The following is a 115,343-nucleotide window of genomic DNA, read 5'->3' as shown; positions in this document are numbered from 1 at the left end:
CTGATCGTCACGCTCGGCACAGGCTCCATCGTGCGCGGACTGGTGCTGGGCCTTGTCGGCACCAGCATCGTCAACATCAACAAGATGCCGAAGGAACTGATCGCATTCGGCAAGACCGATGTGATCTCGCTGACATCGGCCTCCGGCACGGCTTTCGGCCTGACCGCGATGTTCCTCGTCTATCTGGCGCTGGCGCTGCTGATCCACCTGATCCTCAACTATACGATGATCGGGCGCAGCGTCTATGCCTATGGCGGATCGCCGGAAGCGGCAAAGCGCGTCGGCTTCAATACCCGCCGCACCATCTTCTTCGTCTATTGCGTGGCCGGGGCGCTCGCAGGCTTCGCGGGCCTTCTGCATTCCTCGATGATCTGGCTTGCCAATCCGCGTGATTTCGTCGGGCTTGAGCTGGACGTGATCGCAGCCGTGGTTCTGGGCGGCGCGTCGATCTTCGGCGGACGCGGCACCGTTCTCGGCACGCTGATGGGTGTCTTCATGCTCGTCATGGTCAAGAACTCGCTCATCATCATGAAGGTCGACACCACATGGCAGCGCGTCGTGGTGGGTCTCATCATCATCGTTGCCACCGCCATCACCGCATGGCGTGACCGCAAAAGCATCGCCTGAGGAGACAAGCGACATGAAACAGTCTTCCGACATGCGCCGCATCCTTGGCGGAGACAGCAATATCATCCAGCTCATCGTCATCACCGTGCTGGTCTTTGCGTTGATGACCTGGATGAATCCGGACAAGTTCCTGCGCTATTACAACTTTGAATCCATCAGCTACATCATGCCGGAGCTGGGCATCCTCTCCGTCGCCATGATGATTGCCATGCTGACGGGCGGCATCGATCTTTCGGTGGTCGGCATCGCCAATCTGGCGGGCATCGTGGCCGGGGTTTATTTTCACTCCTCCATGGTGCAGGCGGCACAGGCCTCCGGCTCGGGGATGCTGTTCTACACCATCATCGGCATATTGCTCGCACTGCTGGTCGGGCTTGTGTCGGGGCTGGTCAACGGCCTCCTCATAGCCAGGCTGCGCATCACGCCGATCCTCGCCACGCTCGGCACCGGACAGGTGCTGATGGGGCTTGCCCTGGTTCTGACCGGCGGGCCTGCCATCGTCGGCTTCCCCGATGCGTGGAACTGGGTCGGTAACGGCAATCTGTTCGGCATCGCCACGCCTTTCCTTCTGTTCATCGCGGTGTGCATCGTCGTGGCAATTCTCCTGACGCGCACGACGCTCGGCATCAATCTCATGCTGATCGGCACCAATCCCCGGGCTGCCGTCTTTGCCGGCATCCGCAAGGAGCGCATGATCCTTTACTCCTACATGCTCACCGGCGTTCTGGCTTCCATAGCCGGGATCATCCTCTCGGGCCGCACCAACGCCGCCAAGTCGGACTATGGCGCGTCCTACCTGCTGCAAGCCGTGCTGATCGCCGTTCTCGGGGGCACCAATCCGGCAGGCGGCAAGGGGCGGGTGCTGGGCATCGCCATCGCGCTCGTGGCGCTGATGCTGCTTTCCTCCGGCTTCCAGATGATGCGGTTCTCCAACCATCTCATCGATTTCATCTGGGGCGCTTTCCTCATTCTCGTCATCGCGATCAACGCATCGCGCAATCAGGGCAGGTGATCCCTATGCAAAATATCGGGCCGGACATCGAATTTCATCTTCGCCGCCAGGATTTTGTCGAGCAGCCGCATGTGATCGCCAACACCTATGGCCTCAGCGTCACCGCCTTTCGCTATCCAAGCGGCATAGAGGCCCTGCTGGTCGAGAACGAGCGCGGCAACATCATCGTGCTGCCCTTCATGGGCCAGATGATCTGGGGGGCTGAATTCGACGGCGTGGACCTCACCATGGGCAACAGCTTCTCCATGCCGCGCCCGGCAACCACCATCGTGGAAACCTATGGCTGCTTTGCGTTCCACAGCGGCATCCTGCGCAATGGCTGTCCTTCGCCTCAGGACAATCATCTTCTGCATGGCGAAATGGCCTGCGCAAAGATGGACAAGGCGGGCCTTCTCTTTGGTCATGACGCGCGCGGCGTCTTTGTCGAGATCACCGGCGAATACGAATATGTAATGGGCTTCGGCGCGCATTATCTGGCACGGCCAAGCGTGCGGCTTCATGCCGATGAAACGCTGTTCGACATCACCATGGACGTGGAGAACCTTTCATCCGCTCCTATGGAGCTGATGTATATGTGCCACGTCAATTTCGCCTATGCGGAAGGCGCGCGGATCGTGCAGCCGGTGCCCTATACGCCGGATCACGTGCAGGTGCGCACCGCCGTTCCCGGCCACGTTACGCCCAACGACGATTACCTGTCGCTGATCGACGAACTGGCCTCCGACCCGGCCGCGATGGAAGTGCTGGATGAACCGGAGCGCTACGATCCCGAGCAGGTCTTCTATATTCGCGGCTTGCCGAAAGATGCCGATGGCAACACACATCTGATGATGCAGCTTCCCGAGGGCGACGGATTTGGCATTTCCTACCCGACCGAAATCTTCCCAAAAACCGTGCGCTGGATTCTCGTGAACGGAGACGCGCAGGTTGCAGCCTTTGCCCTGCCCTCGACCTGCGAGCCGGAAGGCTATCTGGCCGAAAAAGCCAAGAACAATGTGCAGGTGCTGGCACCGGGTAAGCGCGCCGTCTTTCCCGTGCGCGTCGGCTATCTCGATACGACAGCCGCCGAACAGTTTGAAGCCACGATCAAGGCACTCTGAAATTTCAAAGGAACGTCTCATGACCAGAAAGATCGGAGTGGTCGGCTCCAACATGGTGGACCTCATCACCTATGTGAACCGTATGCCCGGCCCCGGCGAAACGCTGGAAGCCCCGACATTTGAAATCGGCTGCGGCGGCAAGGGCGCCAATCAGGCCGTCGCCGCCGCGCGCCTTGGCGCGGATGTGATGATGGTCACGCGGGTGGGCGACGATATTTTCGCCGACAGCACCATCCGCAACCTGAATGAGTTCGGCGTCGATACGCGCCATGTGCGCAAGGTCCCCGGCAAATCGAGCGGCGTAGCCCCAATCTTCGTCGAACCCTCGGGTGAAAACTCGATCCTCATCGTCAAGGGCGCCAATGCCGATCTTCTGCCCGCCGAAGTCGACAAGGCTGCCAACGATCTGAAAGCTTGCGGCCTTATTCTCATGCAGATGGAAGTTCCGGTCGAGACCGTCTATCACACCATCGCCTTTGCTGCAGAAAATGGCATTGAAACCATCCTGAACCCGGCCCCTGCCGCCGCCGATCTCGATCCCGAATTGATCCGGCAGGTGACCTTTCTCGTGCCGAACGAGAGCGAGTTGGCAATCCTCTCCGGCCTGCCGACCGGGACGGACGATGAAATCGTCAGCGCAGCGCGTTCGCTCATCGCGCGTGGCATCCGCACCGTCATCGTTACGCTCGGCGGACGCGGAGCGCGGATGATTACGGCAAGCGAAATCGTCAATATTCCGCCAGTCAAGGTCACGCCGAAGGACACGACTGGCGCAGGCGATGCCTTTATCGGCTCCTTCGCCCGGTTTTACGCCGGGACCGGCGATGTGGAGGCCTCGCTTCGCAAGGCCGCCCTGTATGCGGCCCATTCCATCACCCGGTCCGGCACGCAGAAAGCCTATGCCAGCCAGGAAGAATTCGAAACGTTCTGCCGCGATCACGCCCCCTCGACCGAACGCGCCTGATCGTAACTGAACCCATGAACGGACAATGAAATGACCGAAGCCCTCCCCCGCAATAACGGGACACCGCTCAAGCCGGACTGGTTTGAGGACGTGTCCGTCAATCGCAGCGCCTCCGAGCGCCGCGCCGCCACCATCAGCGCCCGCCGTTCGGTGAAGAAGGAATATCAGGCGGCGTGGCTCATCCGCGCCATCCAGTGCATCGACCTGACGACGCTCGCCGGCGACGATACGGCGGGCCGCGTGCGCAGGCTCTGCGCCAAGGCGCGCCGTCCGGTACGCGAGGATATTCTGGAAGCGCTGGGCCTCGCGGATGCAGGCATCACCACCGGTGCGGTCTGCGTTTATCCGACCATGGTTCCGCACGCCGTGAAAGCGCTTGAAGGTTCCGGCATTCCGGTCGCCTCGGTGGCGACGGGCTTTCCTGCCGGTCTGACCCCCTTGCCGCTGCGCCTTGCCGAAATCACCTATGCGGTGGAACAGGGCGCGCATGAAATCGACATCGTGATTACCCGCGAGCACGTGCTGACGCAGAACTGGTCAGCCCTTTACGACGAGATTGCCGCCATGCGGGAAGCCTGCGGCGATGCGCATATGAAGGCGATCCTCGCCACCGGCGATCTCAACACGCTCACAAATGTCTATCGCGCCTCGATGGTGGCGATGCAGGCGGGTTCGGATTTCATCAAGACCTCGACCGGCAAGGAAGATGTCAACGCCACCTTGCCGGTGAGCCTGACCATGGTGCGGGCGCTGCGCGATTATGGCGCGCTTTCCGGCCAGAGCGTCGGCTTCAAGCCTGCGGGCGGCCTCAAGAGCGCCAAGGATGCGCTCGCCTGGCTCACCCTGATGAAGGAAGAACTCGGCAATCGCTGGCTGGAACCCGATCTGTTCCGCATCGGCGCATCATCGATGCTTGGAGATATCGAACGGCAATTGGAGCACTTCGTGACCGGGCGCTACTCCGCCGCCAACCGTCACGCTGCTGCATAAAGTTTATCGCATTTCTGCGACGCCAAAAGCTCCATTTGGCTGCAAATGCTTAGAGGATTTTCAGAATGCGACCCATCAAGGACATTCTCAAGACCATGGAATACGGACCTTCACCCGAAGCAAACGGCGATGTGAACCTGTGGCTGGAACAGCATGGCCGTTCTTTCGGCCACTATATCAACGGAGCCTTTGTCAAGCCGGAAGGCCGCAAGGCGATCGCCGTCGCCAATCCGGCCAATGGCGACAAGCTCGCAGAAATCACCTGCGGCAATGCGGATGATGTCGATCAGGCGGTAAAGGCCGCCCGCGCCGCTTTCGGCAAATGGTCCAAGCTGTCGGGCTACGAGCGTGCGAAATATCTCTATGCCATCGCGCGCCATATCCAGAAGCGCGAGCGCTTTCTGGCCGTGCTGGAAACCATGGACAATGGCAAGCCGATCCGCGAAACCCGCGATATCGACATTCCGCTCGCCGCCCGCCATTTCTACCATCATGCGGGCTGGGCCGAGATGGTGGAAGATGAGTTCAAGGGCTTTTCGCCGGTCGGCGTCTGCGGTCAGGTCATTCCGTGGAATTTCCCGCTTCTCATGCTTGCCTGGAAGATCGCACCCGCTTTGGCCGCCGGTAACACGGTGGTTCTGAAACCTGCCGATCTGACGCCGCTTTCGGCCATTGCCTTTGCTGAAATCTGCCACGAAGTCGGCTTGCCCGCAGGTGTCGTTAACATCGTGCAGGGCGATGGCACCACCGGCGCGGAAATCTGCGGCCACGACGGGGTGGACAAGGTTGCCTTCACCGGCTCGACGCGGGTTGGCCGCGTCATTCGCGAGCAGATCGCAGGTTCGGGCAAAAAACTGTCGCTGGAACTGGGCGGCAAGTCGCCCTTCATCGTCTTTGAAGATGCCGATCTCGATGCCGCGGTCGAGGGTGTGGTCGATGCCATCTGGTTCAATCAGGGCGAAGTGTGCTGCGCCGGATCACGGCTGCTGGTGCAGGAAGGCATTGCCGGGCGTTTTTATGCCAAGCTGAAAAAGCGCCTCGAAAGCTTGTGGGTCGGCGATCCGCTCGACAAATCGACCGATGTCGGGGCCATCGTCTCGCCCGGTCAGGTGAAGCGCATTTTCGATCTTATCCAGAAGGGCATCGAGGAAGGCGGCGAATTGTGGCAGACGCCGAACCCGCTGCCAGCCAAGGGCAATTACATCGCCCCCGGTTTCTTCACCGAAGTGGATCAGGCCTCGACCGTGTGTCAGGTGGAAATCTTCGGGCCGATTGCGGCGGCGACGACCTTCCGCACCCCGGACGAAGCCGTCTCGCTTGCCAACAATACGCGCTACGGGCTGGCTGCGTCGATCTGGTCTGAAAACATCAATGTCGCGCTCGATCTTGCGGCGCGGGTGAAGGCCGGTGTCGTCTGGATCAACTGCACCAACATGCTGGATGCCGGAGCCGGTTTCGGCGGCTACCGCGAAAGCGGGTTCGGCCGCGAAGGCGCACGCGAGGGCATGTACGAATATCTTGTCTCCGATTGGGAAAAGGCCCTCTCCCCGGCCGAGGTTGCGGAAGTCTTCGTGCCATCGGCCTCGCCTGCCAGTGACGACAAGGTCGCTATCGACGGTATTGATCGCACGATGAAGAACTATATCGGCGGCAAGCAGGCGCGCCCCGATGGCGGCTACAGCTATTCGGTCATCGGCAAGGGTGGCGCGGTCATCGGTCAGGCCGGGATCGGCAATCGCAAGGACATTCGCAACGCGGTGGAAGCGGCGACAAAGGCCGGAAGCTGGGGCGCAGCAACAGCCCATAACCGGGCGCAGGTGCTCTATTATCTCGGCGAAAACCTTGATGCGCGCCGGGCGGATTTCGTGGCGCGACTGATGGAAAGCACCGGCGTCAACGAGAAAAAGGCGGAAGAGGAATTTGAAACCGCGCTGCGCCGCATCTTCTATTATGCCGCGCAGGCCGACAAGTTCGACGGGGCGGTGCACTCAACCAAGTCGCGCCATGTAACGCTGGCGATGAACGAACCGTGGGGCGTGATGGGCATCGTCTGCCCGGACGAAGCGCCGCTTCTGTCGCTCGTCTCGCTCGTGCTTCCCGCAATCGCCATGGGCAACCGAACGGTGGTCGTGCCTTCCAGCCGCCAGCCGCTGGTCGCAGGCGACTTCTATCAGGTGCTCGACACGTCCGATGTGCCGGGCGGCGTGGTCAATATCGTCACCGGAGAACGCGACCTTCTGACGAAGACGCTGGCCGAACACGACGATGTTGCGGCTGTCTGGTACTTCGGTTCCCGCGAGGGCAGCGCCATGGTCGAAAAGGCTTCAGCCGGAAACCTCAAGGCCACTTGGGCCAACAACGGTCGCCTGCCCAACTGGCTTAACAGGGCCGAAGGACAGGGCCGTGATTATCTGCGGCGGGCTGTGCAGGTGAAAAATATCTGGGTGCCTTACGGGGCATAGGCCAAGAATAAAAGGCCCGCTTCGGCGGGCCTTTTGCTGTGCATTTACTGCGGCACCCACAAAATGGCGTCGGAATTGATCCCGAGAAGCAACGCCTGCGCGACAGCACGCGCCTTCAACTCTTCGCTTGGCTCCGGCTCGCGCGACAGCACCCAGAAGTAACTGCGCGTAGAGCCGACAATGATCGACCATTGATAGCCGCCTTCATCGATATCCATGATGTTGTAGCCGCCGTAGAATGGCCCGAAGAAGGAAACTTTCAACGCGCCTTCGTCGGGAGACCGAACAAAGCGCGCGGTTCCGGTGGCCTGCGTCCAGCGACCTTTCCACGGATCGAAGCCGCGATTGACCACTTTCACCGTTTGATCGGGATTCAGCGAATATTCCGCGGTCGTGCGCGTCAGACCACGCTCGAAACGGTTTTCAAGCCGTCCCACTTCGTACCACTTGCCGAGATAGCGCGTGAGATCGAAGGGTTTAACCGGGACTATTCCCTGTGGAATTTGCGGCGAGCTTGCCCGGGTCAGCGCGTATCCCGCGGCCAATCCCGTCAGACCCAGGGCGAGTTTTCCAAATCTCATCGTCTTCCCTTCCTTTTTCGCATGAAGAGAAAAACCGATGCCGGGGCGATTGGTTCCCCACAGGCGGCAGGACGCCCTTTCGCAACGTCATCCAACTGTCACGCAATCCGAATAGAAGCTCCCAAGTCATTTGGATTGCGGGAAAATGTTACAGTCCTCTAATATAAAAGCGGATATTGCCGTTCGGGCTGAGGGGCTGAATCTTGCCTACGGTCCGACCACGATATTGAAAAATATCGATCTTTCACTGCCGCGAGGACAGACCCTCGCCCTGCTAGGGCCGTCCGGTTGTGGCAAGACCACGCTGCTTCGCCTCGTGGCCGGACTGCTCGCCCCGACGAAAGGATCGATCACGATCAACGGCATCACCGTCGCGGATGCCCGGAAGGGCACTTTCGTCCCGCCTGAAAAGCGGCATCTCGGCATGGTGTTTCAGGATTATGCGCTCTGGCCGCATATGACCGTTTTCGGCAATGTGTCCTTTCCGCTCGAAATGCGCGGGCTGGGCCGCGCGGAGCGGGAAAAGCGCGTTGCCTCCGCACTCGACCGCGTTGGTCTGGCCGGATTTGGAGAGCGTGCGATCAGCGATATATCGGGCGGCCAGCAGCAGCGCGTCGCCATTGCCCGCGCCATCGTTGCCGAACCGGGACTGGTATTGTTCGACGAGCCGCTTTCCAATCTCGACCGGGAACTGCGCGAAAACATGGTCACCGAGATCGGGCAGCTTGTCGCCAATCTGGGCCTGACCGCGATCTATGTCACCCACGACCAGAGCGAAGCCTTTTCCCTGGCCGATCAGGTGGCTGTCATGCGCGCCGGTGTGATCGAGCAGCTGGCTTCGCCTGAAGCGCTTGTCGCCGAGCCGACCACACCTGCGGTCGCCGATTTCCTGCGGCTCGGCTGTGTCGTACCGGTCGAACAGCGCGACAATGCCTACAAGATCGCGCGCACTGAAATCCACATCGCCCAAGGTTCCGCCGCCGGACAGGCAACCCATGTGCTGTTGCCGTCGCGCTCCGTGCGCAGCGTTCCCGTCCATGAAGCCGCAATTCCCGCAACCGTGCTGCGCTCGCAGTTTCGCGGCGACGGCCACCTGACCACGGTGCGCATCGGTTCGCAGCAGGACGGTCACGAACTGACTTATCTCGACCATATCCGCCTTTCTCCCGGCGTTCCGGTCGGCATTTCGGTCGATGCCAGCCAGCTGCGCTGGTTTTCGAAATAGGACCATTCCATCAGGCAACATCTCAGGAGAGACAGATGAAAAAATCCATTCTCGGCGCAGGGCTGGCGCTTGTCACCGCCTTGCTGTCCAGCACGGCAGCCCATGCAGACATCACCGTCTATTCGGCTGGTCCCGGCAGCCTGATCGAAAAGCTTGCGGCAGGCTTCACCGCCAAGACCGGCGCGAAGGTCAACGTCTTTCAGGCAACCACCGGCAAGGTCATGGCGCGCATCGAAGCGGAAGCCGCCAATCCGGTTGTCGACGTTCTGATTTCGGCGTCCTGGGACACGGCAACCGACTTCGCCAAGCGCGACTGGCTGGTGGCCTATACCAGCCCGAATGCGGAGAAAGTACCGGATTTCCTCAAGAACGAAACCGCGGTCGCGCAGGGCGTCTCCGCCCTCGGTATCGCGTGGAACCCAGCGAGCAAGACGCCGAAGCCTGCCGAATGGGCCGATCTCGCCAAGCCCGAATACAAGGATCAGGTCAACCTGCCGGACCCGGCGCAGTCGGGCGCGACCTTCGAGCTCGTTGCCGCCCTTCAGGCCCAGCAAGGCTGGGACCTTTTCAAGAACCTGCATGAAAACGGCGCGGCTGTGGCCGGTGCCAATGCAGAGGCTCTGAACCCCGTCCTTCAGGGTGCCAAGGCCGCCGTGTTCGGTGCCGTCGACTATATCTCGCTTGCCGGCAAGGCCAAGGGCGAATCCATCGACGTCATTTTCCCGGCATCCGGCACAGTGATCGCGCCCCGCCCCGCCATGATCCTCAAATGGTCGAAGAACCAGGATGAGGCCAAGCAGTTCGTCGACTACATGCTGTCCGACGAAGGCCAGAAAATGGTTGCCGACACCTATCTGATGCCTTCTCGCACCGATGTTCCAGCCAATCGCCCGCTGATCGGCGATCTTAAAATCCTGCCGATCGACGCCAAGGAAGTCTACGGCAAGCGCGACGAGACGCTGAAGGAATTCGGCGCCGCCTTCGCAGCCAGCAACTGATATTTGAGGGGAAGACAGACATGAAGACAGGCGGTGCGGCGGCTCGCAATCCGCTCGGGTTCGTTGCGGTTGCCGGGCTCGCTTTCATCGTCGCGGTACCGTTTGTCTTCATCGTTCTTCAGGCTGTCTTTCCGCAACTGGGGAGAGGCTCGCTGGCCGAGCCTTTCCTGCATCTCCCGGCCCTGTTTGAAGACCCGAAGCTTTTGCGCATGAGCGGCAACACAGTGCTGCTGGGGCTTTCGGTGGTCGTGCTTTCCGCCTTCATCGCCGTTCCGCTCGCCGTTTTCCGCGCGCTCTACAAGGTGCCTTTTGCCGTCCTGTGGGACGTGCTGATGCTCGTGCCTTTCATGATCCCGCCCTATATCGCCACGCTTGGCTGGATCATGACGCTGCAACCGCGCGGCTATCTCGAGCAACTCATCGGTTTCAATCTGGCGCCCTTTCTGTTTTCGGTCGCCGGCATGAGCTTCGTCATGGCGCTGAACACGTTTCCGCTCGTCTATTTTGCGGTATCGCGCACGATTGAAGCGGTCGGCGCACGTTATTCCGATGTCGGTCGCGTGTTCGGCGCCTCGCCGTGGCGCTCCTTCTTCCGCATCACCCTGCCACTGGCGACACCGGGCCTTGCGGCAAGCCTTTTGCTCGTTTTCGCCGCAGCCATCGAGGAATATGGCACCCCGGCAGCCCTTGGACGCCGTTCCGGCTTTGAAGTGCTGGTGACGGAGATCGATCTTCGCATTTCCGACTGGCCCATCGACCTTGCGGGTGCTGCCGTCTTTTCGCTGGCGCTCGTCTGCCTGTCGCTGGCGGCTTTTCTGGTCCAACGCTGGATATTGACGCGCCGGTCCTATGTGACGACCGGCGGCAAGCCACAGGCAAAGGACAAGCGTCCGCTCGGAGCGCTCACCATTCCCGTGGTCGCTCTCTTCGCCCTCGTTGCCTTCGCTGCAACGGGCGTTCCCCTGCTGGCCATTCTGGCGACCGCTCTTTCCAAGACCGTATCCGGCGGGCTGGTGCCGTCGAACCTCGGCTTCGACAATTTTGCCGCCATTGCCGAAAACAGCGCAGGCGGCATGCGCGCGCTCGTCAACAGCCTCTCGCTCGGCGTCGCAAGCGCTCTCCTGACCGGGCTTCTCGGCGCGGTCGCCGCCTATGCCGTCGTGAAGATGCGTTTTCGCGGGCGCTTCTGGCTCGACATACTGACTGTCCTGCCCAATGCCTTGCCCGGCGTCGTCGTCGCGGTCGGACTCATTCTGGCCTGGAACCAGCCCGCCCTGCCCGTCTCGCCCTACAACACACCGCTGATCCTGCTGCTTGCCTATTGCTGCATTCTTCTGCCGCAGCCGATCCGCTATGCATCCGCTGCCTTCCACCAGATCGGCGACAATCTGGAAGCCGCGGCGCGTGTGTGCGGCGCAAACAGCTTCACAGCTTTCCGGCGCATCATGCTGCCGCTGATCGCGCCAAGCCTCATAACGGCCATGCTGCTCGTCTTTGCCATTGCCACGCGTGAGCTGGTCGCATCCATACTGGTCGCTCCGGTCGGCATGCAGACAATCTCGATCTTCATCTGGCGTCAGTTCGAGCAGGGCTCTGTCGGGCTCGGCATGGCCATGGCATTCATCGCCATCCTTATCACCACACTTCTGCCGCTGATCCTGATGGGCTTGTTGAAGCGCTCCGGCCTCGTTAGAATCTGACCTTCCTTCCCTACGGGGACATGCTGCAACAGCAGGGTCGAAATTCAAGCGCATCGAAAAGCCGGGAGAACCATTTTGACGAAACAAGCCGTTGTCTTGAAAAGAGAAGACTGGGCGAGGCGCGACGATGCGTGGTCCGGCCGCGTCGAAGGCAAGAGATTTGGTACCGATGCGTCGATCATATTCTTCTCGACCGATGTTGTCGGGCATGGTCCCAAACTGCACCAGCACCCTTATGACGAGATTTTCATCGTTCGTCAGGGAAATGCGCTGTTCATGGTCGGCGACGAAAAGATGGAGGTATCAGAAGGCCAGGTTGTATTCGGTCCGGCAAACATACCGCACAAATTCGTCAATCTCGGCCCCGGACGTCTGGAAACAACGGATATTCACGTGAGCCAGCATTTCGAGCAGGAAGACCTGGAGTGAAATGAGGGGCAACGCCTCACAGCATTTTCGGTAGAATTGGCTTGCCATAGCCGCAAAAGATGATAATTTTAGTCATATTAATGCATTGATATGTTGGCGCATATCCACGAAACACTTCCGGCAGACGAGCCGGAATTTCAACGAAACGCTGCGCACACGGATCGGAACGTTTTGGGCTTCTGGCATTCGATGATCTGGCAGGCCGAAGGCATCCGGGTGGTTGCGCCGGTTCAATGGCGTGTGCTGGATGGGCTGGTGAGCGTCTATTGGGAGGCTGAAAGCCAGACGGGAGCCAACGGCTATTTCCTGTCGCACGATCCCCGCATCATGATTTTCTTCCAGGATGTTTCGTCCAACATTCGCATATCGAACGATAGCGGTGTCTTTACCCAGCATCACCGCTCCCAGCACCATCGCCCGATGACGCGGGCGATCTACATCCCCGCTGGCGTCCCGATGTGGACGAATACCGTTTCGCTCCACCGTTTTTCACATCTGAACCTGCATTTCCACAAGGACCGGCTGCTCAAATATCTGAGCCCCACGCTTGGTGCATCCATGGGCGATGGCCGCCATGCGCAGCCCGGTGGAAATTCAGGACCTCGGCGCCATAGAAACGCTTGCCCGCCTGATCGTCGACGAGACAGCCAATCCAACGAAACACGGGCTTTATGCTGAAAACCTCATTGGCAGCATTCTGACCGGCCTTCTCGATATACCCGGGGAAGACAACAGGCAGGGTTATGGACGCCTAACCATGGCGCAGATGAACAGGCTCAATGCGCGTTTCGACAGCTGCAGCGACCGCCGGTTGAGTGTTGCCGAAATGGCCGCAGCCGTCGGTCTGTCGGAAAGCTGGTTCGCCAATGTCTTCAAGCAGACGACCGGCAAGACACCATTGCAATGGCAGATGGCGAAGCGCATCGATCGGGCGCAGCAATTGCTGGCGGAAAGCGACATGACTGTCGCCGGCATCGCGGCCCAGCTCGGTTTTACCGATCAGGCCCATCTAACCAAGGCTTTCCGGCAGGTCGTTGGTGAAACGCCTGCCGCGTGGCGGCGTTTCCAGTCCAAACGCTAGCTGTTCCCGGTTGAGGCTCCGCTGCCTTTACTGACGGAACCGCTCACTCACCACGTTCGGCGCAGCGTCGCGGTGATCTCCCGGCCCGGATTGTAGAAATCCGCTCCAAAGCCGCCATAGGCGACATATTTCTTGTCGAACAGGTTGCTGACATTGACCTGCAACGCCGAGTTATCGAGAAACTCATAGGTAAACGCGGCGTCGAACACCACATTACCGCTCGTGCCCGACGTATTGTCCGGCGTAAAGTAATAGGCGCCGATATAGCGGCCACCAACGCCGAACGTCATGTCGCCACGACGACCGCTGCCCTCGATCTTGTAGTTCGCCCAAAGCGACGCAAGGTGTTTGGAAACAAACTGCGGACGGTTGCCCTCATTGCCGCCAGTGCCGTTCTCGACGATCTCCGGGTCCATATAGGAATAGGCCGCGATCAGGTTGAGATTGTTCGTCAGCTCGGCCTTGGCTTCCAGATCGATACCGCGAACGCGAACTTCGCCAATCGTGGATGGCTGAAGCGTAATGGGATCGTTGACCGAAATATTGTTCTTGGTCAGGTCGTAAACAGAAGCGGTGAACAGGGCCGGAAATGCGGTCGGCTGGTATTTCACCCCGACTTCGATCTGTTCACCCCGCTCAGGATCGACGCCGATGGCCGGGGGCGCGACCGATTCAGCATAGCTCGTATAAACCGCCCATTCATCGGTCACCCGATAGGTGAGGCCGAAGCGGCTGGTGAACTCGCTCAGATCACCATCTGTCGTCTTGTTGCTGAGATTGTTCGTCTGCGACAGGTCGAGCCAATCATTGCGCAGGCCAACACTGGCGATCAGCTTTTCTGCGAATGTCAAATCTTCCTGGAAATAGATTGCCCTGGTCTTCTGCCGGGTCGACGTATTGCCGATGAGCGGCAGACCAACCGGGGCACCGGTAAAGACCGGGTTGGTCCAGTCTATGCCTGGTGCTGGACCCCAGAGTGTCTTGTTGGTCGCCGAATAATTGTTGTACTCGATGCCCGCCATCGTCCGGCTTTCAAACCGGTCGAAGCTGGTTTCATATTTGAGATTCACATCGCCCACGAAATTCTCGGCCGAGGATTCGTTCCCGAAGAAATCGCGCCGGGCAATCGTTGAGCCATCGGTCGGCGTCGCAGAAATATAGGCATAGCCGAAATCGGTATCCTGATTGCTGTAACGTCCGTTTGCGCTCAACGTCAGGCCATTGCCGAAGTCATGATCGAACATGGCGCTGACGGTATTCCGGTCGGTACCGCGATAATTGAAGTCAGGCTCTCCAAAAAAGCGGCTTCTGCTGAAATTGGTGCCGACCGGATGGCCCCCGCTTCCGGGCACGCCATTACGGTGAAGATGATCAAAGATCACCGTCAGATTGGTCGCATCGCTCGGACGCCAGGTCAGGCCGCCCATGATGAACTTTTCATCATCGCGCGAATAATCATATTCGGCATCGGCATCCTTGAACTTGCCGGTAAGGCGATAGGAAAGCGTTTCATCGCCGGTCAAATTATCGCCGAAATCGAAGCCGACTTCCTTATGATTGAAGGACCCGCCCGTAACATAAGCTTCGCCGAAGCGCTCCGTTTTCGGTCGCTTGGTCACATAGTTGACCATGCCGCCGGGATCGGAAACACCGAAGGCCGTGGAACTGGCGCCTTTCAGCACTTCGATACGTTCGAATGCATAGGGCTCCTCCCGCACACCCCCAAAGGGGCGGCCAAGCGTAAGCCCGTCGCGATAGGTGTTGGCGTCGAAGCCGCGTATCTGGAAGAAGTCGAACCGATCATCCGATCCGTAGAAATTGGTGGACACGCCTGCCGTATATTGCAGAACCTGCTCGACAGTCTGGGCGTTACGTTCCTGCATTTCCTTGGCAGTGATCACCGATACGGAAGCTGCCGTGTCCATGATATCCGCCGCCATCTTGCCGCCGCCGGTTGTGCGCGTTGCGACGATTGATTTGGAATCGTCGTCGCTTCCGCCGGAGCCATTGACCGTGATGGTCTTGAGCACCGTGGTCGTTTCCCCCGTTGCCGCTTGCTGCGCCGAAGCCAGATCGGGCATGGATACGACCAGCGCCGTACACCCCAGAAGAATTGCCCTGCGGTAGCGGACCCGCGTGATCTTCTTCGTCTCAGCAGTCTTTTCAGTGTCCATGGTCAGGTCCGATATGCAGTTTGCGGCGGCCGCCTTCGGCGACGGTTTTCAAATCGTGGGGATGTTGGCCAGCCTTGCGATTCCAGCCTTTCAAAGACCGGACGCGTCCGGTCATCGACTGTCGGTAAACTGAAATTGTCCCCGGATCGCCATTAACTTGATAAGCGTTGTCCAGTATTGTAGAAAACTGCTTTTTTGTAGGAAGTCACGGTTAATTCGCAACAGCTTTATCGAGGCGCGTGCTTCGGCCTTGACGTGAGGGTCTTAACTTGACAGTGAAAGGCCACTTTACATGCAAGGAGAATGCGCCGGATGACGTGGTCCATTCGCTCTCTATTTTTCGCTGCCCTGGCCTCATTTGCGATCACTGCGCCGCAAAGCGCACAGGCCGGCGCAAAAGCGACTTATCCGATTGTTATCAAACATGCCTTTGGCACGACGACAATCGAGAAAAAGCCGGAGCGGATCGTCACTGTCGCGTGGGCAAATCATGAGGTTCCTCTTGCGCTCGGCGTGGTGCCGGTCGGTTTTGCGCGCGCCAATTTCGGTGATGACGACAACGACGGACTGTTGCCCTGGGTGGCAGCAAAGCTGAAGGAACTTAGCACGGATACACCGGTTCTCTTCGACGAAGGCGACGGGATCGATTTCGAGGCCGTGGCGGAAACGCGGCCCGATGTCATCCTTGCATCCTATTCCGGCCTCAGCCAGTCGGATTACGATACGCTCAGCCAGATCGCTCCGGTTGTCGCCTATCCGGAAGCGCCATGGTCCACCGACTGGCGCGACATGATCCGCCTCAACAGCGCTGGCATGGGCATGGCGGAAGAAGGCGAAGCGCTGATTGCAAAGATCGAAGGCGAGATTGCCGAGACGGTCAACCAGTATCCGCATCTCAAAGACAAGTCGGCTATGTTCGTCACGCATCTCGATACGACGGACCTGAGCACGGTCAATTTCTACACCACTAACGACACGCGGGTGAGATTCTTCACGGACCTTGGCCTGAACTCACCCAAAAGTGTGGTCAACGCCTCCAAACCGGGCCAGTTCTCCGGCTCCATCAGCGCCGAGCGTGTCGACATGTTCGATGACGTGGACATCGTCGTAACCTATGGCAGTCAGGAATTGCTAGACGCCATGAAGCGCAATCCACTTCTCGCCAGCATGCCAGTGGTCGAAAATAATGCAGTGGTCATGCTGGGCAAAAACCCTCTCGGGACAGCGGCCAATCCCACACCGCTTTCCATTTCCTGGGTGTTGAAGGACTATGTCGCCCTTCTTGCCGGCGCGGCCGATAAAGCAAAATGACCGTCGCCCGCATCCGGCGTTCAAGCCAGCCAATCACCATATATCGGTCCAACAGAGCGAGGACCGGCTGGCTCGGCGCGGTCGTCTTTCTCCTCGTGACCCTTTGTGTTCTGTCCGTGTCGCTCGGCACGCGTGAAGTGCCATGGCCTGACATTGTTGCGGCCCTGCGTGGTCATATGGACACCATCGGACAGGCCGCCGTCGCCATGCGCATTCCGCGCACCTTGCTCGCTCTTCTCGCCGGAGCAGCGCTCGGTCTGGCAGGCGCCATTATGCAGGGCATTACCCGCAATCCGCTGGCAGATCCCGGCATTCTGGGCGTCAATATGGGCGCATCGCTTGCCGTCGTCATCGGCGTTGCGTGGTTCAACATCGTTTCCGCACCAGCTTATATCTGGGCAGCCATATTCGGTGCCGGTTGCGCCGCCGTCTTCGTCTATATGGTCGGATCGCTTGGCCGTGGTGGCGCAACACCGCTCAAGCTCGCGCTGGCCGGTGCAGCCACGTCGGTAGCATTTTCCTCACTGGTTATCGCCATCGTGCTGCCCCGCAACGATATTGCCGGCGGCATTCGCGCCTGGCAGATCGGCGGCGTTGGAGGTGCGACTTTCGACCGGCTCGCTTATGTGCTGCCATTTCTCGCTGTCGGTTTCGTTGTCAGCTTTCTATCGGCGCGCAAACTGAACTCCCTGGCACTCGGCGATGAACTTGCCGCCGGGCTCGGAGAAAAGGTCGCCATTGCTCGCGCTGTTGCGGCGCTCGGCGCAATTCTGCTGTGTGGTGCAACCACCGCCATCTGCGGTCCCATAGGATTCGTGGGCTTAGTTGTGCCGCATATATGCCGCCTCCTGGTCGGGGTCGATCACCGCTGGCTATTGCCATTCTCGGCCCTCAGCGGAGCCTGCCTCCTGCTTGCTGCAGATATTGCCGGACGCCTCGTTGCCCGCCCTGCCGAACTCGATGTCGGGATCGTCACCGCCCTGATCGGTGCGCCGTTCTTCATCTGGATTGTCAGGCGCCAACGGGTTCGCGAGTTGTGATCATGCTGCATTCCACCGCCGATCTTATCGCCCGGAACCGTCGCAGCCGCACCCGCAAGCGCAATCTTGTCATCGGTCTTCTTCTGGTCATTCTCGTCGCCCTCTTCCTCCTCACTTTGATGCTGGGCCAATCGTTCACGCCGCCAAAAGATGTCGTCCGGGTACTCCTGGGCGAAAACGTTCAGGGAGCAAGCTTCACGGTCGGGAAGTTGCGCCTGCCGCGCGCCGTCCTGTCCGTGCTAGCAGGGCTGAGCTTCGGCCTTGGCGGTGTCGCATTCCAGCTTATGCTGCGCAATTCACTTGCAAGCCCTGACATTATCGGAATCAGTTCCGGGGCAAGCGCTGCGGCTGTTTTTGCAATCGTTGTGCTGTCGCTAAACGGCCCCATTGTTTCAATCTTTGCCGTTGTGGCTGGCCTCGCCGTAGCGCTTGCCGTCTATGGTCTTTCCTTCAGGAACGGGGTCGCCGGAACCCGTCTTATCCTCGTTGGGATCGGTGTTTCGGCGATGCTCGAAAGTGTCATTGCCTATATTCTTTCAAACGCGCCCGCCTGGAGCCTGCAGGAAGCCATGCGCTGGCTCACCGGCAGCGTCAACGGCGCAAGGCTGGACCAGATGTTTCCTCTTCTGGTCGCGCTGGTCGTTTTCGGCGGTTTGCTTTTGAGCCGGTCGCGCGATCTCGAAGCATTGCGGCTGGGCGACGACAGCGCCGCAGCATTGGGAACCAATGTGGGGCGAACCCGGATTGTTATAATCATTGCCGCCGTCGGCATGATAGCTTTTGCCACGGCCGTTTCCGGCCCCATTGCTTTCGTCGCCTTTCTGTCCGGCCCCATTGCAGCACGTGTCATCGGTAATAACGGTTCCCTGCTCGTCCCGTCTGCCCTGATTGGAGCCATACTAGTCCTCGCCGGCGATTATTGCGGACAGTTCCTGCTGCCCGGCCGCTATCCGGTTGGCGTCGTCACCGGAGTTCTGGGCGCTCCTTATCTCATCTACCTCATCATACGCGTCAACCGCAGCGGGGCATCCCTATGACCGATCACACCCTCATCGCGCGTGAGCTGACCACTGGCTATGGTGACAGGCTTGTGCTGGATAGTCTCGATCTTCAGGTGCCTTCCGGCAAGGTAACAGCAATCGTTGGAGCAAATGCCTGCGGGAAATCTACCTTGCTGCGCACTATGTCGCGACTTCTTGCACCACGACACGGGGAAGTACTGCTTGACGGCAAGTCGATCCACACGCTTCCCTCCCGGCAACTGGCACAAACGCTCGGCCTGCTGCCCCAATCGCCGATAGCGCCGGAGGGCATACTGGTTGCCGATCTGGTCAGTCGAGGTCGAAACCCCTATCACGGCGTATTCTCGCAATGGACGCGGGCAGATGACGAAGCGATCGCAACGGCACTTGAAGTAACCAAGACGACCGAACTGGCCGACAGGCCAGTGGATGAACTTTTCAGGCGGCCAGCGCCAGCGCGTATGGATTGCGATGGCACTGGCGCAGCAGACCGATATTCTCCTGCTGGATGAACCGACAACCTTTCTCGACATCAGTCACCAGATTGAAGTTCTGGATCTGCTCACAGATCTCAACCAGAAGCGGGGAACCACAGTCGTCATGGTTTTGCACGATCTCAATCTTGCCGCCCGCTATGCGGATTTTCTGGTCGCAATGGCTAACGGGCGACTATACGCAACCGGAACGCCCGACGACGTGCTGACAGAACAAAATGTTCGTGAGGTATTTCATCTCGAAAGCCGTATCATGACCGATCCAACTTCCGGTCGACCGATCATGTTGCCTTTGGGGCGTCATCGCCTTCGTGATGAGCATCTTGAAGCGCAGCTCGCGCATTCAGACGGATAACCGGCCGCGCCGCAACAGGCTTTTGCAGACTTCTCCAACCCGCTGATTTCATAGCGCCGCGATCCAATGATCGCGGCGTTTTGCGTTCTGGCACAGTCACAACGCAGTGCATCATTATACACATTCCATAATTATCTATAATATTTTAGCTTGAGTCACCGGTTCACATAAAGATAATCTATATTACATAGATTCTTTCTATTTTTATAGATAAAATGGAGAAAGCATGCTCAATACGGTGCAATCGAACCCGGAAGGCGCTGAGAAAACGGCGTCCAAATCGGAGCAGGATGCATGGACGCGCGCAAGCGCGCGTCTGCTCTATGAACTTCCGTTCAACGATCTTCTTTTGGAGGCACAGAGCGTTCATCGTGCCAATTTCGATCCGAACCGCGTTCAGCTCAGCAAACTGCTCAACATCAAGACGGGCGGCTGCCCGGAAGATTGTGGCTATTGCAGCCAGTCGGCACATCACGCTTCGGGTCTCAAAGCTTCCAGATTGATGAGTCTGGATACAGTCCTCGAGGAAGCGCAGAAGGCAAAGGATAGCGGCGCAACCCGCTATTGCATGGGTGCGGCCTGGCGCAGCCCGAAGACGCGGGATGAGCCCGCGATTGTCGAGATGGTCAAACAGGTGAAAGCGCTTGGTCTGGAAACCTGCATGACGCTGGGCATGTTGAGCCCGGATCAGGCGCAGACCTTTGCAGAGGCTGGGCTCGATTATTACAACCACAATATCGATACGTCGGAGCGGTTTTATCCGCAGGTCATCACGACGCGCAGTTTCGACGATCGACTGGAAACGCTCACCCATGTCCGGGAAGCAGGGATCAAGGTTTGCAGCGGCGGCATTCTCGGCCTTGGAGAAACCGAAGACGACCGCGTCGATATGCTGGTGACGCTGGCAAATTTGCCCATCCCACCGGAAAGCGTGCCAATCAATATGCTGATCCCGATGCCCGGTTCGCGGCTGGAGAAAGCATCGCCCGTCGATCCTATCGCCTTTGTCCGCATCATCGCCCTTGCCCGCCTGATGATGCCGCAATCGCATGTCCGGCTGACAGCGGGACGCAGTTCAATGAGCGATGAAATGCAGGCACTATGCTTTTTCGCAGGCGCAAATTCGATCTTTATTGGCGACATGCTGCTGACCGCCGCCAATCCGGGTGAAGATCGCGACACAAGCCTCATGCGACGGCTTGGCCTGACCGCCGATGCACTGGATGCCCATGCATGAGCACCAACCCGTTGGCCCGTTACGCTGCGAAGTTGAAAAACTTACAGCGGCGGCAGCATCTGCGCGCACTTGCCGATAACAGAGGTGCGGATTTCAGCTCGAATGACTATCTGGGTCTTGCCGCATCGCCGTCGATCCGTAATGCATTGATTGCCGAGCTGGAGAACGGCCTTACCACCGGGTCTGGCGGCTCCCGGCTGTTGCGCGGCAATCACCCGGAACACGAACTTCTGGAGGCTGAAGCTGCTTCCTGTTTTCGTGCACCTTCAATGCTGTATTTCAATAACGGGTATACGGCAAATCTAGCAGTTCTCTCGACTTTGCCGTTACGCGGCGATCTGATTGTCTATGACGAACTGATCCATGCCAGCGCACGTGAAGGCATGCGGGCCGGAAAGGCCGAAACCGTTTCCATCCCGCATAACAATACAGATGCATTCGATAGAGCAATCTGCACATGGCGCAAAAAGGGCGGACGCGGCACCCCGTGGATTGTGGTAGAAAGCCTCTATTCTATGGATGGTGACATCGCGCCGCTTTCCGATCTCATCGAGATAGCAGACCACTACGACGCTTTTCTTTTCATCGACGAAGCCCATGCGACGGGCGTGCACGGGCCGGACGGACGCGGTTTTGCTACCGGACTGGGAAACCGACAGAACATCATCACGTTACATACTTGCGGCAAGGCAATGGCCAGTTCCGGCGGGCTGGTTGGAGGAGATCCGGTCCTTCGCGATTTTCTCGTCAATCGTGCACGGCCATTCATCTATTCGACCGCACCTTCGCCCTTGCAAGTATCCGCAACGCGGCTTGCGCTGAAAACCATGATCGCCGAACAACATCGTCGGCCCGAATTGCACCGGCTTATCGCATTCGCCAATGCGCAATTCGCCGATCGACTCGGCAAAGCCGGCAGCGGGACGCAGATACTGCCGCTCGTCATTGGCGATGCCGACCGCACCTTGCGCATTGCACATCGCATGCAGACCGACGGCTTCGACATACGCGCCATACGCCCGCCCACTGTGCCCGCCGGCACGGCGCGCCTGCGCATCACCATCACGCTCAATGTCGATGAACCCACGATAACGCGCATGTTCGAACACCTTGCCACGATCATGGCAGAGGAAATGATATGAACTGCGCTTTTATCGTTACCGGAACCGATACAGGTATCGGCAAGACCGTGTTTTCTGCAGCACTCGCGGGCGCGCTCAGTGCTTATTACTGGAAGCCGGTTCAGTCGGGGCTGGAAGAAGCAACCGACAGCGAAACCGTTGTTCAGCTTGCCGGACTTTCACGCCAGAACATCATCCCGGAATGCTGGCGCCTTAATACGCCTGCTTCGCCGCATCTTTCCGCGCAAATCGACGGTGTGGAGATTGATGCGGAGTCACTCGAGGTACCATCGGTCGATGCACCTCTGGTGATCGAAGGCGCAGGCGGATTGCATGTACCGTTGACACGCTACACGACATTCATTGATGTTTTTGCGCGCTGGCAAAAGCCGATCATCCTCTGTGCGAGAACCAGCCTCGGCACCATCAATCATACACTGCTTTCGCTTGAAGCGTTGAACCGGCGCAGTATCCCCGTGCTCGGTATTGCCTTCATCGGCGATCCTCAACCAGATACCGAGCAGATAATCCCGGAACTGAGCGGCGTTCGCAGACTGGGACGACTGCCCCGCCTTGCGAATCTTGATCCGGACACGCTCCGCCATGCGTTTCGCGAGCATTTCAATATGAACGTTTTTTACGAGGCTTCCTAATGACCGGACGTTCGTCTCCTGTCTGGCATCCCTTCACCCAGCACGCCACAGATCCGGTTTTCCGCAGGATCGTCAAAACTGACGGTGCCTATTTAAAGGATGAAACCGGCCGTTCGGTGCTGGATGCCATATCGTCATGGTGGGTGATTACACATGGGCACCGTCACCCAAAGATCATGGCGGCGATCCGGGACGCATTGGACCAGTTCGATCAGATCATCTTTGCCGAATTCACTCACGAACCGGCAGAAAAGCTGGCGCAAGAACTGGTCAAACTCACCCCGCAAGGCCTCGCCCATGTGTTCTATTCCGACAGCGGTTCCACAGCAGTCGAAGTCGCTATCAAGATGGCACTCGGCTTCTATCACAATAGAAACAAACCGCGTTCACGCATCGCAGTGTTGGAGCATAGCTATCACGGCGATACGATTGGCACCATGTCCACCGGTGCGCGCGGTGTGTTCAACTCCGCCTATGCCCCCCTGCTGTTTCAGGTCGACACCATTCCGTTTCCATCGGTGGGGCGGGAGCAGGAAGCACTCGACGCGCTGGAGCACTTCTGCCGGAGTGGCAAAGTTGCCGCTCTGCTCTTGGAGCCGCTTGTTCTGGGTGCAGGTGGAATGAAAATCTATCCTCCTCACCTGCTCACCGAGTTCCGGCGGATCACGAAACAATACGGAACACTACTAATCGCCGATGAAGTGATGACAGGATGGGGACGCACGGGCACCATGTTCGCGTGCGAGCAGGCATCCACCTCGCCAGATATTCTGTGCCTTTCCAAAGGCATTACCGGCGGCGCTCTTCCGCTAGCCGCAACGCTCAGCACGGCTGAAATCTTCGATGCGCATTTTTCGAAAGACCGCAGCCGCACATTCTTTCATTCCAGTTCCTACACGGCCAATCCGATTGCCTGCGCGGCAGCACTTGCAAATATAGAAGTCTGGCAAACGGAACCCGTCGCGGATCGCATCAGGACATTGGGGCAATTGCACTCGGAAAGGCTATCGCGTTTTCAGGATGATCCTCGTTTCACCAATTTTCGCCAGCAAGGAACCATTGCCGCCCTTGATCTCGCGGTCAAAAAAACCGGCTACCTTTCCGATGCTGGGCCGCAATTGAAATCCTTCTTCCGCAAACAGGGTGTGCTTCTGCGTCCGCTCGGCAACGTGATCTATCTGATGCCCCCCTATTGCGTAACGCCACTTGATCTGGACCTTGCCTATGACGCGATTCATGCGGCGGCCGATATGATTGAGACGGCAGCGCGATGAGTATCTCGAGCCGTATGGCGGGTTTCGGCCATTACGTGCCAGACCGCCGAGTTGCTAATGAGGAACTGGAGCAGCATCTCGGACTGGATACTGGCTGGATCGAAAGGCGCACCGGCATTCGCGAGCGGCGTTGGGCGGCACCGGATGAAACTCTAACGGACATGGCTATGAAGGCGGGAGAAATGGCTCTCCAGGATGCCGGTGTCCCGCACAATTCGGTGGCGCTTGTCATTCTCGCGACATCAACGCCCGATCATCTCCTGCCACCTTCCGCGCCGCTTCTCGCTCACAAGCTGGGGCTGGAAAACTGCGGCGGGATCGATCTTGCAGGCGCTTGCTCCGGGTTCCTTTATGCGCTTGTTCTGGCAGACGGCTTTGTCAAAAACTTCCGCAAGCCAGTTCTGGTCGTGGCAGCCAATATATTGAGCCGCCGGGTCAGTATGGAGGAGCGCAACACAGCAATTCTCTTTGCCGATGCCGCCGGTTCAGTCCTGCTTGCACCATCGAACGATCCACATGCTGGACTGCGTGGGTCGGCGCTCATGTCCGATGGAGGAAATTACGGGCTGATTTCCATTCCCGCTGGCGAGACAAGAATGACCATGCGAGACGGCAAGGCCGTCTTTACGCAGGCCGTTCGTATGATGTTGCGTTGCGCAACCGACGCGCTTGAACAGGCAAAGCTTACTGCCTCCGATGTGAACAGGTTCTTTCCCCATCAGGCCAATGCGCGGATCATCGACACGGTTTGCGACCAGTTGCACCTGCCTGCCTCGATTGCCGCCAGATCGATTGGCGTGTTCGGCAACTCGTCGGCGGCGACGATCCCGCTCTCGCTATCACTGGCATCGAAATCGCAGCCTTTTCAGTCAGGCGAACGGCTACTTCTTTCAGCCGCCGGTGCCGGCATGCTTGCCGGCGCTGCAGTCTGGGAAATTGGCGATGGTTGAAATCCGGCCATGGCTCGAACTGAAATCGGCATTTCCGTCCTGCCTTAGATGGCTACCAGCGCAGTATCCTCGTCAAACATCTCGGGGAGGCTTCGCAGCAAGTCATCCTTGAAACGCTTTCGTATCTCAAGAAGATTGTTCAGTCCCTTGGCAATGCGCCTGGCATAGCAAAGATCATTGAGAAGCGACCTGAGTTGACAAGCAGCCCCGCAAGACGGACAGCCTGCTGTCGAAGCCCTGGACGTGAAGAAGCGTCCATTTCTGCGTGTACAGTCTTCAATGTTCGCTGTCGTCCGAACTGTCAGACCCGACCGCAGAGCATGCAACCGGAACTGCCTGCGTGCCGGGAACAATCTACCTCAGTTGAACCACGCGGATTTTGCGAGCGGCTGCCTGCAAAAGTGTGAAAGCCTCGAAACGCTGGTCGTGCCATCTGGCCAGCCCGGCATCCGGCCTGTTAACTTCTCCTAGTTCCGACATGGCGTCCATGGCCGATGCAAGATCAGGGTAAGCTCCCGACGCGACGGCACCCAGCATGGCAGAGCCGAGCAGAACAGGTTCGGGCGAAGTGGAGGCGGCGATGACAAGACCGGTCGTGTCGGCAAGCACCTGTCGCACCAGATGCGAACGTGCAGCCCCACCCGAGACGACGATAGTATCGGTCGCGATACCCTTTGCTTTCTGGGCCTCCACGATCTGCCGCGCACCATAGCCGAGGCCGCACAGCCCGGCCAAATAAAGTGCCGTAAGGCTGTCGATCCCGGCATCGAGATCGAGCCCGGCAATGATTGCGCGCGCATCAGGGTCCGCGAACGGTGCACGATTACCGAGGAACTCCGGCACGACGTGAATGTCGCCAATGATGGCAGCTGCCTCTTCTGAGCCTCCCCTCGCGTCGACTTCTGCGGCAAGAATGTCGACCAGCCCCTTGCCTTGGGCGTTTGCCTGCTCTTCCGCTTCCTTCGCGAAAGGATGCATGTGGATCAGATGATCGATAGCTGCACCCGCTGCCGATTGTCCTCCCTCGTTAAGCCACAGGCCCGGAACCATCGCCGAATAATACGGACCCCATACACCATCCACGAAAACCGGCTGTTCGGTTGTCGTCATGGTGCAGGCCGACGTGCCAAACACATAGGCCATGCGCGACAATATCCGGCCCTCCGGACCGCGTGCCCCGACCGTGCCGATCCCGCCCGCATGAGCGTCGATCAGGCCAGCGGCAATAGCTGTGCCCGGCATAAGACCGAGTTCTGCTGCGGCCTGTTCGCTCAAGCCGCCAAGACTCTCGCCACCGGGTCGAACGTCCGTACCGATGCGGACAAAATTTTCGTCCGCCAGTTCGCCAAGGCCCACTTCACGGAAAAAGGTCTCATCCCAGCGCTTTTCATGACTGAGATAGGTCCATTTGCAGGTGACCGTGCAGGCCGAACGGGCAAGACTGCCGCAAGATTTCCATGTGAGAAAATCGGTAAGATCGAAAAACTGCCATGCAGCAGCGAAGGTTTCCGGCTTGTTTTCCTTGAGCCACAACAGCTTCGGCGTTTCCATCTCGGGGGAAATAGCGCTGCCAACGTAGTCGAGAACCTTGGCTTTGGTCGCATTAATGCGTTCTGCCTGGCCAACAGCGCGATGATCCATCCATACAATGATGTCGCGCGCTGGATCGTTGGACGGACCGACTGCAAGCGACTTGCCGCCCTCACCCAGCACAACCAGCGAACATGTCGCGTCATAGCCGATACCGGCAATGTCAGTCGGATCAACATTGGCAGTCTTGACGGCTTCGCGCACGCTTTCGCAAACAGCCTGCCAGATATTGGCGCTCGACTGCTCGACAATGCTGCCCGCCTCACGCCAGATGGTGATATCGCGCTTGGCCGAAGCAAGCATGGTACCGCTGGCGTCGAAAAGACCGGCGCGAGCGCTGCCGGTGCCGACATCGACGCCCAGATAATAGCTGGTCATGGTCGCTCCCATTTACAGATCGAGGCTTTGTGGAAGAATGACCAGATCGCGAATGGTAATGTTGCGCGGGCGGGTCAGCATGAACATCACCGATTCCGCAACTTCCTTCGGTTCCATCAGACTGCCATTAGCCAGCGCTTCATCCAGCTTTGCCTTCGGCCAGTCGCTAATAAGTGCGGTAACCACCGGACCCGGCAGAACGCCACCAACGCGGATACCGTGCGGGGCAACCTGACGGCGAACCGTATGAACGAAAGCCTGAACGGCATGTTTGGATGCGGTATAGATAGGCTCCCAGATGACCGGTACGACACCTGCGACAGAGCTTGTCATGATGATATCGCCGGTCTTTCGTTCCATCATATGTGGCAGAACCGCATGAATGGTGCGGAAAGCCGCGTTGATGTTGAGGTTCAGCATGCGGTCCCATGCATCCGGGTCGCCTTCCCAAAGAGGTCCGCCAATATAGGCACCCGCATTGGCGTGAAATACGTCGAGTTTGCCCGCTTGGTCGAGTATTTGCGGCATCATGGTGGCGACTGATGCCGGATTGAGCAGATCAATGACCAGCGGCCTGGCTTTATCGCCGAGCTCGGCGCATTTTTCATTAAGCGCCTTCTCGTCACGGTCGACGAGAAACACCGTCATTCCCGCTTCTAACATGTGCTTTGCACATTCGAAGCCGATGCCAGAGGCAGCACCGGTAACGGCGCCGACTTTTCCATTGAGATCCTGAGCCATTTTTCAGTCCTTAAAGTTTTAGGCGCGACCGTGCGACTGGCGCGAGCGGCGGGCAAGGGAGTCGACAATCACGGCGATGGCGAGCACAGCGCCAGTAATCATGTAGCGAAGCGACGATGACAGATCGAGCAGCGTCAAACCGCTGGCAATCGACTGGATGACGATAATGCCAAGTAGAGCCGACCAGGCGCTGCCACGTCCGCCAAAGAGGCTAGTGCCGCCGATGACCGCTGCTGCAATCGCGTTCAGGTTGACGTCGCCAGTGCCTGCCTGCTGGCTGGAAGAAGCAAGGCGAGCTGCGGCCAGAATGCCGCCTGCGGCAGCCAGAACCGAACAGGTCATGAAAGCCGACATATAGATAAATTTCACATTGATGCCAGCGCGACGCGCAGCTTCACGATTGCCGCCAACGGCCTGCATGGCGCGGCCCCATTTGGTGCGGGTGAGTGCGTAGTTCATCGCGATCACCAGAGCCACGAACAGGCCGAACATCCATGGCACGCCGCGCGACTGGTTGAGATAGAATACTGCACCACCGACAATGACCGTGATGACAATGGCCTTGAGCGCAATCCCGGCCGACGACGGTGCCGACAGACCGGCTTCGCGGCGGCGCTGCGCGGAACGGAACCCGGTGAAGAAGATTGCAAGTCCGGCAATTAGCACCAGCGCATAAGAAAGCGGGCGCGGCATCACCAGAAGCTGGCCGAAGCTCACGAGCCAGGAGCCGTAAGGCAGATTGATCGAGCCGGTATTGCCCAGGAGATAAAGCTGCAGGCCAAGCGCTGCCAGCAGGCCAGCCAGCGTGGAAACGAAGCTTGGCATGCTGAAGCGATTATAGAGGAATGCGTAAAGCAGGCCGATCAGCGCGCCGGTGCAGAGCGCTGCCAGCATTGCGATCCCGACCGGCCAGCCATGATTGACCCACAGCACGCCGACAATTGCCGAAGCAAGACCGCTGACCGAGCCGACTGAAAGGTCGATTTCGCCCAGCATCAGGATGCAGACGATACCGAGCGAAATGACGCCGATGGTCGAGCAGTCGAACAGCAGGTTGACGAGATTGTTGCTCGACAGGAAAACCGGGTTCAATGTCTGGAAGACGGTCCAGATGATGACGAGGCCGACGATGACCGGCAGTGATCCAAGATCGCCCGAGCGAACACGGTCGAAGAAATTGCGCAGCGCGCCTGAAACGCCTTCGTCATGGCGCACGCGGGTATCCTGCCGGTCGAGAGGGGTATTTCCGGTTGCCTGGTTCATTATGCTTCTCCCCGATCATGGACCTGACCGGTTTCATGCTGCGCCTGACGCCGTTCGGCACGGCGGGAAACGGAATTGCTGCTTGCGCCGGTGATAGCTGCGACCAGCTCCTCGTTTGAGGAATCCGGGTAGAAAACACCATTGTTTCGGCCAAGCCGCAGCACGACGATACGGTCCGCGACAGCACGAACGTCTTCCATATTGTGGCTGATCATCAAGACACCGAGCCCACGGTCACGAACGCGCTCGATAAGATCGAGAACCTCAGCGGTCTGCGCAACGCCAAGTGCTGCAGTTGGTTCGTCGAGCATAATGAGCTTGGGATCAAGCAACAGCGAGCGCGAGATCGCGACCGTCTGGCGCTGGCCACCAGAAAGGGAGGCGACCGGCTCGCGTACACTCGGAATACGGGCGGAAAGCTCGTTCAGAAGCTTCCACGCCTTGATCTCCATGGATACTTCGTCAAGCCGATAGGGGCTCATTTCGCGGCCAAGGAAAATATTGGCGACCACGTCGAGATTCTCGCACAGCGCCAGATCCTGAAAGACCGTCGCAATGCCGAGATCGAGCGCAACGCCCGGCGAGGAAAGCACAACCTTCTCGCCATTGAATTCGATTGTGCCGGACGTGGGCTGATGCACACCCGCCAGCGTCTTGATAAGCGTGGACTTCCCCGCGCCGTTGTCGCCGACAAGAGCGACAACTTCGCCCGGAAAGACTTCCAGATCGATATCTGTCAGCGCTGAAACGGCACCGAAATTCTTGGATATGCCGCTTAGACGCAGCACTGGCTGCCGCGACGACGCAGCGGCTTCGTGATCTTGGGACATGATCTCACTTTCCCTGGCATATTGCAGGATACGCCATTGCACATCAAACTGCCCGACCGGATAACCGGCCGGGCGTATCGTTGCCTACTTCGTGATGCCGAGCTTCTTGCAGCCTTCGGCATAGCGGTCGACGCACAGGGTTTCAGCCGAAACGATGTTCTTGTCGATGATCTCAGCCTTGAGATTGTCAGCCGTCACGACCACTGGAACGAAAAGCTTCGACGGCGTGTTGTAGAGCGTGGCTTCTGCCTTCGGGGTTTCGTCATTCAGAAGCTGGCCCGCGACGCGTGCGGCTTCCGCAGCAACGATTTCCGACGGCTTTTTGATCGTATTGTACTGATCGCCCGAAATGATGAGCTGGAGCGCTGCAATCGTCGCATCATTGCCGGTGACCGGAGGAAGCGGATCGATACCAGCCGCCTTCATGGCTGCAATCGCGCCGCCAGCGGTGCCATCATTGGCAGCCACCACGCCGACGATCTGGTCGTTGAAGCGAGTGATCTGGCCGCTGGCCCACTGCTGTGCCTTGCTCGGTGCCCACTCGGGCGTATCGTATTCGGCAAGCGTCTTGTAGCCGCTGTCCTTCAGTCCGGCATGGATACCGTTCTTGATGAGACCGGCTGCGGCATCGGTTGGCGAACCATTGATCTGCAGGACGCCGCCCTTGTCGCCCGGTACACCCTTGTCCTTCAGGTGCTTGACCAGCGAATCGGCAATCGACTTGCCGATGGCTTCATTGTCGAACGACACGTAAAAATCGGAGGTCGCATCCGGGATCGGACGGTCATAGGCGATGACCTTGATACCCTGGGATTGGGCCAGCTTGACCAGCGAGGCTGCCGCCGCCGTGTCAACCGCATCGAGCACGATCACCTTCGCGCCCTGCGAAATGACCGAGTTGAACTGCTGCTGCTGCTTGCTCGCATCGCCATCGGCATTGAGATAAAGCACCTTGCAGCTTTCGCAGATCTTCTTCATCTCGGCGGCAAAGCCCGGATAATCACGCTCTTCATAACGGGTGGATGCCTGATCCGGCATCAAGAAGCCGACCACTGCGTCCTTCACTTCTGCCTGAGCACCGCTCGCAAAAGAGGACAGCATCACCGCAGCAAAAGCTGCCTTACCAAACAGATTCTTCATGTCTCACTCCCGTTGGGTTTTAATTTTGTTGTTTCGCAACCTTACAGACGAACTTCGCCTCGCTATTCCACCCTGAATGTTCTCCCGATAGCGACCTTCTACTCCACAAAGTTCCGATCATTCTGACGGCACACCGCATCGCGGTACGCCAATCAAATCGAGCGCTGCTGACGAGGATTGTTGTGCATGAATCGAAGGCTCTTCCCCGCCCTCGGCATGTGCGCACCGCTCCTCTCGGCTTGTCGTCACACTGCACCATCGATAGTGCAACACGATCATTGCTCGACATGCGGTATCCGGTCAAGAGGAAAATGCCAGAGGAACACACCGGATTCGCACCTGCTCCCACTTGCAGCGGGTGGTGACAGACCGCTAAGATCGAACTTCTACCCACATGAAAAGCAGGCTTAATGAGCACTCCCCGGAAAGTAACCATTTACGACATATCGGAAAGAGCTGGAGTATCTCCGTCGACCGTTGCTTCTGTCATGAATGGTTCGTGGGAAAACCGCAGGATAAATAAAGCAACGGCGGACCGAGTAAGAGTAATAGCCCGTGAACTCGGCTATACGACCAACCTTCAAGCGCGCGGATTACGCATATCCAACTCCGGCTTGATCGGCATGATCTTGCCGATGCTGGACAATCGATATTTCAGCTCGATGGCGGCGTCCTTCGAAGCGGTAGCCCGCTCCCGGAATCTTGTTCCGGTCGTTGCCAGCACATTGCGCGATCCGCAGCAGGAACGCAGCACTGTGGAAACATTGATTGCTCACAACATCGATGCCCTGCTGATAGCAGGCGCAACCGATCCGGACAGTGTCGCGGAACTGTGCGAAAAGGCTCACCTGAAGCATATCAATGTTGACCTTCCGGGAAAACACGGCGCGTCCGTGATCAGCGACAATTATGACGGCGCCCGACAGTTGACCCGCCAGATTGCCAGCCGCAGGTCTCATCGAACGGAAAACAGCTTCTACTTCATCGGTGGCGTGGATAGTGACCACAACACGCGCGCACGTGTGCGCGGGTATAAGGATGAACTGGCTGCGCTGAACCTTCCGGTTCGCGGCGGAACAATCACGACGAATGGCTACGATCCCGAAAATGCCGCAAGTGCAATCCGCGCAGTTTACGGTGAACTTAACGGCCTGCCGGAGGCGCTTTTCGTTAACTCGACGAGCCCCTTTGAGGGTATCGTCAGTTTTCTCAAGACACTGCCGGTTGACGAGGTCCGGGAGTGCTCCATCGGGTGTTTCGACTGGGACCCCTTCATTGAGGTTCTCCACTTCCCGGTCGTGATGGCCCGGCAAAATGTTCAGGCAATGATCGAACGCGCCTTCGAGCTTCTGGATGAGCCTGCACAAACGACCGACCAGCCCGAAATGATACCGACGGAGCTCATTATTCCACGGGGTCTTTGAACCTCATTGCTTGGATAGGAGAAATATGCCGTCCGCGCGATCACCGGTTGTTTTGTTTTTTCAGATAGATAAGCTGAGCTGTCAGTCCTATGATGAGGATGATCAAAAGACTGCCCTGCGCGCCCAGCAACAACGGGGATTTGGGATCGGTCACAAATGGATGACCATTTGGTACGCGCCGCAATACCTCGCTTACCGCCGGCACTATTAGCAGGAAGGCAGTCAAGCTTAAAAAGACTGTTTCCAGATAGCGGGTCGCACGACCAAAGATTGAACTGTAACCGATTGAATAACCGGCAATGAGCAGAACTATCGTCGCAGCACCGATAACATAGCTGACCTGCTGGCGTGCAACGAGAAATGTTGTGCCAGCACCTATGAGCATCGAGACAAAATAAAGACCTCCGGATTTTGACCCGGGCAAAATTCGCCCGTAGCGGACGAACATGTAGATGGCCAGGGGAATGGCAGGCAAACTGCCGATCGTGTGCATCCAGCCTAGCGGGGAAATTCCAAACATAACCAAAGCTCCTGTAAATATAACAACCTACTAATAGATAGGTTTTAGAATAAAACCTAGTTCATTGATCAGGACGGTCGATTAACCATTCAAAACATACTGATAGCATCCATCCACATTCACCACAGTCATCCTTCCCAAAATTCCCTCGCCATTTCGACAACTGGCCGACGAGAAGCACCGTCGTGACAGCGACATTCCAGAAACAGGCACACAACATTTCGATATTCATTCCAGGCATTGCCTGCGCCCGGCATGTTTCGAAATATCAATGCGATGATGGCTGCAGGCTGGATAACGGGGTCGCCGCATTCGCCTCCCTGCCAATTGATAGCCTGACTACAGAGCATGATCAGGCTTTGATCGAAATCACTGTGCCGCAGCCAGTCTGCGAAGCATTGGTTCAACTATAAGCGAAAACATCTTCGGATCGCTGTGGGCTCTCGCTGACAACATCCCTCCGTGAACGGTAGCAGCAAAAGCTTCTGCCTCGATGTCAGGGGAGTCGATCAAGCGAATGCGGCCCTGTCTTGCGCCGCGTGTGAGGACTGATGTCAACCATCTCGATAACGATCTGAAATAGTTTTGAATCTCAGAAGCGAGTTCCTGTGGCAATATAGGAATTTCGCTTGCCAGAAGCGCCCCTACACAGAATGGCGCACTCCCGTCCGTGATACACGCACTCCAGTATTGAGTATAAGCCTGCAGTTGCTCCAGCGGATCATCGACTTTGCTCTCGAGATTGGCAAAACCTGCTTCTGTATCTTCACGATGTCGCACGATTAGTGCCTTTACCAGATCGACCTTGCTCGGAAAATGATGATGGATACTGGCCTTGCGAATGCCTACGACGCTGGCGATATCCGCGTAGCTGAATCCATTATACCCACCCGACATGATCAAGGTTTTGGCGCATGCGAGAATATCATCGGAAGTGGTGGACAAATTGCTCATACTCAGTACCTACCTTCCAGTAGGTTGAATGTCAAGATAGATCAAAGTGAAGAGATTTGTCACACGGTCGAATTTTACCTCATGCAGAACCCGATCCCGTCGACACAGTTCATATGTTGCAACAGTCCGGGGCAAACGGCACGAAATGGATCGACTCTGGACTTCGCAAACAGGTTAGTGCCGGAAGTCTTGACCGCGGTCGAGTTTCTGGCTCTGACGTATCGCTGCTATTTCCTGGGCCCTGGCGGTCGAAACTGTTTGCTGAAGAACCTTCAACGTGTCCTGAAGCCCCTCGAAAACGGAATGTTGTGCGGGAGGCACGCGTTTGATGTTGTCGCGGTCGCCGCGCAGGATTGCATTGCGCCCGAATCTGAGATCAAGGGCGCGGCTGACGCTTGTGAACTCCCGACGAATATGCGGTTCGAGCGAACCGGCGAGGACATCAAGCCGCGCGTTCTTCTTTTGCATCGCAGTTGTGATGCGACGGAGTTCTTCGCTAGCCTCTTCTGACAATCCTGGAATGGCGGTCTCCATCTGCTGACGCTCTGCGGCGATTGCTGTTGTTGCAGCGTTCAGGGCTGAGGCCCAGCCCGATCCCAGCGAGCGGACACTTGCCTGCACATCCGGCACGGCTTCCAGTGCTGTCTTTCGCTCGCGGCCAACGGCCAGAAGCCTGTCCCTCAGCCGACCAGAGCCGCGCAGGGCACCATAGGCCGCAGGATCATTGGCAATGGCTGCCGCAATCCGATCACCGGCAATGCCTTTCCGGATCAGTGTCTCGATCGTTTCAACAGCATTGGCAGGTTCACGCCAGATCCGCATTGCTGTTTCAGCAAGCAGCGAGCGGTTGTGAACATGGAGAGCGGCTTTTGAAGCTCTTTCGCGCGCCTCAACCTCGACCGGGGTCGTAAACTCTGTCACGGCGGCAAGCAGCGGCGGTATGTTGCAGGCTTTCGAGCCCTGCCCGATATTGTCAGTCGGCCGGGTCCGGGACGAACCCGGAGAATTTCGATCCAGGGACATCGGGGCTGTCGGATTCTGCATGGGGAATCTTCCGGATTGCCTCTCATGATAAGAAACCCTGCGTTCCCGATCGATTGCCAAACCGAGCGCCGCACCTGCTCGCTCCCACAGCATTGCCACCTGCTGGCGCTTTTGCGACAGCCACGCCAGCTGGCGTCGTGCTCCTGCCCCTGTGCCAGCGACAATCCCGGCAAGTGTGTCGATACCACGCCTGCGGGCAAAGTCCCGCACATGTGCCTGGTAGCCAGCCTCGCCAGCAAAATCCAGCGTCGTGGTTTTGGCGCCCGAGCGCCCGAGGCGTTTGGCCAGTTGCCGGAACAATTCCGGTGTGTGGCTTTCCCCTTCAATGCTTTTGCGGCGGACACCTGTGGCTTCATGCAGCCTGGCCGTCCAGACATTGCGTTCAACCGTGCGCTCCTCAAAGCGCCTTTCACCGCCTTGCGCATCAGGGACTGCAATTTTTACCGACACGGTCTCGACGCCATCCTTGCGAAGCGTGACCGTATCCCCTTTTGAAGCTCCCGCCGCAGACAGGGCTGCCGGCAGACCGACACCCCGGAGGCGATGGACCTTCCCGCCCTCAACCTTCAGATCAGCATAGGGCGTATCATTCGTGTCCTCATCCCAGGACCGGAATTTTGTCACCCCGGTTTCGACCAGTTCGCCGGTGATCCCCTTCGCGTAATCAATACGGGATCTGTCCTCCCGTTCGGGCCTGAAGTCCTCGCGTGCAGCATAAAGATCAGCCCTGTGACGATGACGGGTCATGGACACACAGGTCAGGTGCCTGTCCATCATGCCGCTGGCAAGCACAAGGGTCCGGTCGACAGTCGCGCCCTGCGACTTGTGGATTGTCACCGCATAGCCGTGATCGATGTTGCGGTAACTGTCCTCGCTGAGAACAATCTCGTTGCCGCTGTCGAGCCGGACAGAAAGAAGCGGCGCGCGGAATGCGTTGCCGGTGGAGACCACCGTGCCGAACATGCCGTTCCTGACGTATTGCGGACGGTTTCCCCTTGCACGCGGTTCGAGGAAACGGGCGTTCTCGAGAAAGATAATCCGGTCGCCTGCAGCAAACTCCCGCATGCCCCGCTCCGTCCGGAAGCGGCGCGCGCCATCGAGCGCTCCCTCTTCCCGCATCACCTTGCGCAAGGCTTCATTCAGCCTGTGGACATCCCTGTTGGTGTGCGCCAGCACCAGCAATGCATCACCCGGCAACTGGCCACCACCGTTTGGTGCTGCGATCCCCGTCCCGGGTTGCACGCCTCGTCCCGTCTGTGATGGCGTGATCAATTTCCGCCGCGCATCCGTCCAGTCCCTGACCAGACGCCCGATCAGTGCATCCCGGGTTTCCGCCTCGACCAGATGCCCGCGTCTGGCGTAGATCTCCAGTCCCGCCGCGGTGTCACCGCGAGCAAAGAGTTTTGAGGCATCGCGTGCCCATTCATCCTGTTGCCGGCGCACACCGGCAAGTTCGGCGGAACTGATCCGCTCCGATATTGCCCGGAAAGCCGCACCGGCCCCGATCGGCTGAAGCTGCATGGCATCGCCGACCAGAACAACCTTTGCGCCAGCCTTTTCTACGGCATCCAGCACACGTGCCATTTGCAACGACGAGACCATGCCTGCCTCGTCGATGACGAGGATGTCACCGCGCATCAACTGATCGCGCCCGTTATTCCAGGCATGCTCCCACGCGGCAAGCGTTCGCGATCTGATGGCGGAACTCTCCTCCAGCCCCTCGGCAGCCTTGCCGGAAAGTGCCGCGCCCAGGACGCGATGATGTCCGCTTTCCCAGGCAAGGCGCGCAGCTGCAAGCAATGTCGACTTGCCCGTACCGGCAAGACCGACGACAGCAGCGATACCGCTGTCCCCCGTTACATGCTGAATGGCTTCAATCTGCTCAAGATCCAGCCTAAACGGCTTCAGTGGATTGTCCTCTTCGACGAAACGCAATGCCGCTGCGCGTCCAGCGTCCGAAATCCCGAAACCCTTCCTCCCAGACAGGATATCGGCTGAACGCATCATGTTATGTTCGGTGCGCAGGATCTTTCGGGTGGTGAAGATGGCCGGTTCCGTTGCCTCGCCCTTCACCCGGCCATTCACACGACCCTTGATCGGGTCGGTCAGCGCGCCAGACTGCTGTGGTTTAAGGAGCACCAGATCAGGAGAAGCCATCAGTCGTGCACGGATATTGGCAAAGTCTGCCGGATCATCGACATAGCGGTGGATGACCCTTGCGATATCCTTCTCGTCAAAGGTGGAGCGCTCATTGCCAAGCTGTCTGAGGAGAGGCTCCGGATCGGCAAGCAGTCGGGCGGTCATTTTGCGCCGGCGCGCCAGATCGGCAGGTGCAAAATACATCTCGACACCCTTGCGCATCATCGCCGACTTTCCGGGTCCCAGATGCCTCTGGGCAATGCCGTCAAGTCCCTGTTCGGCATGGGAACGACCGTCAAGGCGGATATCACGGCCAGCAAGCGCCAGATACCGGCTGGCTGTTTGCGCCCAGGCGATCTTCCACGCCTTCATTGTCTCCCTGTTGCCGGCCCAGACTGTGTAGACGATCCTGCCCTTCGGCTGGTCCCCTGCTGCCACACGCAGTGGCTTTCCGTCATCGCCGGGGACAGGCATGACCTTGAGACCGAAGCCTTGCGCTGTCAGGGGTCTGAGCGTTGTCAGAACATGTACATGCGGATTACCGTCCCTGTCGTGATAGACCCAGTCAGCAATCATGCCCCTTGAGGTCAGGTTGTCTCTCACGAACTCACGGACCAGGGAGATGTTTTCCCTAAGCGTCAGTTCCTCCGGCAGTGCTATAATCAGTTCGCGGGCAAACTGCGCGTTCACACGCGTCTCGAATGCGTCAACCGCATTCCACAGTGTCTCGCTTGCGTCAGCGGCAGTCTTCCCCTCGATAGCAGTCTGCAGCCACGCTGGAACCGCCTCCGGTAGAGCCAGTTCCTCGTGCCTCAGTTCGTCGTCGCCATCCTTGAAGCTGAAAGACACCCCCCTTTGTTCGTCCACCATCCGGGTGCGGTGCCGATAGGCGGCAGCAGAAATAATGTTGCGACCCGCGCCCCTGCTGATCATCTGCGCTCGCACGAACATTATCGCCACGTCTTTTCTCCTGACCGGCAGTCAATACGTGTGAAAGCCCAGGATTACCCGGGCAGCTGACTCGCCACTTTTCCGTCCCCTTCGCGAGCTGCACCGTTGCACTTGGGGGATTGAAATTGAAAACATGTTTAACTATCTTTTTTCAGTCAGTCAAACTCACAATGCCTACGGTTCGAACAGAAAGGTTCACAAGATGCACATTGATTTTCCGCACAGAATATTAGACGCGACATTGAAGAATGCCGCAGGAACATAAAAAACTATAAACACTAAAATTAGCTCACCGTATGAAACGGCTGCACGACTGCTGGCCGGGCGAACCCCTTGTCCAGACGGAAAGGATGTTTGAACGAACGACGCGTCTTCTCGCAAGACCCACAAGAGCAACGCCTTACAGCAAGGCTTTTTATCCTCTGAAGAGCCAGAATGGCGACACTGGAGCAACGGCGTATGTCCAGCAAGACAATTGATCGAAAGACAGAAGCGCGGAGCAAACGCCTGCTGGGGGCGATTGTCGTGCGGGCCGGATTGTCGAGGGTCGATCGGGCATTCCTGTTAGGAGGTCTGCTGGAACTGGCCAAACTTTCGCCCGGAACACCCGAATACCGCCGGTTGCGCAAAATTGGCGAAATTGCCTTCAGGTCTGAAGTGCCAGAAGAAAATCCAGGTTCAAACCAGGGAGATCGCATTTGATGATTAGAGCAATACCGCTCCCGGGTCTGCTTTTCGCTCTTGTGCCAGTCGTTCTTTCTGGCTTTACTTTTTATGTCGCGCATTGGTTTTGGACCGAACTGGCCGCAGGCTTGTCAGGAAAGCTCCAGTACTGGTTTATGCGTGCTGCGCCTGTACCAGTGCTTCTATCGGGGCCGCTTGGGGCACTGCTGACGGTTTGCTTGCTACCGCTGCACCGGCGCCGACCGGTCGCCATGGTCAGCCTGTTTTGCTTTCTGCTTATTGTGGGTTTTTACACGCTGCGCGAGATCACCCGCATCTCCCCTTTCGTAGAAAGCGGAGTCCTGCAATGGGATCAGGCTCTATCATTCCTCGATATGGTGACCCTGGTTAGCGTCGCAATTGGATTTGTTGTTTTAGTGGTATCCGTGCGCATCTCTAGCGTTGTGCCCCAAACGGTGAAGCGTGCTCGTCGCGGAATCTTTGGAGATGCAGACTGGTTACCGATGTCGGCGGCGGCACAGCTCTTTCCTGCGGACGGCGAAATCGTTGTTGGCGAGCGCTATCGTGTCGACAAGGAACTCATCCATGAACTGCCTTTCGATCCGGTCAATCCGTCTACCTGGGGGCGCGGTGGAAAAGCTCCACTCCTGACTTATAATCAGAATTTCGATTCAACCCATATGCTGTTTTTTGCGGGATCAGGTGGGTTTAAAACGACCAGTAATGTCGTGCCCACAGCCCTTGTCTATAGTGGTCCGATCGTTTGCCTGGACCCGTCATCCGAGGTTGCATCGATGGTAATCGAGCATCGCCGCAAAAGGCTCGGGCGAGACGTCGTGGTGCTCGACCCCGCCAACCCGGTTAACGGTTTTAATGTACTTGACGGGATCGAAACGTCGATCAAAAAAGAAGAAGACATCGTCAGCATCGCACATATGCTGCTGTCGGAAAGCGCTTGCCCTGAAAGTTCAACGGGGTCTTTTTTCCAGAGCCAAGCACACAATTTGCTAACAGGACTGTTGGCGCATGTAATGCTATCGCCAGAATTTTCCGGGCGGCGAAATCTGCACAGCCTGCGTCAAATTCTTTCCGAACCGGAAACGTCGGTTCTTGCCATGCTGCGTGAGGTTCAGGAAAATTCCGTCTCGACATTTATTCGCGAGACGCTTGGCGTTTTCGTCAACATGACAGAGCAAACATTTTCAGGCGTTTACTCTACGGCATCGAAGGACACCCAGTGGCTATCCCTGGCAAATTACGCATCCCTTGTCTGCGGAGACAGCTTTAAACCAGCGCAAATAGCCCAGGGCGAAAAAGACGTATTTCTCAATATCCCTGCATCAATCCTTCGCTCCTACCCGGCAATCGGGCGAGTAATCATCGGCTCGTTAATCAATGCAATGATGGAGGCGGATGGCGCATTCCGGCGACGGGTTTTGTTCATGCTCGATGAGGTCGATCTGCTTGGCTATATGCGCATACTAGAAGAGGCACGTGATCGCGGGCGCAAATACGGAATCAGCTTGATGCTGATGTACCAGTCCGTTGGCCAACTGGAACGCCATTTTGGCAAAGATGGTGCAGTTTCATGGATCGATGGATGCGCATTCGCAAGCTACGCTGCGATCAAGGCGCTCGATACCGCGCGTAATGTGTCGGCGCAATGCGGGGAGATGACGGTAGAAGTGAAGAACAGTTCACGCAACAAAGGATGGGATAAGAGCCATCTTTCCCGAAAATCTGAAAGCATCAATTTCCAGCGTCGACCGCTTATAATGCCGCATGAGGTTACCCAGTCTATGCGCAAGGATGAACAGATCATTATAGTACAGGGGCACCGCCCCATCCGCTGCGGTCGCGCCATTTATTTTCGACGCAAGGAAATGGACACAGCCGCCGCAGTCAACCGGTTCGTTAAGTCCGGAAAATGATAAATCAAAAAAGTATTCGCGAAGCTGCCGTTAGCCCCCGCTTTTTACCGTCTAGGTAAAAGGCGCTTTCGCTGCAAAGCAGTGCGTCAAAGCCTTTCCGATAGAACAAGGGGACGTCGGGTTTGTGAATTCAAGACCGGTTGATTTGAAGGGATGGGGCCCCGTCTCCGGCAGAAAAGAGGAAGGGGCACGAACCCGGGTGGAATTCGCGTCTAACATTGCGGAGGTTTCACGCTTCAACACAAGGATGTATCTGACTTCAGCCAGACCTGAAACCGCCACCGCACACTTTCGAGCATCAAACCCGGCGAGCCTGATGATCAAGGTGGTTCGGTCCACCCACTCGCCGCTGCTGTCGACTTTATCGAGCGAACTGCAGAACCGATTTTCAATCGGCGAAGGTGAAGCCCTTCCCGCGAATTGCATGCAAAGGGAGCACGATCCCGGCTTTTCTGGCCCGCCGTCTCAGGCGACTCACAATGGTATCCAGGTGAGCATAGTTGAACTCATAAATATCTTCTCCGAGCGCAACGACCAGATCATGCCGCTCAACTATTGCGCCGCGCTCAACCAACAAACGGCTCAAAATCCGTTGTTCGGATGTCGTGAGCCGCAGACGATGCCCCCGGCCATCGGTAATGACCCAGCCGCTTTCCACCAGTGCCCATTCAGGAGACGGACACGGCGAAACAGTTATGGGCTTCTCCAGACGATTAAAGACCGCCGTCACAGTAGCAGCGAGTTCCCGAACATCCACTGGTTTGACGAGATAGGCATCGGCGCCAGATTCGAGACCATTAATACGATCATCAATAGAACCGCGAGCTGTCACCATAATAATGCCGACTGATTGCGATGTTCTCAAATGCGCGGCCGCGGATAGCCCGTTTTCCCCCTTCAGTCCGACGTCGAGAATAACAATGTCTGACGGCTTGGCTGCATATGCTCGGTACAGAGCTGCAGCGGATTCGAACCCATGAGTGTTCAAGCCCAGACTGGCTAAACCAAAGACCATTTCCTCGCGGAAGTCGTCGTCATCATCGACCACATATACGAGAGGGATACTGGCGGCATCATCTTTTCCACGTCTCTCGTCGAAATTGGGGCGATTTCGTAAGATATCTGACATTGTCAATCTCAAGTATTCACGACGTTACCGGTATCGGCAACTTTTTGGCATACAGGTCCGCGGGGGCAAGCAGAAGAGCGGCTAAATCTTGCTCACTGAACGCGAACTCTTGCCAATCCGCTCCTCGTATAGCAATGACGTCTTTGGTGCATTATCCAGATGTCTCACTTTTATTGCCCAGCGGTCTCATCCGGCATGCTCTTTCAACGCCACTCCCGAATCTCAACAAGTGTGCGCGAAGTTCCGGAACAAGCGGCTCAGACAACCGCTCGCGCCGCGCTTCACCGGGCATCAAGCCGAAACGTTCACGGAAACTACGCGAGAAATGGCTAGCGCTCGAAAATCCGTGTTCAAATGCGATTTTGGCAATCGATCGCGGAATCATGTCTGTTTGCGTGATCTCAAGAAAAGCTGCGTCGAGTCGGCGGTCTCTGATCACGCCCGCAATGCCACCGTCTTCCGCAAACGCACGATAGAGATGCGCGCGCGAGACATTAAAACGACGAATAATCAAGTCCAGGCTAAGTTCCGGATTATTGAGATTCCGATCGACATAATCCAGAACCCGCTGACGTAAGGCAATGCTTAAGGGGCGAAGTTCTTCAATCCCTGTTGCGCGCAAACCTTGCAAGGCGGCGGCCAGAATCGTAACCAACGATTCCTGCACTGCGACAATTTCGTCATTCGATAGATGTTCGCTCAGGCCATTCAACCCCTCGAGGTAAGCAGTGATCAACTGCGTCATCGGAAGATGTGCTTGCAGTACTACACCATGCAGATTTGCATGCCCCGTCGCCTTCGCCAGAATTCCGCGCGGTATAAGAGTAGACAGAGTGCCGCCCGCGGTCACGTCGCTCTGAAGAACTTGTGTTAGATCAAGGATACAGATATCTCCCGATCGTGCCGTCAGGCTGTTGTTCGCGGCGTCGCCCAGGATTTCCCCTCCCTTTACAACCGCAACGAGGAATTGATCCAGACCACTCCATGCTATTATACGTCGGTCGCGATTATATCGCTGAGAGTTAAATGTAACGGAAGCCAGAGTAAACCCGGCTATCTCGCGAGATCTTATGGCACCCTCCAGTCGACCACTTTTGCTTCCAGGAATCGGTGTCGTTTCATAAAAGGGTCGGGAAGCCTCCCGCCAGAAATCATTCCTCAGGCGTTCCTCGACGAAATCAGTTGAAATAATAACGTCCTGACCGGATTTAGCCTCACAGCCATTTTTCTTCACCGACATTTGCCGCCCTGTCCTTCGATCCAACTGCGAGTCGAGGTATTTACCTGCGAGAAGTTATAACACGCGTTTTGTTCTGCATAATGCCTCGTCCCCAAACTCAATCCTGGATCGCCTCACGCACAGGCTCATGCCGATTGAGCGAGTAGATAATTTTTTGTGCTATCTCCGCGGTTCAAAAGGCCCGAGCAAGAACCAATTCACCATCCTGTTCGTTTAATGGCGCTGGAGACGGTCAACGTCAGTTATATCAGTAATAGCTAACAGTGCTTGCATTAATATTAATTTTCATCATTTTACAAAACAGTCTATTGATAGGATATCAGTATATCAATTAGTGTGTTCTTCTAATGGAATGAAAAGCCGGGAGCCTGTTGCTCAGAAATTTCCCCGTATCCGGAGGTTGATGATGTCTAGATGGACAATAGCTGCAATGGTTTTGGCTGGTGGGACGTTCATACCGCCCGTCGTCTTCGAAGCTGGGGCACAAACGACAGTAGAGTGCCGATCCAGAGACTATAAATATGATGAATGCTATGCTGGCCCCCTGTCCAGGCCACAGCTCATTCATCAGACATCGAGTGCCTCTTGCATATTAAACCGCACATGGGGATACAACCCGAAAAGCCGCTATATATGGGTGGCTCAAGGGTGTTCGGGTGTGTTTGCGGATGTGGGTGGCTATCATCACGGTCGTGGCGACGGGTTTGATCCAGGAGCACGCCAGTACGATCACCGAGGCCATGATGTTGGCGGGGTAGTAGCGGGCGCGGTACTGGGAGCGATTGTTGAAGGAATGTTGACGGATCATCCGAAGAAGCACCATCACACGACGAGCAACCACCGTGATACGGACGACTATAATGGCTGTCACGGCATTGGATGTAATGTTGACCGACCGAATGACTCCGGTGAGATCGATACGACGCCCCAGTTCGACAGAAACGGGGAACCAAACTACGATACCCACGGCAACTACATCGGCTGCCATGGAGTTGGCTGCCTGGTCGATAGTCAAGATTAGTAAAAACCGTGCAGCCCGCCCTCCTTCAAATATTACAAGACCCACGACGAATGTTCATATTCGTGGATAGACTTCATGTCACTATCACTTCTTAATATTTCCAGAACCTGACACTCCGGCATGAAAAACATTCGAATGCGTTGAATCAATTTATACCTTTATCACGTTCCAATGGGAGAATTGAATGACAGGCCTGAAACCCAGACATTTACTGCTTGCGTTTTTACCCTTGGCGGTTGCCGGATGCGTTACCGCAGATGATGTATACCGGGACAACTGTACCTCCTTCGGTTTCAGGCCCGGCACTGATGCATTCGCAAACTGTATGATGGAACAGAGCGCACGCCACGATGAGGATGAACAACGCGCACAAGATCGCATTTATGCTCAAGAACAGCGCGACCGTGAGCGCAAAAGGGAGCGTCGCCGCCGCGAGGAACAACAGATCGATACCAGGCCTCAGTTCGATAAGGACGGCAATCCAAACTTTGATACACAAGGGAATTACGTTGGTTGCCATGGAGCCGGATGTGGGGTCGACAATCCCGATAATCCGGCTGATAGTAACAACTAAAAATCTGAACGGTATCAAAAATCTGAACGGTATCGCCGCTTATGTCTAAAAGCTGTTTGACCCGGGCAAAGGTCAAGATCGGGCCGCCGCTGCGTCAAATTCTATCGCCTTTGACATTGGGCGTATCCGTAGCATGGCTGGCTATAGTGGCGTGCCTTGGCTGGTGGATTTCCCACCTTGCAGTATCAGCTGAGACCAGGAGATTGGCTGCAAGCGCCGAGTATGAGGCACAGACAACGGCGCGCGTTGTTGATCGGCTGTTCACGGAGATGAACAGCGTCGCCAACATGGTTGCTAAGCAGAACCGGGTAATCGAACTTGCGTCTCGCTATCGGGTTGATCCCCCGGGCTTCTCGGAACTAACGCGTGAAGAGCGGGCAGCTATACTTACAAGTGACCCCCTCGTTCGTCTGGTCGGCGATTTCATGACCCGGCTATCGGACGACCTTCACTATGCCCGTATTTATATGAACAATTTGTCACACGATACCGTAACATCCAGTCAGTGGGCTGATCGCTTTAACATAGTGGGACAGATTTATACCGGCCGGGCATATCTAATTGATGCATTGCGCGATGGTAGCGGGCAACTGTTTGGTATCGCTCGCTTGAACCAGATGCCATCGTATTTTGTTACCAGTCGGATTGAGGGCACTGGCGACGAGGCGCTGGGGTCGGTTACGGTGCGGTTTGACGCACCGGTAATGGCACGCTATCTGACAGGTCAACACGTCGCATTGATCGTGAATCGCCAGGGACGAGTAACGACGGCATCTTCTGCGACATTCATGCTACGCAACGTTGCGGCGGTTTTGCCGCCCGAAACCCTGCAGCCTTCAAACAGCGACGAGAGTCCAGGAGAGGCGATGGCCGTGCAGCAAATTGCGGACGTGGAAGGGGGCGACCAGTGGTTGATCGACGGCCACTCCTATCTGATACGGCATCAGCCGCTGGGTAACGCGCAGTACCAGTTACTTACCTTGGCGCCGCTCGATTATTTGGGCGCTCTACAACGGCAATATCTTGTCGCCGCCGGGGGCGTTGCAGCCTTGGGCCTTGCGCTGATTGTACTTGCTGGTCGTTTGGTTGACCAACGTACCGAACGCCGTCAGCGAGCAGAGCAGGATCGCATTCTGGCCATCTCGCAGGCAGCCGAGCGCGAGTTGACCATCAAAGTACAGGAGAGAACGGCAGAACTAGCGGAGAGTAATGCGTCACTTGAAGCCGAGGTGGAGCGCCGCCGGCTGCTTGAGATAAAGCTCCAGCAGTCTCTCGACTCGGTTAACGATGCTCTTGCACAGCAACGGGACTTTGTAGCCGTGGTGTCCCACGAGTTCCGGGGCCCGCTGGCAGTGATTGCAGCTGCTGCTGACAACCTGCTCATTTCATTGGCTGATGGCACAGACAGCATAAAGTTACGCGTCAGCAAAATAAGCCGCACTGTTAAACGTATGGCATTGCTAATCGAAAACGTGCTGGCTGGCGACCGGATAGATGCGGGACAATCACAATCCGGGCAAGCGGATGTATTTGATCTCAACGAGATTATACACACGGCACGGATGGGATTTGATGAGGCTGCCGCTGATCGCATTACTTTCGTGAATGGTGGCAGAACGCCGGTTAAATGTGACCGCGCCCTTATAGAGATTGTTCTACACAACCTGATACAAAATGCGCTGAAGTACTCTTCTGAGAATTCTCCAGTAAATATCCAATTGTCGACTGATCACAATATGGCTCTTATTACGGTGACTGACCAAGGCAAAGGCATCACTCCAGATGAGCGTGAACTGATATTTATGAAATACTTTAGATCGCCTGGCCATACTACAACAGGGTTTGGCCTGGGACTTTACATATCACGCGAGATTGCCCGACAGAATGGGGGCGATATCACACTGATGGCCAGCGATACCACGGGATCAACTTTTTGCTTCTCGCTTCCCATTGAGGCAGAATTTGGGGCAAGTACCGTATCCAAAGCGGAATAACGACCGTTGTTGGACCGATCATCCGAACCTCATTTATCGGAATTGCCACGCCGCCGTTCCTGATGCACGTTCAAGACCCGGAATTGCCCGGCTCTGGAACCGGCCATGACGCAGATGCTCATATCAGAACAAGAAATGGCGCCGCAATGACAGGAAGTGACAGTTTGTGCCAGTTTCTGCAATTGCCTTATGAGTGCATGCTGTTAGACATACCGATTACAAGTATCACATGAACGATGGTGATTTTGCGTTGAGCGATACAAGTATTCTCTATCTTGTTCCAGATACGGGCGCGGCATTTTCGAAAATTTTGAGAACAGTATCCGGGTTTGGAAATGATTATTCAGATTTCCAGAAATCGACGGCCATCAACGCCGGATATTATTATATCGACGCAAATTGGCTGCGTCAGGGATGCAAGTTAGATGTGGAAGGGGACATCAATGAAACCAGGGCGAAAAAAAAGCAGAAATAATGATCAGCCTGAAGTGACTTGGCTTCGTGGAGGTCGTGTCGGCAAGTATAAGGGAGTTGCTGGTGGCATAGCGCCTTGTGAAGCGAGCTTTACGCTGTCCCTTACAGGTTTGTCAGCCGTTTCAGCTGCGGTGTTTGCATCGCTCTTTGTTTGGTCTTCACCATCGCGGGCAGGTAGCTGTGTGGAAACCACGCCAGCTTCGGGAACCTGGACTTGTTCCGGTCCTGCTTCCGGCAGCGATACATCGGTCGCTATCTCATCCTCTCCGCATGTTACAGTTGTCACTCAGCAGGGCTTTGGTCTTTCGGCCGGCGCTGGCCCGGCTTTTGTTGTAAGTTCAAGTGGCGGCATAAGCATAACGGACCAAAATGCTTCTTCCATCACGTCTTCTGGTGACCGAGGTATTGATGTTTACAATGATGCTACTGGCGACGTATCTGTCACGTCGAATGGTAGCATAACCGGCACAGATGCTATTTATATCGCCAATGATGGCACGGGATCTACAATGGTCACAACGTCGGGGACAGTGACCGGAACAACCAACCATGCCATCTACGTTGGTAATAACGTTGACACAACAGATATAATCGTCAGCCAAACAGCCGGCACCATTTCTGGTGCGCGGGATGGCATTCATACATCTCAATATGGAACTGGTGCTACCGTAATCAGTGTCTCCGGGGACGTGAACGGTGTAGGTGATAATGGCATATGGGCGGCAAATCAGGCTACCGCGACAGACATCACCATTACCCAGGAAGCAGGTAGTACGATCACAGGCTATACGCACGGTATTCGCGCAGATAACCGCGGTACTGGAGCTACATCGATCACAACTGCTGGGATCATAAACCAGACCCAGACAACTGGCGCTTTAGTTTATGACACCTATGGTGTCTATGCCTACAATTATGCATCTTCGACGGATATTACCCTTACCCAGACCGCCGGAGCGATTTCCGGCAATTATTTTGGAATGTATGCCAATAATCAGGGTACGGGTTCAACGACGATCGTCAGTGCGGGAAATGTGACGGCAGCGGTATCTGGCGGTCTCTATGCTTTTAACGCCAGCACAGCGAAGGACATCGTTGTCAACCAGACATCCGGAACGGTCAACGGTGGTACTTATGGTGTTTTCGCAGACAACACGGGAACCGGATCAACGACAATTACATTGTCTGGTGACGTGATCGCTTCTGGTAACTACGGCGTCTATTCGCGAAATCGCAGCAGCGCAACCGATCTGACTGTAAAACAGACCGCAGGCTCTATTGCTGGCAACACCGCTATTCTCGCTCGGAATCAAGGTACGGGCGCGACGTTGGTCAGCGTTGTGGGTACAGTAACCGGCGGTGCGGGCGCGGGCATCCAAACGATAGCAGCAAACGGCTCGACCATCGATATTGCAGCTTCGGCAACAGTCAGGGCAACATCCGAGATCGCCATTCGGGATGGCGGTGCTGCTGGTAATTCGACCGCGTCGGATACGGTCGGGGGCAATGTCATTGTTAACAGCGCTGGCACTGTAACCGGCGATGCGATCCTTGGCCTCGGCAACGATACCTTCAATCTGGCTGGTGGAAGCTATAGCGGTAATATTTACGGCGATGACAGGGACGATCCCCAGAGCAATGACGGTATCGCCAACCATGAAGGCGATGATACGTTCAACTGGACGGGCGGCAAACTGACTGGTGGTTTCTACGGTAAGGATGGTTCCGATACCGCAACGGTGAGTGCATCGAGCTATGATGGTTCGCAGGTGCTTGACGGTGGCGATGACACTTCCGTCGCCGATGGCATGATCGATACGCTCACGCTCAAGGGTGTGACTGCGACCACGAATGGCGGCAAGATCACCAATTGGGAAGTCGTCAAGCTGGACGGTGCCAATCTGTCCATTGATGGCGGTGCATGGCATGTCGGTGAGCCAGATGAAGGAACGACCGGTGTGTTCCTGAACAACGGTTCTACCCTTGACGGCATGGCGTCGCTCGACTTCGACGGCAATATGACGATTGATTCAAGCTCGACTTTTGTTGGTACAGGCGACGGAGCCGGGGTTTACGCGTTCAGCGGCGATGTGACCAACGCCGGAACTATCACCACGGTCGATGATGCCGTGGGCGATGTTGTGATCATCGGTGGAAACTACAACGGCAATGGCGGACAGATGCTGTTCGATGTTGCGCTCGGTGATGACAACTCCAAGACGGATATGATCATCGTCAATGGCGATACATCGGGCACGACGAATGTTGGCGTCAACAATGTCGGTGGAACCGGCGCGCAGACTAATGAAGGTATCCGTATCATCGAAGTGAACGGAGCTTCCAATGGCTCGTTCTCGCTCATCGGCGATTACACGGTTGGCGGCAAGCAGGCGGTTGTTGCAGGCGCATACGCCTATCATCTTTACCAGGGCGGCACTTCAACACCCTCTGACGGAGACTGGTATCTGCGTTCACAGCTCAAGCCTACTGAACCTGAAACGCCGCTGTATCAAGCCGGTGTACCGAGCTATGAGGCGTATCCTCAGGCCTTGCTTGGTCTTAATGGCGTACCGACCCTACAGCAGCGTGTTGGCAACCGCTTTTGGGCCGGTAGTGGCAACAAAGTTGTTGCGCAGGGCGCTGATCCGGTCGGAACGCCTTATGCCGCTCCCGAAGAAGCTGGCGTTGCGATTGGAGGCAACGGAGTCTGGGGTCGTATCGAAGGCGCCCATAACAGCATCGAACCTCGTTTCTCGGCCTCGGCTACCGATTACGACCAGAATGTTTTCAAACTCCAGGCCGGTATTGATGGACTGCTGACTGAAACCGAAAACGGCAAGCTGATTGGTGGAGTGACGATCCATTACGCCCATGGCAAAACAGACATAAACTCCGTTTACGGCGATGGTGAAATCCGTACGGACGGTTACGGTTTTGGCGGCACACTGACGTGGTATGGCGAAAACGGCTTCTATCTCGACGGCCAGGGACAGGTGACGTGGTACACGAGCGATCTGAATTCCCTTCTTGCCAACACAAATCTGGCCGATGGCAATGACGGCTTCGGCTATACCTTCTCGCTGGAAGGTGGCAAGCGGATTGCCATTGACCCGGCATGGTCCCTCACCCCACAAGCACAGCTCGTCTATTCGAACGTGGATTTTGACGCATTTACCGATGTTTTCGGTTCTCGTGTCAGCATTGATCACGGCGAGAGCCTGCAGGGCCGTCTCGGGCTTACACTTGATCATGAAAACTCATGGCAGAATGACAAGGGCTTGCTTGACCGGACCCACGTCTACGCCATCGCCAATCTCTACTATGAGTTCCTTGAAGGAACGAAGGTCAGTGTTCAGGGAGTGAGCTTTGCAAGCCGCAATGATCGCGTTTGGGGCGGTCTGGGTATCGGCGGGACCTATAACTGGGATGATGACAAGTATTCGATCTATGGCGAGGGCCTTGTCAACACCAGCCTCAACAACTTCGGCGACAGCTATTCTGTCAAGGGAACAGTGGGCTTTCGCATGAAATGGTAAAATAGTCACCGAGGGCTGATGTTGACGCCCGAACGTATTCAACATCAGCAATCGTGACAGACCGCTGTCAGTCCGCCCTCATTTAACTGACAGCGGTCTCCCGATTTATTCAAGACGTAGCCGGAAAGAGCCTCCGGGTTACCTGTAGATAAAAAGTTGAAGGAGTCGCGTTAATGGTTGATCATTCCATCAAAGGTAAAACCGTTCTTATTGCTGGCGGCGCGAAGAATCTTGGCGGACTCATTGCGCGGGATCTCGCCGTACACGGCGCAGGGGCGATTGCGATTCACTACAACAGCGCGACGAGTAAGGCCGATGCCGACGATACGGTAGCCGCAGTGAAGGCATTGGGTGCCCAGGCAGTCGCCTTTCAGGCAAACCTTGTCACAGCCGGTGCAACCGAGAAGTTGTTTGCCGACACCATTGCAGCAGTTGGCAAGCCGGATATTGCTATTAATACCGTCGGCAAGGTATTGAAGAAGCCAATGGCCGAGATTTCGGAAGCCGAATACGACGAGATGTCTGCGGTGAACGCCAAAGCCGCTTTTTTCTTCATCAAGGAAGCCGGCAAACAAATAAAGGACAATGGCAAGATCTGCACGCTCGTCACCTCCCTGCTCGGCGCCTATACGCCATTCTACTCCAGCTATGCCGGCACAAAAGCTCCGGTGGAACACTTCACGCGCGCAGCTTCAAAGGAATTTGGAGAACGAGGTATTTCAGTAACCGCTATCGGACCTGGCCCGATGGATACGCCGTTTTTTTACCCAGCTGAAGGCGCCGACGCGGTTGCCTATCACAAAACAGCTGCAGCGTTGTCGAATTTCTCGAAAACAGGACTGACAGATATTGGGGACATAGTTCCCTGGGTACGACTTCTGGTCTCTGAAGGCTGGTGGATGACCGGTCAGACCATTCTGGTAAATGGCGGCTACACGACCAAGTAGTTTATTGCAACGGGAACTGGTACCGTCTGGACTGAAGGATGCACGACAACAAGAGGTTGGGACAGGACATGAAACGTTTAGCGACTGCGGGTTTCCTTATCCTCGCAATAATGCAGTCGTCGGTCGCATACGCCGACCTGAAAGCGGCAGACCGCAGACTGAATAATCTCTATAGCCAAGTAGTCAACTCTCTGCCTGCCTCAAATCAAATGCAGCTCAAGGAGAGCCAACGCAACTGGATCAAGTATCGCGATAGTGAGTGCCGATATCAGCAAGTAAACTATGCGATCATGGTTTCAGAAGCAGATTGCAAGGAATTTCTAACACGCCAAAGAGCTGATCACCTTAACCAACAATTAGGCTGGCTGAAAAAAATGGCCGACGAGGCTGACACCGAATCCTCGACAGAATGCAGACAGGAGATCGGTGCGAAGGCAGCAAACGTTCTTGTTAATCAATGCAAGGAGATCTCACCTGCAACGCACCCGCCGTGTAATGCAAGCAATTCGTGCGACATGATCAGGGATGAAATCAAGCGTGGTTGCGGCATGGTCGGTGACAAGAAGCCACCTTACTGCCAGTAGAAATGGCCTTTCAATCCGTCTGCGAGAGCTCTTCCGCTCGCCGGTGTTTTGGGAAAGCGGAGCCGGCAGATGAACTGATGAAGCGTAACAATGCATGGTTCTTGACCATACGTTCCTTTTTCGCTGCCAATACGACCTGACTGCATTCTAAGAAGGCCACATTAAATGATCAATTCCTCGTTGGAATGGTCCGTTCCGTTATTGATCCTTTTTTGCGGTACTGGTTTGATCGTTGCAGGCCGGTTTGGAGTTCAGACCACCCGTTGGGGTGTCGGACTTTGCCTGCTTGGAACCGGCTATGGCTTCATGCTTATCCGTACCGAAACATTCTCGGCGATTAAACCGCTGTGGGAAGACGCGCTGATCCTGACTGGCGTCCTCATTTGCTGTCGAGCACTTACAGAACGCTTCAAACCTGGTAACGTTCAAGCTCTGGATTGGCTCGTTGCAGGCTTATTCCTCTGCACAGCCGCCCTATCACTGATACTTTACCAAAGCGTACGGCTAGAGACTTTATCGATACTTGTAGGCACAGCATCGCTGATATTAATTTCTCTTTGGCGTGTAAAGTCGCTGAAGAAGACGGCTTCTGACAAGATATTTATAGCAGCATTCATTATCATTGCTTCTTCAATTATATTCCAATGTATATTCTACTTATCATCCAACGATATTGAGGGCCCGATTGGCTCGTGGAGCAACTCATTTCCAGGGGTCATGGTTCAGTATACAGGTCTTTTTGGCGGCGTCTTGACGACCTTTGCGATTGTCATCGCAGCTGGCGTGGATGCAATTCATCATTATCGTGAGTTGGCTCACACCGACCCTCTAACCCAGGTGCGTAACCGAAGAGGTATGCAGGCATTTATAAGTTCGGTTCACCTTGACCAAGGAGCGCGCGAACCAGTGACAATTGTCCTGGCAGACATTGATCACTTCAAGATGGTGAACGATCGATTTGGCCATCACGCCGGCGATATGATTATAGTTGATTTCGCCCAGCTGTTACAAAAATGGGCAGGGCGTGGAAGCTGCGTGGCCCGTTTGGGTGGTGAAGAATTTGCAATTTTGTTACCTGGAACCTCCATGCACATTGGAGTCACGCTAATTGAGGCATTGCGGCTGGAGTTCGCTTCACGAAAATGGCCTCATATATCTGCGCATCTCCATCTGACCGCAAGTTTTGGCTTAACAACGCTGGAACAAGGTGAACCGTTCAACTCTGCAATCGCGCGTGCAGATACGAATCTTTATAAAGCCAAGCAGCGGGGAAGAGACCGTCTTGTAGAGGATAAAGCAGCATAATTATTGGTGTCGGTCGCGTACTTCTGCTTCACCCGTTTTGTGACGGAAAAAACAATATGCTTCCGACGATAGCGGCGTGGCGCGACCTGATAGAAACTGTAATCAGCTCCTCCAGAGCTGATTACTATCGTCGTACCACCCTGAAATCCCGCGTATATGCCCAACGGCTCCCTGACGGTTGCCAGGGAGCTCTGGTTCAGACAATTTACTGGCATTACAGATGAACGCCCGGCGACTCGCTATTGGATAAACAACCCCACGCCCGGTGCGATCGGCAGACCGAGTTCCATCCAGAGGATAAGGAACAACAACCACGAGACAAGAAAACCGAGTGCGACGGGGATTGTCATCGACGCAAGCGTTCCGATACCCGCATCCTTTTGATACCTCTGCAAGAATGCGAGGCAGACCGCGAAATAGGGGCTCATCGGCGTCACGATATTGGTAGAGGAGTCAGCGATGCGGAAAGCTGCCTGAATGAGTGCCGGTTCGAAACCAACCAGCATCATCATCGGCACGAAAATAGGTGCCATCAAGGACCATTGCGCAGACCCCGACGTGATAAACAGGTTCATGACGGTAGCCAGTACGACAAACGATACCAGAAGCGGGATGCCGCCAAATCCGCTGGCATCGAGCATGTGAGAGCCGCCTACGGCGATCCACTCCCCCAGGTTTGTCCACTTGAACCAGGCAAGGAACTGCGAAATGGCAAAGAACAGAACCAATGTCGGTGCAAGCTCCTTCACTGCTTCTGCCATGAAGTTTATGCCATCTTGTGACGTTTTGATTTTACCGACAGTCCGGCCATAGATCCAGCCGAGGAAGAGGAAGAATATGGCAAAAATAGCCACTGCGCTTTCCAGGAATGGTGAAGGTACCAGTCCACCATTTTCATTGCGAAGCGGAGATCCGGCTGGCACTACGGCTGCGACTATAATGGCTATGAGTGCCAGGGTTGCCCAACCAACGCGCTTCAACCCTTTCAGCTCCAGTTCACTGACAGGATGAACATCGAGCACCACACTACCACGATAGGTACCAGCCACAGGTTCGACAATTCGCTCGATAATGAATGCGCCAACAATTGAAAGTATGATCGCTGAGGACGCAATGAAATAGTAGTTGTCGATAGGCGATACGTATGCGTTTGCATCGACAGTGTGTGCAGCACTTGTTGTAATACCTGAGAGTATAACGTCTGCTGGCGTGATCAGCAGGCTCGCATCATAGCCAGCTCCGACAGCTACATATCCTGTCACTGCACCCACCAGAGGATTCCGGCCCATTGCCTGGAAAATCATCGCTGAAAGCGGGATAAGGATAATATAGGCCGCATCAGACGCAACGTGGCTGCACATGCCAACCAGAAAAATAACGAATGTAGTCAGATAGCGGGGGGCTTTCATCACGCTGACCTGCATCAGTGCAGCAATAAGACCTGTCTTGTCCGCAACTCCGATGGCAAGCATAATAACGAGCACCACACCGAGTGGTGGAAACATCACAAAATTCTTGGCCACGGTGGTCAGAGCAAATACCAGTCCTTCGCCAGACACGAGGCTTTTGACGGTGACACTTGCGCCGGTTTTCGGATTTACTCCTGATACGCCGTAGATTGCCAGAACCCATGATAAAAGTGCGACGACAACACAAAGAGATGCGAAAAGGATGACGGGATGCGGCAGTTTATTGCCCGCCCGTTCGATCGCATTGAAAAAACGTTGCATATTAATTCTTCCCTTCCAGGCCCTGTACTGTCCGATCCGCACCTTGTAATGCGGTTCCTCCCGACGACTCAGGGTCGGCATCATGATGAATGGCTTCAAGCAGAGGGGTTAAACCGCGACCTGAAGCCGGCTTTTCAAGGATTTTTTTTGAGGCGCTGTTCGGCTATTGCGACGAACATGCCCGCTGCCACCGGCAATATTTCGTCGCGATAGTTATAATGCGGATGGTGGAGGTAGGCGCTATCTTCACCGTTACCGACAAAGAAGAAGCAACCGGGAATCTTTTCCAGATAGAATGCAAAATCTTCCGCACCCATCGTGGGCAATTGATGCATGAAACCGGCTTTTTCAGCGCCGAAGCTCTCGACAGCAACCTTTATTGTAAAGTCCGTTTCATCGTTGTCATTGACAACAGGCGGAATCCGCATTGTCTGTTCCAGTCTGACGCTTGCACCATAGGCCTCGCAAGTCTGCGCAACGACCCGGCGAAGTTCCCTGTCGATTGTCGCTGCAGCCTCAGGCGAGCCATCGCGCGTGTTGATCATCATTGTTGCCTGGCCTGGAATGACGTTGTGACTATTGCCGCCATGGAATTGGGTAACCGTAACGACACCTGAGTCCAGCGGTGACACGCGTCGAGCAATGACACTTTGCAACGATTGAATAACTCCTGCTCCGATAAATACCGGATCGATGGCCAGGTCGGGGCGGGAAGCATGACCACCCTTACCCGTTATGGTGACCTCATAAAGCGAACTTCCACCCATCGCAGGTCCGGCCTTGGCAAAGACCCGCCCTAATGGGTAACCGGGCCGGTTGTGATAACCATAAATGGTCTCGACCCGGTCCAGCGCGCCTTCTTCGATCATGCGTGCGGCCCCAAGGCCGCCTTCTTCTGCTGGCTGGAACAACAGCGTAATCCGACCAGAAAGATGCTCATGATGCCGCGCAAGTCTGTCCGCCGCCAACAACAGCGAAGCGGTATGTCCGTCGTGGCCGCACGCATGCATTTTGCCGGGTGTCTTCGAAGCGTAAGTCAAACCGGTTTCTTCCTGGATAGGCAATGCATCCATATCGGCACGAAAGCCGATTGAGGAACCGGGACGCCCTGTATCAAGGATGGCAAGAACGCCCGTTTCGGCGAGACCGGTTTTGACTTCATAGCCGCGCTGTTTCAGGAATTCAGCGACCAGATCGCTCGTTGCGTGTTCCTCATACTTGAGCTCGGGATTGCTGTGCAATTGTTGGCGAATTGCCGTTGCATCAGCAATGGCATCACTGGTGAAAACAGACATTAAAACCTCCCTGAAAGCAAAATCGGGGCGCTAAGTGCCGCCGATCCTCAGTTCAGGCTTGATATCAAGCCGACAGGCATGCCACAATTTCATAAATTAGTTCATATCGTTGCTTTTTCGGCAAAGCAGAAAGTCCGTTATGCAGCACATCGCCTTGCGCTATTTTCTGGAAGTAGCCCGAACAGGCTCGATTACCGAGGCCTCCGCACAGATGAACGTCTCGGGTTCAGCGATCAGCCGCCAGATATCGCGACTGGAAACCGAGCTCGCTGTGGAACTATTCGAACGCCGACCGCGCGGGATGGTTTTGAGCCCGGCAGGCGAACTGCTGGTCAAACATGTCAGGCGTATCGCATTGGACACCGAACGCGCTTTGGCTGACGTGCGGGAAATGCGCGGTCCGCAGCGCGGGCTAGTGCGTGTCGCAACTTACGAGGGCTTCGCGGTCGATCGCCTGGCGCGTATCATTGCTGATTTTCGTGCGCAGTTTCCGGGAGTTCTTTTTCATGTGTGGGTGGGAAACTCGTCAGAAATTTGCGAACGCGTCAATGAAGGCAACGCTGATATCGGCATCACCTACAGTTATTCCGCACCTGCCGGGGTGAAAATCGAGCGTATCGCCAGAAGGCCAATGTACGCCCTGATTCCACGCTCCCATCCGCTGGCCCGGCGGAAACAGGTTACACTTGCAGATCTGTCAACAGAACCAATGGCCATGCCTGACAAGGGCCGAACCCAGCGTCAGCTCATCGACACCGCTCTGGCTACCAAGGGACTGGCAATGGATCCCGTTTTCTCCACCAACTCGATGGCAACACTGAAGGTATTTGCCTTCGCCGCGGAAACGATTATGTTTTCCAGCTCAGCCGGCAGTAAGGACAATACCCTTCCGGAAAACATCGTTGCCATTCCTGTAGTTGACGAGACCATGAAAGCCAGTGTGCTGCAAATCGTAACCATGCAGGGACGAAACCTTCCGCGAAGCATTGCCGCATTTCTGGACTTCCTTGGTCAATCGGTGATTGAGCGCTGATCGTGGCTGGAGCAAGAAGGACGACACCCTTAGTTTCAGGCTTAGCTTTCCAACTCGTCGCGAAAGTAAATCTCCGTAGCCCTGAAAGAACCGTCAATTCGCCTGCATTGAACCACGATATCAATTGCAATCTTAAGTGACGAAAGCACTTCGACGCGCTCAAGAGCACGTCCCGCCTCCGATTCTTTGACGAGGGTGGCGAGTTGCTCGAATGCGAGTTGTGTCGATCCGGCATGAACGGTGGTGATCGAGCCGGGATGTCCCGAGTTCACGTTTCGAATATAATGAAATGCTGTGCCATCCCTCAGTTCCTGCAGAAGAATACGGTCCGGTCGCATGCGAAGACAGGATTCCAGAAGCTCGCGGGGACCGACTCCGGATAACCCCTGTCCGCCCTTCGAATAGAACAGACGCACATGGTTGGGCTGAGGAATAACCAGCTCTGGTGTGTCCTCGATCGAAATCACTCGTTCATGGTTTGGAATGTGTTTGATCAGGGCCTTTGCAAGGGTTGTTTTGGCAGAACCCGTAGCGCCGGAAATTACGACATTCTTACGGGCAATGACGGCGTGCTGCAGAAACAACTTATATTCGCCGTTGCGGTATAACTCCGCCAGTTTGGTTTCCGATCTTGGACAGGCTGCGCCTGTGTTTCTCGCTTCGGAAAAGAAGCCGTTGTCCTCCAGGTCCTCAAGTGCGAAATCAACAGATGAAGGTTTGCGGATCGTGATGCTGACCGTGGCATTCGTGGTTGCAGGCGGTATGACGATTTGAATGCGTTCATCGTCTGGAAGCGTTGCCGAAAGAATTGGCCGCTTTTCATCGATAGACTGGTTCGAGAATGTAGCAACTGCCCTCGCAAGACGCATAAGCCTTTCGAAGGTCAGACCCGGCGCATCATGGGAGCACCATCCATCGGGTCCTTCTGTCAGTACCTGCCCAGGCTTATTGATGATCACTTCATAAAGCGACCTGTCCTCGAGAAAGATCGCGATTGGTGACAACAGTTCGCGAACGACTGCCGCATTCGTGCTGTCCATACTTTACAACCTTTACTTCGTCACCACTTTCGATTCCGGTTTGAAATCACCCAAAACAGCCCGATCGAAGATACGGTTCTTCGGTTCGGTAATGCGAAGGCGATAAACATCCGAAAAATCGAGATCACGAGCCACGAAGATGGAGACGATCTCGCCTTGGTGCTTGTTTAGCGTTGGGGGAATATCGATCGACTTCTCGACTGCGATTGCCGCTGCTTGCTGACCGGCGCTCATAGTGTCTTGCGCTTCGACACCGCTATTCTGCAAACGACTGCTGGCGTAGCTGGTTGCGTCGCCCACAATCGACAAAAGCAGCGCACTTCCGAAGCGTTCCCACCAATGCCTATCGACGTGGCCATCGAAACCAGAGCGTCCAAGCGCGTCGGTCGCGGGAGATGCCAGCGTGATGATCACACCTTCGGGCGTCTTCGCTCTATTCCACAAAACGAGCAATCGTTTCTGGCCGCGCTGAAGCCCTGCGCGGTACTCTCCAACGACCTGCGTCCCCTTCTTCATCAATACCACCCTGCCATTGTCGGAGAGGACGTCTCTGTCAATGACGCAACTCGTGAAACCTGGTTGATCGGATGCGAGTGCGGTTTCGAGCACGCAAGGAATGGAGTTTCCCATCGCGACGATGAAATTCCGATTGCCAAGCGTTCCTGCGCGTGCGCCTTCAAGACGTGTCGGTCGCAATAGACTATCGAACCGTTGCTCATCGTTGCTCACCTGTCCCTGGCTCATCGCGTTGCTATCGAGCGGCAAGAAGTTACCATCTATCGATTGTGCCGGATTGTCACCGGATTGCCGTACTGGTGACTTATCCTGTTCCCGGCTATAGGCCAGAACGGGTGCCCGACGTGCGGAATCGAGCAGCTTGTCTTCTATTTCCGGAACAGGCTCCAACGTGGGTATTGGAAGCACCGTCTTTGGCGCAGGCACAGGCGCAACTGGCTCCACCTTCTCCTTTGCTGGCTCAAAAGCGTTGGTTTGGCGAATGATCACACGCTCAGGGTAGGTGCGTTGATCCTTGTTGTCCTTTCCGGAAGTAGACCATATGGCAAAGGCGATAAACGCCACTACTGCGAGTGCGATTGCGCCGCGTTTGACAGCCGGATTGCTGTCGATGCGCTGATCGGTGATCGTCTCGGTGCGCTCTCCGGGGATACGGGCTTCTTCTTCGTCTGCCATGTTTCCCCCTTTATTGTTCCGCGGGATCGGATCTCACTACACGTTCTACGGAGGGCGACGTGGTGTTGGTATCCGGATTGATGCCGACGCGGCTGTAGGCTTCGTTGAAGACACACAAAACGTCCTTGCCGCGGCGCAGGATGAACTTACTGCTGATCGCGTGAACCATGACTAGATTGCCGTCGACGGATTTCGACACCAGGCTTTCTGAGCCATCCGGGTTTTCGATATAGATTGCCGGCATTTCCTGGTTGCCCACGAAAGCGAAAGTCGTGATCTTGCCGTTATCGTAGACGCTTTGCGGTTCGAGCGACTGGGACCCCTGCGCCGAATAACGCCAGTTACGAGGCCCATAGGCTTCATGGAGGGCCAGCACATCGTCAGCTTCCTCCGCCTGTGCAGCGCGTGCACGTGCTGCAGCTTGCTGTCGTCGCGCGTTTGCTTCATCTGCGGGATACCGGAATTTCAAATAGAAATAGGTGTTCTGACCAACCTCGACGGTCCCGTCACGCGCGGTCAATTCCATCTGGTAGCTGCGAGTGGAACCGTCGCGTCTGGTCGTTACAACGGAAATGTTGGTGACCGGCTGTTTTTCGCGCGGCTTTAGAAACAGAATATTGCCGGCTGGTGCAACTTCCCAGGCGACACTGTTGCCAAGCGCGACATGGGCGATCTCTTCGTCTGCAGCAAACTCAACCTGAACAGAGGATCGTAACGAACCAACGATCCTGGTGATGTTGAAGGGCTGATAATTGACGAAGCGGACGCGGCTATCCTGCGAGGCACTGTGCGGAATCTCGAGTGCATGCCCCGGAAAGGCGGCTCCTGAAAACAGTGCAGATAAAAGGACTGTCTGTCTTATCAATTGATCGCCTCCGGATCCGAACGATATTCGCTAACCGCAAAGCCAAGCGGGTTCACAAGACGATCCGTGGAGGACATGGGTGCATTGGCGTAGGCATAGGTCAGGCTTGCGATCCAGTGTGTCGTCCGGACTTCGTCACCTCGAGTGACGGTGCGCATATAACGCACGGACGCTACGTTCTGATTTATAAGCGAGATTGAAGCGATCCTGATTTTGGTCGTCGCCGCACGCCCATAGATGACTTGCGGCGAATCCGGATTGCTACCGCGATAGTGGCTCGCAAAGCGATCCTGTTCCGCTTGCGTAGAGAGGAGCGCGACAGTCCTGAAATTTGTCTGTGCCTCACTCCAGACATAACCTTCTCGGGCACGAACATATCTCGCGGCAAAATATTTTGTCACCGCTTCATCGTAAGTCCCGGCGGTCGAAGTCAGCGCCGAAACCACATCGACGATACCGGTCGAATTGTCGACACGAACAACGAAAGGCTCCACCGTTTTCAATGGTGTCAACGCAGCGACTGCAAGGATCGAGACGACCGCAACCAGACTTGCTGCCAACGCGATAGACCAGGCCAATCGGTTCGATCGCTCTATCTGGATCATCCGCTCCTGGTCAAAACGGCGCGCTTTTTCGAAGTAGGATTTGAGGCTTTCAGTCGTAACCATCTCCTCACCCCGCGCAAGAACGATGCGATGCAGCGATATCGAGATGGGCAAACGCCGCAGGTTCTTTGCCCTGCTCAACGTAAGGCAATGCTGACATTGATGATCTTGTATCCTGGCGATGGGGTTTCAGGTTTCGGTTTTCATCCCATTCCCACATAGCGCGATTGAGCGGACGGCGGGTCTGGCCATCGCACTTCGGCAAGGGATAGTTCAACGATGCGCAGCCGCCAAGCAATGCGGCCAGCGCAATGGACCAGAAAAATCTGTTCATCGGAAAAGACCTCTTCTTTCGATAAAGTCATGTGTTCGTACCTCTGGGGCCAACCGTTCGGCCCACTAGACGAACAGTGCGTTTAAGGGCGCGCCCGGTACTTCTGGTGCTGCGCGCAAGCATACCCTCATGAGCATCACGCGCCGCGCCGTAACCGTAAGCAAGTGATGCGCCACCCGAAGCGAGGGCGGATGCAATGCCGGGGAGTTGATAGAAGACGTAGAGCGCGGCGATCCCGATTGCGCAAAGGGCAATCGGACGCATGAGGACGTCGGAATAGGCGTTGATGGCAGTAAAGGTGGAATCGATACACGAGATCAGTAACGAACCCACCGCAACGACGAGGACTTGCAGAATGACGAAATTGACGAGTTGGCCGATCCAGGCCTCAGTGAAACGCCGGGTCGACTGAAACAGTGCCAATGCAACGAAGATTGGCCCGATCGCCAGTATGATTGCCAATGCCAGACGCGCATAAAGTGAGACGACATAGCCAATGCCCGCAACCAGAAAGCTCACCGCGATGACCAATATTCCTGCAACGCCTGTAACGATATCGATGGGCCAGGAAGCGCGCGACCAGATGTCGGTGGCGGACGCCTGTCCCTTGTCCAGAAGACTGTCAAAAGTGCTGGAGTCTGGAGCCGTGCCGGAGTTGAGCGCCCCGGCAATTTCATGCGGGAGTACATTAAAGAAAACATTCGTGACGTAGGTCTGGTAATCGCCGGCGTTCTTGACCAGCGTTACGATAATCGCGAGCTTGATCGCCCGAAACACAAATTCGAGGATCGGCTCGCTAACCGAACCCCGCAGTACCAGATAACCATAAAGCACGATGTATAGGGTGACGGCAACGGTCAACGGGCCTGTTATCCATTGTGCGATGTTCGACGTTCCATCCGAAACGAACGTTTCCAGTGGTTGTTTGAACTGCCCGTCGATAAAGTCGAACACCTGATACATCGCATCAATTCCCCAACGTTTCGCGCATCTTGCGCAGCCTTCGTTTTCCGTCGGCCGCTTCGGCGTTCACACAACCTGGCGTGCCGCGCAGATGGCCCGGATCATTGCGGCATTCGGCCAGGATGCGATTGAGCAGCGTCTCGTCCGCCATCAACGTCTCAACGGGAAAGGTTGGATCCTTCTCTTCTGAGCACCCGGTCAGGCAGACAAGGACAGCGATCGAAACAAGCCGTTTCATTGCAATGCAGCCTTCATCGAATCCATACGTTTGCGCCAGTCTTCCGCTTTGCGCTGTTCATCAACCTGTGTCTGCGCGCGTTGCACCATTTGCAGCCCCTCCATTCGGAGCACATCCGTCTGGAGAAAAGCCTGTTCCGCCTGAAGCCGCGCCTGGAGATCAGCGATTTCCTTGGCATCGCCGGCCGAAGATATTCTCTCTCGCAACTCATCGATCCCGTCGATGCGTTTGGTAGCTACGTCGTAGATCTGCTGACCGATACTCATCTGCCCGGCATTACTGTTCTGAATGCGCGATAGCTCCTTTGCGTAGTAATCGTCGGCGTCGGTGCGAAAGTTCGAATTGCCCTCCAGAAACCTTGAGGCAGACTGTCCGATCACGCCTGATCCATCGCCCTTGAACAAGCTTTCAATGGCTGCGAAATCTGGAGGCAGCGCCTTGCGAATGACCGGATCGTTAAGAACGCTGGCAACATCGGCCATGTCGGTCAGTTTGTTGAGCGAACCATAAAGTTGCTGCGCCTGCTCGATCTGCTGATGGAGCGCATCGAGTTGCGATTTCAGTTGCGCGATACTCTCCATGTGCTTGAGGATTGATGTTCTGTCGATGACAGGAATTCCTTCACCACTCGCAGTCCCGGCTGAGAAGATCAGCGCCGCAACAATGGCCACACACCGAATTTTATCCGCAATCATCAGCTTGCACTCCTTCGTTTCTGGAAAAGGGGCATCCAGTTTTCAAGCCCGTCGCCGACTTCACTTCGAATTGCATCTGCAAGTTCGACATTGGCAGTCCGACCGGAAAGAATGGCGAGTTCATCGTCAAAGCCGTTGAGGTTCAATTCGGCGACGACGCTGTTATGACCTTGTTTGAGAACGAAGCGGCGGCTTTCGATGCTGAGTTCGCGTGCGATCAGCTCGTATTCACGTTCTGTCAGTTTGAAACCGTCGACATAGTCGGAATGGCTTCCGCGTGCGTTCGGAAGAAAAATTTGCGTTGGGCACTGCTCTATGATGGTGTGAGCGATCGATGAGTTGATTGCGTCTCGAGGACTTTGCGTCGCAAACAGCATGAGGCCATTTTGCTTGCGGATCGTCTTGAGCTTGTTTTGTGCAAGGTCGAGGAAGGCGACATCCTGTAAAGCCTTCCAGAACTCGTCAATGACGATGACAATGCGCCTACCGTCGATGAGTTGCTCCACGCGGTAGAAAAGATAAGCCATCAAGGGCGAGCGGATTTCCTCATTATCGAGGAAGTCGGTCATGTCATATCCGAGCAGTTTTCCACCAGCCCCAAATTCTGCCAAACCGGTTTCCTCATTGGCATTGTCGAAGACCCATCCAAGAGGCCCTTCCTTTTCCCATCGGCGCAGCCGGGCAGCAATGCCCTCGGGGTTCGTATTGTCGAGGAAAGTCCGGAGTGCACCGATCGTACGTTGTGCCACCGGAAGATCCGCTAACCCATCGATGGCGGTGGCAATGTCGCGCAGTTCGGTGACAGACAACTGCCCCACCAGCTTTCCAATCCAGTCTGCGAGGAAGATCTTGTTTTCTGGCGTCAGGTCGAGTGCCTTAAGTGGCGCACAACCGGTGGGCTTCCCGTTTTTAAGCGGATGATAGGTGCCACCAGCAGCTCGGATGTAGAGATCGGCGCCGCGGTCCTTGTCAAAAAAGATCACGTGCGGATCGTGCTTTTCAAGCTGGGACAGCATGAAATTGAGCAACACGGTCTTGCCCGCGCCCGATGGCCCGCAAATGAAAGCGTTGCCAAGATCACCGTAATGGAAATTGAAATAGTATGGCGAACCGGATGCAGTTTTGAGGAGCGCGACGGCAGCGCCCCATTCGTTGTCGTCCTTCTGGCCTCCTGGATAGGAATGGAACGGCGACAATGCTGCGAAATTCCGCGAGCTGATTGCACCGGAGCGCGCGCGATATCTGAAATTGCCGGGGAGTTGAGACCACCACGCAGCTTCAAGACCAAGGTCTTCGCGCGCAACAACAGCACCGCCATTGGTGAGGCTTGCGCGCGCTTTTGCGAGGTGGTCGCTCAGTTCTTTTACTGACGAGGCAAACGCTGCCAGTGTCAGATGATGCTCGCCGAGAACAAAACGGTTGGATTCCAGATCGTCCATGGCGTCGTCGAGCTCTTCGATCTGCGAAGCAGCCTTGTCACTGCTGCTGAGCATCTGGTTTTGCTTGCGCCCCATAATTGTACGGGCGTCGGCCTTGGAGACGAAGGAAAAGGATTGCGACAAAATCAGTTCGAAGGGGCTAATCAGGACAGCATCCAACATGCCCGGCTTCGTGGTAGCGGGGTATTCCTTGAAGCTCAGCATCCCGGTAAAGCGGCTTTCAGCCTCGTGCCGGATTTCGATTGTCTCCCGACCGAAAATAACACGATCAGAATAGATCGCCGAGGCAATGCGTCCCTCTGTGAGCGGGACCGGCTCCCTTCGTCCGCCGACGAGTTGATGCAAGACCTCGCACGGTTCGGAAAAAAGCAGGCCATCGGCATCGTATAGCGATAACACTCGCGGCTCGAAGCGTTTCAATCCTGCTGTTATGTCGACCACCTTGTCGCGGAGTTGTTTCAGTGCCTCGTGGTCGAATTCGATATCGCCGTTGCGCGCACGGATGAGACGCGAAAGCAGGTTTGCTGCTTTTTCGGCAGGATCGCGCAGGGGTGACCAGACGACCGTCAGATATAGATCGTTTCGAAAAAGATCTTCGCTCACCATTCGCTGGCGATAATTTTCGTTGAGTTGAGCGGAGAATTTCGCATTAAACCGTCCGTCGGGATAGGTCTTGTCACGCCGACGGATCAGATGGGTCCATAGTGCGAGCCGCTCATCGGAAATGTTCTTGTAGAGCGTGTTTATATCGCGGTGCAGAGCGTTGATATCCAGAACATCTGCGGTTTCGAACGAAACGCCTTCAAGTGCAATCATCACCATGAGCGAACGCGAGTTCAAGGCGATTGTCGTTTCATCGACGTGACGCACGTAAGGAATGAAGGTTTCGGGACCGAGCTCCCGGGACTTGAAGATTGCGGTATCAGGCAAGACCGAGATCCCTTTCGTCGAAGCGGCGGGAGAGTCTGAGCGGCGTGATCGAGCCACCACCCCACAGGGAGGTGTTTCGCGACCGGCCACGCGTCTCGACCCAGGCTACGGCGATACGAAACATGTTGTGATCGTGCCTGACGAGCGCACGGAAGATGCAATGAAAAACCACACCTACGAGCGCATAGACGACAGAACCGGCTGCGAGATAGAAAATCGTCGTTGCGATGACGTTCATGCCCATGGCTTCCATGGTGACACCTGCGAACATGGCAGGTCGGGTACAGGCGATGAACAGTGTATCTTCCTCAAGCACAGGCTTTGAGATCGACATTGCCTCAACTCCCGACAATCGTGCTGACAAGCTCGGAAGAACCGGCAATCACGCCGATTCCGATGATCCAGTAGCCAGCCCGACGGAGGTCCATGTAACCGAACATCCAGGCGACTGCGATCAGTATGACCGCGATGGTCGCGATCAACTTGAAGATATTGCCTGTGAGGAGATCGACGATGTTCTGAAGGATGGACTCGATGCCTGCGGCCTGGGCGAAGGCCGGTTCGACCAGGGTTGCGAAAATTATGGTCGTCATAATGGCGGACGTTGCAATCGAGCGCATACGGTAACCATAGGTCATTTTATTCTTCTCCACGCTGGTTCTGGAAAACGAGGACCGACGACTGACGCCTGGACTTGAAGACATCCCAGGAAGGCGCGGTGGCGTCGGAGGTGGCCTTCCGGCCGAGATTCTCTGCGACAGCGTTTGATGTCGCAGCGGCCCATTCTTCGCGCTGTCCATCTTGACTGCTGCCGACACTCAACGTCGCGCTCGTTGATTTTAGCCGTTCGATCTCACGTTGAACCTGGCTGTCATATTCGGCGGATGAACCGGCAGAGATATCTCCGCCACCGTAAAATGACTGAAGCATGATCTTCCCGGCCTCGGTTTCATCGGCACCCGCCTGGACGGCCCGACGATAGGTGCTGTCAAGCAGTGTCGCGGTCGCTTTCAGATTGAGGCACGGATCGAAAGCTTCGGCGATCGTGAGGTTGAGCCTACTGAGGTCATCAAGACCTAATCCCGCGAGACCAAGCTGAATGTCCTGATGCCCGGCGACCAGGGCAGCGGCGACTTCTATCGCCTCGGCTTTTGAGGCCGGCTGCTGCTTTAAAGGGGGGCCGCTATTGATGCGGATGTTAAATGGTTCGAAACGGCTTTCGAGGCTGACAATACCGGCAAGCGTTTCGGTAGCAACGGACGGCGCGCAATTGTGGGCAAGATCGACAAACCATACGGGCATGACTAGAACCACACCCTCTGCTTGCCGACACCGTCGATCGTAACATCAATGTAGTTAGGTTTTTCGCGAACAAGAGGTCGAGCAGTTTTATGGCCCATACACTGACGGTAGCCTTTTTCGTACTGCCATTTGGCATCAACGAACAGGCTATCGTCATTGCGAAGCTGTTCGCTGCGATGTTTGCACAGGCTGCTGTTTACAGCCTGTGCCGAAGTGGAGACGCAAGACACTACGCGTCTGCGATCAGCGTAAGAAACGGTAAGGCGATAACCGTCATTACAATAATACGGTTCGTAGCGAGGACGTGAGCTCTCAAACCCTGCGCTGCTGCAGGTTGGAAACGACTTGCCTCTGGCAAGCCACCACCATAGCTTTTGCACCGGTGGACGGCATTGTGCATATTGCGTGGCCCCACCGGGATTGGATAAGCACAAGATAACTTTACAACCCCAGTCATCGGCACGAGCGTTTTGACTGGAACCGAGATATAATGCACCGAGTCCGAAAACTGCGATGGCACCACGAAAGAGAAAGTTGCTCATGCCTCCTATCCTCCTATTGTTGTTGGGCAAGTTGTCAGAACACGTTTCGCCTCAACTCCATTACTATGCAAATAATCGATAGTTAAAAAAATGGCAAGCAATTTAAGCGAACGATGGCAAAACCAGGCGCTGGCTCTTTTTGGCCTTCGGGAAATTCTGGAAAAACCGATTGAAGATGAATCGCCGCAATCGCGTATCAAACAAATCGGGATGCTGAATGTACTGTACATGATGCATCAGGCTCATGAGCCACTAACCCTTTCATCTATAATGAAAATTACCGGATTGACGCGCGGCGGCGTTATCGAAACGGTCGAACAACTGGTGCAACGTGGCATCCTCACCGAGACGCTTGGGCGCAATTCGATGGGTCGGGGAACGGCGAGACAGTTTGAATTCGCACGCAACGTATTCGAGCATATCCGCTCCACCGGCGCAGAGTAATTTAACTTATAATCATATTATAAGTTAAATGAATTTTGGTCCCGACTATCCATTTGAAGGGCCTATCTTTGATTACTCCTGTCGAAGCAAGAGGGAACGGATTTCTCGATGAAGCTCTCAACGCAGGGCAATAGGGGATCGCCAATCGGAACGCTGACAAATCGGAAGGGCTTCCTTTATGTGACCGATGAGCGACAGCCGCTCACAGTGCGTCGATCATCTCACTTGAACGCGCTTCCTTCTCAAAAATCCAGTCAAACCCCACCTGTGGTCCCCTTTTGCTGAGAGTGAGGCCGATAGTGAGGAGAGATCGTATTCCAACGAAAGTAACAAAGTCCGCCGCCTCCACCCGAAGGTGAAGGCCATTTGTGAAGGGTCGCAGAAACGCGTAACCGTCGCCAAAACCGATGACGCTCTCACGACCAATAATGTCGATCGACACAAATTGTGCACTGAATTCGGTGTGTAGAAATTTGCCTGCCTCATCGGGGTTCGAAACGAGGACGAACGCTTCAGCACGGTGTTTATACGTAAGATTTTTCATCATAGGGCCTGAGTTTTTCACGTTCCGACGCACAGAGCACCTTTCTCCATTACGGTCGCTGAACTGCTTGCACCTCTGCAGTCGCCCTCACTAAACCAACATATCGATCAGTTACTGCTGATCGTCATGCAAGTGAGACGTCGCGGAGCGAACGAGACTTGATAACGCGATGGCTATCGAAACCCTTCTGTGCGGAACCGAGGCAGTTGGGGCTAGCCGTTGTCGACCAGGAGCTCTTTGACTGCGCTACAAAAACTCTCGATCTCATCCGCCTGATGGCTGGCGGTGAGAGAGACACGCAATCCTGCTTCTCCCCTGGCTACCGTTGGGAAGAAAATTGCTGAAGCGTAGAATTTATGTTTCAGAAGTTCCTGAGCACACCCAATTGATGTCATTTCATCGCCGATACGGATAATGCGGATCGGCAGCGTGGATCCCGATTGGGCTGTGGGCATCAGTCTGTCAAAAAGTGCGATATTGTCCTGCAACGCGGCTTGTCGTTGCCCAAGCTCTGGAGATCGATGGATTTCAGCTGAAGCCAACGCTGCACCAATAGCTGCTGTATTGAGTGATGCCGAGAATGCGTGTGCAATTGCATAACGGCGAAACAAACTTTCCTGATGGGCGGTTCCCAGCATCAGCAACCCGCCAGATGCTCCAAATCCTTTGCCCAACGATGTGACGATTATGGTTCGGTCTCCCAGGTTATCGAATTGGGATCTCGCATAACCCTGCCCTTCCTTACCGACAATGGATACTCCATGTGCATCGTCAATGTACAAGAACAAGTCGTATTTTTCTTGCAGCTGTTTCAATTCATCGATGCGCGCGCCGCCTCCCATAGAGTACACGCCATCGCAAATGTATGCGACGTTTCGGTTCTTTTTGCAGATGTCCTCGAGTGCTTCATAGTCGTTGTGCGGTATCGTTTGAACGGCGGTTTCATCGGCCATTGTTTTCTTGTGGTAGGCAAGGGTCGCGTGAGCAAACCGATCGAAAACCATCGTTGGCTTTATACCGCCAGTCAGATGACCAGAAGCAACCAATGGAAGTGCGCTCATGTTAGCGGCCAGAACGGTCGTATAGGTAATTGAACGGGCTTCGAAGAGCTGCGAAAGCGCCTCTTCGAGTTCGCCAAGCTGTGCGAAGTTCAGCCTTGTCCGCGCGCAGGACCAATGTAGGCTACCGTTTTGTCGAACTGCTTCAATGGCTCCCCCGACGATACGTGGGTGATTGTCCAGCCCGAGATAGGAACACCGGACGAAATCAATGACATTGTCGTTGCGACCGAGTAACTGGACCTGGCGCCTTTCTCTCGGGACCGCGTAAAGCGCCATAACACCTTGAAGGTGAGCCGCTTCGAAATGAGAGCCTGCAATATCGATCAACTTCGCAGTATTGCGAGTACCCGTTCCAGATAGACGTTGAGATGAATCAAACGGAATTCTTGGCATCACATCCTCCATTGTGGTGCCAGTATGAAAGCTGGAAGAAATATTATTCGCAACAAAGCAGTTAAGAAGAATTATAGTTTATATTAATTACAATATTTACATTATTATCATTCATAAGTTTATTGTGAAAATTCGAACGCATATCCTGTCGTATGTACTGTTCGGATAAGGTTCTTTCCGGTCAATTTCCATAGCTGACGCCTTAGATTGCCGACATGTACGTCCACCGTTCGCAGTTGGACATAGTGATGCGCGGGCCAACCGATCTTGATGATTTGCTCCCGCTTCATTACCTGTCCTGGTGCGGCAATGAACCCTCGCAGAATTCGAAACTCGGTGGGCGTTAACCTTATTTCCAGACTCCCAAGTCTCAGGATTCTTTCGTCTGGCAGGATATTTAGATCGCCGATATGGACACGTTCACGACGATCAGACGTCAGTGTCTTGCGTTCCAGTGGCATGGATTCCCGTTCGTGTAAAAAGGACAGAACCCGCTCGGGCACGAATGGATGAGGGAAAATTTCGTCAAATCCAGCCTGTAAAAAATCAAGAAAATTCGTCGAATTACAGGGTTTAGTCAGCGCTACGAGAATTATATCTCTGGTGGCGGGGTTTTGTTTGATGGTAGCACAGACATCAAAAATGGGCTCCGTGTTCTCGCTTGTATCAAACAATATCGCATATGGAATTGCTTCCGTTGCGAAGTTCGATGAAGCTTGCAGGTCCATGAGGCTTGGCACGTAACCGCCGACACTGAGAATGTGACTTAGTATGAGGTAGCTCTGTGGGTTCTCTGTGCAGATCGGTACGTTGAGATTCACGATCAATTTTCTCCGATGAGATAAATGTTGCGACAAAGTTTTTACAAGTGCGATAAATTTTAATAAAAATTGCACATTGGTCAACCAAAATAAGTTTGAAAGTCTATTATCGAGAGTTATTATCATATTTTTGTTACATCAAAATTCGGATCGAGTATATTGCACGGCATGCGTCCTTGGCTACGAGTCCGCCGACTACCGGGTCATCTAACCTTTAAGGTTACGCTCCACAGGTGCTTGTAACTCGGGAGATGTTTCCAGCACCGCTGGAGCTTCACGTTTGCGGTCAGTTCAGCACGTTTCGACGAAATTACGACGCCGGAACTACACGGTCCGGCGTCTGTTTGCATACTTTCGCGATGTTCAACCTCGAACCCACATGTTCCATCTTTGCAGTAACACCCTGGCATTCTCGTTGATCCATTTGGCATCTGGAACCACGACGGTGTCTCGAACTTGTATTGCTGTCGGCATGAAACTCCTGGTTTCATCGGACATCATTGCAATCGCTTCCGTACTCGGAGGTGTACAGGCCAAGACATCGCAAGCCTTTGCCTGGGCGATCGGATTCTCGAGCCAGAAAGCTATGAGTTTGAGTGCATTTTCCCGATTTGGCGCTCCCTTCACTAGCGCAATGCGATCGCCAACCAAGAACGATGCTTCATAGGACCAACCGATTGGGCGCCCCTCAGCTTGCAGAGCACGTGCACGGGTAAGCCAGATTTGGCCGAGCGCATATTCGTTGTTGCGAAACCCCTGGACACTTTGATCTCCGCTCTTCCACCATAACGAGACGGCTGGACGGATTTCGTCCAGTTTCTTGAATGCTCGATCAACATCGAGTGGGAAAAGTTCATCGCGTTTCACACCGTCAGCAAGTAGTGCGGCGGCCAGCACGCGCCAGGGATCGTCAAAATTCGGGAATGCCCTGCCTCCTGGAAACTCGGATACATTCCACATATCAGCCCAAGTCCGCGGCTCCCGTCGACCTTCCTTTTCTTTCCGGTAGACGAGCAACGTTGCGGTCGACTGGAGCAAAGCACCGCCCGGCGCACACGCATTCTCGGGCAAATCAGGCCGGTCAGCGAATGCTTTACAAAACTCGCTCAGGTCTTCGGTTACAAGTCGATGAGCCTCGGATTCCGACTGGATTTCTCCATCAAGATAAAGATCCCAGGAAACGTTTCCGGCCTTGACCATTGCTGAGGCTTTCGCCCGCATTTCCGAATTGGTTGCTGATACCATTCTTACGCGAATGCCCGTCTGCTCAGTAAAAGGATCGAACCAGGCTTCTTTTAGGGCGCGATCGTAAGCACCTCCGGTCGATGCGATAACGACCTCATTGGCCGATGTCGCACCGGCGTGCGCACTTATCGCAAGGGTTATCGCCGTGACAGTCATGGATCTGCAGACGAATTCGGTCACTTTATGAATTATCATGATTGTTTCCCCGTTTTTCAGTTTTGTTTGCAGCGTGTAAGCGCGAACGACAATGCGATGAGGCACATCGACACCAGGACGACCACAGTGGAGGCGGCTGCAATGGTCGGTGTCAGATTAAAGTCAATGTCTTCAAACATCTTTCTACCGATCGTCTTGCCGTTGATATCCGAAATGAAGAACGCCACGGTGGCCTCATCGAAAGAGGCCAGAAAGGCGAAGACAAATCCGGCGCCGATACTTGGGGCGATCATCGGCAACGTGATGTGGAAGAACGCTCTGCCACGTCCTGCTCCGCAATTCAGGGCCGCAAGCTCCAATGCTGGGTCGAAGCGCTGTAGAGCCGCTACTACGGTAATCATCACGAATGGAACCGACAGGACTGTGTGACTGACCAGAAATCCCGAAAAGGTTCCGGTCAATTGATGCGGTGCAAAAACCAGATAGAGGGCGACACCCAGAACAATATGCGGAACAATCATCGGGCCGATCGTCAGTACCTGGAAAACCCCTTTGAAGGGTAGCTCGCCTCTAACAAAAGCGAGAGACGCCATGGTTCCCACAACGGTGGAAGTCAGGGCTGTCGCCAAGGCGATTTTCAGACTGAACCATGTTGAAGCCATCCAGTCAGGGTCGCCGAAATATGCAGCGTACCATCTTAACGACAGACCTTGCGGCGGGAATTGCAGGTAATCCGTCTGGCTGAACGACATTGGGACGATTATCAGTGTGGGTAGGATGAGAAACAACAAGATGATACTCACGAAGAAGGCCGCGAACAGTTTCCAGGCGAGATTACCCATGCGCCATCCTTTCAGTGACATTCTTGAAGTCCCGGTCTCCGGTCTCGAACCGATTGTAGGGAACTGATTAATGGACACTTCCGAACCCCTTATTGAGCGCTAGTACTCGTCGGAAGCACGCGACAAAGATAATTGTCATGCCAAGCAACACAGTTGAAAGAGCAGCAGCGAATGGCCAATCCAGAGTCACAGTAGTTTCCTGACCGATCAGCGTTGCCATCAACATGGAATCCGGCCCTCCAACCAGAGCGGGCGTTATGTAAAAGCCGAGCGCCAAAACAAAGCATAGGGTAGCTCCGGCAAAGATCCCGGGAAGACACAAAGGAAATGTGACGACGAAGAAAGCCTTCCAGGGATTTGCGCCTAGGTTCAGAGCAGCTCGATCAAGGTCCTTGGGTATAGCTTTGAGCGCAGCATAGATGGGCAGTACAACGAAAGGCATGAGAACATGTGCCATCGCCAATGTCACCGCTCCTTGCGTGTAAAGAAGCTTGAAGGGTTGTTCAGTTAAACCGACGGCGCTGAGAAACCCGTTCACGATCCCATTCCGCTGCAATAGGACAATCCAGGCATAGGAGCGAACAAGAACCGAAGTCCAGAGCGGAATGAAGACGCAAATCGCCGCTATAATCCCTGCAAGTTTTCCTGCTCTTGCCATGGTCAGAGCGACAGGAAAGCCCAGCACGCATCCAATGGCAGTCACAGCGACCGCAACGCCAACCGTGGAAGCCAGGACATCAAGATAAAGACTTCCCTCAACGATGCGTCCATAGCTTATCGCATCGTCCGAAAAACTAAGAAAGATGAGTCGGCCGATCGGATACATAAAGCCGACGACCAGTAGAATTAATAATGGTAGTACCAGAAACCACGATATTACCGGCGGGTATTGGCGTGCGGATCTTCCTCTAAGGAATGTGTCGAAACCGGAAAACGACGAACTCATGCGGCCAACCTCGTTTCAAGGTCGAAAGTCAGGAGTGAGAGGGTGTCCAAGTTTACACCGACGCGGCTATTCTTTCGCATCACCGGTGACGATGTTGTTGCAGGCAATTGGACACGCAGGTCGATATCTGGAAAAGCGTCTAGCCTTACCAGGACAACTGTGCTCGAACCGATGAAGACGGAAGCCTCAACAGTTCCGGACAGTTGCCCTTTTTTCGGGTCGGAAAAGATGCCGACATGTTCCGGTCTCACGGCTAGCCTGATTTCGGAACCGATAGATTTGTGAGCCAGTTTGGGATGAAGCAGCGCATCAAGTTCCACAGCAACACGTTCGGAGATATCCAGAATGCACTTGCCGTTTTTGTTGCCGCGATAAGTCGCCGGAATAAAATTGATAGAGCCGATGAAGTCGGCAACGAAGGTTCTATTGGGTTCGTTATAGAGTTCGGAGGGAGTACCAACCTGCTGGACGCAGCCATCGTGCATTACCACAATGCGGTCGGACATGGTCAACGCCTCTTCCTGGTCGTGAGTGACGTAGATTACTGTTGCTCCGAGATTCTCCTGAATGCGTTTGATCTCAAACTGCATTGCCTCTCGCAATTTCTTGTCGAGGGCACCGAGCGGTTCGTCCATCAAGATGACGGGCGGAGAAAAAACCAGCGCGCGGGCGACGGCCACACGCTGCTGTTGTCCACCTGACAACTGGTTTGGATAGCGGTCTGCGAAGTCATTGAGTCTGATCAGCTCAAGCATCTCATCGACGCGAGACCGGATATCTTTCTTCGAACCCAGTCGTCGCATTTTCAACGGGAACGCAATATTCTGCCGAACCGTCAGATGGGGGAACAGCGCATATTTCTGGAACACCATGCCGACGTTACGCCGGTTGGGCGGCAGGGTAGTTATATCTACGTCTCCCACAATAATCCTTCCGTTCGTCGGTTGTTCGAAGCCGGCGACCATGGTGAGCAAAGTCGTTTTGCCTGATCCGGACGGTCCGATTATTGAAACGAATTCGCCTGCCCGGATGTCGAGCGTGGTTTCATGGACAGCCCAGGTTTCGCCAAATCTTTTCTGAACGCCAGCAAGCATTAATTTCTGACCGATCAATCTTTCCTCCTCCGGAAACCACTTTGGTATCTGTGCCTTTGCGTTCGGTCCTCGATGCGAAATGCATCATTGACGTTCCAGACGCATAGACGTGCTCATCCAGCTACCGCGTGACTCTATGAGTACGCGCTGCTAAAACCTAAAATGACGCGACAAAAACTTTGCAAAAACTTTATATGGTCATTTTGTTGCATCATAATTCTGATGTGTCAACAGGGATTGAGGCTTAGATGAGCGCGATAAAATTGTCGGACCAGGCCAATGAAGGGCAGGCACCGGGTCTTGGCGACGTCGCATACCGCGAAATGAAGGAGCGCCTGATACGAGGCGAATATAAGCCCGGCAAGAAACTTACGGTCCGAGCCGTAGCGGAAGATCTCGGATTTAGTTCCACCCCTGCGCGGGACGCTATCAACCGGCTCACCGGCGAAGGCGCACTGGTCTATTCGGGACCAAAAACTGTAATCGTACCGGTTTTAAATGAAGACAGTTTGCGCGAGATCACACTAATTCGGCTCGCCCTGGAGGGGCTGGCGGCACAGCTGGCAGTCAACTCGGTTACCAATGAAGATATTGAAAAACTTAAAGATATTCAAAATTATATAAACGATGCACTGGATCGTCGCGCTTACGAGACGGTTTTGCGGCATAACAAGGATTTCCATTTTCATGTGTATGGAATGGCCGGAATGCCTCGGCTTTTATCCATGATCGAAGGGGCTTGGCTTAGGGTTGGCCCATCACTTTACGATCTCTATCCAGAGTTTGCTGAAGAAAAATACGGCGTTCGAAACCACCAGCTAGCCATTGAATCGCTAGAGGACAAGGATGGCGCATCCCTGCGCGCCGCATTCGAGAACGACATTCGGGATGGCTATCGGCGCTTGCGCCAGGCGGCACGAGCGCGCTCCTCGGCGAGATAGTTTTTTGTTGTATGGGCTTGACCTTTCGCATTTTTGTTGCAACAAAATTGTGAAGCTAACGCAAAAGCATTAGCTGATGTGCGTTTTAAAGGCCCAATCAATGATACCTAGTCCGAGAATAAACCGTGGCGATCCGGTGGAGAGAACGGAATCGTCACGTCTTTACGCCCGCAGCCTGCAGGTTTTGCCGCAGGGTGTGTCACGCGTCACGATCGATATCGATCCAACACCGATTTACATTCAACGTGGTGAGGGCGCCTATCTAGTTGATGTGGACGATAACCGTCTTCTGGACCTCAACAACAACTTCACCACGCTTATACACGGGCACGGATTCGAACCGGTTGCGGAAGTGGTTGCGAAGCTTTTGCGTAACGGGACCTGTTTTTCCAACCCGACGGAACACGAGGTCGCACTGGCTGAATTGCTGATCTCGCGGATCCCGGCAATGGAAAAGATTCGCTTTGTCAACAGCGGGACCGAAGCGGTCATGTTTGCAATCAAGGCAGCTCGAGCGTTCACAGGTCGCTCTGCGATCGTTCGCTTTGAGGGAGCTTATCACGGGGGTTACGATTGGGCTGAAACGGGGCAAACCGGCACCTATCCCACCAACGGGTCCGGTCGAAACGTTGCACGACCAGGATACCATGGTGCGCCGTCCAGCCTTGGCGACGATGTGATCGTGATCCAGTTCAATGACAAGGAGGAGATTGTTTCGAAACTCGAAGGCCACGCGCATCGGATAGCCGGTATTTTGATTGATCCGATGCCTAGCCGCGCCGGGCTATTTGCGCCAAGCCAGGGATTTATCGAGGCACTGACAACCTTCACGCAAGAGCATGGCATTCTACTGATCGCCGACGAGGTGTTGAATATCCGGCAAGGTTATAGGGGGGCTTCGGACCGTTACGGTCTTAATCCCGATCTGATAGCAACCGGCAAGATCATCGGTGGTGGCTTTCCAATTGGAGCCATCGGCGGGCGCGCAGAAGTCATGTCGGTCTTCGAAAAGCGGGACGGTAAGCTACCAGTTCCGCAAGGTGGGACATTCTCCGCTAACCCCGTCTCCATGGCTGCAGGTCTTGCTGCTATGAATGCATTGCCACCCGATGCCTTCGCGCGGCTTGAAGAACTAGGAGATGCCTTGCGTTCGCGTCTCTCGCAGATCGCTCAGTCGCGGCAGGCTCCCTATTCGATCACGGGTGCCGCTTCCCTCTTCCGCATTCATTCCAAACGTGAAGCGCCGACTGATTATCGCGCTTCAATCATGTCGCCTGATCAGAACTTGCGCATGCGAGAGCTCACACGGTATTTCGCCCGGAATGGTGTTCTGTTGCCCTTTGGAGCCGCGGCCAGCCTATCCACCCCGATGGGCGAAAAAGAAATCGACCTCATTGCCGCGCTTTTTGATGATTTCCTTGCACAAAACCCCGTACGGGAGGACCATCCATGAAACATGCCGCAATTACAGACAGCGTTGCCGATCGTATCGCACAAGCACTTGTCCGCCATGGTGTGGAGGTGATCTTCGCACAAAGTTTGCCCTCCGCTGTGATTCTTGCAGCCGAAGCCCACGGCATCCGCCAGATCGCCTATCGTCAGGAGAATATGGGCGGAGCGATGGCGGATGGATATGCCCGGGTTTCTGGCAAGGTGAGTGTAGTCGCGGCGCAGAACGGTCCCGCAGCGACGCTGCTTGTTCCGCCACTAGCCGAAGCTTTAAAGGCGAGTATTCCAGTGGTCGCGCTTGTACAGGATGTCGAGCGAAACCAAACGGACAAGAACGCCTTTCAGGATATTGACCAAATCACCCTCTTCCAATCCTGTACAAAATGGGTCCGTCGACTAAATGTAGCCGAGCGCGTCGATGACTACATTGATGCAGCTTTTACCGCCGCGGCAAGTGGGCGAGCGGGACCAGTTGCGCTTTTGTTGCCAGCGGATTTGCTGCGTTGCCCGGCTCCGAAGAGCGATAAGCCGAGAACTGCTTGTCTTGGCTACTGGCCGCTTGACCGGTTTCGTCCATCCGACGACCTCATTCAGACCGCAGCAGATACTATTGCTGAAGCCCGAACCCCGGTTGTGCTGGCTGGCGGCGGTATTCATGCCGGTGGTGCAGCGGCAGCGTTGGCTCGTCTTCAGGAAATAGCCTCCCTTCCTGTATTCACGACGAATATGGGCAAAGGGGTGGTTGACGAATTCCATCCTCTGTCTGCTGGCGTTCTAGGGTCTCTGACTGGCCCTCGTTCGCTAGGCTTCTACAGTCGTCACCTCATGAATGAAGCAGATCTGGTTATCCTTGCCGGAACACGCACCAATCAGAACGGAACTGACAATTGGCAGCAGATTCCTTCTTCGGCTAAAGTCATTCACATTGACATCGATGCCGGAGAGATCGGACGCAATTACGAGGCATTGCGTTTGCACGGCGATGCACGCGAAACGCTCGCGGCCTTGTGCGAAACATTGTCTAAACGAGACTTCCTTCGGCGCAGTATGCCTCGCCTCAATTACGAAGAAAGAATTGCCGGTTTCTGGGCGGAATATGATGAAGCTCGCCGACCAGTTCTTGATGACCGATCAGGCGCCATGCGGCCTGAGCGCGTTATGCAGGAATTGCAGCCCTGGCTCGACCACGACGTGACAGTCGTGGCGGATGCGAGCTATTCGTCCATGTGGGTTGTCGGTCAGTTGCGCTGTCGCAAGGTCGGCACGAGATTCATTACACCGCGCGGGCTCGCTGGCCTTGGATGGGGTCTACCGCTAGCGATGGGGGCAAAGGCCGCTCATCCTGACAAGCCGGTGGTTGCCATTGTGGGAGACGGTGGATTTGCGCATAGCTGGGCGGAACTGGAAACGATGATGCGTATGCAGTTACCCGTAACTGTCGTCCTCTTGAATAATGGCGTGCTAGGCTTCCAGAAAGATGCGGAAACCGTAAAATTCGGCCGCTATACAACGGCGTGCCATTTTGCACCAGTCGATCACGCGGGGGTCGCTTCAGCGTGCGGATGTCGATCTGCCACCGTCGATAATGCTGCTGACTTATCGGAGCAGCTACGTCTGAGTATTGAAAGCGGTAACCCCTCGCTCATCGAAGTTATTACCGATCACGACGCTCATCCTCCGCTTTCTCTTTTTGCGGCAATGGATCAGGCAGCATGACGGCTGGAGCGCGGGAGCGTATAGCAGTCGTAACCGGGGGCAGCTCAGGCATTGGGCTGTCAACGGTTAGACGATTGGCTAGCGAAGGCTACAAAGTAGCGTTTTTCGGGCAGACACCTCAGCGAGTCTCTGCGGCTGGCGAAATGCTCATTTCGCAGTTCGGGGAAGATGCCATCTTTTATCGAAGTGTAGACATAAATGAGGCGACAGCAATTGTCGGCTTTTTCGATGAGGTGCGAAGCTATTGGGGTCCGCCAGATACGCTGATCTGTAATGCGGGCGTATCGCCCAAAGCCAAGGACGGCAAAGCTGCAGCGTTTGTCGAAACGTCGATCGAGGAATGGAACGCAGTCCTTTCAACCAATTTGATCGGAGCTGTCCTTTGTTGCCAACGCGTTTTACCGGATTTGATCAAACGGCGTTTCGGGAGAATTGTTTTAGTTGGCTCTATTGCTGGCAGGACGTTACCCAGGCTCGCTGGCAGCGCTTATACCGCATCAAAAACTGCGCTATCGGGTTGTCTTCGTTCTCTCGTGTCTACGCTTGGCGGGACCGGAGTTACAGCCAATATTGTTGCGCCGGGACATATCGTGACCGAAATGACTGGCCCGATTGATTCCGATTCAAATCGTGATGCCCTTTCGCGTATTCCGGTCGGTCGGTTGGGAAACCCTGACGACGTAGCAACAGTGATCGCATTCCTGGCGTCGGAAAACGCCGGCTTCATCAATGGCGCAACGATCGATGTAAACGGGGGAGAATACGTTTCACCCTAATAGCACTTCAGCAGGACGATGAATGTTATGTCGAAGGTTCTTATAAAGACATCTGACGCGCAATTGTTTTTGATGCTTCGTCATCTGCTCTCAGTTGAAGGGTTTGATGCTGATCTCTTATCAGAGCTAAAAGCATTGACGACTTCCGAGATAGGTGCCGAACAGAGCCCAAGCGCGTTGATATTGGATAGTGGCGATGCTGGCCTTTGCGAGTTCGCTCACCTCAGGAGGAAGCTTCCAGGTCTCGCGTTGGTTCTGCTGGCAAAGGATGATATCGATACTGGACTACAGATCAATGAACAATTGGATCTGGTCATGAAACCTCCGTTCGATCCACTTGTTTTGCTGGGATTTCTCCAAAGGTACCGAGGCAATTTCGCTACTACGGATGCCACGAAGGTTGTTTTGACCTATAGCGATCTATTGCTGAACCCTATGCAGTTCAGGGTGTTTCGCAGCGGCCTTCGCGTCGATCTCACACCGTTGCAGTTCCGTTTACTTGAAGCACTCATGCAAAAGCCTGAAATTGTATGGAGCAGGCAAGAGCTTATCGACGCTGTATGGGGTCAAGGAGCTATCGTCGAGCCCCGTACGGTCGACATTCATATCGGACATATCCGCCGCGCATTGGCGCGGTATGGTCCAAACCTGGTCAGAACTGTGCAGGGTCGGGGCTACGCCCTCGATCGGTCGGCAGACCCGTTACAGTGAGTTTCAATTCATGAGGCGCTGAAAAATCCGCGTCCAGAACTGAAAATTACGCTGATCGTCTTCGAACCAGGCGTCGAGCGCAAAAAGCGCGGCAGCTGTGGGGGCCGTGTCTGCATAGATTCGCCTCGTGGCATCCACAATCAGACTGTCTTCCGCGCCATAACGGATAGCATCCTGCTGCAAAAGTTCCCGGGCGGCTCTCACATTCGAAATTTGCAACACAAGCATTCCTCCTGCGCCCGGCGGAGGGTTCAATGAATAGAGCCGGACGTTGTGGAGACCGCATGACGGCTTTTTTTAACAGCAATCGCTGTATCGTCGTCCCTAGCATGTGTTGCATTGAGAATGCACCCTTTTGTAACAGAATCAAATAGTTGTGGCAACAGTCGGATATAAGGTTTAGATAGAATTCTAGATATTTCGAGGAGTGCATCAACAAAGGAAAATAAGCGCTGTAGGATCGATGGAGAGACCTCCTATCTCGTCGGCAGAACCGCATAGGAATAAAATCTCGCAAACTTTGCAAAGGCTTTCTTGATCGACGTCGTTGAATTTTGCAATTTAAGCCAACACTCGAAATAGTTCGCCCTTACTTTTGACCGACAGGTGCGCCCGTGCTGATGAAAGACCGTATTGATCACTTGCCTCACGTAAAGCAGCGTGAGTTGCAGCGCGTGCTGGAAGTTATCTTCGAGGAATTCGAGGATGCGCTCAAGGAAGGCTCGGCTGAGTTCAAGAAGCGCGGTCGTATCGTCAAGGCCATTTTGTTCGGATCGTATGCGCGCGGCACACAGGTGGATGAACCGCATACCGGCAAAGGCTATCGTTCTGATTTTGACCTGCTGATTATCGTCAACAATCGTAAGCTGGCGGACTTTGAGTTCTGGCGAAAAACCGAAGACCGGCTTATGCGCCTGCGTGATGTGCAGACTCCGGTAAACTTCATTGTCCATTCTTTGCGTGAGGTGAACACGCGGATCAAGGAAGGGCGATATTTCTTCACTGACATCCGCAAAGAAGGTATTGTACTTTACGAACTTGATCCTGAGCCGCTCGCCCAACCCGGTATTCTCAATCCGGAAGACGCCCATCGTATTGCAAGAGAATATTTTGATGATCGGCTACCGCATGCAAGAGTTTTTGCAAAAACTGCGGGGTACCTTCTGGAGGAAGGCGACATTAAAGAAGCAACATTCATCCTTCATCAGGCGATAGAACAGGCTTATTCCACCTTTCTATTGGTAACAACAAATTACTCGCCGTCTTCGCACAACCTGAAATTCCTGCGTCGGCTCTCTGAAGGGCAACGCAGTGAACTGGCCAAGGCATGGCCGCAAGATCAACAGCGTTACAAAGCGTGGTTCAATATCGTCAATGAAGCTTACGTGAAGGCGCGGTATTCTCCGCATTTTGATATCACCGAGGAAGCACTGCGATGGCTTCTGAAGCAAGCGAACGCGCTCATCGACGAAATCGAGAAGATATGTGCCGTTCAATTGAAGAAAATGAGCGAAGCGCGATAAAAGCACAACCTAATCGCCTCAAAGGGAAATGAACCGCCAACCTGCTCCTCTCCATCGCCGAATTGGGGCCAGAAGCGGGCGATCTGGTTCAGCCAAAGAACGTTGACAAGCGGCCATCATTAGCACAACCGCCTCATTGCCAGTCAGAATCCGCCAAATGGCCGGCCGCTGATAATGCAACTGCCCGGCCAACGGATGCGAAGGCATTATTAAGCACCATAAGTATATAAAGCGCCGGATAAGTGCACCCGGCGCCGGCCATCAAAGCAGGCCTTATTTCGCGTCCACGATTTCTTTTGGAAGCGGTGTACCATGATACTTTTGGTAGATCTCAATCGCAGCGCCTGCGCCGGATATCTACCGTAAACTGAAAGGGTTTGCGTCGTCGGAAGTGCCACTGTCTGGCACCCTAATGAACTCAAGTAAATGCGGGAACGGCTTCGTGTTCCATCCTATTTGAGACCGTCGATTAATGTCGGGATCAGTTCCGAAACAGTTGGATGTACGGGCACAGCCCATTTTAAGTCTCTATAGGAAACGCGTGCGTTCATGGCGTCGATGATACCATGAATAGCTTCGTCACCCTCGATACCTAGAATTGACGCGCCAAGTATCTGGCCCGTCACGGCATCAGCAACAAGTTTCATGAAACCTTGCGTTTCAGCACGTTCGATTGCGCGACCGACCCGGCTCATTGGCCGTACGGAAACCAGAATGTCTTTGCCGGATGCGCGTGCATCTCGCTCGGTCATACCAACCCGGCCGAGCGGTGGGTCAATATAGAGCGCATAGGCGGGAATGCGGTCGCTCACCTTTCTGTCCGCCCCATCCAACAGGTTTGCCGCCACGATTTCGAAATCATTATAGGAAGTGTGTGTGAATGCTCCCCGTCCGTTGCAGTCACCCAGTGCCCAGATACCATCGACGTTGGTCGACAGCGTATCATCCGTAACGATGAAGCCGCGTTTGTCCATTTGCACGTCTGTGGTGTCCAGGCCAAGATCGTCGGTATTGGGCTTTCGTCCAGTCGCGATCAGTATGTCACTGCCGAGAACCACGTCATGATCCGTGGTCACTTCAATATCCGACCCTTTGTTGGCAAATGAAACGATGTTGGTATTCGTGCACACAGTAATGCCCTCGTTTTCGAGAACATTTGCGATAGCGTCCGACACGTCATCATCCTCGCGTGGGGCAAGGCGGGGGCCGCGCTCGATAATGGTGACTTGGGCGCCAAATCGGCGATACATCTGCGCAAATTCAAGCCCAATATAACTACCGCCAATGACCACGAGATGATGTGGTAGCCTATCGAGCTTGATGATCGACGTACTAGTGAGATAGGGCACTTTATTAATGCCCGGAAAATCGGGGATGACGGGGCGCGCTCCGACATTGAGGAATATCTCGGGCGCTGTCATCCTCTCGCCATTGACGCATACCGTAGTTGCGTTTTCGAACCGTGCCTGTCCTTGTATGACAGTCAACGTATCGAGTCCGTCGAACCACGTTTTGAGATTGTTGCGCGCGTTCAATATGACTTTCTCGGCTCTTGCCTGAACGGTTTTCATATCAATGCCGACGGGCCCGACGATTGTCACACCGAATTCCGCTGCTCGGCTGGCGACATGCGCGGCTCTAGCGCTTGCGACCAGCGTCTTGGTCGGCATGCATCCGGCATTGACGCAAGTGCCACCGAGGTATTTTCGTTCAATAAGCGCGACCTTGCGACCCTGAGCTGCCATGCGAGCAGCAAGAAAAGGCCCCGCTTGGCCTGCGCCGATGAATATGGCGTCGAATGTCTTCATAACACAGCTCCACGATCAGGAACACGATGGTATCTAAGAGCGCAGCAAGTCGGTCCAGCCCGCAGGCTTTTGTAGCAAACCATGCAAATTGAGTGTGATGTTTCTATGGCCTGTGCCAAGTCTCATGACATTCAATCCACAATTAGGCGCGTTGTGAGAGGTTCAGCCGTCACTCTTACATCCTTGCCGCGATCGTAGGCAGGCAATCTGCCAGCGTCGACATCCATGTCTCCCGCAAGCTTGCGACAGGTTTCCGGATTGGCGCAGACCTTGATGACTGGCGAGATGGCAGAGCCCGTTGCATCTTCAATCGGGATTGCCGATCTTTAAATTGAAGGCTTAGTCAACATCAGCCATATGATGGCCAATACTGCCGCAAATGCCGGAAAACCAAAAGCAAACCACCAGCGATAGAGACGATGATAGGCCGCCGGCAGTGCTTTTCCCTCGCGGGCAGCCAAACGCGCCATATTCCGCAACCGGATCTGCATCCAGACAACCGGCAGCCAGAATGCACCAACAATGATGTAGAGCGCCAACGAAAGCCCGACCCAACCGGACAGGACAGGCCATCCTGCTTCACGTGCAAGCAAATAGCCGGTGACTGGCTGGAAAATGGCAGCAGTTGCAGTGAAAACCGTATCAGCCAACACGACGATGCCACCGACATGGGCAATCAACCGCGGATCTCCTGAGCGATTGGAGATGACCATGAAAAACGCGATACCGGCGCCGGTGCCAAGCAGGACCGTTGCACCGATCACATGCAGAAAGCGCAAAATATCATAGTTCATCGCACCTCCAGCATCATCGCAACGATAGCTGCCAAAACAATAGCTGGAACCACTTTTATCATCGGTCCAAGAGGATCAAGCCACAGATCTGGCGCAACCACCAGACCACCGAAGAGATAACAGGCCGAAAGCACTATCATTCCGACTGTCGCCATGCGCGTTACCGAACGCCAAAGGATACCCAGGCCCAATCCGATATCTGCAAATGCGCCGCCATAGACTGTAATACCCGCCAGCCACGCCGGAACGTGATGTCCTTCGAGAATAGCGATAGCGCGCATTGGAGATATTAATGCGAATAGCCCCGACAAGCACCAAAACAGCGCAAGCGTGGCGATGGCCAGTGGCAGCATGAAGTACATCCGGGCGAAAAGCCGTTCCTGTCGCGTGGACGGCAGACTTCTCAGTGTCGAAACTAGCGAACGACAGGGGTAACCGCCCGCCTCAAGCCACGCGCTCGGATCGCCTCGTATCCCATCGGCAAGCGCCTGTAACCCAGTGCTGCACATCGGTGAGCGCCACCCCAGCCAGCCGAGCAGATCAGCGCCCTTACCCACTGATTTCAGCACCACTGCGGGCAGTTTTGGACGCAACCACGGAGGCGAGAATCCCTGCCATTGCCTGAAGTGGTCGACCATTTCGGAAAAGCCTCGAACCTCGGGCTCGGTGAGATCGGCAATAAGCCCGGATTGCAGTTTTCTCCTCGCCGCTGCCACTACTGCCTCTGTTACATCATCGATATGAACAGTCTGCACCTGAGCATGAGGCAAAACACGCGGCAAAATTAACGGTAAACCAGCAACGCCACGTAAAAGCGCTGTGCCGCCATAGGCATCTGGCGACAAAACAAGCGTTGGACGCAGGATCACGCAATCTTGTCCGCTCCTCGCCAGTATTTCATCGCCGCGCGCTTTTGACCGAAAGAACTCCGTTGATGCTTCAGCTCCAACGCCAGCCGCCGAAATCTGGACAATCCGTAAGGGAATGTCCTTCGTTGCCTCAACCAGACGGGCTATTGTCGTGACGTGGATGGCTGCAAGACCGTCTCGCGCGCCGTCTTGCAGTGCTCCGGCAGCGTTTACTACGACATCGACATTGCCCAGCAGCACTCGCCATTCGTCGACCGAGATGGTTGGTATGTCACGGATCAACCATGTCGCGTTTGCATCAGCGGCAAGCGCCGCACGACTTGACCGTCCTACACCGACAACTTCAAATCCGGCATTTGCCAAAGCCCGCATGCACGCTCTGCCGATGAGCCCGTATCCGCCCAAAACGATCGCCTTACGCATCGAAGCTCCCATAGATATACGATGTTCAAGTATTAGCCTCTCAGTATTGTCATGGGCAGTGCGACTGAAACGCGCGTGGGCGGCGCCCTCGAACCTGGCTGGACGCCCCGTCCATCCTCACCTAACTTTTGAATGACCTGAACGAGGCCGGAACTAACCGCTTCGCGGGAAGGCGCGTGCGACTGAGGTAGAAGGCACAGAGCGACCATTGCGCTCTGCATTGAGTGTCGCTCGGAGCGAGCAGAGAATGACAGGCTTTTTCAACAAGGAGCCTGACCATGCACAACCAACCGAGTTCGCCCGCGATCAGCCCGCTTCGTCAACGCCTGATCGACGACATGAACCTGCGCCACTTCGGGCACGGGACCCAACGCAACTATCTGCGCGATATCGCACGAATTGCCAGTTTTCTCGGAAGGCCTCCCGATACCGCGTCCGTGGATGATTTGCGCCGCTTCCAGATATGGCAGCAAAGCGAGGGCGTCCCGGTGCCGACGATGAACAGTGTCGTATCGGCGCTGAGGTTCTTCTTCAATACCATGATTGATCGCCCTGATCTTGCCCGCCGTCTCGTGCGGCTGGCGCACCCGCGCAATCTCAGTTTGTTCTGCCAAATTCAACGCATGCACGCTGTTGGAACGGTACAAGCCTCCTCTGCGCTGATACAGCGGCCACGCGTGCCCCTCATTCATCCGCCAGCAACGTCTCATGATAGGCCCAGAACTCATCTATAAAACGTTGAGCCAGGCTGTTGTCAGGACCGTTACTCCGGCGGATGACCAGAAAGCCAGCATCGACAAAGGTCGTAAAAGGTCGGATCGCCACTCCACGTCCGCGAAAATCCGTTGCTGAGGACGGATCAATGATTGTTATGCCGACACCTTCAGCGACGAGTGTCAGCGCTGTGTGCGAAAGGCGGGTCTCGATGGTGGCCGACCGTGGGATGCGTGCAAGCGCAACCTCTACACGCATGGCAAACAGCGAACCCGGCTCCAGCGTGATCATGCGTTCATTAGCGAGATCCTCCGGGGAAACTTCCGAATAATCTGCAAGACGATGTCCCAATGGAACTGCAACGACGGCCGGTATCGCCCTCGTTTCGATATCGAAACCGGGTCTGTCGAGCGGACCGTCGGCAAAACCAAGATCGACCTGACCGGATGCAACGGCCTCCACAACCAGAGCGGATGAAATGCCGTTCAAAGAAGCGTGGATATTGGGACGCTCCCTGAGAAATCGGGCGAGGAAGCGCGGCATGATCCCATTTGCAAGCGCAGGCATGGCAGCAATACGCAACATGCCCGCATTCTGACGGCTGATCTCATCGGCGAAACTCCTGATGCGATTGAGCCCGACATAGGCCCGCTCGACTTCCTGCAACAGCGTCATGGCCGCCTGCGTTGGCGTCAACTGGTTCCCGCGCCGGTTGAACAGTTTGAGTTTCGTGTCGATTTCAAAGTCGCGGATCAGGCGGCTTACGGCGGGTTGGGTGATCGCCATCAGTTCCGCTGCAGCCGTCATTTTACCCGTCAGCATGACAGTGCGGAACGCTTCGACCTGACGCAGGTTCATGTTTCACCATAATATTTGGTTATGCTCTGGGCTTCATTTCGAATTTGACTGTATTAAGTCCCGCTGTCAAACCACTCCCATAAACGTACCGGCGTGACGATGCACCGGACAAAAAAAGGGAACAAAGCAGTTGGGTGCGGTTAGCGCATATCTGGATTTGATGGGTTTTGCCGAAGACGGCTGGGGCTACGATATGCTCCGGGCTACCGGCATGACACTTGCAGTAGCTTTCTGCGGTTTCGCAGCAGGCGCGGTGTTTGGCATTGTTGCCGCTGCCGCTTCATTTTCATCCCAGCGTATTCTGAGAATTGTGGCTGACGGATATTCGACGGTGCTTCGCGGCATCCCCGATCTTCTCGTCATTTACCTGTTCTATTTCGGCAGTAGCGCTGTGTTGAGCCAAATTGGAGCATTGTTCGGCGGGCACGGTTTCGTAAGTGCGCCAATTTTCATAACCGGTGCGCTGGCCATTGGCGTGGTTTCGGGCGCGTATCAAGCCGAAGTCTATCGCGGTGCCGTACTTGCACTCCCTAAAGGCGAGATCGAGGCCGCCAAGGCCTATGGCATGCCAACGCACCTACTGTTCCGCCGTATCATGGTTCCGCAGGCAGCACGTTTTGCCATTCCGGGCATCGGCAATGTCTGGCAACTCGTCTTGAAGGAATCCGCGCTGATTTCTGTCGTTGGACTGGTTGAACTGATGCGTCAAGCCCAAATTGGCGCCGGATCGACCCGCAAACCGTTTACATTCTTTCTGACCGCCGGGCTGCTTTACCTTGTCATCACATTCGTATCGGGCCTGTTGTTCAAGACGGCCGAAAAACGCGCCATGCGCGGCATCCGGAGGGCGGTATGAACTTTCTCGACCTCCCGTTCATGTTCGACAGTTTCGTTGAGCTTTGTCGCGGTATTCCGCTGACGCTGCAGCTAATGGCGCTATCAGTTATCAGTGGCGCCGTGCTGGCGACGATACTGGCCACGATGCGTCTGTCGGGTAATCTGATACTGGACCTCATTGCGCGAGGCTACATCTTCGTGCTGCGCGGCACCCCGCTGCTGGTCCAACTCTACATCATCTATTACGGTCTCAGCCAGTTTCCCGAACTGCGCAGGAGCTTTCTCTGGCCGTTTCTACGCGAACCCTATTGGTGCGCGGTCTTGGCCCTTGCACTCAATACGGCTGCCTACAGCGCCGAAATCATACGAGGCGGCGTTCTGTCGGTCGCGACTGGGCAGATCGAAGCAGCGCGTGCTTATGGCATGAGCGGCTTCACCCTCGTCCGTCGTATTCTGGCCCCACAGGCCCTGCGGCAGATGCTGCCCGCCTATTCGAATGAAGTTATCTTGATGGTGAAGTCCACGGCGCTGGCATCAACCATCACCATGATGGAAGTAACAGGGCTGGCGGCCAAGCTGATTTCTGCCACCTACCGCCCTGTCGAAGTCTTTATCTGCGCGGGCGCGATCTATCTCCTCTTGAATTTCGTGGTCACCAGAATCTTCAAACTGCTGGAATACCGCCTGTCGGCGGCCCAGCGTCAGCCTGTCATCGTGCATGCCGCCGGAGGAAACTCATAATGCAAAGTTTCGAAACGCCTGCGGTCGAGATCAAGAACCTCGAAAAATGCTATGGCGCGCACAAGGTTCTGCATTCCGTTTCATTGCAGGCCCACCAGGGTGAAGTCATCTCCATTCTGGGCGCGTCAGGTTCCGGCAAATCCACACTGCTGCGCTGCATCAATATGCTGGAAGTACCGGATGCTGGTAGCGTAGCTATTCACGGCGAGGCATACAAGCTCGACCAACAGCCCGGACGCGCGCCTCGTCCAGCCGATGTGAAACAGGTTCAGCGGCTGCGCGGTCAGGCGACGATGGTATTTCAGTCGTTCAATCTGTGGTCGCACCTGACTATCCTCGAAAATCTGATCGAAGCGCCTGTCCATGTACAGAAGCGAAACCGATCGGAGAGCATTGCCGAGGCTGAAGCACTGCTGGAGCGTGTCGGCATTGCCGATAAGCGCAACGTCTATCCCGCACATCTTTCCGGCGGGCAGCAGCAACGCGCGGCGATTGCCCGCGCGTTGGCAATGCGTCCGAAGATCATGCTGTTTGATGAACCAACCTCCGCACTGGATCCAGAGCTGGTGGCAGAGGTGCTGAAGGTCATGCGCGATCTGGCGGCAGAGGGACGCACCATGCTGGTTGTGACCCACGAGATGGGCTTCGCCCGGGATGTGTCCAGCCGTGTCGTGTTTCTGCGTCAGGGCCTGATTGAAGAAGAAGGCACGCCCGACGAGGTTTTTGGCAACCCCAAAAGCGAACGGATCCGGCAATTCATTTCCAAACAAAACGCATGAACCGATCGATCGGTTTTTAACAGAGGTGAACATATGAAACTGAAATTCGTCCTTTCCGTTCTTGGCGTTCTCGCCGTCGCACCGACCGCGCAGGCCGAAGACATCGTGCGCATTGCCACCGAAGGTGCTTATGCGCCGTGGAATTTTTCCGGCCCGAATGGCGTGCTGGAAGGCTTCGAGATTGATCTTGCCAAAGACCTTTGCGAGCGCCTGAAAGCGAAATGCGAAATTACCGCCCAGAACTGGGACGGCATCATTCCATCGCTGACCGCTGGCAAGTATGACGCCATCATGGCCGGCATGAGCATCACACCGAAGCGTGAGGAAGTGATCGCGTTTTCGTCGCCTTATGCGGCGGCCATCAATTCCTTCGCAGTCATGGAAGACAGCGACCTCGCCGATCTGCCGGAAGGCGGCAAGCCGCTGAATGTCGATTCCGATGCAGCCAAGCCGGTTCTCGAAGCAATCGCCAGGAAAATCAACGGCAAGACCGTCGGCGTTCAGGGTTCCACAACCGCTTCGGCCTTCATGGAACAATATTTCAAGGACGGCGCGGATGTCCGTGAGTACAAGACCGCCGAAGAGCACAATTTCGACCTGACCAGCGGTCGTGTGGATGCGGTTGTCGCCAATGCGACAGTTCTTGCAGCTGCGCTGGAAAAGGACGACATGAAGGGCGCGAAGCTGGCCGGGCCACTGTTTTCCGGCAAAGTCTTCGGCATGATTGGCGTCGGTCTGCGCAAGGAAGATACCGCCCTGAAGAGTCGCTTCGATACAGCCATTCAGGCAGCAATTGCCGACGGCACGGTGAAAAAGCTTTCCGAGAAGTGGTTCAAAGTGGACGTAAGCCCGCAAAACTGAACCAACACAATCGGGCCAGCCCCTCGTCTGGCCCACCACTGACGACGCTGTGACAACAGATTGAATTTACGAATGCGCAGATTGCCGGACCAAAACATAGTCATTATCGGAGCGGGACTGGTTGGCTCTGCCATCGCCTGGGGTCTCGCCCGATCCGGTCTGCGTCCAATGCTTCTCGATGGGGAAGACCTGTCCCTGCGCGCATCCCGTGCCAATTTCGCGCTCATTTGGGTACAGGGCAAAGGCGTAGGCGCACCACACTATGCCCGTTGGACAATGCAATCGGCGCGCCTGTGGCCCGCTTTCGCAGATGAATTGCGGGATGTGACCGGCCTTGATGTCGCGTTGAAACAGACAGGCGCTTTCACCTTTTGCCTCGACAAGCGCGAGCTTCAAATGTTTGCCGAAGACGTCGCGACAGTAGCGCGGGAGCTTGGCAATGACGCCCCCGAACATGTCGTGCTCAACCATCAGGAAACGGCCAAAATGGTCCCCTCCATCGGTCGGGATGTGATCGGCTCGATCTATTCGCCGATGGACGGCGACGTGAATTCACTGCGCCTGTTTCGCGCCTTGCATACAGGCATAATCAAACTCGGCGCTTCCTATGAACCGCATTGTGAAGTCTCGTCCATCACTCCGCAAAACGGCGGCTTTCTCCTGAGTGGCGCATGGGGTGAAGTCTTCACCGAGCGCGTCATTCTGGCAGCGGGCAACGGCAATACAGAGCTTGCCAAGAGTGTCGGTCTTGCTACGCCGGTTGTGCGCAGCAAAGGCCAAATTCTTGTAACGGAGAAATGCGCGCCCTTCTTCCCCTATACAGCGGCCACGCTGCGGCAAGCGGATGAAGGCGGCGTTATGATCGGCGACAGTCAGGAAACTCACACGGATCGGATCGCCACCAATCAGGATATCAGCGCGGTTCTGGCCAACAGAGCAGTGCGGACATTCCCACATCTGGCCGAGGTCAATGTCATTCGCAGTTGGACCGGGTTTCGGATCAAGACACCGGACGGCCTGCCGATTTACGAACAATCCGAAAGCCACCCGGGGGCTTACGCCGTCATGTGCCATTCCGGCGTCACGCTTGCAGCCAACCATGCCCTGATCGTGGCGCAGGAAATAGCAGCCGATGCCAAACAACTTGCTGGTGATGCATTCTCCGGCCGGAGGTTTCATGTCTCCTAAAATGTTCCTCAATACTGAGACACCAGAGGAAACTGTAACGATCACATTCGATGCACGTACCTTGACGGTACCTGCCAATGTAACTGTCGCCGCAGCGTTGCTTGGAGAGGGTATCAACCGGCTCAGAAACAGCGTCGTTGGTGATCAACCGCGAGCGCCCTATTGCCTGATGGGCATCTGCTTTGAATGTCTGGTCACCATTGATGGTGTTCAGAACCGCCAGGCTTGCATGACGCTTGTGGCCAATGGAATGATCATTTCTTCCCAGACTGGTGCGCGTCGGGTGGAACCATGACGACAATGCTCAAAAGAATTTCCAGTATTCATGCACTCGACGCGTTTTACGACCTCGCCATTATCGGCGCGGGACCGGCAGGCATGTCGGCAGCCGCAGAGGCAAGCGCCGCTGGCGCTAACGTGGTTCTGTTCGACGAAAACACAACCGCAGGCGGACAGATATACCGTGGCATAGAACACAATACGAATGCCCAAAGGCCGTTTCTCGGCACCGACTACTGGCGGGGCAAAGACGTGCTGAAAGCATTCATCGCCAGCAATGCCACCTATGTTCCGCAGGCCCTCGTCTGGAGTGTGGAACCACAGGATGGCGACAACAACGGCGTTGATCTGCGCGTATCGGTAAGCGGCAAAAGCGGGATTGTTTCAGCGCACCGCGTGATCTTCGCGACCGGCGCCATGGAGCGCCCGATGCCTGTCAGGGGCTGGACGTTGCCGGGTGTTATGACCGTCGGCGCAGCACAGATTGCGTTGAAGGCTTCCGGCCTCCTGCCCAACGGAAATGTGGTTCTGGCGGGGACAGGCCCGCTGCTCTACATGTTCGCCGCGCAGCTGCTGCAGGCTGGTGGCAAGGTTGCAGCATTGCTCGATACGACGCCCGGCGCAAATTATGCGAAGGCCACCTCAAGGCTGCTTTCGTTCCTTTTCTCGCCCTATGCCTTGAAGGGGCTTTCGCTTCTCTTAAAAGTGCGCAAGTCGGTACCGGTTTATTCCGGTGTCACCGATATCGCAATTGAAGGAAAAGACGAAGCGGAAGCGATCTGCTTTTCGGCAAAGGGCAAAACAAACAGGCTTGCGGTCGATAGCGTATTCCTGCATCACGGTGTGATCCCCAACAACAATCTCGCCAATGCTTCCGGCTGCGCTCTGGTCTGGAACGACGGCCAGAAATGCTTTCAACCGCAACTCAACGGCAGCGGGCGTTCGTCTATTCCAGCCATCTACATTGCTGGTGACGGCAGCGGCATCGGCGGTGCATTGGTTGCCGAGCAGAGCGGGCGCATCGCAGCACTCGCAGCCTGTCAGGATATCTTTCCGGCATTGGCCCCAACGTTGAATTCGAAAATCGCTAAGCTGCATGCTCAAGCGCGTCGCGTCGAACGCGGTCGCGCCTTTATCGATGCGCTTTATCTGCCTGCACAGGCATTTCGCGCGCCAATGGATCGGGAAACGATTGTCTGCCGTTGCGAGGAAGTGACCGCAGGCGCAATCCGCGACGCGGCGGCCTGCAATATTGTCGGCCCCAACCAGCTTAAAACCATGTTCCGCTGCGGCATGGGTCCCTGTCAGGGTCGCATGTGCAGTTCCACCGTCACGGAAATTCTGGCCGAGGTGCAAAACCGTGCACCTCAAACGGTCGGTTTCTATCGTCTGCGCACTCCGGTGAAACCGGTACCGCTCTGCGAAATCGCAGCACTGACTCAAACCCCCGATGCTGTTTTCGCCGTCACCGGCGAACAACCGGATAACTCCCCAACCATCTGAAAGGACTAAATTATGGCTGAGCGTTTCATTCAGACGCCGATTATGCATCGCGTCGTCGAACACAATGGCATTGTCTATGTCGGTGGAACCACCTGTGATGACGAAAGCCTGGATATGGCCGGTCAGACCAGCGAAATCCTCGCCAAGCTCGACAGCTATCTGGCGCAGGCAGGCACGGACAAGACCAAGCTTCTGGCAGCAACCATCTTCGTAACGGATCTCAACAAGAAGCCTGAAATGGATAAGGTCTGGAAGGAATGGATTGATCCTTCGCTGCTGCCAACCCGTGCAACTGTTGGCGTTGCCGATCTGGGTGGTGATACGCTGATAGAGATTGTGGTTTCCGCTTACAAGTAATCAATACCAAACATCTGCAAAATCCGACAACCCCCTGAATAACAACAGGGGATTGTCGTGCGGCACATCCCACTTCGGTAGTAACCTGGACTCCATCGGATATAAATTCCGCTCTAACCGTTAATTCAGTCCAGTAAACGAACGGTCTAAATCCGATATCTCTTCCAACTTGTATAGTGACACGACGCTACTGGACGCCCCTTTTCGGATTTTCACCCACAGCACCCGAGCGACCGGCATGAAGGTGCTAAGCAGGCAATCGCGGCTTTGATTGCCAGTCAGAAATCGCTCAATGGCCGACCGCTGATAATGTAACTGCCCAGCCAACAGATGCGAAGGCATTATTAAACACTATAAGTATGCAAAGCGCCGGATAAGTGCATCCGGCGCCGGCTATCAAAGCAGGCCTTATTTCGCGTCCACGATTTCTTTTGGAAGCGGTGTACCATGATACTTTTGGTAGATCTCGTTTAACTTGCCATTTTGGAGGTTTGCCACAACCCATTCGTCAAGTTTGGAGAGCAATTCCGGTTCATTCTTATTCACACCAATTGCAAGGTTCAAAACGCGGATCGTTATCTTCGGTTCGAAAGCCAATGTTGGATTCTTGTCATGAATCTGTTTCACGAGCGTGGCTGATGTCGCAATCGCCTTGGCCTGACCTGACACAGCTGCTGTAACCATCGTCGCGTCATCGTCGTAACGAGTGACAGTAAAACCATGCTCGCCTGCGAGCTTCGTCAGTTCACTGTCCTGGGTCGTACCACGTGTCACGGTTACTGATTGTCCCTTCAGATCTGCCCAATCGTTGATCGGAGATTTTGCCGGGGCTGCAATCACCGAGACCAGTCCCGCATATGGCTTCGAAAAATCTATGACTTGTGCCCGCTCCGGGGTTACCGACAGCGTTGAGATGACGATGTCAGCCTTGTTCGTTTGGAGGTTCGGAATACGCGTGGCGCCCGTTGTCTGAATGAACTCCAGCTCAACACCCCAGTCCTTTGCGAGAAGCTGCGCGGTTTCGACATCGGAACCCACGGGTTTGAGGTTGGCATCAAGCATGCCGGACGGCGGAATTGCCAGGTCCGTCGACACCCGAATTTTCTTTGCTGCGATGATGTCGGCGTATGTATCGGCCATGGCCGGAACGCCTTGAGCAGTCAGCATCGCCCCTACGATGCTTAATACGAGAAACCTCTTCAACATTACATTCTCCTCCATTTTATTTTATCTCATAGATCGTGGCTCAAGAAGTCCTGGAGCTCCAATGTCATGGGTGCATTCAAGATCGATGCGTCCCCCTCCTCGTGAACGAGCCCGCGGTGCATGAAGATCACACGATCGGCGACCTTGCGTGCGAAGTTCATTTCGTGGGTAACCATGATCATCGTCATCCCGCTTTCTGCGAGTTTTTCGATCACTCGTAGAACCTCTCCGGTCAGTTTTGGGTCGAGGGCGGAAGTGACCTCATCGAATAGCATCACTTTCGGTTCCATCGCGAGCGATCGCGCGATAGCGCCTCGCTGCTGCTGTCCGCCCGATAATTGCTCGGGATAGTGGTTAGCCTTCTCATCGAGCCCGACGCGTTCGAGCGCAGCCCGCGCCATTTCGCGCGCCTCATCCTTTGGGATTTTCTTCACCGAACGAGGCGCAAGCATGACGTTCTCTTCGATCGTGAGATGTGGGAAAAGGTTGTAGCTTTGAAACACGATGCCGACGTCAAGGCGGAGTTTATGGAGATCAAGCTTTGGGTCATGAACCTTGTGGTCGGCCACGATGATCTCACCGCTATCGATCACTTCGAGACGATCGACGCATCGCAGCGCAGTACTCTTTCCGGAGCCACTTGCACCGATCAGTGCCGCGACCTGGCCCTTCTCTACTGAAAAACTTACTCCTTGAAGGACGGGAACCGCGCCGAAGCTCTTCTTGACTTGATTTAATGCGATCATGACCATGATCACCCTCCCTGAATTGCTGTACCCTGTGCTTCCGGCTCTTTTCGATTGCGCCGTCTCGGCCCCATGTTCTCAAGCCGTTGGCTGAATGCTGACAGAGGGAAGCAAAGGCAGAAATAGAGGGCGGCAACGATAAGATAGATGAGAAAGGGCTCGAAAATCGAGTTGTTGATAAGCTGCCCCGCTCTCGTCAGTTCAACGAAACCGACGACCGATGCGAGCGACGTGTTCTTGACGATCTGAACACTAAAGCCAACGGTTGGTGGGGTTGCGATCCGAACCGCCTGTGGAAGGATCACTTTGAACATGCGCTGCGTTCGAGAAAGCGCAAGGCACTCAGCCCCCTCCCACTGCGCCTTTGGTACTGATTCCAAACAACCCCGCCAAATCTCTCCAAGGTAGGCGCTGACATAGATTGTCAGCGAGATGCCGGCTGCAAACAATGGCGTGATCGAGAACCCAAGTGTCGGCAGTCCGAAGTAGATGATGAACATGATCACCAAGAGCGGGGTGCCCTGGATGAGCTGGACATAGGTCGCCGCAATGAGGCGGAGTGCACGCGATGGCGTGATACGACCGAGCGCAACGATGAAGCCAACAATCCCTCCTCCGATAAATGCCATTCCGGTAAGGATGACGGTCCAAAGAGCGCCTTCGAGAAGGAAAATCAGATGGTTGTGGTTGAATGCGGTAGTCACTGCTCGCCTCCCTTACAACGGCGTCCCGAGCCTGCGGCGGCGCGGGAACAATGCCATACCCAGCCCCCAGAAAAGCGCTCGCATCCCGAGGGAAAGGAAGAGGTAGATGACTGCGATGACGAGATAGGTTTCAAACGGTCGGTAGGTTTCCGACTGGATGAAGTTGCCGGCAGCGGTGAGTTCTTCGGCAGAAATCTGGGAGGTCACCGAGGAAGCAAGCATCAGCAGGATGAACTGACTTGTGAGGGCTGGATAAACCCGCTCCATCGCGGGGCGAAGCCCCACATGCCAGTAAAGCTGCGTTGAAGACAGGCCCAGACACTCCCCCGCTTCCCATTGCCCCTCCTGGATGGAATCGAACCCTGCGCGCATGATCTCGGCGGTATAGGCTCCGACATTGACTGTCAGAGCTACGACAGCCACGAAAATTGCGCCAAACGAATATCCAAGGCTGGATAGGCCGAAATAGATCACAAATATCTGGACGAGGAACGGCGTGTTACGAATGCTTTCGACATATGCGGTGGCCAACCTGCGCAGCACCGGTCCGCCGGATCGGCGCGCTATCGCACATGCTGTTCCAATAATGAAGCCGGTCACTGTCGTGATCAGGGCCAACTGCGCCGTCAGCGCCATGCCATCGACCAGCATGTGCCAGCGGAGGAGGACGACTGAGAAATCGAAGGTCATGGTCTGACTGCCATGTGTCGCGGCAGGTTCTGTCCCGTCATCCGGTCATAGACCCTGAAAAGGGCCTGGTTGCCGTTCGATCCTTCGCCATGCGCCCTCGCCTCGACATATTGCGAGGTGACAAGCGACGTAGCAGGAAGTGGAACATCCTTCTGTCCCGCCATTTCCAGGACAAGTCGGAGGTCTTTGAGCATCAGGTCGATGCGGAACCCAGCGCTAGTATCTCCAGCGATCATCGCCGGACCGAGCTTGTCGAGCATCCAGGAGGAAGCTGACCCGCCAAGCAGGACATCTCGCATCTGATCAAGATCGACGCCGCTGGCACGACCGAGCGCAAGAGCCTCACAGACTGCCTGGATGTTGACCGCGCAGACGAGCTGGTTACAAAGCTTCACGGTCTGACCAGCGCCCGGGGCCCCGACGTGCGTCACGGTCGCACCCATGACTTTGAACACCTTTTCGGCGCGTTCGAAAGCAGCCCGCTCGCCTCCGACCATGATCGATAATGCAGCGTTCTTTGCACCAATCGGCCCCCCCGAAACCGGGCCGTCGAGCATGAAGATGGATTTGGCAGCCAAAGCCGAAGCCATGGCCCGTGTAGCCTCCGGTGAAATCGTACTCATGTCGATGTAAATTCCCCCACCAGGCATGTGATCGATTATGCCGTCCCGATATACGACTTCCTCAACCTGAGGTGTGTTGGGAAGCATCGAGATTACGATCTGTGCATCGCATACCGCGGTGGCGACACTATCCGAAGCAGTGCCCCCCTGCTCTGCCAATGCTGAGATAGCATCTGACGAAATGTCATAGATCTTCACCGGATATCCAGCCGTGATGAGATGACGGACCATCTCCCGACCCATCACGCCGAGCCCGATGAAAGCGATCTTTGGAAAGTTGCTAGTCCCCATGTCTGCTCTCCAGTCTTTCGGTCACGCGACTGACTGCGCATTTTCCAATGCGGAAAGTTTTTCGACACGGCGGACGAAATCTTCGTTGCGGTCAAACCGAGCGTTCAGATAGGACAAGACCAAGTCGCGAGCGAGCCATGACCCGACGATTTTTGCGCCGATGCACATGACATTCACGTCGTCATGCTCCACACTCTGGTGCGCCGAATGGACGTCGTGGCAGACGGCTGCGCGGATGCCGTTGATCTTGTTTGCTGCGATGGCGGCGCCAACGCCAGTCCCGCAAACAAGAATGCCACGTTCGGCTGAACCATCCCGCACCTTCTTGCAGAGCAGGCCTGCTATGTCAGGGAAATCGACAGGATCCGGCGTGAAGCTACCAATGTCTTCCACCTGATGACCGAGCTCTTTGAGGACCTCGATCACGTCAGCTTTCAACGGAAAGCCCGCATGGTCGCTTCCAACGACAATATTCATGAATATCCTCCCTGATGAATGAGTGAACTAGTCTGAAACACTGGTTCCCTTTGCCAGTTCGTGCAGACTCGCCCGGCGCCGAAAATCGGCTCCGATTTCGAAGTGCTGATGCAGCAGATCATCGGCCCGAACGCGATCGCGGGCGGCAAGGGCTTCGAGGATCAATCGATGATGATCGATCAGGAACTCCTCGATTCCTTCGACTCGAATTATCTTCTCGCGGCGTTCCAGGTGCGAGCGCATCATGAGCTGCGATATCGAGGCATAGATCGTGACCAGCGTCGGCGAGTGTGACGCAGTGACGATTGCCTCGTGGAATTTGAAGTCTGCAGTGCCGCCCGCATCCGGATTTTCTATCGTCTCGATGATGTGCCGCAACGCAATTGCAATATTCGCAAAATCCTGTTCTGTCGCTCGCTGACACGCCAGACGAATGGCGTGGTGCTCGATGGCCTTTCTGGCCTCCATGATGTCACTCGTGATATCCGAGCCATGTGCGAGCATGAAGCTGAATACATCGCCCAGTGCCGATGCGTCCGGCCTTTTAACAATCGTGCCGACGCCATGCCTGATCTCAACGGCGCCGATCATGGAAAGCGCGCGAAGGGCTTCCCTGAGGACAGGCCGGCTGACATTAAGCATGGCTGCGAGTTCTCGCTCTGGCAAAAGGCAATCGCCAGCCTTCAATTCCCCAGACAGCAACTGGTCGCGAAGGAACGCAGTGACACGGTTATGTGCACCAGCTTCCTGCGTTTCGCGTCGGATTGATTTTTTTTCTGTCATCCCGTGTCCAAACCGTGGTATTACCACTAATCTATCCACGTCGAACATACTGTCAAGCAGCTTGGATCGAATTTCTGCTAACCCACTGTTCCAGATATCGTTTTGTTGACGCCGCCAAGCCATCCGGAGTCAGCTAAAAGAGCGTGGACTACACTTAACCTAGACTTCGGAGCTACTGCTTACCGGTATCCGGCGCGTATAGTTGCCGAACAGGATTTTGCCGTCGTAAGCTATACGCCTGAATCTCGTGTTCCGACGACACTGCCGAAACATCGCCGGACGTGCATTCAATCCGCGCTTATTTTTGAATGACCGGATTGGGGCCGGTAGCGGAATGGCGGCTCCTTGGCGGCGGACGTAAGTAAGCAGACATTCGTCGTAGTCACGTGTGCTAGGGTGCATTCCCGGGCCAGAAGCGGGACGTGATTAAAAGTTGAATTTTGCTTCCCCTTTTCGGCGCGGAACGATGTCTGGGCAGTTTAACATGTGATCAACTCGCGACTTTTTAGGCATGACTGGGCTGAACACGGTCAGGGTGAGATTTCTTTTCAGGTCAACACACTGACCACCACACAGCTGTAGCAAGTTTTACCCTCAAAGGTCACATTTTTGGGGATGAACGCAACCGCCAATATTGAATGGGTGTTTCGCCGACAGTACATTCGGAGAAATCAACGGGACGGCGGGGTTGCATGCCTAAGAAAATTTTGACCGTCGGCTTCGACTTGGTAGGGGACAACATCGAGAGCGCAACTTTCAGTGATAAAAACTCGCTCCTCGACTGGGACATCGTCCTCTTCAGACCTAATATTTCCCAGATCACTACCTACGCATATGGCAATGACGAGTATCTCGGCAAACTCTGCTTGAATGACAGTAAATCATTTGCGCTCCGGGAAGCGTGCGCGCACTGGCGGAGGGAAATCACGCAGGGCTGTAGACGCGGGCAAACTAGTTGTTGCCTTTCTTTCCCCGCCAGCCGAGGTGTATGTCGCGACCGGGTCGAAATCCACTTCTGGGACTGGTCGCAATCAAAAGGTGACGCGACACGTCGAATTATGCACAAGCTACAATGCCCTTCCGGTTGCGTCCAAATGGACTGCGACGCAGGGATCTTCAATGGCGCTCAGCCAAGGCACGCAAGAACTGTTCGCGGCGTACTGGCAAAAGTTTGGAAAAGACTCACGTTATAATGTCGTCTGGCCAGTAACCAGCAAAGGTGTGTGTGTTCAAACACAGACCGGGCACATCCCCGTGGGGCTATTTCTGAGAAGCAAGGTCTCCACCGGTGCGCTTCTACTCCTCCCCGACATGGATTTCGACCGGGACGAGTTTAGCGAAGAAAATAAAGATGGCGATTGGGTCTGGTCTCAAGCAGGCCAACAATTCAGCGCTTCACTTATTGGGGAGATTGTCGCTCTATCGAAGGCAATTGCCAGCGACGGTGAGAAAACGCCGCAACCCGAATGGGCGTCGGCTGACGAATTCGCACTCGCCCCGGAGGTCGAGCTTCGCCAGCAATTGCTCCAGGCAGAGACAGAACTGGAGAAAGCCCAGCGCGTGAAGGACGATCTATCCAACCAGATGGAGGACGCAGGACAGCTGCGCGCGCTGCTATTCGAGAAGGGCAAGCCGCTGGAGGCGGCGGTCATCATCGCGTTGACGGTGCTCGGCTTTAAAGCAGAACGATATGAGGACGGGAAATCGGAATTCGATGCAGTCTTCGAGAGCGCGGAAGGCCGCCTTCTCGGTGAAGCTGAAGGCAAGGACAACAAGGCAGTAAACATCGAGAAGCTGCGTCAGCTGTCAACCAACCTGCACGAAGACCTGCAGCGCGAGGAAGTTAGTCGACCGGCCAAAGGCATTCTATTCGGAAACGGCTATCGCCTGACGAATCCGGGTGAGCGCGCGGATCAGTTCACCGATAAGTGCATCACCTCGGCCACATCAATGTCATACGGATTAGTGTCGACCGACCGACTGTACGCCGCCGCACAGTATCTTTCCGGCACTTCAGACGACGAATTTGCTCGTCGCTGCCGTTTGGCCATGATCGAAATGTCAGGCATTGTAAGATTCCCGGATGTTCCGGTCACTGCTGACGAGGCTGCAGATGGGATTCAGATAGCCGAGTCGACAGAAATACGCCGTAATAATAATTCTTAATTAATATTATTAGTTTCAATCTAAATCTCGAACAACTCCTTTTGAGTTCAACAATGCATGCTTTCCAAGAAATTTTATCAAAATTGTTTCAATACTTAGGCATAGCTCGGGGTCAGAGATAGATAAAAATGAGCCACGCACGACCAATGGTGACTTGAACCAAAACCGTGTCTGATGATCTTTCACTCTGTTTCGGACATTTTTACTGGATTTCCCCACATATACAGGACGGTCAGTAATATCATAGAATACGTAAACTCCACTGGCCTGCGGTACTGTCTCCAGATCAGTGGGTGTGAAATCTACCCATTCGAGACCTGGTAACAACGCTGACTGACTGACGATTTCTGCTTCAATCGCAGGTGGAATGATTTCATTTAAGGCGGATGCCAGTTTCTCTCGTGTTTCTTTACGCGGCGAAGCTGTATTGCCTTTAATGATGTTCCAAATGCCAGTATATGTTATACCTGTCCTTTCTACCAAAGAAGCGATAGTTAATCCTTGCTTTGCCATCTCTCTGCGAAGCCAATCGCCGAAGGCTGAATGCTCATCGTTGTTATTGATTAGCTCGACAGATTCGGCTTTCTCAAGAATATCCATGTCAATTCCTATAGTTGACCATCTACTGCGTCTTTGAATTCTGCGATCAGAAAATCCACGGTAGCTTGGTCACGAAGTTTGCATACGATGTTCTGATTGGCAAAAGCGCCTTTGAACCACTTGGCTTGTGACGGCTCCACAGTCTTGATCCATTCAACGCCGACGACATATTCCGCTCGGTCAGGCGGTTCGCCAAGACGCTTCATTCGGGCTTCGGCAAGCGGTTGCTCGAAGAGTAGCCCGTCTGGAGTCATAAAGTCAGAGGCAAGCTGGGCTTTGCTGGTAACCGTCCCATAGCCGATATAGCCCTTGCCCTTGTCGTACACGAATATCTCGTCGCCAACGGCAAGCTGCTCCAGGCGCTTGGTGTAGAACTCGCCGCCGCCGGCGCTCACGAAGCCGTAGCGCTTCATGTCGGTCCAGGAGCGGTGTTCGCCGAGGCCGGCATTGACAAAGTAATAGCCGGACCACGGCGAGCGGACCTTGCGTTCGGAGCGCTCCTCCACTTCTTCCTGATCGAGCAGAAAATCCGTCGTCAGCCATTCTTGGCCGTTGGCCTCGAAGACGTTGAAAAAGACGGTGTTGATAGCAACGCCATGCTCTTCAGACAAGTATTCGACGATCCGCCGGGACGCCGGGTCGAGTTCGCTAGCCACGATCAGCATGGAGTGGCTGCCGTTGAGCTGTTCCGGAATGGCTTCTCCGAACTTCTCCCGGAAGGCGGTCACCAGGCGCGTCTGAAGATACCGTTCAGCCCGCTCGTAAATCTGGGGTGTCGTCAGCGTTCGAACCCAGGAGGCGTAATCAAGCACCTGCGCCACAATTTCGCGCGGGGTGCGGTCCTTCTTCAGTTCGATGATAATGATAGCACCTGAGGCATCCAGCGCCAGCAGGTCATTGAATTTGCCGTGGTCCGTCGGCACCTGCCGGCCGATCACCATGGCGTCGAGGCCGAGCAGGGACGGATCGGCCGCAACCCAATCCTCGATCAGGCTTTCCTTCATCAAGGCACGGCGCGTGGCAGGTTTCAATTTTCCGTCAACAATGGAGTAGAGCGAGCTCATGCCGCGTCCTCCATGTCTTCAGGTGGGTAGAGTTCTAGCAATTTGGCGTGCAAAGCCTGAATCTCGTCGTAGTGCGCCTCTCCGGCCAACGCGGAGACGTCAAAGTCGGAGCAGATGCCGATATCGGCGGATGACATATAATTCGCATGAACCAGGTTTGCAGCAATCTCGTCTGCTGGATCGGTATACTGGCGCTCTTCTACGTCCGAGCTTGATATCAAAAATCGCCGATAGAGCTCAAGGATAACCGGCTCCATATGCATCTCAATATTGCGGACTTCCCTCATCATGTCAGCGATTTCAGCGTCAATCGCCGCACGATCGTTAAAGAACACTGTTCCTGTCGGATGCGCGATCTTGTTGCGCCGCTTTACAAACTTGGCGAATTCTCCAACCTGCTGATTGGAGCAACCAATCAGCTTGAGAAACCGGAAAATCTGGCTTTCCTTCAGACGGTCGTAGAACTTAAACGGGCTTTCACAATCCATCAGACTGCCCTCTTCGTCCGAACGAAAACCAACCATAGCCATTGCGAACTGCTCGGGCCGGGCCAGCCTGATCTGCCAGATGGAGAAGCTCACAAAGCTCATATAGAGCAAGTGAAAGGCGAGACTGGCAAATTCGAAACGTTCAGCCTCGTAGTTCGTCTGGAAGGCGGACCAAAGAAAGTCGAGATAGGCCTGTTCGCTGGCGTTGGAGAATGAACGGGGCAAATAGCTACCCAGGTCGAGCGCTTCATCCATCAGACAAGCTCCTCCGTCTTGGCCTCACCCCAGACGCGGGCAATGGCGGCCTCGATCTTTTTCTCAAAGCGGGTGATCAGGTCGCGGTTGCCTTCGATAAGGGCTCGCTCGGCTTCGATTTCGGCAACGATGGATTTTTGAACGACCAATTCGGGCAGAGGTATCAATTCCTCTTCCACCACGGCGCGCGGGACACGCTGGAGGCCGCCAGTTCCGGTCATCTTAGCTGTCGCTCTCGCGCGGAAGTCGGGGGTGGTGAGCCAATGAAATAGCCATCCAGGCAGGGTTTCTTCATTTGCTCGGACAACATAGAACTCGCTCGATCCAAAGCCGATGCCGTTCTTAAGCCCTCGCGCGATGCCTGCTTTGCCATTCTCGAAGCATGGCGTAACCTTGGCTACCAGCACATCACTCTCACGAAAGTAGGTGTAGCTGCCTACGACTTCGCTGATCGTCTTTACCTCGACCGGATCGAAGCGGACGTTGTTTTCATTCAAGACTGCCATAGGGACGAATGAGACGGGCGTCGAAGGATCAGTATCCTTGAGTTCGCTTTTCTTCGGATTCACCTGCGCTACCTCTGATAGCGGGCGCATTGGCCACTCAGGATCAACAGGTATATAGGAACGATAGTTGTCAAGGACAGCGCGCGCACCGTCGATGACGCGCTGATAGCCTTCCACCTCGGCCACAATCTCGCGCTGCATCTCAAGTGGCGGGAGAGGAATTTCCAATTCGCAAAACTTGCTTTTCGAGATTTCCGCAAATGTACCACCCGTTGCCCAACTTTGCATCGTCGGCACAAGCTTCGTGACGGCAAAAGCGAGATACTCCGGCAGTACCCGTGCTTCGTCTGCAATGACGATGTTTTTGAAGCCTTGATTTGTAGCCAGCGGAACGCGGTTAATTGCAATTCGTCCGATGGTCGCGCGAGACGAGACCAGCACAGAATTTGCTGGTAGGATCTTGGCCGATGAGCCTTTCAGGCCTGCCTCACTAATGGTTCGGACGGTCCCCGTAATTTCAGTAATGAAATTTGAGGCGGGTAGGTCGACCAGCGTCGCCCATGGAATGCCCCCGTCCCAATACTCCGGAACGTCGGATTTAGGTGTGCCTCCGCTTTCGACCTTGAATAGGGCTTCATCGCCAAGCGAAACCATCGGAAAACCGGATTTTCCGATTTCTCGTGTCAAATACCGCTCGGCGCTTAATGTGATTGATCCTTCGGCCAGCAACTCTTTGCGCTCCACCGCAAAGCCAACGTTGCTTTCTAGCTCCTTACCACCACCTGCTCGCGCAGCCTTCAGCCAAGCCGCAAGCTCGGTCTTCACCTGCGCAAGTTGCGACCCCTTCACCGCCTTACGCTGCGCGCCCAGCGCAAAACCATCATTTTCGATCTTGAAGAACGCGACGTGCTGACTGGCCTTTGCCACCGCGCGGTCAAGTATCAGGATCGAGGTCTTCACGCCGGAATAGGGGTTGAATACGCCTGCGGGCAGCGAAATGACAGCGGCAAGGTGGTTCTCGACCAGCATCTTACGCAGGGCCACATAGGCGCTTTGGCTTTGGAAGATGATACCCTCGGGCACGACGATGGCGGCGCGGCCGTTCGGGGTCAGGTGTTCGGCGATATAATCGACAAACAATACTTCGCTGCGCTTGGATTGCACCTGGAAGCGGGTGTGCGGCTTAATCCCGCCTTTCGGCGACATAAAGGGCGGGTTAGCGAGAATGACGTCGGCCGTCTCTGTCCACTTGTCTTCGCTGGTAAGCGTGTCGTATTCCTCGACCTTCGGGTCAGCAAACCCGTGCAGATAAAGGTTCACAAGCGACAGGCGCACCATGTCGGGCGAGATGTCATAGCCCCGGATGTTGCGGGCAAGGCGGGCGCGGTCATCGGGTTGCAACAGGTCGCCGGGATAGCGCATCGGGCTCTCCAGTGCCTGCTCGGCGGCGTCGCCCTCAGTGCTGGCGCCATTGCTATTCACCACGCCGGTCGAGTTCTGCTTTAGGATATGCTTGTAGGCCGAAATCAGAAAACCCGCCGTGCCGCAGGCCGGGTCCATGATGACCTCGTTCTTCTGCGGGTTGATAATCTCGACCATAAAATCAATGATATGGCGGGGTGTGCGAAACTGGCCCGCGTCCCCCTGGCTGCCCAGAACGGACAACAGGTACTCGAAGGCATCACCCAGCTTTTCGCTATGGTCGTAGGTGAAGCTGTTGATCTCGCGCAGGAAGGCACGCAGCGTTTCAGGATCGCGATAGGGCAGATAGGCGTTGCGGAAAATGTCACGGAAGAGCTTTGGTAGCCCTTCGTTTTGCACCATGTTCGTCAGCGCTTCGGAATAGGTGTTGAGCATGTCTTGCCCCGACACGCCGGGGGCCACCAGTTTCGCCCAGCGATACCGCTCGTAGTCCTTGGTGAAGAACCGCCGCTCTCCGCCCAATTCCTCGGCCTCAAGGTCCATGTCATCCATGAACTTGTAGATCAGCGCGATGGTGATCTGCTCCACCTGGCTTTTCGGATCGGGCACCTTGCCCACGAGAATGTCACGGCAAGTGTCAATTCGGCGTTTGGTATCTGGATCGAGCATTTCGGGCTTTCATCACATAAAGGGGTTCAGGGACACGTAGTCCTTGATGTATTCGGGAATGCGCTTGCGCCACGGGGCGGGCACTTCCTTAAGGTCGCGGGTGGTGAAGGAAGGGTTTACGTTGAGGTCTGCGAAATGACCAGCGTCGATCAGCGCCCGAACTTTGGCGTCGCGGATATAGGCCTCGAAGAAGTAGCGCATTTCGCGTATACGGTCGGCTTCCTCAGGTTTTTGGTCGACCAGGAATTTCTGGAATTCGTCATCTATCAATTCTCCCTTGTTCTTGAACTTCGGAATAAAGCCGAAGGCTTTTTCCACCAGCTCTCGAACCGAGATACGGCGATCGACCCCTGCGGCGCGGCGCAGCTTCTCCAGGCTGAAAAACTCGCTCGGCTTGTCGAATAGCTCTTCGACGACGTGGCGCGTGGCCGCATCCCAGTCCCGCTGCTCAACCAGTTCAGCAAGTTTGGGATCAGAGCGCGCTGTTTCCTCGAATTTCTGGAATAGCTCACGGTCGATCCGCATGCCCTCCAGGCCGATCTGCTCTTCGACCTGGTAGACGACCTGATCGGGTTCCAAAAACTCGTAGATGGTAGGTTTCGAGGCGATCGCCGAACCATCGTCACCGCCATTTGACAACGGCATGGCGGCAGGCTTTGGCAAAGCCAATGCCTGGTCATAGTCGAACTTCTCTTCGAAGAATTCGCAGTTGGCGAAGAAGTCGAACAAGCGGTAGGAAGCTTTTTGGACATCCCCAAGCGCTGCCTTCCTGGCGGGATCGAAGAGCTCTTCCGCGAAATTGTGCTTTCGTGTTCCGCGCCCCTTCATCTGCACAAAATCCGATGGGGAGAAGATTGGCCGCATGAGGGCAAGGTTCAGAATGTCGGGGCAGTCATAGCCAGTCGTCATCATACCAACTGTGACACAAACTCGGGCCTTGCTGGTGCGGTAGTTTTCGACGAAACCGGTGTGTCCACCGAGATTGTTGTTCGCAAAATTGATTGTCATCTGCTGCGAGGCCGGTATGTCGCTGGTCACCTGCATCGCGAAATCAGACTGGTAGCACCCTGGCCACAACTGTTCAGCCAGCTCGTTGAGGATCTCCGTGATTTTGAGGGCATGGTTCTGGCTGACGGCGAAGGCGATAGCCTTGCCGAATTCGCCGGAAATCGGATCCCGTAAGCCGTTTTCGAGAAGAGCTCGGCAGAAGGCCCGGTTGGTCGCTTCGGAAAAGAAGCGCTTCTCAAAATCGCGGCCACCGAAGGCTTCCTTGTTCTCGGTGCCGTCTTCTGCCGTCGTTTCGATTGTGAAGCCTTCGTCTGACAACAGCTTGGTTGTGACACCCGTTCGGGCGTCGATGACGTAGGGATTGATCAGAAACCCTTCCCGCACGCCGTCTAGGAGAGAGTAGCGGAAAGTCGGATCGCCCGACTCGCAGCCAAACGTGCGATAGGTGTCGAGCATCATGCGTCGCTCGGCTTCTCGCGGATCGCGTTCCTTCGGTTTGTCCTTCTTCGACTGCTTCAGATAGTCCTTTGGCGTCGCCGTCAGGCCGAGCTTGTAGCCGATGAAGTATTCGAACACGGCGCGGGCGTTTCCACCGATCGAGCGATGCGCTTCGTCCGAGATGACGAGATCGAAATCCGTAGGCGAAAACAGCCGGCGGTATTTGTCATTGAACAGCAGGCTTTGCACCGTGGTGACAACGATATCGGCTTTCCGCCAATCGTCACGCTGCTCTTTGTAGATGATCGAGGTGAAGTCGTTCTTCAAATAGGCTTTGAAAGCCTTGTCCGCCTGGGTTTCCAGCTCCAGCCTGTCAACGAGGAAAAGGACGCGCTTGGCGTTGCGCGTCTTCAGGAAGAGTTTGATGACCGCAGCGGACGTCAGCGTCTTACCGGTGCCTGTTGCCATTTCAAACAGAAACCGCGTCGCGCCCTTCTTGGCGCTCTTTTGAATCTCCTGGATTGCGCGTTCCTGATAGGGTCGAAGGAAGCGGAGCTTTTGCTTCTCGACGAATGATTCTCGCTCTGCCTCGTTCTTCCATGCCGCCTCGTTCGCGTAACCGGGCATCTGCGTGAGGACGATAAAGTCACGCTCGACCTTCTCGGCGAAGAGACGCTCCGCGTTTGGCTCAAAGGCGTAGTGGTTCTTGATTTCGTCAGGGCCAGGGAAAGCAGAGATGACCGTCGGATTGCCTTGCTCAAGGTCCCACAGATAATGGATGTTTCCGTTGCTGAGGATCACGAACCGAGCATTCTGAGCGCGGGCATATTTGCGCGCCTGCTCCTTGCCGATGCGAGGATCTTTGTCCTCAGATTTCGCTTCGAGAACGATCAGCGGCTTACCGTCCTTGTCCAGCAATAGGAAGTCTATGAAGCCCTTGGCGCTATTTTCGAAGTCCTCGCCAAGACTCTCAATGTGCTCGGGCTTCAGCTTTACGTTGGGCTCTAGTACGACGTTTGCGGCCCCGTTCAGATCATCGAAGAAGCGCCAGCCGGCCGCCTCCAGCAGCCGATTGATTTTGATCCTAGCTGCAGCTTCTTTTCGCAACACTTATCTTGCCCCCTCGAATACCCTGTGACAAAATCAAAAAATAAGCTATCCAAGCTGGGGTATCCGAGTAAACGGATAAACGCAATTTTGCCAATCCTAAGCGCAAAAATATCTGCTACGTTTGCCACAATTATCGCTCGACGAGTACCTGAAAAATGTCCCAATCGACATATGGCAAAATCACGTTTTTGCCATATGTTAAGCTCTGGATTCTTTGGCCGCAAGTTTCGCGCCTCTTATCTCTTATAAAGTCTTCTGAATGCTGCTCAAACCCTTCATAAATTCTGAAAATTGCCCTGCCTGCCGAACGGGTGGTTTTCCATTTCGACGTACCGGAAGAAATCCGTGATATCAGGAGAGGAGGATATCGAACAAATGACCGATGATTTCCGTTTCGCTACTCCCCTCCGTAACCAGCAGAAAACGTTGGACAGCCGAGCCGTCTGTGAAGTCATTGCGTTCGAATATCCGCTTTCATCGACGTCTACAATATCCCAGAAAACCATCAAACTAAGTTCTCGGGGCATCCGCTAGCACCCGATGATGTCCGCCTTTAGTTATCGACGCAGCCGGCTTGAACGGCCGAAATAAGGCGCAAAACAGTCCGAGCACTAGCAGTCCAATGTCGATCACCAGAACCAGAAGAGGGCGACCGAGAACAGCCGTTTCAGCCGTGAATGGTCTCTCCGCGTTCAAGCATACTAACGAAATCCCTGATCTTTCGAGCTCTGGTCTCAGCTTTCTTCACCGCGCCAATCCGATACAAGATCGCATATCGGTTAGCGCCAGTGAGCGTAGCGAAGAAAGCTGCGGCCTTCGGGTTCGCATCGAGCGCAGTCTGCAAGTCCGTTGGGACCTCAGCTTTGCTAGCTGGAGCATACGCCGCCTCCCATCTGCCATCTGCCATCGCTTTATCAATTTCCAATTGCCCAGACGATTGCATGCGCCCCGCCAAGATCAGTTCCAGCGCGCGTTTCCGATTTTCATCCGACCACTTGCTACGCGGTCGGCGAGGGGTAAAGCGGACTAACCAGCTGTCAACATCGTACTTGTCGAGTTGACCGTCGATCCAGCCATAGCAAAGGGCACTGTCGATCGCCTGAGCTTTGGTGACGCTTGCGATGCTCGAACCCTTCTTACGAAATCTAACCCATGCACCCTTGGAATCGCTCGGTTGCTCCGCCAACCAGCTCTCCAGTGCGATTTGATCAGCAAATGAAACTATCGGAAGGCCAGAACGCAATTCAGTCATTCTCCATCTTTAGCGCGGTCCGAGGATTCGATAAAGATCCGCTTCTGTTAACCGGGGTCCGATCGCTGTCGATCCGCAAACCATCCGTTCTCAGGCGTAATTCAGGATAAGCGCAAGACCGCTGTGGAGCCTGTGGGAATGCTACGCTAATGACTGAAATGAACTGCATAGCGATTCCCAAGGGTGGGCAACACCACTCGATTTTGCACGAACGGCATCGCCCGGTACGGCGCAGCGATTTTTTAGATCTCCGTATGCTCGGCGAGTTCCAGAGCATCCTCGATATCTACACCCAGATATCTCACTGTGTTCTCGATCTTGGTGTGACCGAGCAGGATCTGGATCGCACGGAGATTTCCGGTGGCTTTGTAAATTATCGCAGCTTTTGTGCGTCGAAGTGAGTGCGTGCCATAATCTTCACGTCGCAATCCGATTGCGGTGACCCACTCTTCGACCAGCCTGGCATATTGGCGAGTGCTGAGATGATCGGCATGATCGACCCGGCTCGGAAATGCGAAATCATCTATGGTGCCGCCTCTTCGCTGAAGCCACGCGAGCAAGCTTGCTCTGACTTCCGCCGTAATCTCGAACTGTACAGGACGTCCGGTTTTCTGCTGGATGACCGTTGCTCGTGTTCGGATATCCTGGCCCGTAACGAGAGTTCCGATCTTGATCCTGACCAGATCGCAGCCTCGTAGCTTGCTATCGATCGCCAAATCGAACAACGCTCGGTCTCGCATGCGCCCCTCTCTATCGAGGAAGAAACGAATTGCCCAGATTTGCCGCTGTTTGAGTGGCTTCTTCACGCCGACCTTTCGGCCAGCGTTCCAAGCTGGCCTACCCAGTGCAGCAGGATCATATTGTGCGATACCCATTTGAGTTCTCCTTTTACCAATATTGGCTTTGGGAAAACGCATCAGCGTGAGGGGCCGTCTGCAGCGGTACGGAATTAGAAGGGCCGCGCGAAACTGCCGCTCCGAAATCTAACGTGCCTGGCTACGAAGCGGCCTGATCCAGCTTTTCAGAATCGGGCATCGAACGGCCGAAATAACCTTCCGGCAAGCTATCGTAGGCCAAAAGCACGCGAGACCGCGTGTGCCTCATCGATCTCTTACCGACGACCTGCAAAGTTACTGTGGTAATGCAGTCCGGGAGGAATCCATGTTCCTCCCGGCGAACGGTTTACGGCTAACTTCTCAGGCATTACTGCAGATCAGGAAGACCGAATGAACCAGATTGGCCCCGCTTCAGACTTATTGATCGACACAGCCATCAGGCGCAGGTTTACCGGCGAAACGATCAGCAATCCAAGGCAGATACAGCGGTTCTGAAGCCGCAGGCGTGCTGAAATGGTCCTGCTCGCCCGGCAATTGTACACGCGCGATGTTACCGCCCATTTTGCACTTTTGTTCACGGTAGAGTTCACCCATAACCGGGGGAACAACGGTATCTTTTGTGCCCCAATAAATAATGACAGGGGCGACGGGCTTGGCATTGGGAACACTACCTGCCAGCATGGCATCTGCCCACGCCTTGGTGTTCGTCGGCGTTGCCTTCAGCATCGCGCTGAATTTATCGCCCACCGCATAGTTCAACGTATCCGAAGCCACATGGATGCATTTGTTCATCATAACTTCGTCAACCAGCTTGGCGCCATCTTCCGTGAAGATATCCGTCAGCTTCAGCTTTTCCGGAAAGGCTGACTGTGTTGCCCACATGTTCTGCGCAAAGTGGGTGAAATCGAACACGTTGCTGGAAAAGCTGCTCACCAGACCTCTCAGCATAGCTGCGCTTGTCGCTTCTGTTATCTCTCCCTTGGGAGCCGCAGCTGCGATATCCTGTGGCGCCATGGCCACAAATCCGACGAGTTCGATGCCATCGAAGGCCGTCCCAGTTTGATTGATGTAGTCGTCCGAACTGGCCGCAGCAATGGTCGTGCCGCCGCCTTGCGACCAACCATAAATAAGGGCGTTCTTTCCAGCGCCGACTTCCTTCAGGTCTCCTGCGGCGCGAATAGCGTTGATCGCATCCCGTCCATTTGTCGCCGCAACCGTATACTGGTGCTTGCCTCCACCGCCAAGGCCTTGATAGTCCGTTGCCACAACGACATAGCCGGCCTTTATGAATGTTTCGATAGCAGGGACGCCATAATCGGTGGATGCGTTGCCATTCGGAAGAAAATATAGATTCAACGGCGCTGCCGGGTTAACCACTTGCGAGGGGCCGCAATTCTGCGCAGTGCCCGTGGTGCCATGCGCCCAGGAAATTACCGGTCGCCCGTCCTTCGGAGCTTCTCCAACAGGCGCAATTAATAGGCCGGTGGAAATCGTTTTACGATCATTGAGATCCGAGGAAATATAGGCAATTCGCCAGGCCTCAGCGCCTTCGATTGGCGTAGATATTTTTTCCTTGCTTACGATCTGGCCAAGCTTACCCTCCGCCTTCATCTCCATCACCGCGGCATAGAACGGCGGCACGTCCACGTCGGCAAACGATGTTGTACTTGCCCCTATGACGGTTAAAGCAGTAACCGCAAATCCAAGGACCTTCTTTTTGAGGAAGGAATCCATTCATGTCTCCTTTAGATTGAGATTGAATCGCGCTTAGGTCAGGATACGCACTTTTCAGGACGGAGCGACAGAAGGGGCCTTCGGCGCTGCGTTCCATTTCAGTCGCCCGTACGTCTCATCGGTGGCGAGGGTTCTCAAAGATCTGAAGTCTTATCCCGATTTCAAAAACTAAATAAGATCTGGTTCCTGTTTCGAGTCGTTTTAGATATTAACGAGATATACAATATTTCTTAGTGTATTGTTCTGATGTGGCGGGCGGAATACCGAATTCGCTACAGTTGATTAGCGCTCTCTGCCCTTGATTTCTTTCCGCTGAAGAAACAGAGAAAAGGTTGTTTTGTGAGATCATGGCCGCAGCATGGGGAAGCAGGACAGTGCAATGATTTCTGGCGCAGGCCGTGAGGTCGGTTTTTCGACCCGGCGCTTTCCCGGCATCGAGATGCGGTCATTCACTGTCGTTTCGTCGAGGACACGTGCAGCTCACCGTTCAAAACGATCTACATACAGATCGCCCAGGTTTGTTATCAGCTACTGTAGCATTCGGTTTACTTTTAAGTAATCAGAACGGGCATGATGATTAACGACATTTTTATTTCAACGACCATGGTCGAAGCTGAGCATCGCAACGACTTCTGGCGAGCCGCGGCAGGGCCAATCTTTGAACCATCGCCCCTCCCCGATGAGCGCAAGACACCTCTGGAGGGCATCTTGCGGGCGCGACCCCTTGGTTCGATGGTAGTGGGGTCAACCACATTCAACGCCCAAAGGTTCAGCCGCGACAGAAGGAACATCGTGCAAAGCGGTCTCGATTACTATTTCGTTCAGATCGCGGTAGCGGGCGCGATGAAAGGCGAATTCAATGGGGTCAGCGTCAATGTCGAGGTGGGAGACATCCTTATTGCGGACCTTGCACAAACGCTCACGACTGAGACCAAAGCAGGCTGCCGGGCTTCCACCCTGTTTCCCCGGGAACACCTCGAAAAGGCGGTTGGATTTCGAAACCTTCACGGGATCGTCCTGAAGGCAGGATGTCCGATGACCAAGTTGATCGCGACCTATCTCGGCGGGCTTTTTGCCCTCAGTACATCGTTCTCTTGCACACAAGCTGAAGCGGTTGAGGAAGCTGTGGTTATTCTGCTCGCCGCCGCCTTGAAGGGCGAGACTCTGGAGAAGGCAGAGGAATTTTCACCATTAACTCTGGTGCTGCGACAGAGGGTTATGGCGTTCATTAAGCAGAATATCCACCTGCCTGAAATGTCGCAGGAACTCATTCAGCGTCGCTTCAACGTTTCGCGCACCCACCTTTACCGCGCTTTTGCGGCGGACGGCGGCGTAACAAAGGTATTACGAGACATGCGGCTCGACGCTGCTTTTGTCGAACTCACCCGGCGAAATCGCCCGTCCCGCTCCATCACACAGATCGCAGCTAGCCTGGGTTTTTCCAACGGCAATCAGTTCCTGCGAGGTTTTCGCGCACGTTTCGGCGTGACACCGAGTGAAGCGCGAGCAGAATTGTTCATCGCTCAGCCGCCCGCGCGGCCAAACTCTGATCTATTTACCTATTTCTCGGATGTCCGCAACCAAGCTACCAAGATATAGTGATTGGTGTCTAACAATACACTGCAGTGATTGTACTAATGCGATCGCGAGCCCCACCAGTCCATTAACTCCCGGCGTTCAGAGTATTTCCGTGGAGAGCCTTGATCTCAGTATTCTCGAAGATTCCGGCCCGTTCAGCAATTTTCGAACTGAGAGAGGAAGATATCCATCTAGATCGTTGCCGCTGTTCGCTCAAGGCTCGGGCCTATCCAATTTCGCTTTATGAAAATAATCCGCTTCCAACTCAAGCCCACGATCAACATGCGCTGCGCGGATTGGCAGCTTCTGGGTTTCCTGGAGTAGGCGGCTGATGACCGAACTAAGGCGCAAAGCGAGCTGCAAACCGAGGCAGGAAAGTCCCTTTCAGCCGAGGCCGCGACGCTCTTCGATGACTGAAGGGAGGGCGCATAGCCGTCCCAGGGACGACACCACTCGATTATGCACGAACGGCATTGCCCGGTACGGCTCAGCGAATTTTTTGACTTCTGTGTAGTCGGCGAGTACCAGAGCATCAATATCTACACCCAGATACCTGACCATGTTCTCGATCTTGGCGGGACCGAGCAGAATCTGGATCGCAGGAAGATTCCCGGTGGCCTTGTAGATCA

104 protein-coding genes and 3 pseudogenes (1 of these 107 running past the window's edge) are annotated in these 115,343 nt (G+C 55.1%); 51 read left to right on the top strand and 56 right to left on the bottom strand.

Annotation, left to right across the window (positions count from 1 at the left end):
• The 6 genes from OINT_RS13040 to OINT_RS13015 all read left to right on the top strand — a co-directional run.
• Positions 1-627, top strand: the 3' portion of a protein-coding gene (locus OINT_RS13040; protein ID WP_006472056.1) for an ABC transporter permease. Its footprint begins 351 nt before the window's first position; 627 of the gene's 978 nt are visible here — the last part of the coding sequence; the start codon falls outside the window, past its left edge; it ends in the stop codon at positions 625-627.
• 13 nt (positions 628-640) lie between these two features.
• Positions 641-1,639 carry an ABC transporter permease gene (locus OINT_RS13035; protein WP_006472055.1) on the top strand — a complete coding sequence of 333 codons (999 nt, stop codon included), beginning with the start codon at positions 641-643 and terminating at the stop codon, positions 1,637-1,639.
• Positions 1,640-1,644: 5 nt separating this feature from the next.
• The gene (locus tag OINT_RS13030) at positions 1,645-2,739 is read left to right on the top strand and encodes an aldose 1-epimerase family protein (RefSeq protein WP_006472054.1); all 1,095 of its coding nucleotides are present in this window, start codon (positions 1,645-1,647) and stop codon (positions 2,737-2,739) included.
• A gap of 19 nt (positions 2,740-2,758) precedes the next feature.
• The gene (gene rbsK, locus OINT_RS13025; protein ID WP_025092120.1) at positions 2,759-3,703 is read left to right on the top strand and encodes a ribokinase; all 945 of its coding nucleotides are present in this window, start codon (positions 2,759-2,761) and stop codon (positions 3,701-3,703) included.
• A gap of 30 nt (positions 3,704-3,733) precedes the next feature.
• Positions 3,734-4,693 carry a deoxyribose-phosphate aldolase gene (gene deoC, locus OINT_RS13020; protein WP_006468299.1) on the top strand — a complete coding sequence of 320 codons (960 nt, stop codon included), beginning with the start codon at positions 3,734-3,736 and terminating at the stop codon, positions 4,691-4,693.
• 65 nt (positions 4,694-4,758) lie between these two features.
• Complete coding sequence (locus OINT_RS13015) at positions 4,759-7,155, top strand: aldehyde dehydrogenase family protein (protein WP_006468298.1); 2,397 nt, start codon at positions 4,759-4,761, stop codon at positions 7,153-7,155.
• A 44-nt stretch (positions 7,156-7,199) separates the two neighbouring features.
• Here the strand turns inward: OINT_RS13015 and OINT_RS13010 are convergent, their stop codons facing one another.
• A complete protein-coding gene (locus tag OINT_RS13010; protein WP_006468297.1) occupies positions 7,200-7,736 on the bottom strand; it encodes a lipocalin family protein in 537 nt (178 codons plus the stop codon).
• Between the two features lie 145 nt (positions 7,737-7,881).
• Here OINT_RS13010 and OINT_RS13005 point away from each other — a divergent pair, with 145 nt between their 5' ends.
• The 5 genes and pseudogenes from OINT_RS13005 to OINT_RS12985 all read left to right on the top strand — a co-directional run bounded on the left by OINT_RS13005 (position 7,882) and on the right by OINT_RS12985 (position 13,169).
• The gene (locus OINT_RS13005) at positions 7,882-8,961 is read left to right on the top strand and encodes an ABC transporter ATP-binding protein (protein WP_006472053.1); all 1,080 of its coding nucleotides are present in this window, start codon (positions 7,882-7,884) and stop codon (positions 8,959-8,961) included.
• A gap of 35 nt (positions 8,962-8,996) precedes the next feature.
• Entirely contained in the window at positions 8,997-9,959 is a 963-nt protein-coding gene (locus tag OINT_RS13000; protein WP_006468295.1) for an ABC transporter substrate-binding protein, read from the top strand.
• Positions 9,960-9,979: 20 nt separating this feature from the next.
• Positions 9,980-11,659, top strand: coding sequence for an ABC transporter permease (locus tag OINT_RS12995; RefSeq protein WP_006468294.1), 1,680 nt, complete (start codon positions 9,980-9,982; stop codon positions 11,657-11,659).
• Between the two features lie 75 nt (positions 11,660-11,734).
• The gene (locus OINT_RS12990) at positions 11,735-12,088 is read left to right on the top strand and encodes a cupin domain-containing protein (protein WP_006468293.1); all 354 of its coding nucleotides are present in this window, start codon (positions 11,735-11,737) and stop codon (positions 12,086-12,088) included.
• Between the two features lie 171 nt (positions 12,089-12,259).
• Positions 12,260-13,169, top strand: a pseudogene (locus tag OINT_RS12985) (helix-turn-helix domain-containing protein).
• 47 nt (positions 13,170-13,216) lie between these two features.
• Here OINT_RS12985 and OINT_RS12980 read toward each other — a convergent pair.
• Positions 13,217-15,343: a TonB-dependent siderophore receptor gene (locus tag OINT_RS12980; protein ID WP_006468292.1), complete on the bottom strand. Its 2,127-nt coding sequence runs from the start codon at positions 15,341-15,343 to the stop codon at positions 13,217-13,219.
• Positions 15,344-15,655: 312 nt separating this feature from the next.
• On the opposite strand from OINT_RS12980, the gene OINT_RS12975 reads away from it, so the two are divergent.
• The 9 genes and pseudogenes from OINT_RS12975 to OINT_RS12935 all read left to right on the top strand — a co-directional run bounded on the left by OINT_RS12975 (position 15,656) and on the right by OINT_RS12935 (position 24,800).
• Complete coding sequence (locus OINT_RS12975) at positions 15,656-16,654, top strand: iron-siderophore ABC transporter substrate-binding protein (RefSeq protein WP_006472051.1); 999 nt, start codon at positions 15,656-15,658, stop codon at positions 16,652-16,654.
• Positions 16,651-17,694, top strand: coding sequence for a FecCD family ABC transporter permease (locus tag OINT_RS12970; protein ID WP_006468290.1), 1,044 nt, complete (start codon positions 16,651-16,653; stop codon positions 17,692-17,694). The genes OINT_RS12975 and OINT_RS12970 overlap by 4 nt, the downstream gene beginning before the upstream one ends.
• A gap of 2 nt (positions 17,695-17,696) precedes the next feature.
• Positions 17,697-18,731: a FecCD family ABC transporter permease gene (locus tag OINT_RS12965; protein WP_006472050.1), complete on the top strand. Its 1,035-nt coding sequence runs from the start codon at positions 17,697-17,699 to the stop codon at positions 18,729-18,731.
• Positions 18,728-19,565, top strand: a pseudogene (locus OINT_RS12960) (ABC transporter ATP-binding protein). Before OINT_RS12965 ends, OINT_RS12960 begins: the two are co-directional and overlap by 4 nt.
• A 226-nt stretch (positions 19,566-19,791) precedes the next feature.
• Positions 19,792-20,802 (top strand): biotin synthase BioB, encoded by a 1,011-nt coding sequence (bioB, locus tag OINT_RS12955; protein ID WP_006468288.1) that lies wholly within the window; start codon positions 19,792-19,794, stop codon positions 20,800-20,802.
• On the top strand, positions 20,799-21,944 hold the full coding sequence (locus OINT_RS12950; protein ID WP_006468287.1) for an 8-amino-7-oxononanoate synthase: 1,146 nt from the start codon (positions 20,799-20,801) through the stop codon (positions 21,942-21,944). The genes bioB and OINT_RS12950 overlap by 4 nt, the downstream gene beginning before the upstream one ends.
• Positions 21,941-22,576, top strand: coding sequence for a dethiobiotin synthase (gene bioD, locus OINT_RS12945; protein WP_006468286.1), 636 nt, complete (start codon positions 21,941-21,943; stop codon positions 22,574-22,576). The genes OINT_RS12950 and bioD overlap by 4 nt, the downstream gene beginning before the upstream one ends.
• Positions 22,576-23,850 (top strand): adenosylmethionine--8-amino-7-oxononanoate transaminase, encoded by a 1,275-nt coding sequence (locus OINT_RS12940; RefSeq protein WP_006468285.1) that lies wholly within the window; start codon positions 22,576-22,578, stop codon positions 23,848-23,850. Before bioD ends, OINT_RS12940 begins: the two co-directional genes overlap by 1 nt.
• The gene (locus OINT_RS12935; protein ID WP_006468284.1) at positions 23,847-24,800 is read left to right on the top strand and encodes a beta-ketoacyl-ACP synthase III; all 954 of its coding nucleotides are present in this window, start codon (positions 23,847-23,849) and stop codon (positions 24,798-24,800) included. The genes OINT_RS12940 and OINT_RS12935 overlap by 4 nt, the downstream gene beginning before the upstream one ends.
• A 354-nt stretch (positions 24,801-25,154) precedes the next feature.
• Here the strand turns inward: OINT_RS12935 and OINT_RS12930 are convergent, their stop codons facing one another.
• The 5 genes from OINT_RS12930 to OINT_RS12910 form a co-directional block, all read right to left on the bottom strand.
• Positions 25,155-26,768 carry an FGGY-family carbohydrate kinase gene (locus tag OINT_RS12930; RefSeq protein ID WP_006472047.1) on the bottom strand — a complete coding sequence of 538 codons (1,614 nt, stop codon included), beginning with the start codon at positions 26,766-26,768 and terminating at the stop codon, positions 25,155-25,157.
• A gap of 12 nt (positions 26,769-26,780) precedes the next feature.
• Positions 26,781-27,509, bottom strand: a complete 729-nt coding sequence (locus OINT_RS12925) for an SDR family oxidoreductase (protein WP_006468282.1) — start codon at positions 27,507-27,509, stop codon at positions 26,781-26,783.
• A gap of 18 nt (positions 27,510-27,527) precedes the next feature.
• A complete protein-coding gene (locus OINT_RS12920) occupies positions 27,528-28,772 on the bottom strand; it encodes a sugar ABC transporter permease (RefSeq protein ID WP_006468281.1) in 1,245 nt (414 codons plus the stop codon).
• The gene (locus tag OINT_RS12915; RefSeq protein WP_006472046.1) at positions 28,772-29,602 is read right to left on the bottom strand and encodes an ATP-binding cassette domain-containing protein; all 831 of its coding nucleotides are present in this window, start codon (positions 29,600-29,602) and stop codon (positions 28,772-28,774) included. Before OINT_RS12915 ends, OINT_RS12920 begins: the two co-directional genes overlap by 1 nt.
• Positions 29,603-29,686: 84 nt before the next feature.
• Entirely contained in the window at positions 29,687-30,742 is a 1,056-nt protein-coding gene (locus OINT_RS12910) for an ABC transporter substrate-binding protein (protein WP_006468279.1), read from the bottom strand.
• A 410-nt stretch (positions 30,743-31,152) separates the two neighbouring features.
• Between OINT_RS12910 and OINT_RS24365 the strand changes: the two are divergent.
• Together OINT_RS24365 and OINT_RS12905 are read left to right on the top strand one after the other, a co-directional pair.
• Positions 31,153-31,260: pseudogene (locus OINT_RS24365) on the top strand (LacI family DNA-binding transcriptional regulator); the annotation flags it as partial.
• A gap of 117 nt (positions 31,261-31,377) precedes the next feature.
• Complete coding sequence (locus OINT_RS12905; protein WP_235691704.1) at positions 31,378-32,166, top strand: substrate-binding domain-containing protein; 789 nt, start codon at positions 31,378-31,380, stop codon at positions 32,164-32,166.
• Positions 32,167-32,206: 40 nt separating this feature from the next.
• Here OINT_RS12905 and OINT_RS12900 read toward each other — a convergent pair whose 3' ends face one another.
• The 3 genes from OINT_RS12900 to traA all read right to left on the bottom strand — a co-directional run bounded on the left by OINT_RS12900 (position 32,207) and on the right by traA (position 37,783).
• Positions 32,207-32,686, bottom strand: coding sequence for a hypothetical protein (locus OINT_RS12900; RefSeq protein ID WP_006472044.1), 480 nt, complete (start codon positions 32,684-32,686; stop codon positions 32,207-32,209).
• A 369-nt stretch (positions 32,687-33,055) separates the two neighbouring features.
• A complete protein-coding gene (locus tag OINT_RS12895) occupies positions 33,056-33,640 on the bottom strand; it encodes a TetR/AcrR family transcriptional regulator (protein WP_006468276.1) in 585 nt (194 codons plus the stop codon).
• 174 nt (positions 33,641-33,814) lie between these two features.
• A complete protein-coding gene (gene traA / locus OINT_RS12890; protein ID WP_006468275.1) occupies positions 33,815-37,783 on the bottom strand; it encodes a Ti-type conjugative transfer relaxase TraA in 3,969 nt (1,322 codons plus the stop codon).
• Between the two features lie 450 nt (positions 37,784-38,233).
• Here traA and OINT_RS12885 point away from each other — a divergent pair, with 450 nt between their 5' ends.
• A complete protein-coding gene (locus OINT_RS12885) occupies positions 38,234-38,476 on the top strand; it encodes a conjugal transfer protein TraD (protein WP_006468271.1) in 243 nt (80 codons plus the stop codon).
• Positions 38,476-40,389 (top strand): Ti-type conjugative transfer system protein TraG, encoded by a 1,914-nt coding sequence (gene traG, locus OINT_RS12880; RefSeq protein WP_085979565.1) that lies wholly within the window; start codon positions 38,476-38,478, stop codon positions 40,387-40,389. The genes OINT_RS12885 and traG overlap by 1 nt, the downstream gene beginning before the upstream one ends.
• 388 nt (positions 40,390-40,777) lie before the next feature.
• Here traG and OINT_RS12875 read toward each other — a convergent pair whose 3' ends face one another.
• Positions 40,778-41,518, bottom strand: coding sequence for a response regulator transcription factor (locus OINT_RS12875; protein ID WP_006472043.1), 741 nt, complete (start codon positions 41,516-41,518; stop codon positions 40,778-40,780).
• Between the two features lie 151 nt (positions 41,519-41,669).
• Positions 41,670-42,758, bottom strand: a complete 1,089-nt coding sequence (locus OINT_RS12870) for a helix-turn-helix domain-containing protein (protein ID WP_006472042.1) — start codon at positions 42,756-42,758, stop codon at positions 41,670-41,672.
• A gap of 352 nt (positions 42,759-43,110) precedes the next feature.
• Between OINT_RS12870 and OINT_RS23015 the strand changes: the two genes are divergently transcribed.
• The 8 genes from OINT_RS23015 to OINT_RS12830 all read left to right on the top strand — a co-directional run bounded on the left by OINT_RS23015 (position 43,111) and on the right by OINT_RS12830 (position 53,193).
• Positions 43,111-43,779, top strand: coding sequence for a DUF3011 domain-containing protein (locus OINT_RS23015; protein WP_006472041.1), 669 nt, complete (start codon positions 43,111-43,113; stop codon positions 43,777-43,779).
• Between the two features lie 184 nt (positions 43,780-43,963).
• Entirely contained in the window at positions 43,964-44,353 is a 390-nt protein-coding gene (locus tag OINT_RS23010; RefSeq protein WP_006472040.1) for a hypothetical protein, read from the top strand.
• 203 nt (positions 44,354-44,556) lie between these two features.
• Positions 44,557-46,347 carry a sensor histidine kinase gene (locus tag OINT_RS12855; protein ID WP_006472039.1) on the top strand — a complete coding sequence of 597 codons (1,791 nt, stop codon included), beginning with the start codon at positions 44,557-44,559 and terminating at the stop codon, positions 46,345-46,347.
• A gap of 229 nt (positions 46,348-46,576) precedes the next feature.
• Positions 46,577-46,822: a hypothetical protein gene (locus tag OINT_RS23595; protein WP_006472038.1), complete on the top strand. Its 246-nt coding sequence runs from the start codon at positions 46,577-46,579 to the stop codon at positions 46,820-46,822.
• Positions 46,791-50,357: an autotransporter outer membrane beta-barrel domain-containing protein gene (locus tag OINT_RS12845; RefSeq protein WP_006468264.1), complete on the top strand. Its 3,567-nt coding sequence runs from the start codon at positions 46,791-46,793 to the stop codon at positions 50,355-50,357. The genes OINT_RS23595 and OINT_RS12845 overlap by 32 nt, the downstream gene beginning before the upstream one ends.
• Positions 50,358-50,530: 173 nt before the next feature.
• Entirely contained in the window at positions 50,531-51,304 is a 774-nt protein-coding gene (locus tag OINT_RS12840) for an SDR family oxidoreductase (protein ID WP_006468263.1), read from the top strand.
• 68 nt (positions 51,305-51,372) lie between these two features.
• On the top strand, positions 51,373-51,888 hold the full coding sequence (locus OINT_RS12835; RefSeq protein ID WP_235691670.1) for a lysozyme inhibitor LprI family protein: 516 nt from the start codon (positions 51,373-51,375) through the stop codon (positions 51,886-51,888).
• Positions 51,889-52,053: 165 nt separating this feature from the next.
• Positions 52,054-53,193, top strand: a complete 1,140-nt coding sequence (locus tag OINT_RS12830) for a GGDEF domain-containing protein (RefSeq protein WP_006468261.1) — start codon at positions 52,054-52,056, stop codon at positions 53,191-53,193.
• 239 nt (positions 53,194-53,432) lie between these two features.
• Here the strand turns inward: OINT_RS12830 and OINT_RS12825 are convergent, their stop codons facing one another.
• Complete coding sequence (locus OINT_RS12825) at positions 53,433-54,923, bottom strand: AbgT family transporter (protein ID WP_006472036.1); 1,491 nt, start codon at positions 54,921-54,923, stop codon at positions 53,433-53,435.
• 134 nt (positions 54,924-55,057) lie between these two features.
• A complete protein-coding gene (locus OINT_RS12820) occupies positions 55,058-56,218 on the bottom strand; it encodes a M20 metallopeptidase family protein (protein ID WP_006468259.1) in 1,161 nt (386 codons plus the stop codon).
• A 139-nt stretch (positions 56,219-56,357) separates the two neighbouring features.
• Here OINT_RS12820 and OINT_RS12815 point away from each other — a divergent pair, with 139 nt between their 5' ends.
• Complete coding sequence (locus OINT_RS12815; protein WP_021585419.1) at positions 56,358-57,251, top strand: LysR family transcriptional regulator; 894 nt, start codon at positions 56,358-56,360, stop codon at positions 57,249-57,251.
• Between the two features lie 41 nt (positions 57,252-57,292).
• Here OINT_RS12815 and virB11 read toward each other — a convergent pair whose 3' ends face one another.
• From virB11 to OINT_RS23855, 13 genes are read right to left on the bottom strand one after another with little or no spacing between them, the layout of a single operon-like run.
• The gene (gene virB11, locus OINT_RS12810; protein WP_006468257.1) at positions 57,293-58,291 is read right to left on the bottom strand and encodes a P-type DNA transfer ATPase VirB11; all 999 of its coding nucleotides are present in this window, start codon (positions 58,289-58,291) and stop codon (positions 57,293-57,295) included.
• A 12-nt stretch (positions 58,292-58,303) separates the two neighbouring features.
• Entirely contained in the window at positions 58,304-59,482 is a 1,179-nt protein-coding gene (virB10, locus tag OINT_RS12805) for a type IV secretion system protein VirB10 (RefSeq protein WP_006468256.1), read from the bottom strand.
• A gap of 10 nt (positions 59,483-59,492) precedes the next feature.
• Entirely contained in the window at positions 59,493-60,347 is an 855-nt protein-coding gene (virB9, locus tag OINT_RS12800) for a P-type conjugative transfer protein VirB9 (protein ID WP_006468255.1), read from the bottom strand.
• Positions 60,344-61,015 (bottom strand): VirB8 family type IV secretion system protein, encoded by a 672-nt coding sequence (locus OINT_RS12795; RefSeq protein WP_006468254.1) that lies wholly within the window; start codon positions 61,013-61,015, stop codon positions 60,344-60,346. Before OINT_RS12795 ends, virB9 begins: the two co-directional genes overlap by 4 nt.
• Positions 61,016-61,019: 4 nt before the next feature.
• On the bottom strand, positions 61,020-61,286 hold the full coding sequence (locus OINT_RS12790) for a hypothetical protein (RefSeq protein WP_006468253.1): 267 nt from the start codon (positions 61,284-61,286) through the stop codon (positions 61,020-61,022).
• 27 nt (positions 61,287-61,313) lie between these two features.
• On the bottom strand, positions 61,314-62,249 hold the full coding sequence (locus tag OINT_RS12785; RefSeq protein ID WP_006468252.1) for a TrbL/VirB6 family protein: 936 nt from the start codon (positions 62,247-62,249) through the stop codon (positions 61,314-61,316).
• 4 nt (positions 62,250-62,253) lie between these two features.
• On the bottom strand, positions 62,254-62,487 hold the full coding sequence (locus OINT_RS12780) for an EexN family lipoprotein (protein WP_006468251.1): 234 nt from the start codon (positions 62,485-62,487) through the stop codon (positions 62,254-62,256).
• The gene (gene virB5, locus OINT_RS12775; RefSeq protein WP_006468250.1) at positions 62,484-63,182 is read right to left on the bottom strand and encodes a P-type DNA transfer protein VirB5; all 699 of its coding nucleotides are present in this window, start codon (positions 63,180-63,182) and stop codon (positions 62,484-62,486) included. The genes OINT_RS12780 and virB5 overlap by 4 nt, the downstream gene beginning before the upstream one ends.
• Positions 63,182-65,551 carry a VirB4 family type IV secretion/conjugal transfer ATPase gene (locus tag OINT_RS12770; RefSeq protein ID WP_006468249.1) on the bottom strand — a complete coding sequence of 790 codons (2,370 nt, stop codon included), beginning with the start codon at positions 65,549-65,551 and terminating at the stop codon, positions 63,182-63,184. The genes virB5 and OINT_RS12770 overlap by 1 nt, the downstream gene beginning before the upstream one ends.
• Positions 65,544-65,885 carry a VirB3 family type IV secretion system protein gene (locus OINT_RS12765; RefSeq protein ID WP_006468248.1) on the bottom strand — a complete coding sequence of 114 codons (342 nt, stop codon included), beginning with the start codon at positions 65,883-65,885 and terminating at the stop codon, positions 65,544-65,546. Before OINT_RS12765 ends, OINT_RS12770 begins: the two co-directional genes overlap by 8 nt.
• Positions 65,886-65,889: 4 nt before the next feature.
• Positions 65,890-66,189 (bottom strand): TrbC/VirB2 family protein, encoded by a 300-nt coding sequence (locus OINT_RS12760; protein WP_006472033.1) that lies wholly within the window; start codon positions 66,187-66,189, stop codon positions 65,890-65,892.
• 1 nt (position 66,190) lies between these two features.
• Positions 66,191-66,853 (bottom strand): lytic transglycosylase domain-containing protein, encoded by a 663-nt coding sequence (locus OINT_RS12755; RefSeq protein WP_006472032.1) that lies wholly within the window; start codon positions 66,851-66,853, stop codon positions 66,191-66,193.
• 2 nt (positions 66,854-66,855) lie between these two features.
• A complete protein-coding gene (locus tag OINT_RS23855) occupies positions 66,856-67,395 on the bottom strand; it encodes a hypothetical protein (protein ID WP_075042411.1) in 540 nt (179 codons plus the stop codon).
• Positions 67,396-67,485: 90 nt separating this feature from the next.
• Between OINT_RS23855 and OINT_RS12745 the strand changes: the two genes are divergently transcribed.
• Positions 67,486-67,839: a hypothetical protein gene (locus OINT_RS12745; protein WP_006468244.1), complete on the top strand. Its 354-nt coding sequence runs from the start codon at positions 67,486-67,488 to the stop codon at positions 67,837-67,839.
• Positions 67,840-68,041: 202 nt separating this feature from the next.
• Here the strand turns inward: OINT_RS12745 and OINT_RS12740 are convergent, their stop codons facing one another.
• The 7 genes from OINT_RS12740 to OINT_RS12710 form a co-directional block, all read right to left on the bottom strand.
• Positions 68,042-68,386 (bottom strand): hypothetical protein, encoded by a 345-nt coding sequence (locus OINT_RS12740; RefSeq protein WP_006472031.1) that lies wholly within the window; start codon positions 68,384-68,386, stop codon positions 68,042-68,044.
• A gap of 209 nt (positions 68,387-68,595) precedes the next feature.
• Positions 68,596-69,837, bottom strand: a complete 1,242-nt coding sequence (locus OINT_RS12735; RefSeq protein ID WP_006472030.1) for an 8-amino-7-oxononanoate synthase family protein — start codon at positions 69,835-69,837, stop codon at positions 68,596-68,598.
• A 119-nt stretch (positions 69,838-69,956) separates the two neighbouring features.
• A complete protein-coding gene (locus OINT_RS12730; RefSeq protein ID WP_157796391.1) occupies positions 69,957-70,658 on the bottom strand; it encodes a winged helix-turn-helix domain-containing protein in 702 nt (233 codons plus the stop codon).
• A 363-nt stretch (positions 70,659-71,021) separates the two neighbouring features.
• Positions 71,022-72,059, bottom strand: a complete 1,038-nt coding sequence (locus OINT_RS12725; RefSeq protein WP_050791035.1) for an ABC transporter substrate-binding protein — start codon at positions 72,057-72,059, stop codon at positions 71,022-71,024.
• Positions 72,060-72,115: 56 nt separating this feature from the next.
• Positions 72,116-72,901, bottom strand: coding sequence for an ABC transporter permease (locus OINT_RS12720; RefSeq protein WP_006472027.1), 786 nt, complete (start codon positions 72,899-72,901; stop codon positions 72,116-72,118).
• Positions 72,902-72,968: 67 nt separating this feature from the next.
• Positions 72,969-73,847, bottom strand: a complete 879-nt coding sequence (locus tag OINT_RS12715) for an ABC transporter permease (RefSeq protein WP_006468238.1) — start codon at positions 73,845-73,847, stop codon at positions 72,969-72,971.
• Positions 73,844-74,959 (bottom strand): ABC transporter ATP-binding protein, encoded by a 1,116-nt coding sequence (locus OINT_RS12710; RefSeq protein WP_006468237.1) that lies wholly within the window; start codon positions 74,957-74,959, stop codon positions 73,844-73,846. The genes OINT_RS12715 and OINT_RS12710 overlap by 4 nt, the downstream gene beginning before the upstream one ends.
• 230 nt (positions 74,960-75,189) lie before the next feature.
• On the opposite strand from OINT_RS12710, the gene OINT_RS12705 reads away from it, so the two are divergent.
• The 5 genes from OINT_RS12705 to OINT_RS12685 all read left to right on the top strand — a co-directional run bounded on the left by OINT_RS12705 (position 75,190) and on the right by OINT_RS12685 (position 80,534).
• Positions 75,190-75,882 (top strand): GntR family transcriptional regulator, encoded by a 693-nt coding sequence (locus OINT_RS12705; RefSeq protein WP_006468236.1) that lies wholly within the window; start codon positions 75,190-75,192, stop codon positions 75,880-75,882.
• A 100-nt stretch (positions 75,883-75,982) separates the two neighbouring features.
• Positions 75,983-77,335: an aspartate aminotransferase family protein gene (locus OINT_RS12700; protein WP_050791020.1), complete on the top strand. Its 1,353-nt coding sequence runs from the start codon at positions 75,983-75,985 to the stop codon at positions 77,333-77,335.
• Complete coding sequence (locus OINT_RS12695; protein ID WP_006468234.1) at positions 77,332-79,047, top strand: acetolactate synthase catalytic subunit; 1,716 nt, start codon at positions 77,332-77,334, stop codon at positions 79,045-79,047. Before OINT_RS12700 ends, OINT_RS12695 begins: the two co-directional genes overlap by 4 nt.
• Positions 79,044-79,823, top strand: a complete 780-nt coding sequence (fabG, locus tag OINT_RS12690) for a 3-oxoacyl-ACP reductase FabG (RefSeq protein ID WP_006468233.1) — start codon at positions 79,044-79,046, stop codon at positions 79,821-79,823. Before OINT_RS12695 ends, fabG begins: the two co-directional genes overlap by 4 nt.
• A gap of 27 nt (positions 79,824-79,850) precedes the next feature.
• Positions 79,851-80,534, top strand: coding sequence for a winged helix-turn-helix transcriptional regulator (locus OINT_RS12685; RefSeq protein ID WP_235691669.1), 684 nt, complete (start codon positions 79,851-79,853; stop codon positions 80,532-80,534).
• Between the two features lie 3 nt (positions 80,535-80,537).
• Here the strand turns inward: OINT_RS12685 and OINT_RS12680 are convergent, their stop codons facing one another.
• Positions 80,538-80,762: a hypothetical protein gene (locus OINT_RS12680; protein WP_006472023.1), complete on the bottom strand. Its 225-nt coding sequence runs from the start codon at positions 80,760-80,762 to the stop codon at positions 80,538-80,540.
• A gap of 392 nt (positions 80,763-81,154) precedes the next feature.
• On the opposite strand from OINT_RS12680, the gene OINT_RS12675 reads away from it, so the two are divergent.
• Positions 81,155-82,057: a nucleotidyltransferase and HEPN domain-containing protein gene (locus OINT_RS12675; RefSeq protein WP_031346149.1), complete on the top strand. Its 903-nt coding sequence runs from the start codon at positions 81,155-81,157 to the stop codon at positions 82,055-82,057.
• Between the two features lie 452 nt (positions 82,058-82,509).
• Here the strand turns inward: OINT_RS12675 and OINT_RS12670 are convergent, their stop codons facing one another.
• The 4 genes from OINT_RS12670 to OINT_RS12660 all read right to left on the bottom strand — a co-directional run bounded on the left by OINT_RS12670 (position 82,510) and on the right by OINT_RS12660 (position 85,951).
• The gene (locus OINT_RS12670; RefSeq protein WP_006468229.1) at positions 82,510-83,865 is read right to left on the bottom strand and encodes an FAD-containing oxidoreductase; all 1,356 of its coding nucleotides are present in this window, start codon (positions 83,863-83,865) and stop codon (positions 82,510-82,512) included.
• Between the two features lie 131 nt (positions 83,866-83,996).
• The gene (locus OINT_RS23850; RefSeq protein WP_262077732.1) at positions 83,997-84,176 is read right to left on the bottom strand and encodes a UxaA family hydrolase; all 180 of its coding nucleotides are present in this window, start codon (positions 84,174-84,176) and stop codon (positions 83,997-83,999) included.
• 15 nt (positions 84,177-84,191) lie between these two features.
• Positions 84,192-84,659, bottom strand: coding sequence for a DUF2269 family protein (locus OINT_RS12665; RefSeq protein WP_006468228.1), 468 nt, complete (start codon positions 84,657-84,659; stop codon positions 84,192-84,194).
• Entirely contained in the window at positions 84,656-85,951 is a 1,296-nt protein-coding gene (locus OINT_RS12660) for an SDR family oxidoreductase (protein ID WP_006472018.1), read from the bottom strand. Before OINT_RS12660 ends, OINT_RS12665 begins: the two co-directional genes overlap by 4 nt.
• Before the next feature lie 278 nt (positions 85,952-86,229).
• Between OINT_RS12660 and OINT_RS23005 the strand changes: the two genes are divergently transcribed.
• Positions 86,230-86,685: a phage integrase N-terminal SAM-like domain-containing protein gene (locus OINT_RS23005; RefSeq protein WP_077684217.1), complete on the top strand. Its 456-nt coding sequence runs from the start codon at positions 86,230-86,232 to the stop codon at positions 86,683-86,685.
• Here OINT_RS23005 and OINT_RS12650 read toward each other — a convergent pair.
• Positions 86,636-87,523: a LysR substrate-binding domain-containing protein gene (locus OINT_RS12650; protein ID WP_006468226.1), complete on the bottom strand. Its 888-nt coding sequence runs from the start codon at positions 87,521-87,523 to the stop codon at positions 86,636-86,638. The genes OINT_RS23005 and OINT_RS12650 overlap by 50 nt on opposite strands.
• Before the next feature lie 160 nt (positions 87,524-87,683).
• Here OINT_RS12650 and OINT_RS12645 point away from each other — a divergent pair, with 160 nt between their 5' ends.
• From OINT_RS12645 to OINT_RS12610, 8 genes are all read left to right on the top strand, one after another.
• Positions 87,684-88,379: an ABC transporter permease gene (locus tag OINT_RS12645; protein ID WP_036565382.1), complete on the top strand. Its 696-nt coding sequence runs from the start codon at positions 87,684-87,686 to the stop codon at positions 88,377-88,379.
• Positions 88,376-89,101 carry an ABC transporter permease gene (locus OINT_RS12640; RefSeq protein WP_006468224.1) on the top strand — a complete coding sequence of 242 codons (726 nt, stop codon included), beginning with the start codon at positions 88,376-88,378 and terminating at the stop codon, positions 89,099-89,101. Before OINT_RS12645 ends, OINT_RS12640 begins: the two co-directional genes overlap by 4 nt.
• Positions 89,101-89,880 (top strand): ABC transporter ATP-binding protein, encoded by a 780-nt coding sequence (locus tag OINT_RS12635; RefSeq protein ID WP_006468223.1) that lies wholly within the window; start codon positions 89,101-89,103, stop codon positions 89,878-89,880. Before OINT_RS12640 ends, OINT_RS12635 begins: the two co-directional genes overlap by 1 nt.
• A 33-nt stretch (positions 89,881-89,913) precedes the next feature.
• The gene (locus tag OINT_RS12630) at positions 89,914-90,741 is read left to right on the top strand and encodes a lysine/arginine/ornithine ABC transporter substrate-binding protein (protein WP_006472015.1); all 828 of its coding nucleotides are present in this window, start codon (positions 89,914-89,916) and stop codon (positions 90,739-90,741) included.
• Positions 90,742-90,813: 72 nt separating this feature from the next.
• Positions 90,814-91,929 (top strand): NAD(P)/FAD-dependent oxidoreductase, encoded by a 1,116-nt coding sequence (locus tag OINT_RS12625; protein ID WP_006472014.1) that lies wholly within the window; start codon positions 90,814-90,816, stop codon positions 91,927-91,929.
• Position 91,930: 1 nt separating this feature from the next.
• Positions 91,931-92,224: a (2Fe-2S)-binding protein gene (locus OINT_RS12620; protein ID WP_006472013.1), complete on the top strand. Its 294-nt coding sequence runs from the start codon at positions 91,931-91,933 to the stop codon at positions 92,222-92,224.
• Complete coding sequence (locus OINT_RS12615) at positions 92,221-93,711, top strand: FAD/NAD(P)-dependent oxidoreductase (RefSeq protein ID WP_006468220.1); 1,491 nt, start codon at positions 92,221-92,223, stop codon at positions 93,709-93,711. The genes OINT_RS12620 and OINT_RS12615 overlap by 4 nt, the downstream gene beginning before the upstream one ends.
• A 12-nt stretch (positions 93,712-93,723) precedes the next feature.
• Complete coding sequence (locus OINT_RS12610; RefSeq protein ID WP_006468219.1) at positions 93,724-94,068, top strand: RidA family protein; 345 nt, start codon at positions 93,724-93,726, stop codon at positions 94,066-94,068.
• Between the two features lie 408 nt (positions 94,069-94,476).
• Here OINT_RS12610 and OINT_RS12605 read toward each other — a convergent pair whose 3' ends face one another.
• From OINT_RS12605 to OINT_RS12575, 7 genes are read right to left on the bottom strand one after another with little or no spacing between them, the layout of a single operon-like run.
• On the bottom strand, positions 94,477-95,274 hold the full coding sequence (locus OINT_RS12605; RefSeq protein ID WP_006472011.1) for a transporter substrate-binding domain-containing protein: 798 nt from the start codon (positions 95,272-95,274) through the stop codon (positions 94,477-94,479).
• A gap of 26 nt (positions 95,275-95,300) precedes the next feature.
• Positions 95,301-96,026, bottom strand: a complete 726-nt coding sequence (locus OINT_RS12600) for an amino acid ABC transporter ATP-binding protein (RefSeq protein ID WP_006472010.1) — start codon at positions 96,024-96,026, stop codon at positions 95,301-95,303.
• A gap of 2 nt (positions 96,027-96,028) precedes the next feature.
• Positions 96,029-96,724 (bottom strand): amino acid ABC transporter permease, encoded by a 696-nt coding sequence (locus OINT_RS12595; RefSeq protein WP_006468217.1) that lies wholly within the window; start codon positions 96,722-96,724, stop codon positions 96,029-96,031.
• A 12-nt stretch (positions 96,725-96,736) separates the two neighbouring features.
• Positions 96,737-97,414: an amino acid ABC transporter permease gene (locus OINT_RS12590; RefSeq protein WP_006468216.1), complete on the bottom strand. Its 678-nt coding sequence runs from the start codon at positions 97,412-97,414 to the stop codon at positions 96,737-96,739.
• Positions 97,411-98,328: an NAD(P)-dependent oxidoreductase gene (locus OINT_RS12585; RefSeq protein WP_006468215.1), complete on the bottom strand. Its 918-nt coding sequence runs from the start codon at positions 98,326-98,328 to the stop codon at positions 97,411-97,413. Before OINT_RS12585 ends, OINT_RS12590 begins: the two co-directional genes overlap by 4 nt.
• A gap of 21 nt (positions 98,329-98,349) precedes the next feature.
• Positions 98,350-98,805, bottom strand: coding sequence for a ribose 5-phosphate isomerase B (rpiB, locus tag OINT_RS12580; protein ID WP_006468214.1), 456 nt, complete (start codon positions 98,803-98,805; stop codon positions 98,350-98,352).
• 27 nt (positions 98,806-98,832) lie between these two features.
• Positions 98,833-99,588, bottom strand: coding sequence for a FadR/GntR family transcriptional regulator (locus OINT_RS12575; protein ID WP_006472009.1), 756 nt, complete (start codon positions 99,586-99,588; stop codon positions 98,833-98,835).
• A 1,119-nt stretch (positions 99,589-100,707) separates the two neighbouring features.
• Between OINT_RS12575 and OINT_RS12570 the strand changes: the two genes are divergently transcribed.
• Positions 100,708-101,754 (top strand): hypothetical protein, encoded by a 1,047-nt coding sequence (locus tag OINT_RS12570; RefSeq protein ID WP_006472008.1) that lies wholly within the window; start codon positions 100,708-100,710, stop codon positions 101,752-101,754.
• 15 nt (positions 101,755-101,769) lie between these two features.
• On the opposite strand, the gene OINT_RS12565 is transcribed toward OINT_RS12570, so the two are convergent.
• From OINT_RS12565 to OINT_RS12530, 8 genes are all read right to left on the bottom strand, one after another.
• Positions 101,770-102,354 carry a hypothetical protein gene (locus tag OINT_RS12565; protein WP_006468208.1) on the bottom strand — a complete coding sequence of 195 codons (585 nt, stop codon included), beginning with the start codon at positions 102,352-102,354 and terminating at the stop codon, positions 101,770-101,772.
• Positions 102,355-102,362: 8 nt separating this feature from the next.
• Positions 102,363-103,418 carry a PDDEXK family nuclease gene (locus OINT_RS12560; RefSeq protein ID WP_006468207.1) on the bottom strand — a complete coding sequence of 352 codons (1,056 nt, stop codon included), beginning with the start codon at positions 103,416-103,418 and terminating at the stop codon, positions 102,363-102,365.
• Positions 103,415-104,161 carry a hypothetical protein gene (locus OINT_RS12555; RefSeq protein WP_006468206.1) on the bottom strand — a complete coding sequence of 249 codons (747 nt, stop codon included), beginning with the start codon at positions 104,159-104,161 and terminating at the stop codon, positions 103,415-103,417. The genes OINT_RS12560 and OINT_RS12555 overlap by 4 nt, the downstream gene beginning before the upstream one ends.
• Complete coding sequence (locus OINT_RS12550) at positions 104,161-106,758, bottom strand: N-6 DNA methylase (RefSeq protein WP_006468205.1); 2,598 nt, start codon at positions 106,756-106,758, stop codon at positions 104,161-104,163. Before OINT_RS12550 ends, OINT_RS12555 begins: the two co-directional genes overlap by 1 nt.
• Before the next feature lie 12 nt (positions 106,759-106,770).
• The gene (locus OINT_RS12545; protein WP_006468204.1) at positions 106,771-109,314 is read right to left on the bottom strand and encodes a DEAD/DEAH box helicase family protein; all 2,544 of its coding nucleotides are present in this window, start codon (positions 109,312-109,314) and stop codon (positions 106,771-106,773) included.
• A 667-nt stretch (positions 109,315-109,981) separates the two neighbouring features.
• Positions 109,982-110,566: a YdeI/OmpD-associated family protein gene (locus OINT_RS12540; RefSeq protein ID WP_006468203.1), complete on the bottom strand. Its 585-nt coding sequence runs from the start codon at positions 110,564-110,566 to the stop codon at positions 109,982-109,984.
• Between the two features lie 242 nt (positions 110,567-110,808).
• A complete protein-coding gene (locus OINT_RS12535) occupies positions 110,809-111,441 on the bottom strand; it encodes a tyrosine-type recombinase/integrase (RefSeq protein WP_022568022.1) in 633 nt (210 codons plus the stop codon).
• Between the two features lie 378 nt (positions 111,442-111,819).
• The gene (locus tag OINT_RS12530; RefSeq protein ID WP_006468200.1) at positions 111,820-113,136 is read right to left on the bottom strand and encodes an alpha/beta fold hydrolase; all 1,317 of its coding nucleotides are present in this window, start codon (positions 113,134-113,136) and stop codon (positions 111,820-111,822) included.
• Between the two features lie 570 nt (positions 113,137-113,706).
• Between OINT_RS12530 and OINT_RS12525 the strand changes: the two genes are divergently transcribed.
• Complete coding sequence (locus OINT_RS12525) at positions 113,707-114,735, top strand: helix-turn-helix domain-containing protein (RefSeq protein ID WP_006468199.1); 1,029 nt, start codon at positions 113,707-113,709, stop codon at positions 114,733-114,735.
• Positions 114,736-115,098: 363 nt separating this feature from the next.
• Here OINT_RS12525 and OINT_RS12520 read toward each other — a convergent pair.
• Positions 115,099-115,343, bottom strand: a 245-nt coding sequence (locus tag OINT_RS12520) for an integrase (RefSeq protein ID WP_138920924.1), incomplete at its 5' end; no start/stop codon positions are given.

This window comes from Brucella intermedia LMG 3301 (assembly GCF_000182645.1).
In the GTDB taxonomy this organism is placed as follows: domain Bacteria; phylum Pseudomonadota; class Alphaproteobacteria; order Rhizobiales; family Rhizobiaceae; genus Brucella; species Brucella intermedia.
Note: the sequence above shows the minus strand (reverse complement) of the source record. Positions and strands in the feature narration are given on the sequence as shown.

What these genes read in the sequence shown, in the direction of transcription:
- OINT_RS12535 (WP_022568022.1), bottom strand. Translation starts at nt 111,441, where the DNA reads ATGGGTATCGCACAATATGATCCTGCTGCACTGGGTAGGCCAGCTTGG.
- rpiB (WP_006468214.1), bottom strand. Translation starts at nt 98,805, where the DNA reads ATGAATATTGTCGTTGGAAGCGACCATGCGGGCTTTCCGTTGAAAGCT.
- OINT_RS13005 (WP_006472053.1), top strand. Translation starts at nt 7,882, where the DNA reads ATGTTACAGTCCTCTAATATAAAAGCGGATATTGCCGTTCGGGCTGAG.
- fabG (WP_006468233.1), top strand. Translation starts at nt 79,044, where the DNA reads ATGACGGCTGGAGCGCGGGAGCGTATAGCAGTCGTAACCGGGGGCAGC.
- OINT_RS12740 (WP_006472031.1), bottom strand. Translation starts at nt 68,386, where the DNA reads ATGATGAAAAATCTTACGTATAAACACCGTGCTGAAGCGTTCGTCCTC.
- OINT_RS12885 (WP_006468271.1), top strand. Translation starts at nt 38,234, where the DNA reads ATGTCCAGCAAGACAATTGATCGAAAGACAGAAGCGCGGAGCAAACGC.
- traG (WP_085979565.1), top strand. Translation starts at nt 38,476, where the DNA reads ATGATTAGAGCAATACCGCTCCCGGGTCTGCTTTTCGCTCTTGTGCCA.
- OINT_RS12585 (WP_006468215.1), bottom strand. Translation starts at nt 98,328, where the DNA reads ATGGGGACTAGCAACTTTCCAAAGATCGCTTTCATCGGGCTCGGCGTG.
- OINT_RS12875 (WP_006472043.1), bottom strand. Translation starts at nt 41,518, where the DNA reads ATGTCAGATATCTTACGAAATCGCCCCAATTTCGACGAGAGACGTGGA.
- OINT_RS12590 (WP_006468216.1), bottom strand. Translation starts at nt 97,414, where the DNA reads ATGACCTTCGATTTCTCAGTCGTCCTCCTCCGCTGGCACATGCTGGTC.
- OINT_RS12970 (WP_006468290.1), top strand. Translation starts at nt 16,651, where the DNA reads ATGACCGTCGCCCGCATCCGGCGTTCAAGCCAGCCAATCACCATATAT.
- OINT_RS12820 (WP_006468259.1), bottom strand. Translation starts at nt 56,218, where the DNA reads ATGTCTGTTTTCACCAGTGATGCCATTGCTGATGCAACGGCAATTCGC.
- OINT_RS12665 (WP_006468228.1), bottom strand. Translation starts at nt 84,659, where the DNA reads ATGAACTATGATATTTTGCGCTTTCTGCATGTGATCGGTGCAACGGTC.
- OINT_RS12910 (WP_006468279.1), bottom strand. Translation starts at nt 30,742, where the DNA reads ATGAAGAATCTGTTTGGTAAGGCAGCTTTTGCTGCGGTGATGCTGTCC.
- OINT_RS12940 (WP_006468285.1), top strand. Translation starts at nt 22,576, where the DNA reads ATGACCGGACGTTCGTCTCCTGTCTGGCATCCCTTCACCCAGCACGCC.
- OINT_RS12965 (WP_006472050.1), top strand. Translation starts at nt 17,697, where the DNA reads ATGCTGCATTCCACCGCCGATCTTATCGCCCGGAACCGTCGCAGCCGC.
- OINT_RS13030 (WP_006472054.1), top strand. Translation starts at nt 1,645, where the DNA reads ATGCAAAATATCGGGCCGGACATCGAATTTCATCTTCGCCGCCAGGAT.
- virB11 (WP_006468257.1), bottom strand. Translation starts at nt 58,291, where the DNA reads ATGGACAGCACGAATGCGGCAGTCGTTCGCGAACTGTTGTCACCAATC.
- OINT_RS12615 (WP_006468220.1), top strand. Translation starts at nt 92,221, where the DNA reads ATGACGACAATGCTCAAAAGAATTTCCAGTATTCATGCACTCGACGCG.
- OINT_RS12525 (WP_006468199.1), top strand. Translation starts at nt 113,707, where the DNA reads ATGATGATTAACGACATTTTTATTTCAACGACCATGGTCGAAGCTGAG.
- OINT_RS12840 (WP_006468263.1), top strand. Translation starts at nt 50,531, where the DNA reads ATGGTTGATCATTCCATCAAAGGTAAAACCGTTCTTATTGCTGGCGGC.
- OINT_RS12635 (WP_006468223.1), top strand. Translation starts at nt 89,101, where the DNA reads ATGCAAAGTTTCGAAACGCCTGCGGTCGAGATCAAGAACCTCGAAAAA.
- OINT_RS12795 (WP_006468254.1), bottom strand. Translation starts at nt 61,015, where the DNA reads ATGGTTACGACTGAAAGCCTCAAATCCTACTTCGAAAAAGCGCGCCGT.
- OINT_RS12995 (WP_006468294.1), top strand. Translation starts at nt 9,980, where the DNA reads ATGAAGACAGGCGGTGCGGCGGCTCGCAATCCGCTCGGGTTCGTTGCG.
- OINT_RS12785 (WP_006468252.1), bottom strand. Translation starts at nt 62,249, where the DNA reads ATGTATCAGGTGTTCGACTTTATCGACGGGCAGTTCAAACAACCACTG.
- OINT_RS12565 (WP_006468208.1), bottom strand. Translation starts at nt 102,354, where the DNA reads ATGGATATTCTTGAGAAAGCCGAATCTGTCGAGCTAATCAATAACAAC.
- OINT_RS23010 (WP_006472040.1), top strand. Translation starts at nt 43,964, where the DNA reads ATGACAGGCCTGAAACCCAGACATTTACTGCTTGCGTTTTTACCCTTG.
- OINT_RS12620 (WP_006472013.1), top strand. Translation starts at nt 91,931, where the DNA reads ATGTTCCTCAATACTGAGACACCAGAGGAAACTGTAACGATCACATTC.
- OINT_RS12950 (WP_006468287.1), top strand. Translation starts at nt 20,799, where the DNA reads ATGAGCACCAACCCGTTGGCCCGTTACGCTGCGAAGTTGAAAAACTTA.
- OINT_RS12625 (WP_006472014.1), top strand. Translation starts at nt 90,814, where the DNA reads ATGCGCAGATTGCCGGACCAAAACATAGTCATTATCGGAGCGGGACTG.
- OINT_RS12695 (WP_006468234.1), top strand. Translation starts at nt 77,332, where the DNA reads ATGAAACATGCCGCAATTACAGACAGCGTTGCCGATCGTATCGCACAA.
- OINT_RS12825 (WP_006472036.1), bottom strand. Translation starts at nt 54,923, where the DNA reads ATGCAACGTTTTTTCAATGCGATCGAACGGGCGGGCAATAAACTGCCG.
- OINT_RS12645 (WP_036565382.1), top strand. Translation starts at nt 87,684, where the DNA reads ATGGGTTTTGCCGAAGACGGCTGGGGCTACGATATGCTCCGGGCTACC.
- OINT_RS12705 (WP_006468236.1), top strand. Translation starts at nt 75,190, where the DNA reads ATGAGCGCGATAAAATTGTCGGACCAGGCCAATGAAGGGCAGGCACCG.
- OINT_RS12895 (WP_006468276.1), bottom strand. Translation starts at nt 33,640, where the DNA reads ATGAGCAATTTGTCCACCACTTCCGATGATATTCTCGCATGCGCCAAA.
- OINT_RS12600 (WP_006472010.1), bottom strand. Translation starts at nt 96,026, where the DNA reads ATGGTCATGATCGCATTAAATCAAGTCAAGAAGAGCTTCGGCGCGGTT.
- OINT_RS12700 (WP_050791020.1), top strand. Translation starts at nt 75,983, where the DNA reads ATGATACCTAGTCCGAGAATAAACCGTGGCGATCCGGTGGAGAGAACG.
- OINT_RS13015 (WP_006468298.1), top strand. Translation starts at nt 4,759, where the DNA reads ATGCGACCCATCAAGGACATTCTCAAGACCATGGAATACGGACCTTCA.
- OINT_RS12920 (WP_006468281.1), bottom strand. Translation starts at nt 28,772, where the DNA reads ATGAACCAGGCAACCGGAAATACCCCTCTCGACCGGCAGGATACCCGC.
- OINT_RS12790 (WP_006468253.1), bottom strand. Translation starts at nt 61,286, where the DNA reads ATGAACAGATTTTTCTGGTCCATTGCGCTGGCCGCATTGCTTGGCGGC.
- OINT_RS12660 (WP_006472018.1), bottom strand. Translation starts at nt 85,951, where the DNA reads ATGCGTAAGGCGATCGTTTTGGGCGGATACGGGCTCATCGGCAGAGCG.
- OINT_RS12550 (WP_006468205.1), bottom strand. Translation starts at nt 106,758, where the DNA reads ATGCTCGATCCAGATACCAAACGCCGAATTGACACTTGCCGTGACATT.
- OINT_RS23855 (WP_075042411.1), bottom strand. Translation starts at nt 67,395, where the DNA reads ATGAGCAACTTTCTCTTTCGTGGTGCCATCGCAGTTTTCGGACTCGGT.
- OINT_RS12675 (WP_031346149.1), top strand. Translation starts at nt 81,155, where the DNA reads ATGAAAGACCGTATTGATCACTTGCCTCACGTAAAGCAGCGTGAGTTG.
- OINT_RS12925 (WP_006468282.1), bottom strand. Translation starts at nt 27,509, where the DNA reads ATGGCTCAGGATCTCAATGGAAAAGTCGGCGCCGTTACCGGTGCTGCC.
- virB10 (WP_006468256.1), bottom strand. Translation starts at nt 59,482, where the DNA reads ATGGCAGACGAAGAAGAAGCCCGTATCCCCGGAGAGCGCACCGAGACG.
- OINT_RS12670 (WP_006468229.1), bottom strand. Translation starts at nt 83,865, where the DNA reads ATGAAGACATTCGACGCCATATTCATCGGCGCAGGCCAAGCGGGGCCT.
- bioD (WP_006468286.1), top strand. Translation starts at nt 21,941, where the DNA reads ATGAACTGCGCTTTTATCGTTACCGGAACCGATACAGGTATCGGCAAG.
- OINT_RS12935 (WP_006468284.1), top strand. Translation starts at nt 23,847, where the DNA reads ATGAGTATCTCGAGCCGTATGGCGGGTTTCGGCCATTACGTGCCAGAC.
- OINT_RS12905 (WP_235691704.1), top strand. Translation starts at nt 31,378, where the DNA reads ATGCTGGACAATCGATATTTCAGCTCGATGGCGGCGTCCTTCGAAGCG.
- OINT_RS12555 (WP_006468206.1), bottom strand. Translation starts at nt 104,161, where the DNA reads ATGGATGAAGCGCTCGACCTGGGTAGCTATTTGCCCCGTTCATTCTCC.
- virB5 (WP_006468250.1), bottom strand. Translation starts at nt 63,182, where the DNA reads ATGATTGCGGATAAAATTCGGTGTGTGGCCATTGTTGCGGCGCTGATC.
- OINT_RS23595 (WP_006472038.1), top strand. Translation starts at nt 46,577, where the DNA reads ATGAACGATGGTGATTTTGCGTTGAGCGATACAAGTATTCTCTATCTT.
- OINT_RS12715 (WP_006468238.1), bottom strand. Translation starts at nt 73,847, where the DNA reads ATGAGTTCGTCGTTTTCCGGTTTCGACACATTCCTTAGAGGAAGATCC.
- OINT_RS12835 (WP_235691670.1), top strand. Translation starts at nt 51,373, where the DNA reads ATGAAACGTTTAGCGACTGCGGGTTTCCTTATCCTCGCAATAATGCAG.
- OINT_RS12760 (WP_006472033.1), bottom strand. Translation starts at nt 66,189, where the DNA reads ATGACCTATGGTTACCGTATGCGCTCGATTGCAACGTCCGCCATTATG.
- OINT_RS12765 (WP_006468248.1), bottom strand. Translation starts at nt 65,885, where the DNA reads ATGTCGATCTCAAAGCCTGTGCTTGAGGAAGATACACTGTTCATCGCC.
- OINT_RS12680 (WP_006472023.1), bottom strand. Translation starts at nt 80,762, where the DNA reads ATGCTTGTGTTGCAAATTTCGAATGTGAGAGCCGCCCGGGAACTTTTG.
- OINT_RS12530 (WP_006468200.1), bottom strand. Translation starts at nt 113,136, where the DNA reads ATGGATTCCTTCCTCAAAAAGAAGGTCCTTGGATTTGCGGTTACTGCT.
- OINT_RS13000 (WP_006468295.1), top strand. Translation starts at nt 8,997, where the DNA reads ATGAAAAAATCCATTCTCGGCGCAGGGCTGGCGCTTGTCACCGCCTTG.
- OINT_RS12830 (WP_006468261.1), top strand. Translation starts at nt 52,054, where the DNA reads ATGATCAATTCCTCGTTGGAATGGTCCGTTCCGTTATTGATCCTTTTT.
- rbsK (WP_025092120.1), top strand. Translation starts at nt 2,759, where the DNA reads ATGACCAGAAAGATCGGAGTGGTCGGCTCCAACATGGTGGACCTCATC.
- OINT_RS12930 (WP_006472047.1), bottom strand. Translation starts at nt 26,768, where the DNA reads ATGACCAGCTATTATCTGGGCGTCGATGTCGGCACCGGCAGCGCTCGC.
- OINT_RS12900 (WP_006472044.1), bottom strand. Translation starts at nt 32,686, where the DNA reads ATGTTTGGAATTTCCCCGCTAGGCTGGATGCACACGATCGGCAGTTTG.
- OINT_RS12725 (WP_050791035.1), bottom strand. Translation starts at nt 72,059, where the DNA reads ATGACTGTCACGGCGATAACCCTTGCGATAAGTGCGCACGCCGGTGCG.
- bioB (WP_006468288.1), top strand. Translation starts at nt 19,792, where the DNA reads ATGCTCAATACGGTGCAATCGAACCCGGAAGGCGCTGAGAAAACGGCG.
- OINT_RS12975 (WP_006472051.1), top strand. Translation starts at nt 15,656, where the DNA reads ATGACGTGGTCCATTCGCTCTCTATTTTTCGCTGCCCTGGCCTCATTT.
- OINT_RS12745 (WP_006468244.1), top strand. Translation starts at nt 67,486, where the DNA reads ATGGCAAGCAATTTAAGCGAACGATGGCAAAACCAGGCGCTGGCTCTT.
- OINT_RS12845 (WP_006468264.1), top strand. Translation starts at nt 46,791, where the DNA reads ATGAAACCAGGGCGAAAAAAAAGCAGAAATAATGATCAGCCTGAAGTG.
- OINT_RS12780 (WP_006468251.1), bottom strand. Translation starts at nt 62,487, where the DNA reads ATGAAACGGCTTGTTTCGATCGCTGTCCTTGTCTGCCTGACCGGGTGC.
- OINT_RS12685 (WP_235691669.1), top strand. Translation starts at nt 79,851, where the DNA reads ATGTCGAAGGTTCTTATAAAGACATCTGACGCGCAATTGTTTTTGATG.
- OINT_RS12630 (WP_006472015.1), top strand. Translation starts at nt 89,914, where the DNA reads ATGAAACTGAAATTCGTCCTTTCCGTTCTTGGCGTTCTCGCCGTCGCA.
- OINT_RS12610 (WP_006468219.1), top strand. Translation starts at nt 93,724, where the DNA reads ATGGCTGAGCGTTTCATTCAGACGCCGATTATGCATCGCGTCGTCGAA.
- OINT_RS23015 (WP_006472041.1), top strand. Translation starts at nt 43,111, where the DNA reads ATGAAAAGCCGGGAGCCTGTTGCTCAGAAATTTCCCCGTATCCGGAGG.
- OINT_RS12915 (WP_006472046.1), bottom strand. Translation starts at nt 29,602, where the DNA reads ATGTCCCAAGATCACGAAGCCGCTGCGTCGTCGCGGCAGCCAGTGCTG.
- OINT_RS12980 (WP_006468292.1), bottom strand. Translation starts at nt 15,343, where the DNA reads ATGGACACTGAAAAGACTGCTGAGACGAAGAAGATCACGCGGGTCCGC.
- deoC (WP_006468299.1), top strand. Translation starts at nt 3,734, where the DNA reads ATGACCGAAGCCCTCCCCCGCAATAACGGGACACCGCTCAAGCCGGAC.
- OINT_RS12650 (WP_006468226.1), bottom strand. Translation starts at nt 87,523, where the DNA reads ATGAACCTGCGTCAGGTCGAAGCGTTCCGCACTGTCATGCTGACGGGT.
- OINT_RS12815 (WP_021585419.1), top strand. Translation starts at nt 56,358, where the DNA reads ATGCAGCACATCGCCTTGCGCTATTTTCTGGAAGTAGCCCGAACAGGC.
- OINT_RS12755 (WP_006472032.1), bottom strand. Translation starts at nt 66,853, where the DNA reads ATGCCCGTATGGTTTGTCGATCTTGCCCACAATTGCGCGCCGTCCGTT.
- OINT_RS12735 (WP_006472030.1), bottom strand. Translation starts at nt 69,837, where the DNA reads ATGCCAAGAATTCCGTTTGATTCATCTCAACGTCTATCTGGAACGGGT.
- OINT_RS23005 (WP_077684217.1), top strand. Translation starts at nt 86,230, where the DNA reads ATGCACAACCAACCGAGTTCGCCCGCGATCAGCCCGCTTCGTCAACGC.
- OINT_RS12720 (WP_006472027.1), bottom strand. Translation starts at nt 72,901, where the DNA reads ATGGGTAATCTCGCCTGGAAACTGTTCGCGGCCTTCTTCGTGAGTATC.
- OINT_RS12870 (WP_006472042.1), bottom strand. Translation starts at nt 42,758, where the DNA reads ATGTCGGTGAAGAAAAATGGCTGTGAGGCTAAATCCGGTCAGGACGTT.
- OINT_RS12640 (WP_006468224.1), top strand. Translation starts at nt 88,376, where the DNA reads ATGAACTTTCTCGACCTCCCGTTCATGTTCGACAGTTTCGTTGAGCTT.
- OINT_RS12540 (WP_006468203.1), bottom strand. Translation starts at nt 110,566, where the DNA reads ATGACTGAATTGCGTTCTGGCCTTCCGATAGTTTCATTTGCTGATCAA.
- OINT_RS12575 (WP_006472009.1), bottom strand. Translation starts at nt 99,588, where the DNA reads ATGACAGAAAAAAAATCAATCCGACGCGAAACGCAGGAAGCTGGTGCA.
- OINT_RS12605 (WP_006472011.1), bottom strand. Translation starts at nt 95,274, where the DNA reads ATGTTGAAGAGGTTTCTCGTATTAAGCATCGTAGGGGCGATGCTGACT.
- OINT_RS12560 (WP_006468207.1), bottom strand. Translation starts at nt 103,418, where the DNA reads ATGAGCTCGCTCTACTCCATTGTTGACGGAAAATTGAAACCTGCCACG.
- OINT_RS12570 (WP_006472008.1), top strand. Translation starts at nt 100,708, where the DNA reads ATGGCGCTCAGCCAAGGCACGCAAGAACTGTTCGCGGCGTACTGGCAA.
- OINT_RS13035 (WP_006472055.1), top strand. Translation starts at nt 641, where the DNA reads ATGAAACAGTCTTCCGACATGCGCCGCATCCTTGGCGGAGACAGCAAT.
- OINT_RS13010 (WP_006468297.1), bottom strand. Translation starts at nt 7,736, where the DNA reads ATGAGATTTGGAAAACTCGCCCTGGGTCTGACGGGATTGGCCGCGGGA.